This is a genomic window from Streptomyces sp. NPDC015345, from assembly GCF_043078805.1.
In the GTDB taxonomy this organism is placed as follows: domain Bacteria; phylum Actinomycetota; class Actinomycetes; order Streptomycetales; family Streptomycetaceae; genus Streptomyces.
The window spans coordinates 768,509-880,841 of record NZ_JBIBTX010000002.1; the positions used below are offsets into that span (position 1 = coordinate 768,509).

Annotated in this window: 108 protein-coding genes, 1 tRNA gene, 2 pseudogenes and 2 riboswitches (2 of these 113 cut by a window edge); of the genes and pseudogenes, 62 read left to right on the forward strand and 49 right to left on the reverse strand. The window is 71.3% G+C overall.

What is annotated here, in order from left to right; all coding sequences use genetic code 11:
* Together ACF062_RS09680 and ACF062_RS09685 are read left to right on the forward strand one after the other, a co-directional pair.
* Window positions 1-3,785 carry the 3' portion of a DUF6531 domain-containing protein gene (locus ACF062_RS09680; RefSeq protein WP_392137213.1) on the forward strand. 673 nt of this gene lie to the left of the window's left edge, so the window shows 3,785 of its 4,458 coding nt (coding positions 674-4,458); the start codon falls outside the window, past its left edge; its stop codon occupies window positions 3,783-3,785.
* Window positions 3,782-4,249, forward strand: coding sequence for a hypothetical protein (locus tag ACF062_RS09685; protein ID WP_127911943.1), 468 nt, complete (start codon window positions 3,782-3,784; stop codon window positions 4,247-4,249). The genes ACF062_RS09680 and ACF062_RS09685 overlap by 4 nt, the downstream gene beginning before the upstream one ends.
* Before the next feature lie 17 nt (window positions 4,250-4,266).
* Here ACF062_RS09685 and ACF062_RS09690 read toward each other — a convergent pair whose 3' ends face one another.
* Window positions 4,267-5,007 carry an SDR family oxidoreductase gene (locus ACF062_RS09690; protein WP_392137214.1) on the reverse strand — a complete coding sequence of 247 codons (741 nt, stop codon included), beginning with the start codon at window positions 5,005-5,007 and terminating at the stop codon, window positions 4,267-4,269.
* Window positions 5,008-5,189: 182 nt separating this feature from the next.
* Here ACF062_RS09690 and ACF062_RS09695 point away from each other — a divergent pair, with 182 nt between their 5' ends.
* From ACF062_RS09695 to ACF062_RS09705, 3 genes are all read left to right on the forward strand, one after another.
* The gene (locus tag ACF062_RS09695) at window positions 5,190-5,798 is read left to right on the forward strand and encodes a dihydrofolate reductase family protein (RefSeq protein WP_392137215.1); all 609 of its coding nucleotides are present in this window, start codon (window positions 5,190-5,192) and stop codon (window positions 5,796-5,798) included.
* Between the two features lie 117 nt (window positions 5,799-5,915).
* Complete coding sequence (locus ACF062_RS09700) at window positions 5,916-6,824, forward strand: DMT family transporter (protein ID WP_392137216.1); 909 nt, start codon at window positions 5,916-5,918, stop codon at window positions 6,822-6,824.
* A 120-nt stretch (window positions 6,825-6,944) separates the two neighbouring features.
* Entirely contained in the window at window positions 6,945-7,364 is a 420-nt protein-coding gene (locus ACF062_RS09705) for a ribonuclease domain-containing protein (RefSeq protein ID WP_223777714.1), read from the forward strand.
* A 27-nt stretch (window positions 7,365-7,391) separates the two neighbouring features.
* Here the strand turns inward: ACF062_RS09705 and ACF062_RS09710 are convergent, their stop codons facing one another.
* The gene (locus ACF062_RS09710; protein ID WP_392137217.1) at window positions 7,392-7,598 is read right to left on the reverse strand and encodes a hypothetical protein; all 207 of its coding nucleotides are present in this window, start codon (window positions 7,596-7,598) and stop codon (window positions 7,392-7,394) included.
* A 168-nt stretch (window positions 7,599-7,766) separates the two neighbouring features.
* Between ACF062_RS09710 and ACF062_RS09715 the strand changes: the two genes are divergently transcribed.
* The 3 genes from ACF062_RS09715 (at window position 7,767) to ACF062_RS09725 (ending at window position 10,177) form a co-directional block, all read left to right on the forward strand.
* Window positions 7,767-9,002, forward strand: coding sequence for a sensor histidine kinase (locus tag ACF062_RS09715; RefSeq protein WP_392137218.1), 1,236 nt, complete (start codon window positions 7,767-7,769; stop codon window positions 9,000-9,002).
* Window positions 8,999-9,670: a response regulator gene (locus ACF062_RS09720; protein WP_392137219.1), complete on the forward strand. Its 672-nt coding sequence runs from the start codon at window positions 8,999-9,001 to the stop codon at window positions 9,668-9,670. The genes ACF062_RS09715 and ACF062_RS09720 overlap by 4 nt, the downstream gene beginning before the upstream one ends.
* Before the next feature lie 69 nt (window positions 9,671-9,739).
* The gene (locus tag ACF062_RS09725; RefSeq protein ID WP_392137220.1) at window positions 9,740-10,177 is read left to right on the forward strand and encodes a PaaI family thioesterase; all 438 of its coding nucleotides are present in this window, start codon (window positions 9,740-9,742) and stop codon (window positions 10,175-10,177) included.
* Between the two features lie 15 nt (window positions 10,178-10,192).
* On the opposite strand, the gene ACF062_RS09730 is transcribed toward ACF062_RS09725, so the two are convergent.
* Window positions 10,193-11,197: a Gfo/Idh/MocA family oxidoreductase gene (locus tag ACF062_RS09730; RefSeq protein WP_392137221.1), complete on the reverse strand. Its 1,005-nt coding sequence runs from the start codon at window positions 11,195-11,197 to the stop codon at window positions 10,193-10,195.
* 172 nt (window positions 11,198-11,369) lie between these two features.
* On the opposite strand from ACF062_RS09730, the gene ACF062_RS09735 reads away from it, so the two are divergent.
* The 6 genes from ACF062_RS09735 (at window position 11,370) to ACF062_RS09760 (ending at window position 17,147) form a co-directional block, all read left to right on the forward strand.
* Window positions 11,370-12,107, forward strand: a complete 738-nt coding sequence (locus ACF062_RS09735) for a GntR family transcriptional regulator (RefSeq protein ID WP_392137695.1) — start codon at window positions 11,370-11,372, stop codon at window positions 12,105-12,107.
* A 205-nt stretch (window positions 12,108-12,312) separates the two neighbouring features.
* The gene (locus ACF062_RS09740; protein WP_392137696.1) at window positions 12,313-13,302 is read left to right on the forward strand and encodes a sugar ABC transporter substrate-binding protein; all 990 of its coding nucleotides are present in this window, start codon (window positions 12,313-12,315) and stop codon (window positions 13,300-13,302) included.
* Window positions 13,299-14,372, forward strand: coding sequence for an ABC transporter permease (locus tag ACF062_RS09745; RefSeq protein ID WP_392137222.1), 1,074 nt, complete (start codon window positions 13,299-13,301; stop codon window positions 14,370-14,372). The genes ACF062_RS09740 and ACF062_RS09745 overlap by 4 nt, the downstream gene beginning before the upstream one ends.
* 8 nt (window positions 14,373-14,380) lie before the next feature.
* Window positions 14,381-15,196, forward strand: a complete 816-nt coding sequence (locus tag ACF062_RS09750; protein ID WP_392137697.1) for an ATP-binding cassette domain-containing protein — start codon at window positions 14,381-14,383, stop codon at window positions 15,194-15,196.
* A 193-nt stretch (window positions 15,197-15,389) separates the two neighbouring features.
* Window positions 15,390-16,547, forward strand: a complete 1,158-nt coding sequence (locus ACF062_RS09755; protein WP_392137223.1) for an ROK family glucokinase — start codon at window positions 15,390-15,392, stop codon at window positions 16,545-16,547.
* A complete protein-coding gene (locus tag ACF062_RS09760; RefSeq protein ID WP_392137224.1) occupies window positions 16,548-17,147 on the forward strand; it encodes a sugar kinase in 600 nt (199 codons plus the stop codon). It begins immediately after the preceding gene.
* 22 nt (window positions 17,148-17,169) lie between these two features.
* On the opposite strand, the gene ACF062_RS09765 is transcribed toward ACF062_RS09760, so the two are convergent.
* Window positions 17,170-18,123: an ornithine cyclodeaminase family protein gene (locus ACF062_RS09765; RefSeq protein WP_392137225.1), complete on the reverse strand. Its 954-nt coding sequence runs from the start codon at window positions 18,121-18,123 to the stop codon at window positions 17,170-17,172.
* A 90-nt stretch (window positions 18,124-18,213) separates the two neighbouring features.
* Window positions 18,214-18,840, reverse strand: a complete 627-nt coding sequence (locus ACF062_RS09770; RefSeq protein ID WP_392137698.1) for a flavin reductase family protein — start codon at window positions 18,838-18,840, stop codon at window positions 18,214-18,216.
* Window positions 18,841-18,987: 147 nt separating this feature from the next.
* Between ACF062_RS09770 and ACF062_RS09775 the strand changes: the two genes are divergently transcribed.
* The 3 genes from ACF062_RS09775 (at window position 18,988) to ACF062_RS09785 (ending at window position 20,997) form a co-directional block, all read left to right on the forward strand.
* Entirely contained in the window at window positions 18,988-19,791 is an 804-nt protein-coding gene (locus ACF062_RS09775; protein ID WP_392137226.1) for an ArsR/SmtB family transcription factor, read from the forward strand.
* Entirely contained in the window at window positions 19,788-20,333 is a 546-nt protein-coding gene (locus tag ACF062_RS09780; protein WP_392137699.1) for an AAA family ATPase, read from the forward strand. The genes ACF062_RS09775 and ACF062_RS09780 overlap by 4 nt, the downstream gene beginning before the upstream one ends.
* A gap of 154 nt (window positions 20,334-20,487) precedes the next feature.
* The gene (locus tag ACF062_RS09785) at window positions 20,488-20,997 is read left to right on the forward strand and encodes a hypothetical protein (RefSeq protein WP_392137227.1); all 510 of its coding nucleotides are present in this window, start codon (window positions 20,488-20,490) and stop codon (window positions 20,995-20,997) included.
* Here ACF062_RS09785 and ACF062_RS09790 read toward each other — a convergent pair.
* The 4 genes from ACF062_RS09790 to ACF062_RS09805 form a co-directional block, all read right to left on the reverse strand.
* Window positions 20,981-21,853 (reverse strand): cytochrome c oxidase assembly protein, encoded by an 873-nt coding sequence (locus ACF062_RS09790; RefSeq protein WP_392137228.1) that lies wholly within the window; start codon window positions 21,851-21,853, stop codon window positions 20,981-20,983. The two genes, ACF062_RS09785 and ACF062_RS09790, sit on opposite strands and share 17 nt — an antisense overlap.
* Before the next feature lie 41 nt (window positions 21,854-21,894).
* Complete coding sequence (locus ACF062_RS09795; RefSeq protein WP_392137229.1) at window positions 21,895-22,389, reverse strand: DUF2243 domain-containing protein; 495 nt, start codon at window positions 22,387-22,389, stop codon at window positions 21,895-21,897.
* A gap of 700 nt (window positions 22,390-23,089) precedes the next feature.
* Entirely contained in the window at window positions 23,090-24,766 is a 1,677-nt protein-coding gene (locus ACF062_RS09800; RefSeq protein ID WP_392137230.1) for an ABC-F family ATP-binding cassette domain-containing protein, read from the reverse strand.
* A 280-nt stretch (window positions 24,767-25,046) separates the two neighbouring features.
* Window positions 25,047-25,628: a TetR/AcrR family transcriptional regulator gene (locus ACF062_RS09805; RefSeq protein WP_392137231.1), complete on the reverse strand. Its 582-nt coding sequence runs from the start codon at window positions 25,626-25,628 to the stop codon at window positions 25,047-25,049.
* Window positions 25,629-25,698: 70 nt separating this feature from the next.
* Between ACF062_RS09805 and ACF062_RS09810 the strand changes: the two genes are divergently transcribed.
* The gene (locus ACF062_RS09810; RefSeq protein WP_392137232.1) at window positions 25,699-26,592 is read left to right on the forward strand and encodes an NADP-dependent oxidoreductase; all 894 of its coding nucleotides are present in this window, start codon (window positions 25,699-25,701) and stop codon (window positions 26,590-26,592) included.
* Between the two features lie 116 nt (window positions 26,593-26,708).
* Window positions 26,709-27,257 carry a phosphatase PAP2 family protein gene (locus ACF062_RS09815; RefSeq protein WP_392137233.1) on the forward strand — a complete coding sequence of 183 codons (549 nt, stop codon included), beginning with the start codon at window positions 26,709-26,711 and terminating at the stop codon, window positions 27,255-27,257.
* A gap of 91 nt (window positions 27,258-27,348) precedes the next feature.
* Here ACF062_RS09815 and ACF062_RS09820 read toward each other — a convergent pair whose 3' ends face one another.
* Window positions 27,349-27,609: a GlsB/YeaQ/YmgE family stress response membrane protein gene (locus ACF062_RS09820; RefSeq protein ID WP_223777736.1), complete on the reverse strand. Its 261-nt coding sequence runs from the start codon at window positions 27,607-27,609 to the stop codon at window positions 27,349-27,351.
* A gap of 204 nt (window positions 27,610-27,813) precedes the next feature.
* A complete protein-coding gene (locus tag ACF062_RS09825; RefSeq protein WP_392137234.1) occupies window positions 27,814-28,536 on the reverse strand; it encodes a transglycosylase SLT domain-containing protein in 723 nt (240 codons plus the stop codon).
* Between the two features lie 3 nt (window positions 28,537-28,539).
* Window positions 28,540-28,704, reverse strand: a riboswitch (cyclic di-AMP (ydaO/yuaA leader).
* A gap of 218 nt (window positions 28,705-28,922) precedes the next feature.
* Between ACF062_RS09825 and ACF062_RS09830 the strand changes: the two genes are divergently transcribed.
* Window positions 28,923-29,195 carry a hypothetical protein gene (locus ACF062_RS09830; protein WP_392137235.1) on the forward strand — a complete coding sequence of 91 codons (273 nt, stop codon included), beginning with the start codon at window positions 28,923-28,925 and terminating at the stop codon, window positions 29,193-29,195.
* Between the two features lie 125 nt (window positions 29,196-29,320).
* Window positions 29,321-29,443 (forward strand): hypothetical protein, encoded by a 123-nt coding sequence (locus ACF062_RS09835; protein WP_392137236.1) that lies wholly within the window; start codon window positions 29,321-29,323, stop codon window positions 29,441-29,443.
* A gap of 118 nt (window positions 29,444-29,561) precedes the next feature.
* Here the strand turns inward: ACF062_RS09835 and ACF062_RS09840 are convergent, their stop codons facing one another.
* From ACF062_RS09840 to ACF062_RS09865, 6 genes are read right to left on the reverse strand one after another with little or no spacing between them, the layout of a single operon-like run.
* On the reverse strand, window positions 29,562-30,533 hold the full coding sequence (locus ACF062_RS09840; RefSeq protein WP_392137237.1) for a fumarylacetoacetate hydrolase family protein: 972 nt from the start codon (window positions 30,531-30,533) through the stop codon (window positions 29,562-29,564).
* 22 nt (window positions 30,534-30,555) lie between these two features.
* Window positions 30,556-31,488 carry a VOC family protein gene (locus ACF062_RS09845; protein WP_392137238.1) on the reverse strand — a complete coding sequence of 311 codons (933 nt, stop codon included), beginning with the start codon at window positions 31,486-31,488 and terminating at the stop codon, window positions 30,556-30,558.
* 5 nt (window positions 31,489-31,493) lie between these two features.
* Window positions 31,494-32,492, reverse strand: a complete 999-nt coding sequence (locus ACF062_RS09850; protein WP_392137239.1) for an amidohydrolase family protein — start codon at window positions 32,490-32,492, stop codon at window positions 31,494-31,496.
* Window positions 32,489-33,619 carry an FAD-dependent oxidoreductase gene (locus tag ACF062_RS09855; RefSeq protein ID WP_392137240.1) on the reverse strand — a complete coding sequence of 377 codons (1,131 nt, stop codon included), beginning with the start codon at window positions 33,617-33,619 and terminating at the stop codon, window positions 32,489-32,491. The genes ACF062_RS09850 and ACF062_RS09855 overlap by 4 nt, the downstream gene beginning before the upstream one ends.
* A 24-nt stretch (window positions 33,620-33,643) precedes the next feature.
* Window positions 33,644-34,606: a cyclase family protein gene (locus ACF062_RS09860; RefSeq protein ID WP_392137241.1), complete on the reverse strand. Its 963-nt coding sequence runs from the start codon at window positions 34,604-34,606 to the stop codon at window positions 33,644-33,646.
* Window positions 34,603-35,598: a fumarylacetoacetate hydrolase family protein gene (locus ACF062_RS09865; RefSeq protein ID WP_392137242.1), complete on the reverse strand. Its 996-nt coding sequence runs from the start codon at window positions 35,596-35,598 to the stop codon at window positions 34,603-34,605. The genes ACF062_RS09860 and ACF062_RS09865 overlap by 4 nt, the downstream gene beginning before the upstream one ends.
* Window positions 35,599-35,731: 133 nt before the next feature.
* Here ACF062_RS09865 and ACF062_RS09870 point away from each other — a divergent pair, with 133 nt between their 5' ends.
* Window positions 35,732-36,670, forward strand: a complete 939-nt coding sequence (locus tag ACF062_RS09870; RefSeq protein ID WP_392137243.1) for a LysR family transcriptional regulator — start codon at window positions 35,732-35,734, stop codon at window positions 36,668-36,670.
* Window positions 36,671-36,885: 215 nt separating this feature from the next.
* Here the strand turns inward: ACF062_RS09870 and ACF062_RS09875 are convergent, their stop codons facing one another.
* The 4 genes from ACF062_RS09875 to ACF062_RS09890 all read right to left on the reverse strand — a co-directional run bounded on the left by ACF062_RS09875 (window position 36,886) and on the right by ACF062_RS09890 (window position 40,101).
* Window positions 36,886-37,608: an SGNH/GDSL hydrolase family protein gene (locus ACF062_RS09875; protein ID WP_392137244.1), complete on the reverse strand. Its 723-nt coding sequence runs from the start codon at window positions 37,606-37,608 to the stop codon at window positions 36,886-36,888.
* A 220-nt stretch (window positions 37,609-37,828) separates the two neighbouring features.
* On the reverse strand, window positions 37,829-38,947 hold the full coding sequence (locus tag ACF062_RS09880; protein ID WP_392137245.1) for a ferritin-like domain-containing protein: 1,119 nt from the start codon (window positions 38,945-38,947) through the stop codon (window positions 37,829-37,831).
* A 37-nt stretch (window positions 38,948-38,984) separates the two neighbouring features.
* A complete protein-coding gene (locus ACF062_RS09885) occupies window positions 38,985-39,923 on the reverse strand; it encodes a diacylglycerol/lipid kinase family protein (protein WP_392137246.1) in 939 nt (312 codons plus the stop codon).
* Window positions 39,924-40,011: 88 nt separating this feature from the next.
* Window positions 40,012-40,101 (reverse strand) — tRNA-Gly (locus ACF062_RS09890).
* A 195-nt stretch (window positions 40,102-40,296) separates the two neighbouring features.
* On the opposite strand from ACF062_RS09890, the pseudogene ACF062_RS09895 reads away from it, so the two are divergent.
* A pseudogene (locus tag ACF062_RS09895) lies at window positions 40,297-40,395 on the forward strand (3-oxoadipate enol-lactone hydrolase); the annotation flags it as partial.
* Between the two features lie 506 nt (window positions 40,396-40,901).
* Window positions 40,902-41,372, forward strand: a complete 471-nt coding sequence (locus tag ACF062_RS09900) for an endonuclease domain-containing protein (RefSeq protein WP_392137247.1) — start codon at window positions 40,902-40,904, stop codon at window positions 41,370-41,372.
* Between the two features lie 810 nt (window positions 41,373-42,182).
* On the opposite strand, the gene ACF062_RS09905 is transcribed toward ACF062_RS09900, so the two are convergent.
* Window positions 42,183-43,796, reverse strand: a complete 1,614-nt coding sequence (locus ACF062_RS09905; RefSeq protein ID WP_392137248.1) for an MFS transporter — start codon at window positions 43,794-43,796, stop codon at window positions 42,183-42,185.
* Between the two features lie 134 nt (window positions 43,797-43,930).
* The gene (locus ACF062_RS09910) at window positions 43,931-44,938 is read right to left on the reverse strand and encodes an NAD(P)/FAD-dependent oxidoreductase (protein WP_392137249.1); all 1,008 of its coding nucleotides are present in this window, start codon (window positions 44,936-44,938) and stop codon (window positions 43,931-43,933) included.
* 93 nt (window positions 44,939-45,031) lie between these two features.
* Between ACF062_RS09910 and ACF062_RS09915 the strand changes: the two genes are divergently transcribed.
* The 5 genes from ACF062_RS09915 to ACF062_RS09935 all read left to right on the forward strand — a co-directional run bounded on the left by ACF062_RS09915 (window position 45,032) and on the right by ACF062_RS09935 (window position 48,629).
* Complete coding sequence (locus tag ACF062_RS09915; RefSeq protein ID WP_392137250.1) at window positions 45,032-45,646, forward strand: helix-turn-helix domain-containing protein; 615 nt, start codon at window positions 45,032-45,034, stop codon at window positions 45,644-45,646.
* Window positions 45,647-45,775: 129 nt separating this feature from the next.
* Window positions 45,776-46,645, forward strand: coding sequence for a class I SAM-dependent methyltransferase (locus ACF062_RS09920; protein ID WP_392137251.1), 870 nt, complete (start codon window positions 45,776-45,778; stop codon window positions 46,643-46,645).
* A gap of 198 nt (window positions 46,646-46,843) precedes the next feature.
* Window positions 46,844-47,236: a hypothetical protein gene (locus ACF062_RS09925; RefSeq protein WP_392137252.1), complete on the forward strand. Its 393-nt coding sequence runs from the start codon at window positions 46,844-46,846 to the stop codon at window positions 47,234-47,236.
* Window positions 47,227-47,757, forward strand: coding sequence for a DUF6584 family protein (locus ACF062_RS09930; RefSeq protein ID WP_392137253.1), 531 nt, complete (start codon window positions 47,227-47,229; stop codon window positions 47,755-47,757). The genes ACF062_RS09925 and ACF062_RS09930 overlap by 10 nt, the downstream gene beginning before the upstream one ends.
* Before the next feature lie 101 nt (window positions 47,758-47,858).
* Window positions 47,859-48,629, forward strand: a complete 771-nt coding sequence (locus ACF062_RS09935; protein WP_392137254.1) for a transposase — start codon at window positions 47,859-47,861, stop codon at window positions 48,627-48,629.
* Window positions 48,630-48,809: 180 nt separating this feature from the next.
* Here ACF062_RS09935 and ACF062_RS09940 read toward each other — a convergent pair whose 3' ends face one another.
* Complete coding sequence (locus ACF062_RS09940) at window positions 48,810-49,088, reverse strand: hypothetical protein (RefSeq protein WP_392137255.1); 279 nt, start codon at window positions 49,086-49,088, stop codon at window positions 48,810-48,812.
* Between the two features lie 304 nt (window positions 49,089-49,392).
* Entirely contained in the window at window positions 49,393-50,634 is a 1,242-nt protein-coding gene (locus ACF062_RS09945; RefSeq protein ID WP_392137256.1) for an MFS transporter, read from the reverse strand.
* A 126-nt stretch (window positions 50,635-50,760) separates the two neighbouring features.
* Between ACF062_RS09945 and ACF062_RS09950 the strand changes: the two genes are divergently transcribed.
* Entirely contained in the window at window positions 50,761-51,585 is an 825-nt protein-coding gene (locus ACF062_RS09950; RefSeq protein ID WP_392137257.1) for a LysR family transcriptional regulator, read from the forward strand.
* A gap of 16 nt (window positions 51,586-51,601) precedes the next feature.
* On the opposite strand, the pseudogene ACF062_RS09955 reads toward ACF062_RS09950, so the two are convergent.
* The 3 genes and pseudogenes from ACF062_RS09955 to ACF062_RS09965 form a co-directional block, all read right to left on the reverse strand.
* Window positions 51,602-51,764 (reverse strand): annotated as a pseudogene (locus ACF062_RS09955) (IS5/IS1182 family transposase); the annotation flags it as partial.
* Window positions 51,765-52,076: 312 nt separating this feature from the next.
* Window positions 52,077-54,998, reverse strand: coding sequence for a hypothetical protein (locus ACF062_RS09960; protein WP_392137258.1), 2,922 nt, complete (start codon window positions 54,996-54,998; stop codon window positions 52,077-52,079).
* Window positions 54,999-55,190: 192 nt separating this feature from the next.
* Complete coding sequence (locus ACF062_RS09965) at window positions 55,191-55,538, reverse strand: hypothetical protein (RefSeq protein WP_392137259.1); 348 nt, start codon at window positions 55,536-55,538, stop codon at window positions 55,191-55,193.
* A gap of 700 nt (window positions 55,539-56,238) precedes the next feature.
* Between ACF062_RS09965 and pcaC the strand changes: the two genes are divergently transcribed.
* The 3 genes from pcaC (at window position 56,239) to ACF062_RS09980 (ending at window position 59,046) form a co-directional block, all read left to right on the forward strand.
* Window positions 56,239-57,540 carry a 4-carboxymuconolactone decarboxylase gene (pcaC, locus tag ACF062_RS09970; RefSeq protein WP_392137700.1) on the forward strand — a complete coding sequence of 434 codons (1,302 nt, stop codon included), beginning with the start codon at window positions 56,239-56,241 and terminating at the stop codon, window positions 57,538-57,540.
* A 63-nt stretch (window positions 57,541-57,603) separates the two neighbouring features.
* Window positions 57,604-58,236 carry an MBL fold metallo-hydrolase gene (locus ACF062_RS09975; protein ID WP_392137701.1) on the forward strand — a complete coding sequence of 211 codons (633 nt, stop codon included), beginning with the start codon at window positions 57,604-57,606 and terminating at the stop codon, window positions 58,234-58,236.
* Window positions 58,237-58,266: 30 nt separating this feature from the next.
* Complete coding sequence (locus ACF062_RS09980) at window positions 58,267-59,046, forward strand: exodeoxyribonuclease III (protein ID WP_356571467.1); 780 nt, start codon at window positions 58,267-58,269, stop codon at window positions 59,044-59,046.
* A 15-nt stretch (window positions 59,047-59,061) separates the two neighbouring features.
* Here the strand turns inward: ACF062_RS09980 and ACF062_RS09985 are convergent, their stop codons facing one another.
* Window positions 59,062-60,834 carry an SGNH/GDSL hydrolase family protein gene (locus ACF062_RS09985; protein WP_392137260.1) on the reverse strand — a complete coding sequence of 591 codons (1,773 nt, stop codon included), beginning with the start codon at window positions 60,832-60,834 and terminating at the stop codon, window positions 59,062-59,064.
* 263 nt (window positions 60,835-61,097) lie between these two features.
* On the opposite strand from ACF062_RS09985, the gene ACF062_RS09990 reads away from it, so the two are divergent.
* The 5 genes from ACF062_RS09990 to ACF062_RS10010 all read left to right on the forward strand — a co-directional run bounded on the left by ACF062_RS09990 (window position 61,098) and on the right by ACF062_RS10010 (window position 64,879).
* Complete coding sequence (locus ACF062_RS09990; RefSeq protein ID WP_392137261.1) at window positions 61,098-61,544, forward strand: DUF6278 family protein; 447 nt, start codon at window positions 61,098-61,100, stop codon at window positions 61,542-61,544.
* Window positions 61,545-61,681: 137 nt separating this feature from the next.
* On the forward strand, window positions 61,682-62,425 hold the full coding sequence (locus tag ACF062_RS09995) for an amino acid ABC transporter ATP-binding protein (RefSeq protein ID WP_223777765.1): 744 nt from the start codon (window positions 61,682-61,684) through the stop codon (window positions 62,423-62,425).
* 31 nt (window positions 62,426-62,456) lie between these two features.
* Window positions 62,457-63,362: a glutamate ABC transporter substrate-binding protein gene (locus ACF062_RS10000; protein ID WP_392137262.1), complete on the forward strand. Its 906-nt coding sequence runs from the start codon at window positions 62,457-62,459 to the stop codon at window positions 63,360-63,362.
* 9 nt (window positions 63,363-63,371) lie between these two features.
* Window positions 63,372-64,016, forward strand: a complete 645-nt coding sequence (locus tag ACF062_RS10005) for an amino acid ABC transporter permease (protein WP_223777767.1) — start codon at window positions 63,372-63,374, stop codon at window positions 64,014-64,016.
* Entirely contained in the window at window positions 64,013-64,879 is an 867-nt protein-coding gene (locus tag ACF062_RS10010) for an amino acid ABC transporter permease (RefSeq protein WP_392137263.1), read from the forward strand. Before ACF062_RS10005 ends, ACF062_RS10010 begins: the two co-directional genes overlap by 4 nt.
* A gap of 35 nt (window positions 64,880-64,914) precedes the next feature.
* Here ACF062_RS10010 and ACF062_RS10015 read toward each other — a convergent pair whose 3' ends face one another.
* From ACF062_RS10015 to ACF062_RS10025, 3 genes are all read right to left on the reverse strand, one after another.
* The gene (locus ACF062_RS10015; RefSeq protein WP_392137264.1) at window positions 64,915-66,519 is read right to left on the reverse strand and encodes a CocE/NonD family hydrolase; all 1,605 of its coding nucleotides are present in this window, start codon (window positions 66,517-66,519) and stop codon (window positions 64,915-64,917) included.
* Window positions 66,520-66,632: 113 nt separating this feature from the next.
* Window positions 66,633-67,826, reverse strand: coding sequence for an Ig-like domain-containing protein (locus ACF062_RS10020; protein ID WP_392137265.1), 1,194 nt, complete (start codon window positions 67,824-67,826; stop codon window positions 66,633-66,635).
* A gap of 134 nt (window positions 67,827-67,960) precedes the next feature.
* Window positions 67,961-68,716 (reverse strand): hypothetical protein, encoded by a 756-nt coding sequence (locus ACF062_RS10025; RefSeq protein ID WP_392137266.1) that lies wholly within the window; start codon window positions 68,714-68,716, stop codon window positions 67,961-67,963.
* A 104-nt stretch (window positions 68,717-68,820) separates the two neighbouring features.
* Here ACF062_RS10025 and ggt point away from each other — a divergent pair, with 104 nt between their 5' ends.
* Complete coding sequence (gene ggt, locus ACF062_RS10030) at window positions 68,821-70,635, forward strand: gamma-glutamyltransferase (RefSeq protein ID WP_392137267.1); 1,815 nt, start codon at window positions 68,821-68,823, stop codon at window positions 70,633-70,635.
* A 49-nt stretch (window positions 70,636-70,684) separates the two neighbouring features.
* On the opposite strand, the gene ACF062_RS10035 is transcribed toward ggt, so the two are convergent.
* Both ACF062_RS10035 and map read right to left on the reverse strand, forming a co-directional pair.
* Entirely contained in the window at window positions 70,685-72,559 is a 1,875-nt protein-coding gene (locus tag ACF062_RS10035; protein ID WP_392137268.1) for a WD40 repeat domain-containing protein, read from the reverse strand.
* A 46-nt stretch (window positions 72,560-72,605) separates the two neighbouring features.
* Window positions 72,606-73,373 carry a type I methionyl aminopeptidase gene (map, locus tag ACF062_RS10040; protein ID WP_392137269.1) on the reverse strand — a complete coding sequence of 256 codons (768 nt, stop codon included), beginning with the start codon at window positions 73,371-73,373 and terminating at the stop codon, window positions 72,606-72,608.
* Between the two features lie 46 nt (window positions 73,374-73,419).
* Here map and ACF062_RS10045 point away from each other — a divergent pair, with 46 nt between their 5' ends.
* The 12 genes from ACF062_RS10045 to ACF062_RS10100 all read left to right on the forward strand — a co-directional run bounded on the left by ACF062_RS10045 (window position 73,420) and on the right by ACF062_RS10100 (window position 86,740).
* A complete protein-coding gene (locus ACF062_RS10045) occupies window positions 73,420-73,671 on the forward strand; it encodes a helix-turn-helix transcriptional regulator (protein WP_356571444.1) in 252 nt (83 codons plus the stop codon).
* Window positions 73,672-74,037: 366 nt separating this feature from the next.
* Window positions 74,038-75,330 (forward strand): hypothetical protein, encoded by a 1,293-nt coding sequence (locus ACF062_RS10050; RefSeq protein ID WP_392137270.1) that lies wholly within the window; start codon window positions 74,038-74,040, stop codon window positions 75,328-75,330.
* Window positions 75,331-75,537: 207 nt separating this feature from the next.
* Entirely contained in the window at window positions 75,538-76,380 is an 843-nt protein-coding gene (locus ACF062_RS10055; RefSeq protein WP_392137271.1) for a nitrilase-related carbon-nitrogen hydrolase, read from the forward strand.
* Window positions 76,377-77,660 (forward strand): aspartate aminotransferase family protein, encoded by a 1,284-nt coding sequence (locus ACF062_RS10060; protein WP_223777779.1) that lies wholly within the window; start codon window positions 76,377-76,379, stop codon window positions 77,658-77,660. Before ACF062_RS10055 ends, ACF062_RS10060 begins: the two co-directional genes overlap by 4 nt.
* 40 nt (window positions 77,661-77,700) lie before the next feature.
* Entirely contained in the window at window positions 77,701-79,104 is a 1,404-nt protein-coding gene (gene hydA, locus ACF062_RS10065) for a dihydropyrimidinase (protein WP_392137272.1), read from the forward strand.
* A 212-nt stretch (window positions 79,105-79,316) separates the two neighbouring features.
* Window positions 79,317-79,509, forward strand: a riboswitch (cobalamin riboswitch).
* A 367-nt stretch (window positions 79,510-79,876) separates the two neighbouring features.
* A complete protein-coding gene (locus ACF062_RS10070) occupies window positions 79,877-80,017 on the forward strand; it encodes a hypothetical protein (RefSeq protein ID WP_392137273.1) in 141 nt (46 codons plus the stop codon).
* 99 nt (window positions 80,018-80,116) lie between these two features.
* A complete protein-coding gene (locus tag ACF062_RS10075; RefSeq protein WP_392137274.1) occupies window positions 80,117-81,595 on the forward strand; it encodes an MBL fold metallo-hydrolase in 1,479 nt (492 codons plus the stop codon).
* Window positions 81,596-81,597: 2 nt separating this feature from the next.
* A complete protein-coding gene (locus ACF062_RS10080) occupies window positions 81,598-83,010 on the forward strand; it encodes an MBL fold metallo-hydrolase (RefSeq protein ID WP_392137275.1) in 1,413 nt (470 codons plus the stop codon).
* 3 nt (window positions 83,011-83,013) lie between these two features.
* The gene (locus ACF062_RS10085; protein ID WP_392137276.1) at window positions 83,014-83,631 is read left to right on the forward strand and encodes a zeta toxin family protein; all 618 of its coding nucleotides are present in this window, start codon (window positions 83,014-83,016) and stop codon (window positions 83,629-83,631) included.
* Window positions 83,631-84,461, forward strand: a complete 831-nt coding sequence (locus ACF062_RS10090) for a Stf0 family sulfotransferase (RefSeq protein ID WP_392137277.1) — start codon at window positions 83,631-83,633, stop codon at window positions 84,459-84,461. The genes ACF062_RS10085 and ACF062_RS10090 overlap by 1 nt, the downstream gene beginning before the upstream one ends.
* Window positions 84,458-85,405, forward strand: coding sequence for an aldo/keto reductase (locus ACF062_RS10095; RefSeq protein WP_392137278.1), 948 nt, complete (start codon window positions 84,458-84,460; stop codon window positions 85,403-85,405). The genes ACF062_RS10090 and ACF062_RS10095 overlap by 4 nt, the downstream gene beginning before the upstream one ends.
* Before the next feature lie 87 nt (window positions 85,406-85,492).
* Window positions 85,493-86,740 carry an MFS transporter gene (locus ACF062_RS10100; protein WP_392137279.1) on the forward strand — a complete coding sequence of 416 codons (1,248 nt, stop codon included), beginning with the start codon at window positions 85,493-85,495 and terminating at the stop codon, window positions 86,738-86,740.
* 123 nt (window positions 86,741-86,863) lie between these two features.
* On the opposite strand, the gene ACF062_RS10105 is transcribed toward ACF062_RS10100, so the two are convergent.
* The 3 genes from ACF062_RS10105 to ACF062_RS10115 form a co-directional block, all read right to left on the reverse strand.
* Entirely contained in the window at window positions 86,864-87,739 is an 876-nt protein-coding gene (locus ACF062_RS10105; protein WP_392137280.1) for a DUF2637 domain-containing protein, read from the reverse strand.
* A 461-nt stretch (window positions 87,740-88,200) separates the two neighbouring features.
* A complete protein-coding gene (locus ACF062_RS10110) occupies window positions 88,201-89,499 on the reverse strand; it encodes a YhgE/Pip domain-containing protein (RefSeq protein ID WP_392137281.1) in 1,299 nt (432 codons plus the stop codon).
* Between the two features lie 192 nt (window positions 89,500-89,691).
* Window positions 89,692-90,240: a GNAT family N-acetyltransferase gene (locus ACF062_RS10115; protein WP_392137282.1), complete on the reverse strand. Its 549-nt coding sequence runs from the start codon at window positions 90,238-90,240 to the stop codon at window positions 89,692-89,694.
* A gap of 49 nt (window positions 90,241-90,289) precedes the next feature.
* On the opposite strand from ACF062_RS10115, the gene ACF062_RS10120 reads away from it, so the two are divergent.
* Together ACF062_RS10120 and ACF062_RS10125 are read left to right on the forward strand one after the other, a co-directional pair.
* Window positions 90,290-90,898, forward strand: a complete 609-nt coding sequence (locus ACF062_RS10120) for a TetR/AcrR family transcriptional regulator (RefSeq protein WP_392137283.1) — start codon at window positions 90,290-90,292, stop codon at window positions 90,896-90,898.
* A 106-nt stretch (window positions 90,899-91,004) separates the two neighbouring features.
* Window positions 91,005-92,003, forward strand: a complete 999-nt coding sequence (locus tag ACF062_RS10125) for a TIGR03842 family LLM class F420-dependent oxidoreductase (RefSeq protein ID WP_392137284.1) — start codon at window positions 91,005-91,007, stop codon at window positions 92,001-92,003.
* Between the two features lie 77 nt (window positions 92,004-92,080).
* Here ACF062_RS10125 and ACF062_RS10130 read toward each other — a convergent pair whose 3' ends face one another.
* Together ACF062_RS10130 and ACF062_RS10135 are read right to left on the reverse strand one after the other, a co-directional pair.
* The gene (locus ACF062_RS10130; RefSeq protein ID WP_392137285.1) at window positions 92,081-92,662 is read right to left on the reverse strand and encodes a DUF2867 domain-containing protein; all 582 of its coding nucleotides are present in this window, start codon (window positions 92,660-92,662) and stop codon (window positions 92,081-92,083) included.
* The gene (locus ACF062_RS10135; RefSeq protein WP_392137286.1) at window positions 92,659-93,303 is read right to left on the reverse strand and encodes a TetR/AcrR family transcriptional regulator; all 645 of its coding nucleotides are present in this window, start codon (window positions 93,301-93,303) and stop codon (window positions 92,659-92,661) included. The genes ACF062_RS10130 and ACF062_RS10135 overlap by 4 nt, the downstream gene beginning before the upstream one ends.
* Before the next feature lie 93 nt (window positions 93,304-93,396).
* Between ACF062_RS10135 and ACF062_RS10140 the strand changes: the two genes are divergently transcribed.
* The gene (locus ACF062_RS10140; protein WP_392137287.1) at window positions 93,397-94,065 is read left to right on the forward strand and encodes a DUF4232 domain-containing protein; all 669 of its coding nucleotides are present in this window, start codon (window positions 93,397-93,399) and stop codon (window positions 94,063-94,065) included.
* 13 nt (window positions 94,066-94,078) lie between these two features.
* Here the strand turns inward: ACF062_RS10140 and ACF062_RS10145 are convergent, their stop codons facing one another.
* On the reverse strand, window positions 94,079-95,143 hold the full coding sequence (locus ACF062_RS10145; protein ID WP_392137288.1) for a biotin/lipoate A/B protein ligase family protein: 1,065 nt from the start codon (window positions 95,141-95,143) through the stop codon (window positions 94,079-94,081).
* Window positions 95,144-95,280: 137 nt separating this feature from the next.
* Here ACF062_RS10145 and ACF062_RS10150 point away from each other — a divergent pair, with 137 nt between their 5' ends.
* Window positions 95,281-96,882, forward strand: coding sequence for an SDR family oxidoreductase (locus tag ACF062_RS10150; protein ID WP_392137289.1), 1,602 nt, complete (start codon window positions 95,281-95,283; stop codon window positions 96,880-96,882).
* Window positions 96,883-96,890: 8 nt separating this feature from the next.
* Window positions 96,891-98,264, forward strand: coding sequence for a cryptochrome/photolyase family protein (locus ACF062_RS10155; protein ID WP_392137702.1), 1,374 nt, complete (start codon window positions 96,891-96,893; stop codon window positions 98,262-98,264).
* Between the two features lie 24 nt (window positions 98,265-98,288).
* Here the strand turns inward: ACF062_RS10155 and ACF062_RS10160 are convergent, their stop codons facing one another.
* The 3 genes from ACF062_RS10160 to ACF062_RS10170 form a co-directional block, all read right to left on the reverse strand.
* The gene (locus ACF062_RS10160; RefSeq protein WP_392137290.1) at window positions 98,289-99,185 is read right to left on the reverse strand and encodes a glycosyltransferase family 2 protein; all 897 of its coding nucleotides are present in this window, start codon (window positions 99,183-99,185) and stop codon (window positions 98,289-98,291) included.
* Window positions 99,182-100,051, reverse strand: coding sequence for a glycosyltransferase family 2 protein (locus ACF062_RS10165; RefSeq protein WP_392137291.1), 870 nt, complete (start codon window positions 100,049-100,051; stop codon window positions 99,182-99,184). Before ACF062_RS10165 ends, ACF062_RS10160 begins: the two co-directional genes overlap by 4 nt.
* 123 nt (window positions 100,052-100,174) lie before the next feature.
* A complete protein-coding gene (locus tag ACF062_RS10170) occupies window positions 100,175-101,269 on the reverse strand; it encodes a glutamate--cysteine ligase (protein WP_392137292.1) in 1,095 nt (364 codons plus the stop codon).
* A 265-nt stretch (window positions 101,270-101,534) separates the two neighbouring features.
* Here ACF062_RS10170 and ACF062_RS10175 point away from each other — a divergent pair, with 265 nt between their 5' ends.
* Entirely contained in the window at window positions 101,535-101,729 is a 195-nt protein-coding gene (locus tag ACF062_RS10175; protein WP_392137293.1) for a DUF2795 domain-containing protein, read from the forward strand.
* Window positions 101,730-101,804: 75 nt separating this feature from the next.
* Here the strand turns inward: ACF062_RS10175 and ACF062_RS10180 are convergent, their stop codons facing one another.
* The 6 genes from ACF062_RS10180 to ACF062_RS10205 form a co-directional block, all read right to left on the reverse strand.
* Window positions 101,805-102,644, reverse strand: coding sequence for an ABC transporter permease (locus ACF062_RS10180; protein ID WP_392137294.1), 840 nt, complete (start codon window positions 102,642-102,644; stop codon window positions 101,805-101,807).
* Window positions 102,641-103,654 (reverse strand): ABC transporter ATP-binding protein, encoded by a 1,014-nt coding sequence (locus tag ACF062_RS10185; protein WP_392137295.1) that lies wholly within the window; start codon window positions 103,652-103,654, stop codon window positions 102,641-102,643. Before ACF062_RS10185 ends, ACF062_RS10180 begins: the two co-directional genes overlap by 4 nt.
* On the reverse strand, window positions 103,651-104,091 hold the full coding sequence (locus ACF062_RS10190; RefSeq protein ID WP_392137296.1) for a lasso peptide biosynthesis B2 protein: 441 nt from the start codon (window positions 104,089-104,091) through the stop codon (window positions 103,651-103,653). The genes ACF062_RS10185 and ACF062_RS10190 overlap by 4 nt, the downstream gene beginning before the upstream one ends.
* A gap of 151 nt (window positions 104,092-104,242) precedes the next feature.
* On the reverse strand, window positions 104,243-104,503 hold the full coding sequence (locus ACF062_RS10195; RefSeq protein ID WP_392137297.1) for a lasso peptide biosynthesis PqqD family chaperone: 261 nt from the start codon (window positions 104,501-104,503) through the stop codon (window positions 104,243-104,245).
* 16 nt (window positions 104,504-104,519) lie between these two features.
* Complete coding sequence (locus ACF062_RS10200) at window positions 104,520-106,373, reverse strand: asparagine synthase-related protein (protein WP_392137298.1); 1,854 nt, start codon at window positions 106,371-106,373, stop codon at window positions 104,520-104,522.
* Window positions 106,374-106,464: 91 nt separating this feature from the next.
* Entirely contained in the window at window positions 106,465-106,605 is a 141-nt protein-coding gene (locus tag ACF062_RS10205; RefSeq protein WP_392137299.1) for a lasso RiPP family leader peptide-containing protein, read from the reverse strand.
* A gap of 250 nt (window positions 106,606-106,855) precedes the next feature.
* Here ACF062_RS10205 and ACF062_RS10210 point away from each other — a divergent pair, with 250 nt between their 5' ends.
* The 5 genes from ACF062_RS10210 to ACF062_RS10230 form a co-directional block, all read left to right on the forward strand.
* Complete coding sequence (locus tag ACF062_RS10210; RefSeq protein ID WP_392137300.1) at window positions 106,856-108,706, forward strand: gamma-glutamyltransferase family protein; 1,851 nt, start codon at window positions 106,856-106,858, stop codon at window positions 108,704-108,706.
* Window positions 108,707-108,817: 111 nt separating this feature from the next.
* On the forward strand, window positions 108,818-109,645 hold the full coding sequence (locus ACF062_RS10215; RefSeq protein ID WP_392137301.1) for an inositol monophosphatase family protein: 828 nt from the start codon (window positions 108,818-108,820) through the stop codon (window positions 109,643-109,645).
* 106 nt (window positions 109,646-109,751) lie between these two features.
* On the forward strand, window positions 109,752-111,164 hold the full coding sequence (locus tag ACF062_RS10220) for a phytoene desaturase family protein (RefSeq protein WP_392137703.1): 1,413 nt from the start codon (window positions 109,752-109,754) through the stop codon (window positions 111,162-111,164).
* Window positions 111,165-111,190: 26 nt separating this feature from the next.
* Window positions 111,191-111,721 carry an O-acetyl-ADP-ribose deacetylase gene (locus ACF062_RS10225; RefSeq protein ID WP_392137302.1) on the forward strand — a complete coding sequence of 177 codons (531 nt, stop codon included), beginning with the start codon at window positions 111,191-111,193 and terminating at the stop codon, window positions 111,719-111,721.
* A 252-nt stretch (window positions 111,722-111,973) separates the two neighbouring features.
* Window positions 111,974-112,333, forward strand: the 5' portion of a protein-coding gene (locus ACF062_RS10230) for an AlkA N-terminal domain-containing protein (protein WP_392137303.1). It continues 1,119 nt past the right edge of the window; the window shows 360 of its 1,479 coding nt (coding positions 1-360); its start codon is at window positions 111,974-111,976; its stop codon lies beyond the right edge, outside the window.

Below are 112,333 nucleotides of genomic sequence, written 5' to 3' on the forward strand. Positions count from 1 at the left end.
CGAACCGCAAGTGGTGGGAGGAGGTCGGCGACTGGGTCTCCGACAACTGGGACACCATCGTCGAGGTCTGCAAGGTCGTCGTCGCCGTCGTCGGCATCATCGCGATGATCGTCGGCGGCCCGATCCTGGCCGCCATCGTCATCGTCGCCGGAGCCATCGTCCTGGCCGACACCCTCAACAAATACCGAAAAGGCCAAGCAGGCCTGATGGACGTGGCGTTCGCCGCCCTCGACTGCGTTCCCGGCGCCAAGGGGCTGACCACCGCCGCCAAACTGGCCAAGGGGATGAAGGGCCTCAAGGGCATGAGCAAGGGCCTGAAGAACGGCCTGCGGCGCGGCGGGGACGACCTGGCCACCAGCAAGCCCGCCAAGGGCCGCTGCAAGAACGGCGACCCCGTCGACATGGTCTCCGGCGAAATGATCATGGAGAAGACGGACGTGGAACTGCCGGGCCTGCTGCCGCTGGTCCTGCGCCGCACCCATCTCTCGACCTACGAGTACGGCCGCTGCTTCGGCCCGTCCTGGGCCTCCACGCTCGACGAACGCCTCGAACTCGACCACGAGGGCGCCCTGTTCGCCACCGAGGACGGCATGATCCTCATCTACCCGGTGCCCGCACCCGGTGCCTCCGTCCTGCCGGTGGCGGGCCCGCGCCGGCCCCTGGACTGGGACGGTGCGCCCGGGGCGCCCATCCGCATCACCGACCCCGACACCGGCCACACCCGCCACTTCGCGCCGACCGGTCGCGCCGCGGCCGCCGACGAGGCGTTCACCCTCCCGCTCGCGGCGGTCACCGACCGCAACGGCCACCGCATCGACATCGACCGCGCCGCCGACGGCACCCCGGTCGCCGTACGCCACTCGGGCGGCTACCACATCGACATCGACACCGAGGGCGGCCGGGTGACCGGGCTGAGGCTGCGCGACCCCGAGGCCGGCCCCGCCGGCACGAGCCTGCTGACCTACCGCTACGACGCCGACGGCAACCTGAGCGAGGTCCGCGACTCCTCCGGACTGCCGTACCGGCTCACCTACGACGAGCGCGGCCGCGTCACCTCCTGGACCGACCGCAACGACCACTGGTACCGCTTCACCTACGACGAGGAGGACCGCTGCGTCCGCGGCGAGGGCGCCGAAGGCTTCCTCGACTGCACCATCGGCTACGACCCCGACCTCCGTACCACCCGCTACACCGACTCGCTCGGCCACACCACCCGCTACGAGTACAACGAGCGGCTGCAGCTCGTCTCGGTGACCGACCCGTTGGGAAACACCACGCGCACCACGTGGAACAGCCGGGACCAACTCCTGTCGCGGACCGACCCGCTCGGCCACACCACCCGGTACAGCTACGACGACGCGGGCAACATGGTCAGGGTCGAGCAGCCCGACGGCAACGTCACCACGGCCGCCTTCAACGAACTGAACCAGCCGGTGGTCATCACCGACCAGGACGGCCTGGTCTGGTCCCACGCCTACGACGACCGCGGCAACCGGCTGAAGACGGTCGACCCGGCGGGCGCCGAGACCCACTTCGGCTACGACGGAGCGGGACGCCCCGTCTCCGTGACCGACCCGCTCGGCAGGGTCCAGCACGCCGTGTGCGACGCGGCCGGACTGACACTGGAGATCATCGACCCGCTCGGAAAGCGGACCCGGGTCAGCCGGGACGCCTTCGGACGCATCGTCGCCGTCACCGATCCGTCGGGCGCGGTCACCCGCCTCACCTGGACGGTCGAGGGCCTGCTCGCGCGGCGCGAATCGGCGAACGGCGCGGTCGAGAGCTGGGAGTACGACGGCGAGGGCAACGTCCTGCGGCACGTCGACCCCGCCGGGCACACCACGTGTCACACGTACACGCACTTCGCCCTGCCGACGAGCCGACGGGACCCGGACGGCACGGTCCACACCTTCACGTACGACACCGAGCTCCAGCTGACCGCCGTGGTCAACCCGCAGCAGCTGCACTGGAGTCACACGTTCGACGCCGCGGGACGGCTGGTCGCCGAGACCGATTTCAACGGGCGGGAACTCACCTACACCCACGATGCCGCGGGTCGGCTCACCTCCCGTACCAACGGGGCGGGCGAGACCGTCCGCTACGAGCGGGATGTCTTCGGCCAGGTCTCGCTGGCGCGCTCCGCCGACGACACCACCTCGTACACCTACGACGCCTACGGCCGTCTCGTCCGCGCCGCCAACAGGGACGCGGAGGTCGAACTCGCCTATGACGCGCAGGGCCAGGTCGTGCGGGAGAGCATCAACGGACGGGTGACCTCGTTCGTCTACGACGCCGCAGGCCGCCGGACGACCCGCAGTACCCCGTCCGGAACGGTGTCCAGTTGGCAGTACGACGCGGCCGACCGGCCGCTGTCACTGGTGATGGCCGGTACGCGCATGGAGTTCCGGCACGATGCCGCCGGTCACGAGATACGCAGGAGCTTCGGTGACGGCGTCGCCCTCGCTCAGGGCTGGGACGCCGTCGGCCGGCTGGCCGACCAGACGATCAGCGCACGTACCGATGCCGGCGGCCGTGTCCTGTGCCACCGCTCGTACGCCTACCGGCCCGACGGGCACCTCACGGAGATCCGCGGGCCGGCCGCGCACAGCCGGCGCTTCAGCCTCGACGCCGCCGGGCGGGTCACAGGTGCCGACGGTGCCGGCCGGACCGAGCGCTACGCCTATGACAGCGCGGGCAACCTCAGCCAGGCCCACGTGACCGGCTCGTCCGGCCATCCCGACGGGTGGACGGCGACCGGCACCCTCGTGCACCGGACGGGGAACGGCCACCACGAGTACGACGCCCAGGGGCGTCTCGTCCGTCGCAGCCGCCGCCTGCTGAACGGGCAGCGGCGGGTGTGGACGTACTCCTGGGACGCCGAGGACCGGCTCACCCGGGTGACCACACCGGACGGCGAGACCTGGCACTACCGGTACGACCCCCTGGGCCGCCGTATCGCCAAGCAGCTGCAGGCCGCCGACGGCACGCTCGCGCGGCAGACCACCTTCACCTGGGACGGCAGTCTGCTCGTGGAACAGGTCACGGACGGCGTGGTGACGACGTGGGACTACGAGCCGGAGTCCCACCGCCCCCTGGCCCAGACCGAGCGCGCTCAGGCCGACTACGACGTGCGTTTCCACGCCATCGTCACCGACCTGGTGGGAACTCCCACCGAACTCGTCTCCACCGGCGGTGACATCGCGTGGCAGACGCACACCACCGTATGGGGCGTGGCCGTTCCGCACCCGGAAGCCGACGCGTACGCCGCCACTGCCGACTGCCCCCTGCGCTTTCCCGGCCAGTATCACGACCCGGAATCCGGACTGCACTACAACTACGCACGCCACTACGACCCCGAGACGGCCCGGTACGCCTCCGCCGACCCCCTCGGCCTGGAGCCGGCACCCAACCACCACGCCTATGTGCCGAACCCGCTGACCTGGCAGGACCCTCTCGGCCTCGCCCGCCGGGGCCCCAAGGACCCGATCAATCTCAGCGAGGGCTACCGGGGCCGGATGGACACCTTCGACATCGGGCATGCCACAGACTTCGAAATGCATGTCTACGACAAGAACGGCCGGGAGGTCGGCCTCTACGGAAGCAACGGCTGGTTCGACAAACACCGCCTCGATTCCGATGTACAGGTCCCGCGCAGCGTGGAAAACCGCCTCAAGGGCGAGGCAGTAAAGTTCATGCGCAGAACCGGTCGCATCGGCCCTCGCGGAACCGAGGACATCTCCGGCGACAAATGGAAGCGGCCCCGCCTGAAAGGATCGTGCGGATGAAGTACGTGAAGGTCGACTGGGACCCGGAGCTCCACGGGTTCCGGACCGACGCGCGTGCCTATGTGGCCGCCCTTCCCGAATTCCGGGACGCGCTTCCCGAGGGGGCCCGCGCCTTCGCGTCCGAGGCCGGGCACTACGACTACACGAGCGAGCGGTGCGTCAAGGACCTGGAGCTCGCCGACATCGCCCTGCCCACGACGACCATGGGCAGGGCAGGCACCGCGTCGGTCACCTATCGCCCCAACCGGTGGAAGCACTCCGCCGGACTGCGGATCGAGTACACCGGCGTCACGCACTTCTCCGTCGACTACGAAGCGTCCATCGACTGGATGGAGGCCATCACGGTGCTGCTCGACGAGACCCTCCCGCACGAGGACGGCGTCGTGCACCGTACCGAACTGACGGACGCCATGATCACGGTCCGCTGCGCCGACCTGACGGCGACGTGGGTGGCGGTCCCGTGAGTGCGTGACCCCGGGGGTCAGGCGGCGTGACCGCCGTCCACCGACAGCTCGGTGCCCGTGATGTACGCGGCGTCGTCCCCGGCCAGGTAGGCCACGAGGGACGCCACCTCGTCGGGCGAACCGAACCGGCCGACCGCGGTCATGGCGCTCTGCCCCTCCGCGTAGGGGCCGTCCGCCGGGTTCATGTCGGTGTCGATCGGGCCCGGCTGGACCAGGTTCGCCGTGATCCGGCGCCCGCCCAACTCCCGCGCCAGAGCCTTGTTGAGGCCGATGAGCGCGGCCTTGCTCGTCGCGTAGAGGGTGCCGCCGGGGCCCGGGACCCGCTGGGCCATGCAGCTGCCGATGGTGATGATCCGGCCGCCGTCGCGGAGCCGTCCGGCAGCGGCCTGGGAGGCCAGGAGGACGCCGCGTACGTTGACCGCCAGGACCCGGTCGACATCGGCGAGCGACAGGTCGGCGAGGGGGCCGAGGACTCCGATGCCCGCGTTGTTGACGAGGATGTCCAGGTGGCCGAGGTCGTCGGCGGCGCGTTCCACGGCGCCCGCGGCGGCCCCGGCGTCCGCCGCGTCCGCCCGCACGGCGAAACCACGCCGCCCCGTGGCCTCGATCTTCGCGACGACCTCCTGGGCCGCCGCCTCACTGTGGACGTAGGTGATCGCCACGTCCGCGCCCTCCTGCGCCAGGCGCAGCGCGATCGCCGCGCCCATGCCGCGGCTGCCGCCGGTGACCAGGGCCGTCCTGCCGGTGAGAGAAGACATGTCTGTACCTCGTTCGTATGCCGGATAACTGCTTGCGGGTTCAATGAAAGGCGTCGACGCGGGCGAGGGCTGGCGGGAATCGGACGCGCAGTCGGCGGTGTCCCGAGCGGCGATGACTTCCGGTCGGTGGCACGGTCTGAGTAGGTGACAGGACCGCGTTACCCCGAGAAGAGGCGTTCGCCATGAAGATCACATTCACCCAGTTCCTCACCCTGGACGGGGTCTTCCAGGCCCCGGGCGGCCCGGACGAGGACCGCGGCGGCGGCTTCGAACACGGCGGCTGGTCCGTGCCCTACGGCGACGAGGACTTCGGCGCCTTCATCGACCAGGTCTTCGAACAGGCCGACGCGTTCCTGCTCGGGCGCGGGACGTACGAGATCTTCGCCGGGTACTGGCCCGCGGTGCACGACCCCGACAACCTCGTGGCCACCAAACTCAACGACCTGCCGAAGTACGTCGCGAGCACCACCCTGACCGACGCCGACTGGCAGGGCGCCCGGATCATCGGCCGCGACGACCTGGTCAAGGACGTCACCGCGCTCAAGGAGCAGCCGGGGCGCGAGCTCCAGATGCACGGCAGCGGTCGGCTCGCGCAGTCCCTGATGGGGCACGACCTGATCGACACCCTGCACCTGCTGACGTTCCCCGTCGTCCTCGGCACCGGCAAGCGGCTCTTCGCGGAGGGCGTCCTGCCCACCGCCTTCCGGCTCGCCCAGTCGCGTACGACCTCCACGGGCGTCGTCATCAGCACGTACGAGCGCGCCGGACGACCGGAGTACGGCAGCTACTGAGAGCTGCTCCGGCCGGCCGCACGTCTTCACCTCGCGATCTTCGCCCGATACGGTGTGGGCTCCGCGTGAGAGCCGCCGAAGTCTCCACATCGCCGCACCCATTGGAGACCGCGCCCCGTGTCGACGCTCGCCGCCCCCGTCACGCTCACCCCGCGCAGCGCCTGGCGCACCGATCTGCCCGTACTGCTCGTCGCCGTGGTGTGGGGCGCCAGCTACCTCACCGCCAAGGGCATCACGACGACGCACACCGTCGTCGCCGTCCTCGTCCTGCGGTTCGCCGTGGTGCTGCCCCCGCTCGTGGTGACGGGGTGGCGGTCGCTGCGCGCGCTGACCGGCGCCCAGTGGCGCGGGGGCGGGATCCTCGGGCTGATCCTCGGTGGCATCTTCCTCTTGGAGACGTACGGGGTCGTCCACACCTCGGCGACCAACGCGGGCCTCATCATCAGCCTCACCATGATCTTCACGCCGCTCGCGGAGGCCGCCGTGCGGCGTACCCGGCCGCCGCGCGCGTTCCTCGCGGCGGCCGGGCTCTCCGTGCTCGGCGTGGTCCTGCTGACCCAGGGCGGCGGCTTCACCCGGCCCTCGGCCGGTGACCTGCTGATCCTCCTCGCGGCCCTCGCCCGTACGGTCCACGTCCTGGCCATGTCCCGCGTCAAGGCCGTGCGCGACGCCGACTCGCTCTCGCTCACCACGGTCCAACTCGGCTCCGCCGTCGCGGTGTTCGCCGTGCTCGCCGCCATGGGTACGGGGCGGTCGCCGTGGTCCGTCGCCGTGGGCTTCGGCGCGCGGGAGTGGGCGGGGCTGCTCTTCCTCTCCGTCTTCTGCACGCTCTTCGCCTTCTACGTGCAGATGTGGGCGGTACGCAGGACTTCGCCCTCCCGGGTCAGCCTGCTGCTCGGCACGGAACCGCTGTGGGCCGCGGCGGCCGGCATCGCGCTCGGCGGTGAACGGCTCGGTGCGGTGGGGGTGTTGGGCGGGGCGCTGGTTCTCGTCGGGACGAGCTGGGGGCGTACGGCCCTGCGATGAAGGACCGTCCCCGGCGAACGAGCGGTCCGCGTGAACGGCCGGGCCGGAAAAGTTAACTCGCGGAGAATTTCGTGCACTTGACGTTGACACGCCAACCTCTACGCGCGTCACACTGGTCCCATGCGAATCCCCCCACGAATGCTCGGTGTCACCGCACTCGCCGCCGCCCTGCTCTTCGGCGGCCCCGTCGCCGCGTCCGCGAGCGCGGCCCCCGCCACCCCCGTCGCCTCCGCGTCGTCGTACTCCGTCACCGCGGTCGGCGACATCTGCTACTCCGCGCTGCCCTCCCAGGCGCACGACACCCTCGACCTGATCGAGGCGGGCGGCCCCTACCCGTACCCGCAGGACGGCACCGTCTTCCAGAACCGCGAGGGTGAGCTGCCGCGGCAGAGCTCCGGCTACTACCACGAGTACACGGTCGTCACGCCGGGCTCCGACGACCGCGGCGCCCGCCGCATCGTCACCGGCGAGAAGAGCCAGGAGGACTACTACACCGCCGACCACTACGCCTCGTTCGACCTGGTGGACTACGGCTGCTGAGGCCCGGCCGGGCCACACGGCGCACGGTCAGCCCGCCTTCCCGCTCTCCGCGGCGGCGAACAGCGCGACCGCCAGCACGATCATGGTGATGCTCGCGAACAGCTCGTAACTCTCCAGAAAGCCGAAGCGCCTCAGCAGGCCCCAGCCGTACCGCTCGTCGGTGAGGTCGTGGACCACGCCGCCGGCGCCTTGGACCAGCAGGAGAAAACCGAGAAATTCCAGAAGCCGCTTCATGGACGAGATCCTCGCCCCGCGTCTCGCCCCCGCACATCGGCCGCGGGGCGAGGATCCGCCCGGTGGCCGGGTCCGAAAGTCGGGGACCGCCGCGCCTTTGGTCGACGATCACGCGCCGGGGCCGTGCACGGCCGTCCCGGCCGCCGCCGGTGCGTAGATTTGTCGGTCATGAGCGGTACTGAGCCCACGCGGCACCCCGGGAGGCCCTGGGCGCTGCCCTCCACCATCGCCCGCGAGTTCGACCCCGGCGGCGCGGGGCGCCGGGGGCGGCGGACCGTACGCGACTGGTTCGCCGACTTCTCCTGCTTCGCCGCGGCCGTCCTCCTCGGGATGGCCGGCGCCGACGCCATCAGCGCCAACCCGCACGTCTCCGAGGACCTCGCCGACCTCGACCAGGTCGTCGGGGCGCTGGCCTGCGCCGCGGTCTGGCTGCGCAGACGTTGGCCGCTCGGTCTCGCCGTCGCCATGGTGCCGGTCGCCCTGGTCTCCGACACGGGAGGCGGCGCGGCGGCCGTCGCCCTGTTCACCCTCGCCGTGCACCGGCCCTTCCGCTACGTCGCCTGGGTCGGCGCCGCCTCGATCGCGATGATCCCCTTCGCGTACTGGATGCGCCCGGACGCCGAGATGCCGTACGGGGTGTCGCTCGCCTTCGGGGTGCTGATGTCCCTGACGGTCATCGGCTGGGGCATGTTCGTACGCTCCCGCCGCGAGCTCCTGCTCAGCCTGCACGACCGGGCTCTGCGCGCCGAGAACGAGGCCTCCCTCCGCGCCGAACAGGCCCAGCGGCTCGCGCGCGAGGCCATCGCCCGCGAGATGCACGACGTCCTCGCGCACCGCCTCACCCTGCTCAGCGTCCACGCGGGCGCCCTGGAGTTCCGCCCCGACGCGCCCCGCCCGGAGGTCGTCCGCGCGGCGGGCGTCATCCGGGAGAGCGCCCACGAGGCCCTCCAGGACCTGCGCCAGGTGATCGGCGTCCTGCGCGGCGGCGACACCGACGCCCCGGGCCGCCCGCAGCCCACGCTCGCCGCCCTCGACGCGCTGGTCGCCGAGTGCCGCGAGGCGGGCATGAAGGTCGTCCTCGACAGCCGCGTCACGGACCCCGACGCCGTGCCCGCCGCCCCCGGCCGCACCGCGTACCGCATCGCGCAGGAAGCCCTGACCAACGCCCGCAAGCACGCCCCCGGCGCCGAGGTCACCGTCACCGTCACGGGCGCGCCCGGCGAAGGCCTGACGATGACCGTGCGCAATCCCGCGCCGCCCGGTGACGTACCGAAGGTCCCCGGCTCCGGGCAGGGCCTCATCGGCCTCGCCGAACGCGCCTCGCTCGCGGGCGGCAGGCTCGGTCACCGCGCCTTGCCCGGCGGCGGATTCCACCTGGAGGCATGGCTACCGTGGGCGTCATGAAACCGATCAGGCTGCTCCTCGTCGACGACGACCCGCTGGTGCGCGCCGGGCTCTCCTTCATGCTCGGCGGCGCGGACGACATCGAGATCGTCGGCGAGGCGGGCGACGGCACCGAGGTCGCCCCGCTGGTCGGTGAAGTCCGGCCCGATGTCGTCCTGATGGACATCCGCATGCCGACGATGGACGGCCTCGCCGCCACGGAGGCGCTGCGCAAGCGCCCCGGCGCCCCCGAGGTCATCGTCCTGACCACCTTCCACGCCGACGAACAGGTGCTGCGGGCCCTGCGGGCGGGCGCGGCCGGTTTCGTCCTGAAGGACACGGCGCCCGCGCAGATCGTCGCGGCGGTCCGCGCGGTCGCCGCGGGCGAGCCGGTCCTCTCCCCGACGGTCACCCGGCAGCTGATCTCGCAGGTGAGGAGCGACGATCCCCAACTGGACCGCAAGCGGCGGGCGTTGGCGCGGCTGGAGCTGCTCGGCGAGCGCGAGCGCGAGGTCGCCGTGGCGGTGGGCCGGGGCGGCTCGAACGCGGACATCGCGGCCCAGCTGTTCCTGAGCGTCGCGACGGTCAAGGCCCATGTCTCCCGCATCCTCACGAAGCTGGACCTCAACAACCGGGTGCAGATCGCCCTGTTGGCGCACGATGCGGGGCTGCTGGACGGGGAGGGCTGAGGGCGGGGGGCGGCTGGGGGCTGAGGGGCTCCCTCGCCGGGCGGCCGGTGACGGTGGTAATAGTCCTGCATGACTGAGACACCGCCCGAGCCCATCGACCTCGCCATGGCCCGGAAAGTCCTGGACGCCCAGCCGTTCAGCCGGCTCGTGCGGGCGCGCATCACGCGGTTCGGCGAGGGCGCGGCCACCCTGGAGATCGGCGCCCGCGAGGAGTTGCGGCAGCAGAACGGCTTCCTGCACGGCGGCGTCCTCGCCTACGCCGCCGACAACAGCATCACGTTCGCCGCGGGCACCACCCTCGGCCCGGCCGTGCTGACCTCCGGGTTCTCCATCCAGTACGTCCGCCCGGCGACCGGGGCCAAGCTCGTCGCCCACGCCGTCGTCGTACACACGGGCCGACGTCAGGCGGTGGTCCGGTGCGAGCTGTTCAGCGAGAGCGAAGAGGGCGGCGAGGACGCGCGGACCCTGTGCGCCATCGCCCAGGGGACCGTGCTCTCCACGGCCTGACGGCAAGGCGGTGCCTCACCCCGTGGCGATCTCCGTCATCGCCACCGGCCGCCGCTCCCGCCGCGACCGTTCGCACGCCTCCGCGATCCGCAGCGCGTGCAGCGCCTCGCGGCCGTCGCAGGGGTTCGCCCGCTCCCCTCGTACGACCTCGACGAAGGCGGCGAGCTCCGCCTCGTACGCGAGGGCGAAGCGCTCCAGGAAGCCGGGCCACGGCTTGTCCGGCGCGGGCGGGCCCGCCGGTTCGGCGGAGGTCAGGGGCGTGCGGTCGTCCAGGCCGACCGCCAACTGGTCGAGCTCACCGGCGAGTTCCATGCGTACGTCGTAGCCCGCGCCGTTGAGCCGGGTCGCCGTCGCCGTGGCGAGCGTGCCGTCGTCGAGGGTGAGGACCGCCGCCGCGGTGTCCACGTCGCCCGCCTCGCGGAACATCGCGGGGCCCGCGTCGGAGCCGGTCGCGTACACCTGCGTCACCTCGCGCCCCGTCACCCAGCGCAGCACGTCGAAGTCATGGACCAGGCAGTCGCGGTAGAGGCCGCCGGACAGCGGGAGGTACGCGGCCGGGGGCGGCGCCGGGTCCGAGGTGATCGCGCGCACGGTGTGCAGCCGCCCGAGCCGGCCCGCCCGCACCGCCTCGCGCGCCTTCGCGTACCCCGCGTCGAAGCGCCGCTGGAAGCCGAGCTGGAGCACCGTGCCCGCGGCCTCGACCTCGGCGAGCGCGGCCAGCGTGCCCGGCAGGTCGAGCGCGATGGGCTTCTCGCAGAACACCGGGAGTCCGGCCCGCGCCGCCCGGCCGATCAGCTCGGCGTGGGCCGCGGTCGCCGCCGTGATCACCACGGCGTCCACCCCGATGGTGAAGACGTCGTCCACCGAGGGCGCGGGCACTGCCCCGGTCCGCGCGGCGAGTCCGGCCGCCCGCACCGGGTCCGCGTCGGCGACGACGAGCGATGTGACGTCGGGGTGACGGCTCAGGGCCGCCGAGTGAAATGTGCCGATACGGCCCGTTCCGATCAGTCCGATGCGCATGGGACCACCCTCCTCACAGCCGCCCCGCCCTGTCAATCCTTTGTCAGGACAATCGAACTGTCCGGACAACAGAACTTCAGAACTTCCCGTCATCATCTCCCGGGACTACGCTCGGCCTGTGTCCAAACCAGTCGCCAGATCAGCTCAGGGCGGTCGGGCCGACGACCCCACCGTGGCCCTCCGGCTCGGCGTCGACCGCAGCAGCCCGGTCCCGCTCTACTTCCAGCTCGCCCAGCAACTGGAAGCGGCGATCGAGCGCGGCGCCCTGACCCCGGGCAGCCTCCTCGGCAACGAGATCGACCTGGCGGGACGGCTCGGCCTCTCCCGGCCCACCGTCCGTCAGGCCATCCAGTCCCTCGTCGACAAAGGGCTGCTCGTGCGGCGCCGGGGCGTCGGCACGCAGGTCGTGCACAGCCAGGTCAAGCGTCCCCTGGAGCTCAGCAGCCTCTACGACGACCTGGAGGCGGCGGGGCAGCGCCCCGAGACCCGCGTCCTGCGCAACACCGTGGAGCCCGCGTCCGCCGAGGTGGCCGCGGCCCTCGCGGTGGCCGAGGGCGACGAGGTGCACCGCGTCGAGCGGCTGCGCCTGGCCCACGGCGAGCCCATGGCGTACCTCGTCAACCACCTGCCGACCGGCCTCCTCGACCTCGACACCGAGCGCCTTGAGGCCACCGGGCTCTACCGCCTGATGCGCGCCACCGGCCTGACCCTGCACAGCGCGCGGCAGTCCGTCGGCGCCCGCGCCGCCACCGAGGAGGAGGCCGGGCGCCTCGCCGAACCGCCGGGCGCCCCGCTGCTCACCATGCGCCGCACGACGTTCGACGACACGGGACGCGCGGTGGAGTTCGGCGCGCACGTCTACCGGGCGTCGCGCTACTCCTTCGAGTTCCAGCTCCTCGTACGGCCGTAGGCATGCCCCGTGCGGTCGTCAGAATGTTCTGACAAAGCCATTGACGCTGCCACACGCCCGCCGCTAGAACTCCCCCAACCGCGCTCGGGCGATCCGCGTGGTCGATACTTGGGCGGCTGGGGCCGGGGATCCGGACCGGCCGCACGGAGCAGTAGAGCTAGAAGGGCACGGCGTCGTGACTAGGGTGAAGACAGGGGTACGAGCGGTGGGCGCCGTGTTGGTGGCGGTGCTCGGTGTGACCGCGGGGCTGACCGGATGCAGCAGCACCGGCGGCAAGCGCGCGGAGGACGCCCGCAAGGCGGCAGCGGCGGGCGGCAGGGCCGCGGTGGACACGCCGCGCTGGACCTTCGGCATGGTCACGCACTCCGGTGACGGCGACACCTTCTGGGACATCGTGCGCAGCGGCGCCAAGCAGGCCGCGGTCAAGGACAACATCAAGTTCCTGTACGCCCACGACGACGAGGCCCAGCAGCAGGCCCAGCTCGTCGACTCGTACATCGACAAGAAGGTCGACGGGATCATCGTCACGCTGGCCAAGCCCGACGCGATGAAGGGCGCCATGGCCCGCGCGGAGAAGGCCGGCATCCCGGTGATCACGGTGAACTCCGGATCGGCGGAGTCCAAGAAGTTCGGCGCGCTCACCCACATCGGCCAGGACGAGACGATCGCGGGCGAGGCCGTCGGCGAGGAGCTCAACAAGCGCGGCAAGAAGAAGGCGCTGTGCATCCTGCACGAGCAGGGCAACGTCGGCCATGAGCAGCGCTGCGAGGGCGCCAAGAAGACCTTCGACGGCACGATGCAGAACCTGTACGTGACCGGCACCAACATGCCGGACGTCCAGTCCTCCATCGAGGCCCGCCTCCAGACCGACAAGTCGATCGACGCCGTGGTCACCCTCGGCGCCCCCTTCGCGGACACCGCCGTGAAGGCCGCGGACAGCGCGGGCAGCAAGGCCGAGGTCGACACCTTCGACCTCAACGAGAAGGTCGCCGCCGGTCTGAAGTCCGGCGACCTCGGCTTCGCCGTCGACCAGCAGCCCTACCTCCAGGGCTACCAGGCCGTCGACCTGCTCTGGCTGTACAAGTACAACGCCGATGTGCTCGGCGGCGGCCGGCCCGTCCTGACCGGGCCCCAGATCATCACCAAGGACCAGGCCGCCGAGCTCGAGGAATACGCGAAGCGAGGGACCCGATGACCGCCCCGGCCCCGGCCCCGGCTCCGGCCCCGTCCCCGGCTCCGGACACCAAGAGCGACGAGCGCCTCCTGAAGACCTCGCCGCTGAAGAGGCTGCTCGGCCGCCCCGAGCTCGGCTCCGTCGTCGGCGCCGTCGCCGTCTTCGTCTTCTTCTCGATCGTCGCGGACAGCTTCCTCCAGGCCACCAGCCTCGCCACGGTGCTGTACGCCGCCTCGACCCTCGGCATCATGGCGGTGCCGGTGGCGCTGCTGATGATCGGCGGCGAGTTCGACCTCTCGGCGGGCGTCCTCGTGACGACGTCCGCGCTGATCTCCTCGATGTTCAGCTACCAGATGACGGCGAATGTCTGGGTCGGCGTGCTCGTCTCGCTCGTCGTCACCCTCGCGGTCGGCGTCTTCAACGGCGTCATGCTGACCCGCACCGACCCGCCGAGCTTCATCATCACGCTCGGTACGTTCCTGATGCTGACCGGCATGAACCTCGGCTTCACCAAGCTGATCAGCGGCACGGTCTCCACGAAGTCGATCGCCGACATGGAGGGCTTCACCTCCGCCAAGGACGTCTTCGCCTCCACGATCACCATCGGCGGCGTCGACTTCAAGATCACCATCGTCTGGTGGCTCGCCCTGATCGTGGTCGCCACCTGGATCCTGCTGCGCACCCGCGTCGGCAACTGGATCTTCGCGGTCGGCGGCGGCGAGGACGCGGCCCGCGCGGTCGGCGTCCCGGTCGCCGCCACCAAGATCGGCCTCTACATGGGCGTCGCCTTCGGCGCCTGGATCTCCGGCCAGCACCTGCTGTTCAGTTACGACACCGTGCAGTCCGGCGAGGGCGTCGGCAACGAACTGATCTACATCGTCGCGGCCGTCATCGGCGGCTGCCTCATCACCGGTGGCTACGGCTCCGCGGTCGGCGCGGCCGTCGGCGCGCTGATCTTCGGCATGGTCAGCAAGGGCATCGTGTTCGCCGAGTGGGACTCCGACTGGTTCAAGTTCTTCCTCGGCGTGATGCTGCTCCTGGCCACCCTGCTCAACCACTGGGTCCGCAAGCGGGCGGAGGCGACGAAGTGACCACGGACATCACGAAGACGGACGCGGCCCCCGAGGACGGGCGCACGCCGCTCGTGGAGCTCGCCGACGTCAGTAAGTACTACGGCAACATCCGCGCCCTCGAGGGTGTCTCCCTGGAAGTGCACGCGGGGGAAATCTCCTGCGTGCTCGGTGACAACGGCGCCGGCAAGTCCACCCTCATCAAGATCATCGCGGGTCTGCACCGGCATGACTCCGGCAGCTTCACGGTCGAGGGCGAGGAGACCCGGCTCGCCAACCCGCGCGAGGCCCTGAACCGTGGCATCGCCACCGTCTACCAGGACCTCGCCGTGGTCCCGCTGATGCCGGTCTGGCGGAACTTCTTCCTCGGCTCCGAGCCGACGAAGGGCGTCGGCCCCTTCAAGCGCCTGGACGTCGACTTCATGCGGGAGACGACCCGCGCGGAGCTGCTGCGCATGGGCATCGACCTGCGCGACGTGGACCAGCCCATCGGCACCCTCTCGGGCGGCGAGCGCCAGTGCGTGGCGATCGCGCGGGCCGTCTACTTCGGCGCGAAGGTGCTCGTCCTCGACGAGCCGACCGCCGCGCTCGGCGTCAAGCAGTCCGGCGTCGTCCTGAAGTACGTGGCCGCGGCGCGGGACCAGGGCCTCGGAGTGGTCCTGATCACGCACAACCCCCACCACGCCTATCTGGTCGGCAACCGCTTCGTGCTCCTGAAGCGGGGTGTGATGTCGGGCTCGTACGCCCGCGAAGAGATCAGCCTCGATGATCTGACCCGCGAGATGGCGGGCGGCAGCGAACTGGATGACCTCCGTCACGAGCTGGAGGGCCGCGAGGCCCCGTAAGGGGCGCGGGGAACTGCGCGCTCAGCCCGAGAGAAGCCGCAGTCGCGTCTGCCGAGGTCCGCGCAGACGCGACTGCGGCCTTTCCGTGGCCGGCCGCGCAGTTCCCCGCGCCCCTCCGGGCGCGCCCCTTACGGGGCGCACACCCCGTAGCCCGTTGTGCGCGCCCCCACGAGCGTGAGGCAGAATCGCCGCAATGAGCACCTACCGCGACCTCGCGCACCGCGGCTCCGCACGAGCCACCGTCCTGCGGACCGTGGGCACGCGCGAACGCCGATCCCTCCTGACGGCCCCCCGCGTCAACACCGTCGGCATCGACATCGGCGGCACCAAGGTGATGGCGGGCGTCGTCGACCCCGACGGCAACATCCTGGAGACGCTCCGCACGGAGACCCCGGACAAGTCCAAGAGCCCCCGCGTCGTCGAGGACACCATCGTCGAGCTGGTCCTGGACCTCTCCGACCGGCACGATGTGCACGCGGTCGGCATCGGCGCGGCCGGCTGGGTCGACGCGGACCGCAACCGCGTCCTGTTCGCCCCGCACCTGTCCTGGCGCAACGAACCGCTCCGTGACCGCATCTCCGGCCGCCTCGCGGTCCCCGTCATGGTGGACAACGACGCCAACACCGCCGCCTGGGCGGAGTGGCGCTTCGGCGCGGGCCGCGGCGAGGACCACCTCGTCATGATCACGCTCGGCACCGGCATCGGCGGCGCCATCCTGGAGGACGGCCAGGTCAAGCGCGGCAAGTTCGGCGTCGCCGGTGAGTTCGGGCACATGCAGGTCGTCCCCGGCGGCCACCGCTGCCCCTGCGGCAACCGCGGCTGCTGGGAGCAGTACAGCTCCGGCAACGCGCTGGTCCGCGAGGCCCGCGAGCTCGCCGCCGCCGACTCCCCGGTGGCGTACGGCATCATCGACCGCGTCAAGGGCAATGTCCCCGACATCACGGGCCCCCTCATCACCGAGCTGGCCCGCGAGGGCGACGCGATGTGCGTCGAGCTGCTCCAGGACATCGGCCAGTGGCTGGGCGTCGGCATCGCGAACCTCGCGGCGGCCCTCGACCCGTCCTGCTTCGTCATCGGTGGCGGCGTCAGCGCGGCCGACGACCTCCTGATCGGCCCGGCCCGCGACGCCTTCCGCCGCCACCTCACCGGCCGCGGCTACCGCCCCGAGGCCCGCATCGCCCGCGCCCAGCTGGGGCCCGAGGCGGGCATGGTGGGCGCCGCCGACCTGGCCCGCCTGGTGGCCCGCCGCTTCCGCCGCGCCAACCGCCGCCGCGTCGAGCGCCACGAGCGCTACGAGCGCTACGCCGAGGCCCGCCGCACCGACGACCGCACTTCCCAGGGAACCCCGTAGATGACCGTCCCCCGCCAGCCCACGCCCCCGGACCTCCCCGGCGCGCCCGAGCCGGGCCGCGGCGGCGGCAGGACCGAGGACCGCCGCCACATGATCCGCCGCCGCTGGCTGACGGCGACGATCATCGTGCTCCTCATCGGCATCCCCGCCGGATACCTGGTGATCTCCGCGAACCAGAGCCGCAACAGCGGCCGCGACAAGGAGGACAAGTACTCCGCGACCGGCCTCACCGAAGGCTGGCCCTCCAGGGTGCAGCGCCGCCTGTACGACGTGCCGATCCCGCCGTACTCGGCGGAAGTCGCCTACTACGAGACGAACAACTGGCGCACCAGCCGCCTCTACGTCCAGTTCCTGACGAGCAACAAGGGCCTGGACAAGTTCCTCAAGCAGATCGGCACGAGCAGCGACAAGCTGGAGCCGAAGAACATCACCATCAGCAAGCGCGACCAGAAGGTGGTCGGCTGGGAGTTCACGGGCCCCGGCCCCTGGTCGGGACTGACCCACGAACAGAAGGACCCGGTACCGACGCTGGACGTGGTGGTGGACCGCGCGAACGCCCAGCACCCGATGGTGTACGTGGTGTCGACGACGACGCCCTGACGACCGCGCGGCACGGCCTTCCTCACCCGGCGGCCGCCCACCCCTCATACACGGCCGCCGCCACCCCCAGGTCCTCCCACGCCATCCCCGCCGACTTGAACAACCGCGGACGGTCCTCCGCGGGCTTCGTCTCGCCTCGGACGAGGGCGGTCAGGGTGTGGAGGCGGGGCATGGTGAAGGTGCCCTCGGCGGCTGCGAGCAGGAGGTCGCCGCATTCGCGTGCCGCCACCTCGCGGGACTCCGCCACCACCGTGGCGCGGCCCACGAGCGCGGCGTCGACCTCGCGGGCGTCCGGTTCGTGCGAGCCGACCGCGGCGACCGTCGCGTGGTCGGGGAGCAGGGTGCCGTCGAAGAGCGGGGTGCGTGCCGTGGTGCAGCAGCAGACCACGTCCGCTCGGGCCACGTCGTCGGGGGCCGCCGCGGCCGCCGAGAGGCCCTCGGCGCGGCAGCGGTCGACGAAGGCGGCCACCCGCCGGGCGTTGCGGGCGACCACGTCGACGTGGCGCAGTCCGGGCCGCACCGCGCGCACCGCCTCCACATGTCCCCACGCCTGCGGCCCCGTTCCGAAGACCAGCAGGCGCCGTGCCTCCGGGACCGCCAGGTGCCGGATCGCCACGCCGGACACCGCGGGGGTGCGCAGCGAGGTCAGCGCGATGCCGTCGAGGAGCGCCAGGGGAGTGTGCGTCGTGCCGTCCAGCAGGACGTACAGCCCCTGGATGCGGGGGAGGCCGCGCTCCGCGTTGCCCGGCGTCACGGTGGCGATCTTCACGCCCGTGTACGACGCCGTCGCCGACGGCATCAGGAGCAGCTGGCCCCCGGGTACGTCCACGACACCGCGCGCCGGTTCCGCCTCGGGGTCGAGGCCCGACAGGAGGACCGCCTCCAACGCGTCGATCGCGGCGGACATCGGGACGAGCCGGGAGATGGCCGCGGCATCGAGGTGGGGCGGGGCGGGGGTCGGCGTCCGGTCAGTCATGCGGTTCCTCACGTGCGGGCGGTGTGCGGGATGCGTCCCGCTCGGCCAGCCTGCCCGGACGAGAGCGCCGCGGCACGTGCGGCCCCGCGTTCAGGACCCCGTACCCGCGGTCTGTGAGCGGAAGCCGTGGCCGAGTTCCGGGCGTGCGAGGCCGAAGTAGTGCCGGAAGCTGTAGATCAGCGGGCTCCAGGCGGCCGGGTCGACGTGCTGGGTGCCGGGGACCACCACCGAGGCGACGGCGTGGACCCGTACGACGTCGCACTCGACGATCCGGAAGCCGCCGTCGGGCCCGGCCGGCGTGATGGTCCGCACGGTGGCCTCCAACTGGAGCGGGCACTCGGCGACACGGGGCGGTCCGACGGCCTCCGAACCCTGCGGGCTGAGCCCGGCGGCGGCGAACTTGTCCGCCTCGTGACGGTAGAACTCCCGCTTGGCGGGCGGCACGGGGTCCGCGCCCGTGAGCGGGGCGAGGCGTTCCACCGCCGCCCACAGGTCGGACGGGGGCAGATTGACGACCACCTCCCGGCGCTCGGCGAGATTGGCGGCGGTACGGCTCTCGGCCCCCAGGCCGAGGACGACCGTGTGGCCGAGCGCCCAGGCCGAGGAGATCGGGGCGAGGTTCGCCGTGCCGTCCGGGTTCAGGGTGGTCAGCAGGGCGACGGGCGTGCCGAAGTACAAGATGCTGGGGGTGATGGTCACGTGGTCGGTGCCGGCCATTCCCGCGGTGGGTGCGGAGCCCGCGGTGGGCCCGGCGTCCTTCGCGGCCGTGATCGTGGTTGCGGTCGTGGTTGCGGTCATGGGCCAGACGCTAGGGCGCCCGGACTTCGGTCGGCGCCGAAGCATCGACCGGTCAGACTGGTTCCCATGAGCCAGTTCCCGTCCTCCGGTCCGGCAGCGGACAGCGTCATCGGCCCCGATCTCGCTTCCCTGGCCGGTCTGCTCGCCGACCGCACCCGGGCCGCGATGTGCCTGGCCATGCTCGACGGACGCGCCTGGACCGCCACCGAACTGGCCCGGCTCGCCGGGGTCGCCCCCTCCACGGCCACCGGCCACCTCCACCAACTGGTCGCGGGAGGACTGCTGACGCAGGAGCGGCGGGGACGGCACCGGTATCTGCGCCTCGCCGGGCCCGACACCGCTGAGATGATCGAGAGCCTGGCCTCCCACGCCCCGCTGCGCGCCACCCCCGTCCGCTCACTGGCCGACGCCCACCGGCGCCGCGCCCTGGCGCACGCGCGGACCTGCTACGACCACCTCGCGGGCACGGTCGCCGTCGCCATCACCGAGGCCATGACCCGACGCGCCCTGCTTGACTGGGACTTCGGGCCCTCGCTCACGGAGGCCGGCCGGGCCTGGCTGCGCGAGCTCGGCGTCGACGACCACCCCGCGCACGGCTCCCGCCGCGCCCACGTCCGCACCTGCCTCGACTGGACGGAACGCCGCCCGCACCTCGCGGGAGCGGTGGGTGCCGCCCTCTTCCGGCACGCCCTCGACCACGGCTGGCTCACCCGCAAGGGCACGACCCGCGTCATCACGCTCACCGACACCGGGCGCTCCGCACTGCGCGAGCGGCTCGGTCTCACCCTGCAACCGCCGGGCGCGCGGCCCGCGTCCGTATCGCCCGAGGAGTCGGCACCATGCCGCGGCACAGGGGGAGCAGCGCGTTGATCGTCTGGGTGAACGGTGCGTTCGGCAGCGGAAAGAGCACGCTGGTCGAGGAGTTGAGGCCGCGCTGGCCTCAAGCACTGGTCTACGACCCGGAGATGACCGGCTTCGTGCTGCGGAAGATCGTGGAGGTGCCGACCGGTGACTTCCAGGATCTGCGGTTGTGGCGGCGGCAGGTCGCCGAGCTGGCGGTGGGGCTGGTCGAGGAGTACCGCCGTCCGGTCCTCGTCCCCATGACCCTGGTCGACCCCGGCTACGTCGGTGAGATCTTCGGCGCACTGGAGGACGCGGGCATCGACGTCCGCCACTTCTTCCTCCAGGTCCCCCGTGAGGTCCTGGAGAAGCGGATCGACGGACGGGTCTTCTTCCCCGACGACCCCGAGCGCGAGGCGGCCGTCCGGCGCTGGGCCAAGGGCAGGATCGAACCGTGCCTGGCGGGGGCCGCCACCCTGCCCGGCGGCACGGTGTTCCTGGACGGCGAACTGACCCCGCGGGAGCTGGCCGACCGGGTGCTGGCCCGGGTCGGAGTCGGCGAAGGGCGCTGAGCGCGCCGGGAACGCCGGCCGAACCCGGTCACGCCTGCCGACGGGTGACACCGCGCGACCAGGCGGGTGATCCTTGCGGCCATGTCACTACCCGCGGCGCCCCGCCGGAGTTGAGGTGGGCTCGTTCCACTCCCCCCACTCCTGGAGGTTCCCCTTGCCGCGCACCCGTTCCCGTACCCGGCTGTTCCGTGCCGGTGTGCTCACCGCCGCTTCCGCGATGCTGGCGGGCACCGCCCTGGCCGGCACCGCCGGGGCGGCCCCCAAGCCCGAGGCCAAGGACGACGTGAAGGTGCTCGACTGGCTGGCGGTCAAGCAGTCGGACAGCAGGCCGGAGCACGCGCGTGTCGGCGCCGACTGGACCATCCACTCGCACCTGTACACCAACCGCAAGGGCCACCCCGGCAAGAAGATCGGCGACGCCTCGGCGCACTGCAGCGTGGTCGACGTGACGCGCAAGGGCTACGTGTCCCTGTGCCACCGGGTGCTGCGGACCGACAAGGGCGGCATCAGCCTGAGCGACACCATCGACCACTTCGGCCCGCTGCCGCACGGCGGCTACTCGAAGGTCACCGGCGGCACGGGCAAGTACCGCGAGGCCGAGGGCCAGGCCGAGATCACCATGCGGCACGACATCGCGCGGTACCGCATCATGCTCGACGACTGACCGCAGGCCCGCCACGGGCGTGAGCCAGTCTCCGGTTCGTCTGCCGGGGCCCCGCCGGGGTCCCGGCAGCGTGCTGTCCGGCGGCCTCCGGTACCCGCGGCCCGCGGCGGCGCAGCGCGCGGCCGGTGGCGGCGTACCACTGGGCGGCGAGCACGGTGGCGAGGGCGGTCTCGACGAGGTCGCCGCCGTAGTACATCAGCCGGGCGGCGGTGTGGACGTCGTCGGCGGTGAAGCCGGTGCCCGGCGGGGGAGCGGCGTAGAGGGTCTTGGCGAGGACGGCGTGGGCCCAGCCGGCCGCGAGCAGGGTGGTGCCGCGCCAGGCGAGGCCCCACCGGTGGCGGACCGGATCGAGCCGGCAGACGGCGAAGGCGAACAGCAGCCCGGCCGCCAGGACATGGACGTGCACGGCGGCGCCGAGCAGCGGCCGGTGGTGGGCGGCGGCCAGCAGCGGTGTGCGGTGGAGCAGCCACAGCCCGCCGATGTCCAGGAGGGCGGCCAGGGGCGGGAACAGCAGCCAGGTGGCGGGCCGGGAATGCGCGACGGTCAGCAGGGCGCGGCGGGCCCGGCCGGGCGGCAGGGCGCGCAGGACGAGCGTGAGGGGGCGGGCCAGGACCATCAGCAGCGGGGCGGCCATGGCGACGACGAGATGCTGCACCATGTGGGCGGTGAACGGCCCGCCGGGCAGCGTGCCGACGAAGGCGTGGGCGAGGGCGGCGCCGCCCGCGGCGAAGGAGGCGTCCCGGTGCCGGGGCCAGGCGTCGCCGCGTCGGCGCAGCCGGGCGGCGGCCGCCAGATAGGCGAGTACGAGCGTCAGCGCGGCCACGGCGACGACGGCCCCGAAGGCTCCGGCTCCCAAGAGCCCGGCACCGCCGTGACCGGGGTGGGCGTGGGCCGGGATCACGCCGCCGACCGGTCCCGGTCGCGGCGGCGGGCGCGCACGGTCAGGGCGGCGCCGACGAGGAGCAGGACGAGGCCGGTGACGTTCCACGCCCAGTCGTAGGGGGTGACGTCGACGCCGTAGCGGACCTGGTGCAGGCGCAGCAGCTTGTGGTCGACGATCCCGTCGAACAGCTGGAAGACGCCCAGGCCGAGGAAGAACCCGGCCCAGGCGTGCGCGACGGACAGGGCGCGGCGCCTGCGGAGATCGGCGAAGAGGAAGAACCCGGCGACCAGGGCGAGCAGCTCGCCGGTGTGCAGCAGTCCGTCGGACAGCAGGCCGATGCCCGGGGTGGAGCGGTCGTAGAAGTGGTGCCAGTGGAGGATCTGGTGGAAGACGATCTCGTCCAGGGCGGCCATCACCGCCACCCCGATCAGCGCGGACACCGCCAGCGACCGCTCCGGTCGTGGGCGGACACCGCTGGGGCCGGGCGGGACCGGTCGGCTGCTGGTCATCGCGGCTGGATCTCCTGACGGGCTGAGAACACGTGCGGTTCGGGTGCGCTACGTGTACCCGCGTGGGTCCTCACGAGCCCGTCCGGTGCCGCATCCGGGTGAGGCGCCACGGCCATGATTGTTGGCGTGCGGGCAGACGGGCGGACGTGGGCGCAATAGCCTGGAGTGGGGCCGCCGTGACGGCCCGTCGGGGCGGCCGCCGCCTCTTCGGGGTGACGACGGCCGCCGGGCGCGTAAGGAGTGAGGCTCCCCCTCGTCAGCTCCTCACGCGGTGCCCTCCAAGGGGAGGAGGCGGGAGGTCTTCCTCCACCGGAGGGCGGGCTGGAGCCGTGTCGTCGGCGGTACGGCTCCAGCTGGCCGCTGGACATCCGGACGGCGCCGGGCCGGGGGAACGGCAGGCGGGAAGGGATGCCGGTGCGGTCACGGAGCTTCATCCCAACTCCGGGACGAGGATAACGCGTTGGCCCCTGGAGCGGAACACGCCGTGACCTGCGCTTCCCATGAGAGCGGAGGGACGAGACCGGGTGGTTCCGCCGGGGGATGGCCGGTGAGACGGGGAGCGAACCGCCGTTCCCTCGACGTGCGTTGGGCAGTCGACCACGCCGGAGCCACCGGCGGGATCGGAGGGCGGGGGTTCACAGCGGCCCGTTCCGCGGGCCCCGCGGCCCGCTGTCCGGGAACCTCCACCCTCCTCTCCCCCTCAGACCGGGTGCAACCCCGCCCCGCCCGCCTCCAGGCGCAGCCGCGGCCAGTCGGCGAGGTCCCGCAGCAGTTGCCGGTCGTGCGTCGCGACGACGACGGCGGCGCTCGTGGCGCGGATCGCCTCCGTCAACTCGTCGACCAGCGTGGACGACAGATGGTTGGTCGGCTCGTCGAGCAGGATCAGGCCGGGCCGCCCGGCCAGTGCCAGCGCCAGGTCCAGACGCCGCCGCTGCCCCTGCGACATCCGTCCGACCGGGGTGCGCATCGCGTCGGAGTCCAGCAGCCCGAGCGATCCGAGCGGCACGGCGTCGGCGTCGCGGAGCACCCCGCGGGCCACCAGGCGCCCCACGTGACGGGCGTGTGCCTCGCGGGCGGTGAGTCCCGGTTCCTGCTCGGCGGTCTCCTGGGAGATCCGGACGATCCGTGCCCCCTGCGCCGGCCGGACGTATCCGTCCGTCGGTTCGAGGGCGCCCGCGAGAACCGCGAGCAGCGTGGACTTCCCGGCCCCGTTCGGTCCCGTGACGAGCAGCCGGTCGCCGCCGTCGATGGTGAGGTCGACGGGACCGGCGAGCCGCCCTTCGACCGCTACGCCGTGCGCCCGCAACTGCGGTGCGCCCGGCCGGATTTCGAGGTCCGGCCACCGCAGGGCCGGCGGCGGCGTGGGCACGTCGACGCGGTGGGCGTCCAGCGCGTGCTGCTGCCGGTGCAGGGCCTGCACGACACCCGGCGCACGGGACTGGCGCTGGTGCTTGCCGGTGCCCTTGTCGGGCCGCCAGCCGGTGGAGAGCCGGTCGCGGGCCTTCGACACCGCGTCCTGTAGACGCCGGTGCTCGGCCTGCTGCTCCTCGTGGTCCTGCTCCCAGCGCTCGCGCTCCCGCCGCCGGGCGTCCTGCCAGGCGTCGTACCCGCCGGCGTACAGTCGTGCTCTCCCGTCGCGGGTCGGGTCGAGGTCGAGGAAGCGGTCCGCGACGTCGCGCAGCAGCGCCCGGTCGTGGCTGACGACGGCGAGGCCCCCGTCGTGCTCGCGCAGCCTGCGGGTCAGGAAGGCGAGCCCGCCGGCGTCGAGGTGGTTGGTCGGCTCGTCCAGCAGAAGGACGTCGTGCCGCGCGCCGAGCAGGCACGCGAGGCGGACCCGGTAGCGCTGCCCGACCGACAGCGTCGTCAGGGGGCGGTCGCGATCGGCGCAGGCGCCGAGGGCTTCGAGGGCGACGTCGACGCGGCGTTCGGCGTCCCACGCGTCGAGCCGGGTGGCGGCGTCGAGCGCGGCGGCGTAGCGGTCGTCGGCGGCGGGGGCGCCATCGGCCAGGGCGCGGGTCGCCTCGTCCAGCGCGCCGAGCGCCGCGAGCGACGCGGCCAGCGCCTCGGACGTCAGGGTGCCGACGGTCTCGCCGTCCCGCGCGGAGAGCTCCTGCCGGGCCAGGCCGATCGTGCCGGTGCGGTGCACGGTGCCCTCGTCGGGCGTGAGCAGGCCGGCGAGGACGTGCAGCAGCGTCGTCTTGCCGCGGCCGTTCTCGCCGACGACGGCGATCCGGGACCGGGCGGAGACGGTGACGGATACGTCGTTCAGGACGCGCCTGGATCCGCGGGTGACGGTGACGCCGTCGGTACGGAGATGCGCGCCGCTGCCCGCTTCGACGGGCAGGGACATGGCCTCGGGGGCCGAGGTGGGGTTCAAGGGATGCTCCGCAGCTCGCAGTGGAGCCGGGCAACGCAAAAAGGCCGCCCGGCGGGAACCGGGACGGCGAGCGCGGATTCAGCAGAGTGAAGGCGCCGCCGTCAGCGGGCGGAGCGGACCTTCTGCGACCAGATACCTCGTGCCATAACTGTCAGGGTAACAGCGGCGGGTCAGGACGGCAGGTCTGGTCGGGCGTCCAGGCGGCAGGTCTGGCCGGGCGCCCGGTCGGCAGGCTGGTCGGAGGTCCGGTCGGCGGCTTCGGCCGGCACCGCGTCGCCGCTCATGCAGCGAGGCCCGCGGCCTCCCAGGCCGCCTCGATCATCCGGAAGACCTCGTCCACCGCGGCCTGCGGATCGGCCGCCTCACGGGCCAGCGAATGGGCGTCGATCACGAACCTCGCGATCGTCCGGCACGCCGTGGTGTCCGGCGGCAGGCCGAGGTCGGCGGCGATGGCCGCCGCCAGCGACTCCGCGTGGCGCAGCCGCATCGACTCCTCGTACTGCCGCAGGGCGGGCGAGGTGTCGATCATGCGCCAGATCGGCGCGACGCTGTCCGCCGTGCAATGCCGCACCATGTCCCGCATCTCGTGGCGCAGCACGGGGATGAGCGGCTCCCGCGGCGCCCGGCCGGTGACCGCCCGCGCCAGACGGTGCTCGAAGTCCTCGTCCTGCTCGAACACCAGGGCCTCTTTCGAGGCGAAGTGGGAGAAGACCGTGGTGACGGCCACGTCGGCCTCGGCGGCGACATCGCGGATGCCCACCGCCTCGTATCCGCGCTCCAGGAAGAGCCGCAGGGCGGTCTCAGCGATCTTCTGACGGGTCGCGGCCTTCTTGCGCTCACGACGTCCGGGCGGCACGGTCATCCGCTGATGCTAACAAATGCGAAGACATAACCGTTCCAAAACACTAACCGTTAGTGTTACGTTCCTTCGTATGAAGAGAATCAGCTTCGCCGAGTTCGGCGGTCCGGACGTCCTGCGGCTCGTGGACGCCGAGGAGCCCCATGCGGGCCCCGGTCAGATACGCATCGCCGTGCGGGCGGCGGGCGTGAACCCCGTCGACTGGAGGATCCGTGAAGGCCAGATCCTGGGGGCCCACCCGACCGAGTTGCCCGCGGGAGTCGGCCTGGACGCCGCCGGGGTGGTGGACGAGGTCGGCGAGGGCGTCGAAGGAGTCGAGGCCGGCGACCACGTCTTCGGGGAAGGCTCGGACACCTATGCCGAGTTCGCCGTGCTGTCGGCCTGGGCCCGTATGCCCGAGGGGCTGACATTCGAGGAGGCGGCCGGTTACCCCTCCGTGGTGGAGACCGCGCTGCGCGTCATCCGCGAGGTCGGTGTGCGGTCCGGGCAGACGCTGCTGGTCAGCGGCGCGTCCGGGGGAGTCGGGTCGGCGGTCCTCCAGATCGCCCGCGACCGGGGCATCGCCGTGATCGGCACGGCGGGGGCCGCGAACCAGGACTATCTGCGCGGCCTGGGTGCCCGCGCCACGACGTACGGCGAGGGCTGGGTGGAGCGGGTGCGGCGGCTCGGCCCTGTCGACGCGGCTCTGGACCTGGCCGGATCGGGCGTCATCCGCGAACTCGTCGAGCTGACCGGGGACCCGCGGAAGGTGCTCTCGATCGCCGATCTCGGCGCGCCGGAGTTCGGTGTCCGGTTCTCCGGCGTGGCCGGGAGCGTGCCGGAAGCGCTCGTCGAGGCCGCCGGCCTCATCTCGCGGGGCAAGCTCCACATCCCGGTCGAGAAGTCGTACCCGCTCGCCGATGCCGCGGCGGCACACGTCGACAGCCAGGCCGGTCACACCCGTGGGCGCCGGGTCCTGATCGTCTGAGTCCTGATCGCCGCGGGCCCGACCGGCTCGGCCAGTCGGCCTCACGTGACCGGACCGGTCGGCCTCAAGTGATCAAGAGCTGCGTATCTTCCGGCGTTACGGGATACCTGGTGCGCATGAAGTTGCTGACGGTTGTGAGTGAGGTCGATCGAGTGGTGACGCAGCAGGTGGCCCGGCGCGTCGCGCCAGGTGTGGGCAAGGTGCTCTCCGGGGTGGAGGAGGCGGCGGAGAGCACGAAGCTGTGGTGCGGGGCCGCCGTCGCGATGGCGTGCCTGGGCGGGTGGCGCGGCCGTACCGCGGCCGTGGCCGGTCTCGCCGCCATGACGGTGGCGCAGCTGGCGTCGAACGGCGTGTGCAAGCAGCTGGCCGACCGGCCCCGGCCGCCCAAGGAGTGGTTCCCGCACGACGAGGCCGACGACCGGCCCGACTCCTCCTCCTTCCCCTCCGGGCACACCGCGGCGGCGGTGGGATTCACCGCCGCCGTCCTTCCCGCCTGGCCGGCCGCCGGCCTCGTCTGCGCGGTACCGGCGGCGATGGTGTCGGTCGAGCGCGTGCAGAGCGGCGCCCACTACCCCAGCGACGTCGTCGCCGGCGCCGCCATCGGCCTGGCCGGCGCCTGGCTGGTCCGGCAGACTCCCCGCCTTGCCCTGCGCCACTGGACGTAGGAGACACGGGACGTCGGCACGAGCCGAGACGAAGGCCCCCGGCGCGGTGCGCCGGGGGCCTTCGCGGAAGGGGACGGGATGCAGGACGGGATCAAGCGTGTCGTCGGGCCCACAGAGGGGTGACGAAGGAGATGAGGACGGCTGCGACGCCGATCTGGAAGACGTGCCGGATCCAGTCGATGCCGCCGGTGTCGCGAACGCCGAAGGCGCTGGCGAGAGCGTTGCCGACCACGGCGCCCACGATGCCGAGGAGAACCGTCAGCCACAGGGGAATGGGCTGACGCCCCGGCAGAACGAGCTTGGCCAGCAGGCCGATGATGAGTCCCGCGATGATGGCCCAGAGGAACGACACGACAACTCCTTCGTTTACTTCTGTCTACGGTTCCGACTGTCTACGGTTCCGATCTTCGGTTCCGATCTTTCGGCTACCAACGTCCGCGTGCCCGGCAATCCGCGGCCCATTCCTCTCCCGTCCGCCCCGCCGCGCGGAACGGGCATGCCGTGAGCCCCGGCACACCACGTGTCCGGGGCTCACGGCATGTCAGAGAGGCGCGGTCTAGTACGGGCCGTTCACGTTGTCGATCGAGCCGTACCGGTCGGCCGCGTAGTTGCAGGCGGCGGTGATGTTGGCGACCGGGTCGTAGCTGTCCGTCGAGGTGCCGGGCACGTGGTACGCCTCGAAGGTGGGGGCGATCACCTGGAGGAGGCCCTTCGACGGGGTTCCGGCGACGGCGTTGGAGTCCCAGTTGTTGATGGCCCACGGGTTGCCGGAGGACTCGCGCATGACGTTGCGGTGGATTCCCTCGTACGTGCCGGGAATGCCGTGCTGCGCCATGATGTCGAGCGACTCCCGGATCCAGCCGTCGAGGTTGTCGCTGTAGGACTTCTTCGCCGGGGCGGCGGCGGTCTTGACGGAAGCCGGGGAAGCGGTCGCCTTCTTCGCGGGCTCGGCGGCGTTCTTCTTGCCGAGGGTGAGCTTGAGACCGGGGTGGATCAGCTTCGGGTCGTCACCGAGGACGTTGCGATTGTCCTCGTAGAGCTTTTTCCAGCCGCCGCTCAAGGAATGCTCCCGGGCGATCTTGGAAAGGGAGTCACCCGCGACGACTACGTGGGTGTTCGGGGCGGCGGCGGGCTTGACGGCCGCAGGGGCCTGAGCCGCGTGGGCGGCGGTCGCGCCGAGCACCGGCAGGACGAGCACGGCTCCGCCCGTTCCCGCGGCGGCGATGCCCCGGGTGAGCGAGCGGGACTTGGGACGGCGGTGCTTTCCCTTTGCAGGCATGACGAATTTCCTCTCCGTCGCCTACGAGGTGAGCTGTCGGGTTCGGACGGGAGATGTCCGGTCGCACTGGGCATGCGACTTCACCCCGAGCCGTTCCGGAAACCGGATCGGCGGCTTACCTGGTTCCCCCGCTCCTGCCGTGCGTGAGTGAGTAAGTGGGTGGGTGTAACGGCTTCCGGACAGCGGCAGGATTCGGCGTTCCATCCGGTTCGACGGTGACATTAAGCGAGAAAGGCCGGAGGTAACAAGGCGCGAATTCGCGGCGGCAATGCGAGAGGTCGGTTCGTGGAGATCAAATTCCCTTGGCCCTCTTTGATCCAAAACTCAACTCTCTGTCCGCAGAACGGGAATGCGCTCCGAGATCTTCGGCGCGTGCGGGAGTCGGCGTGACCCATTTCACGGAGAGGTGTGGATTAAATGCCGCTCGCCGCGTCAAATCGGGCATATTGCAACGCTCGATGATGCCGGTAGGCGGAGGTCGTGTGGAGGTGGATGTGGACGCGGATATGGAAAGAGCGGCCATTGCCGGAAAAGGGGTGGGCGGCTCGGCGGATCTGGGAGTTGACGATTCATCGGCCGCGTTTTCAGGCGGCCCGTTCGGCGGCCCGTTCCTTGATTCCGGCGAGCGCGGTGTCGAGCATCCGGTCGAACTCCGTTAGTGGCGGTACGCGTCGCGTCATCGTCCGGGGGCGACCGCCACCTCGGCGAGCACCGCCTCGGGCAGTCCCAACTCCGCGCCGTAGGTGGCGTGTTGGTGGTCCACGCGATCGAACAAGGAGGGCGTATGGGCGAGGTCACCGCACCGGAGCGGCCGCCGGGGCCGAACCGGCACGCCTCCCCGGGCACCGGCGTTCGCGTACTCCCGCCGCTCTACCGCATCAACTGCCGTACGGCGCAGGAAAAGTGACCGTCCACGCGGCGACGTCACGGCCCTTCGGTCTGGTGCGTGGTCCGCTCGCGCGGGCCGTCGTCAGGGGGCACAGGGCGACGACACGGAACTGTCGGTGGTCTGCCCCGCAGGCCGCTCACGGCCGCTCACGGCCACGCCGTCGGCCGGTCGGCAGGGGCACGGGCTCCGCCCCGGGGACGACGGTGTTCGTGAGCGTGCCGATGCCCTCCGCCGTGAGGGTGACGGTGTCGCCGGGCTTCAGTGGCGCAGGGGTCTGCTCGCCGCGCCGGCCCCACAGCTCGGCGAGACAGCCTCCGTTGCCGCAGGTGCCCGAGCCGAGGACGTCACCCGGGACGACGCGGGTGCCGCGCGAGGCGTAGGCGGCCATCTCCTCGAAGGTCCAGCTCATGTTGGACAGCAGGTCCTCGCCGGCCTTCTCGCCGTTGACCTCGGCGGTCAGGGCAAGGCGTAGGAACCCCTCGGCGTCCCGGTACGGCTCCAGCTCGTCGGCGGTGACCAGGTACGGGCCGAGGGTGGTGGCGGTGTCCTTGCCCTTGCAGGGGCCGAGGCCGACCTTCATCTCCGCGCCCTGAAGGTCCCGCGCCGACCAGTCGTTGAAGACCGTGTAGCCGACGATGTGGTCGCGGGCCTGCTCGGGCGTGAGGTCCCGGCCCTCTCGCCCGATCACCGCGCCCACCTCCAGCTCGAAGTCCAGCACGGCCGACCCCGGCGGCACGGGCACGTCCTCGCGGTGGCCGTAGATCGCGTGCGGGTTGGTGAAGTAGAAGGTCGGGGCCGCGTACCACTGCTCGGGGACACCGCCGGTGCCCTCCACGGCGCGGCGCACCCCTTCGACGTGCTCCTCGAAGGTCACGAAGTCCCGTACCGAGGCGGGCTGGAGCGGGGCCAGCAGCCGTACCCGGGAGACGTGCGGGCCGGGGGTCACGTCGAGGGCCGCCGCGCCCGCGGCGAGCAGCCCGGGGAGCCCGCCGGTCTCCTGGACCAGCGCGGTGAGCGAGGTGACGCCGGGCAACGGGAAGAGGGTGCCGTCCTCCTCCACGACTGCCACCCGGCGGCGGTGGTGTTCTTCGTAAGCGGCGAAACGCATGGTGCGGCTCCGGGGACGCGGATCAGACCGGCGGGGCGACGAAGACGCCGCGGTCGGGGTCGTTGAAGGACTCCTTGGCGACGAGTTCGTTCATGGGGTTGGCGGTGCCCCACTGGTCGGTGACTTCGGGCCGGGAGAAGTCGTAGACGTGGGGGTGCCAGGTGTCCTCGTCCAGGTTCTCCAGCTCGGTGGTGTACTCGACGGTGTTGCCGTGCGGGTCGAGGAAGTACGTGAAGGTGTTGTCGCCCGCCATGTGCCGGCCGGGGCCCCAGATCTTCTTGAAGCCCGCACGGGTCACCCGGCCCGAGCCGCGCATGTACTCGTCGATGCCGCGCATCTCGAACGAGACGTGGTGCAGCGCGGTGTGCGGGCCCTGGGCGATGGCCATCGAGTGGTGCTGGCTGCTGATCCGCATGAAGTGCATGACCTCGCCCATGTGCGGCGAGCTGAGCGTGTCGGACAGGGCGAAGCCGAGGTGGCGCTCGTACCACTCGCGGGTGCGGTTCAGGTCGGGGCTGTTGAGGACGACGTGGGAGAGCTTGACCGGGATGGACTCCTTCTCCTCGATCTTGCGATGGCGGCGGACCTCGACGTCGGCGGAGACCTCGATGGTGCGGCCGTCGACGTCGAAGAAGCGGAAGCCGTAGCCGCCGCCCGGGGTGTCGACCTTGCCGGGCCGGGAGATCAACTGCACGCCGCCGGCGAGGAGTCGCTCGGCGAGGGTGTCGACGTCCGCGGCGGACGCGGCGCCGTAGGAGACGAGGTCGAGGCGCTTCTCCTCGGCCTTGCGCAGCCGCACGACGTACTGCTCCGGGGAGCCCTCGGCGGCCAGGAAGGAGATGCCGGAGTCCTCGGCGACCTCGGTCAGGCCCCAGACGCCGGCGTAGAAGTCGAGCTGCTTGTCGTAGTCGGGCACGGCGAGGTCGACGTGCCGCAGGTGGGTGAGCAGGCGCATGGTGATCAGTCCTTCCGGAGGAGGGCGGCGGCGTTGCCGCCCCGGACGGCGTGGAAGTCGGCGTCGGACAGGCGCGCGGCGCGCAGGGCGCCGACCGGGTCCTCGGTGCCCATGTCGAACGGGAAGTCGGAGCCGAGCAGCACCCGGTCCGCGCCGGCCACCCGGATCAGCTCCCGCAGTACGTGCGGGTCGTGCACCAGGGAGTCGAAGTACAGCCGCTTGAGGTAGCTGCTGGGCGGGTGCGCGCACCCGGCTCCCGCGTCGGGGCGCGCCGACCAGGCGTGGTCGGCGCGGCCGATGTGGGTGGGCAGGTAGCCGCCGCCGTGCGCGGCGATCACCCGCAGGCCCGGGTGCCGGTCCAGGACACCGGAGAAGATCAGGTGGGAGAGGGCGACGGCGTTCTCGGTGGGCTGGCCGACGGTGTTGGAGAGGTACCACTGGTCGAGCCGCTCGTCGAGCGTGCAGCCGAAGGGGTGCAGGAAGAGGATCGCGCCGGTCTCCGCGGCCCGGGACCAGAAGGGCTCGTAGGCCGGGTCGGACAGCTCCCGGCCGGGGGCATGGCTGGAGAGCTCCACTCCGGCCAGGCCCCGCTCCAAGGCGTGGTCCAGGGCGCGGACCGTCTGCTCGGGGTGCTGGAGCGGGACCAGGCCGAGCCCGCGCAGCCGGTCGGGGGCGGCCGAACAGTGCGCCACCGTCGCTTCGTCGGCCAGCCGGTACAGCTTCTCGGCCGTCTCCTCGTCCGCCCAGTAGTGGTAGTGCGAGGGCGACGGGCTGACCAGTTGCACGTCCACGCCCTGCGCGTCCATCGCGGCCAGCCGCACACCGGCCTCCGTCAGCCCGGGCAGACGCTCGCGGACCATGGGGCCGCTGACGGCGAGGGCGGCGGGGCCGTTGCGCCGGGCGTCCAGCTCCCGGGCCTTGGCGTGACCGGGCAGACCGGCCACCAGGGCGTCGACCTCGGGCAGCAGGACGTGGGCGTGCACGTCCACGGTGGGCGGGGTCACGGCAGCTCCCTGAGCATCGTCATCGTGCGGGTCATCAGGCGGGGCACGTCGGCGTCCCTGACCCCGTCGAGCTGCCACTGCCCGATCTGTACGGAAGCCTCCACGACCGGACGGACCCGGGCGATCCGCCGCTCGTAGTACGCCTGGAACAGGGCGTCGTCCCATGCGCCGGACCCGGTCAGCAGCTGCGCGAGGACCCAGGCGTCTTCGAGGGACAGCGCGGCGCCCTGCGCGAGGGTGGGCGGGCAGCAGTGGGCGGCGTCGCCGACGAGGACGACCCGGCCGCGGTGCCAGGAGCCCTCCACCAGCATCCGGTCGAACCAGGTGTAGTTGACCTTCGCCGGGTCGGTGATGTGCTCGGTGATCTCGGGCCAGCGGCCGCCGTAGGCCGAGGCCAGTCGGCGCATCTCGTCCGCGTACGACTCGCGGGGTATGGAGGCGCGGTCGCGGTTGGCCTCGACGACGAAGGCGTACAGGGTGGTGGCGCTGGTGGGGCAGTAGCCGGCGATGTAGGCCGGGCCGCCATAGGCGACTTCGGCGCGGGTGACACCGGCCGGGCGGGGGGCCGCGACGCGCCAGATGGCCATGCCGGTGGGCTCCGGCTTGGCGGTGATGCCGATGGCGGCGCGGGTCGCCGAACCGAGGCCGTCGGCGCCGATCACCAGGTCGTAGCGGCCCTCGGAGCCGTCGGAGAGCCGGACGCAGACGCCGTCGGCGTCCTGGCCCAGGATCTCCGCGGTGGTGCCGAGCCGGACCGACGCGCCGCTCGCGCGCACCGCCTCGCTGAGGATGCGCTGGAGCCGGGGCCGCTGCATGCCGACGGTGGCGGGCAGGTCGTCGCCGCCGGTGCGCAGGTCGTCCTGTGCGTGCAGGACCGTGCCGTCGGGAGCGACGATGCCGACCGAGCCGAAGCCGGAACCGGACGCCTCCACCTGCTCCAGGACACCGAGTTCGCGCAGCACGCGCAGGGCGTTGCCCTGGAGGGTGATGCCGGATCCGGCGGTGGCGTTCCAGTCGTCCTTGGCCTCGATCAGGTCCACCGCGTGCCCGGCGCGGCGCAGCAGGATCGTCACGGCGTTGCCGGCCGCGCCGCCGCCGACGACGAGGACCGTACGGGATGGGGTCATGGGGGAACTCCTTTGTTCCGCTGTCTACTTGACGGCGATCGGGTTGACGGGGGAGCCGACCGCCCCGGTGATGGGCAGCGGCGCCGCGGTGAGCCAGAAGTCGTACCGGCCGTCGGCCGCGCAGTCCTCGGCGAGGGCTTCGAGGTCCCACATCTCACCGATCAGGAGGCCGAGGTGAGGGATGGCGACTTGGTGCAACGGCTGGAAGGCGTGCTCGAACTCGTTGGGCCGCACCTCGAAGCCCCAGGTGTCGGTGGCGATCGCGGCGATCTCACTGCCGTGCAGCCAGCCCGCCGTGGTGAACGACAGGCCGGGGGCGGGCCCGCCGGCGTAGTCGCCCCAGCCGTCGCGGCGCACCCGGGCGAGCTGGCCCGTACGCACCAGCACGAGGTCACCGCGGCCGACCGTCACGCCCTGGGCCTCGGCGGTCGCGGTCAGATGCTCCTCGGTGATCGCGAAGCCGTCCGGCAGCTCACCGCCCTCGCCGGCGCACCGGCCGACGTCCAGGAGCACGCCGCGTCCGGCGACGTGCGAGGCCATGTGCTCGATGCCGGTGACCTGGTCGCCGTCGGAGGTGACGACCTTCTCGGCGGCACGGCCGTTCCACGCCTTGCCGTGGTCGAAGATGTGGCCGAGCCCGTCCCACTGGGTGGAGCACTGCAACGGCATGGCGATGACGTCGTCGGCGCCGCCGATGCCGTGCGGCAGACCCTGGTTGCCGAGCGCGGCGTCGGTGCCGGTGTCCAGCATGGTGTGCACCGGATTGGTGCGCTTGCGCCAGCCCTTCTGCGGGCCGTCGATGTCGAAGCGCTGGGAGAGGGAGAAGCTGACACCCCGTCGTATCAGGGCGGCGCCCGCACGGCGCTTGGCCTCGTCGAGGAAGTTGAGCGTGCCGAGCACGTCGTCCTCTCCCCAGCGGCCCCAGTTGGAGTACGACTTCGCGGCCCGTGCGACCGAGCCCGCGGGGTCCGTGCGGTCCGGCGTCACCGGGCGGCCTTGGCCACACACCGGGTGCGCTGGGCGCCGAGCCCGGTGATGGAGGCGTCCATGACGTCGCCGTCGCGCAGCAGCCGGCCCCAGTGCATGCCGTTGCCGGCGGGGGAGCCGGTGAGCACCAGGTCGCCGGGGAGCAGCCGGGCGGTCCGAGAGGCGTAGGACACCATCCGCGCCACGTCGAAGACCATGTCCTTGGTCGACTCGTCCTGCATGGTCTCGCCGTTGAGCTTCAGCGTGAGGCGCAGGTCGCCCGGGTCCGCGATCGACGTGGCGGGCACGATCCAGGGGCCGAGCGGGGTGAAGCCGGGCGCGTTCTTGCTGCGCAGCCAGTCGGTGCCGATCTGCGGCATGTCCCGGCGGAAGACGGTGGCGCGGTCGGTCAGGTCGTTGGCGATCGTGTAGCCGGCGACGTGGTCCAGGGCCTCTTCGACGGACACCCGGTGGGCCGGGCGGCCGATCACCGCGGCCAGTTCCAGCTCCCAGTCGGGCTTCTCCGCCCAGGCCGGCAGCACCACGTCGTCGTACGGGCCGGTGATCGCGCTCGGCAGGCCGATGAACACGTACGGCAGGTCCTCGGCCGCCCGCCGGTCCATGATCTCCGCGGCCTCCGCACGCCGCTCCGCCTCCGGCCGGTCATCGCCCGGGGCCCGGTGCGCGACGTGCAGATCGATGACGTGCTGCCGGTAGTTGGCCCCCGACTGGAACACCTGGCGCGGCTCCACCGGAGCGTGCACCCGGAACTCCGCCAGCGCCCCGCGTACGGGGCCGGCGGCGCCGTCCAGCGCGGTCAGCCGCGGCAGCACCGCGTCCCAGTCGTCCAGGACCCCACGTACCGTCAGGTCGGGGTCGCCCAAGGCGGACCGCAGGTCGATCACCTGAGCGTCGGGAGTGACGAGAGCGGGGAAGGCGGGGCCCTCGGGAGCGGAGAGGGTGGCCAGGGCGAAGGGTCCGGCGAAGAGGGCGGACGCGGCTTCGGGTTTCACGGAAGTGTCCTCCTGGTTGCGAGGCCACTAATCTGGACCCGCCACCAGTGATCAGGGAAATAGATTCTGTGGATGGCAGCCATCCACACAGCGAATTTCAGCAGGTCACCGCCGGACAGCCAGGGAAGCCGCAGTGAATCTCAGTCGCCTGGACCTCAACCTCGTCGTCGCCCTGCGCGCCCTGCTGGAAGAGCGCAACGTCACGCGCGCCGGGCAGCGCGTCGGCCTCAGCCAGCCGGCGATGAGCGCGGCACTCTCCCGCCTGCGCAGGCACTTCGACGACGACCTGCTGGCCCGGGTCGGCGGCCACTACGAACTGACCGCCCTCGGACAGGTCCTCCTCGACCGCGCGTCCACCGCCTACGACGTGCTTGAACGCCTGTTCGCCAGTCAGGCGGACTTCGACCCGGCCAAGGAGAGCCGTGAGTTCAAGCTCGTGGCGTCCGACTACGCGGTCGCCGTCTTCGGCGCCGAATTCGCCCGGGTCGTGCACCAGGAGGCCCCCGGCATCCGACTGCGTTTCGCCCAGACACCGACCACCGTGGTGGACGCCACGGACACGCTGCTGAGCACCACCGACGGCCTGCTCATGCCGCACGGAGTCATCAGCGACTTCCCCGCCACCGACCTCTACCAGGACCGGTGGGTCTTCCTCGTCGCCGACGACCACCCGAGCGTCGAGGACCGGCTGACCCGGGAGGACCTGGCCCGGCTGCCCTGGGTCACCTACCAGCGCACCTACGACGCCCCGGCCGTCCGCCAGCTCGGCATGCTGGGCATCGAGCCCCGCGTCGAGGTCTCCGTCGACAGCTTCCAGATCATGCCGCTGCTGGTCGGCGGAACCCGGCGCATCGCCCTGATCCAGGCCCGCCTCGCCCGGCTCCTCGCCCCGCTCGCCGCCGTACGCGTGGTGGAGCCGCCCTACGAGGCGGTACCTCTGAGGGAGGCGTTGTGGTGGCACCCGGTGCACACCCACGACGCGGCCCACATCTGGCTGCGGGAGACCGCCGCCCGGGTCGGCAGGCGGATGGCCGACGCGGCCGGGCAGAAGAGCGAGCCCCGCCGCGCCTGAACGGCGGACGTCACCCACGGGGCGGATGCCATCCATCGGCAACGTGAATGACGGCAGGGGTGGGCAGGGCGACCGGCAGGACGCATGCTCGGACGGGGCCAGGCGCAGACATGACGACCTGCCTGGCCCCCGGCCAGGAACGGCAGCTCGTCAAGCCGCCGCCCGCACCCGAGCCTCGTCGCGGATCGACACAGGCGGGTGGGTGAGGCGTGCGCTCAGGTGTTGCCCAGCCGGACCGCCAGGGCCCGGATGATCTCGGTGCCGAGGACGGCCTGTCCCCGGGCGTTGAGGTGGATGCCGTCGGTGCTCCACACCGACTCCTCACGGCCCGTCGGGTGGGTCTGCATGTCGACGTAGACCCCGTCCAACCGCTCCGAGACCGCCCGCATGCGCTGGGACAACACGGCGAGGCGCTCACGGGCCACCCCGCGGTAGCGCGGGTCGAAGTGCGGGTTGCCGATGACGTCGAAGAAGCCGGAGGTGACCAGCGTGCCCGCCGCCTCGCGCAGCGGTGTGAAGAGCGCTTCCAGCTCGCGTTCGGCGTCGTCCGGGTCAAAGACCTTGCGCAGGCCGTCGTTGCCCCCGCACAACGCGATCACGAGGTCGGGCTTGAAGTCCAGCGCGGCCTTCAGCTGGCTCTCGCGCACTTGCGCGGTCACCAGGTCCCGCTGCCCCAGGTTGAGGTGCACCAGATCCGGCCGGACCTCCCGGAGGGCGTCGATCACCAGCGTCGACCAGGGCTCGGAGCGATATCCCGGGCGCGGCTCGCTGATGCCCTGGGCGACGCTGTCCCCGACGATCACCAGCCGGGACCAGGGAGCCCCACGCAACAGCTCCGCGCCCTGTGCCGGAGACACCACATGAGGGTCGTTGCTCTCCGTCAGGTCGGCCGTTTCCATGTTCATGTCCTCCCGTACGTCAGTGTCCAGTCGATCCACGGTGGCACCACGCCACCGCGCGTCGCTGGCGGGAATGCGACATCACCGTGCAGGTGCCCCGGCCAGGACCGTGCTGCCCCGAGGCCCCGCGCTCCCGACCGGTCTCAGCCCTTCCGGGCACGGAAGCGGATGTTGTGGCCGCGGCGATCGCGGTCCACGACCGCTCCCTCGAAGCCGGCGGCGGTCAGCCGCTCCCGCAGCGACCGCGGGCCGACGACATTCATGGTGTCGCCGAGGTGCAGGAGCCGGAACGGCAGCGACGACTGGCTGTCACTGCCGGCGAACACACCTCCCGGTCGCAGCGCTCGGCGTCCAGCGCCTCGGCCTGTGCCTCGTCGGCCTCCATCAGCTTCAGAAGGTCGCGGTCCGCCATCTCGAGGACGCCCATGTCGGCATAGGCCTGCTGCACCTTGGGACCCCACAGCCCGATGTCCTTGACGCAGGGCACGATCCGGGTGAAGAGCCGAGACCGGAAGGCCCGCATGCGCGGGCCCCGGTTCATGTACTCCATGCATTCCTTCATGTCGAAGCCGAGCGTCTCCCACACCTCCTGCATGCGCAGCCGGTCGCGCATCAGGTAGCAGCCCTCGACGATGAAGTCCTCGCGGTCCGCCAGCTCCTTGCTGGTCAGCTCCTTGTAGTAGTCCCGCAGCGCGAGCCGCCCGAAAGCCACGTGCCGGGCCTCGTCCTGCATGATGTACGACAGGATCTGCTTGGGCAGCGGCTTGTCCGTCTTGTCGCGCAGGATGCCGAAGGCGGCGAGTGCCAGACCCTCGATGAGGACCTGCATCCCGAGGTACGGCATGTCCCAGCGCGAGTCGTTGAGGGCCTCGCCCAGCAGCGACTTGAGATGCGGGCTGATCGGGTAGCTCATGCCGATCTTGTCGTGCACGAAACGCGTGAACAGCTCCGCGTGCCGAGCCTCGTCCATGACCTGGGTCGCCGCGTAGAACTTGGCGTCGATGTCCGGCACCGATTCCACGATCCGGGCGGAGCAGATCATCGCGCCCTGCTCGCCGTGCAGGAACTGGCTGAACTCCCAGGCGGCCATGTGCCGGCGCAGTTCCTGCTTCGCTCGCTTGTCCAGGCGGGAGTACTGCCGGGAGCCGTAGAGCGCGAGCGTGTTCTCCGGGGTCCCGAGGACGTCAAAGGGGTCCACCTCCAGGGACCAGTCGATCCGCTTGGTGCTGTCCCACTGCTTGTCCTTGCCCTTCTGATAAAGACTCAGCAGGCGTTCTCGGTCCGTGTCGTAGGTCCAGGTGAACGTGTTGCGCCCCCGCATGGGAAAGGACCAGGCGGTGCTGGTGTCGGTGTTCGGGGCGTCGGAGGGTGCGCTCATGAGCAGTCCCCTTAGATGGTGGAGGGTGGCCTCTCGGTCAGGAAGGCTGGGGCGGGGACAGGACCGGCAGCACGGCCGGAAGGACATCCAGCACGTAGCGCGTGCGCCCCCGCCGGACCTCACCGTCGCTCTCGAAGGCGAGCTGAGCGCCGTCGGTGCGCTCGATCTCGACACGCCTGCCGCGCCGGTAGAGAACCTCGTCCCGTTCGAGGTGGCGTCCGTCCCGGGTCAGCCCGTGTAGGTCCCGCGGATCGAGGGCCCCGGTGACCACGCAGACGTCCAGCAGCCCGTCATCCAGCACGGAGCGGGGCAGCAGCAGGAACCCGCCGCCCCGGTAGCGGCCTCCGCCGACGTTGGCCAGGACCACGTCCCCGTCGTGGATCACCTCGCCGTCCACGACGATCCGGGCCGGGTGGGGAGCGAAGGTGCGCAGCGTCGCCGCCACCGCCTCCCGGTAGCGAGCGCGGCCGGTGAGCCGGGTGAGTCCTGCGGCGGTCTCGAGCGCTTCGGCGACCAGGCCCGAGCAGGCACCCAGCAGCACGGTCTCCCACGTCTCCTCGATGCGGGCCAGGTCCAGCCGGCGAACCGGCGGCCGCTCGGGACCGAGGGCGAGGACGAGTGACTCCTGCCAGGGGCGGTCCTGCCAGATCTCCTTGTAGAAGGAGTTGCCCGTGCCGGCCGGAACGCAGTGCAGAGCCGGGCCGACGTGCCATGGCTCGGCCTCCCAGACCGTCATCAAGCCCTGGGCGACCTCGCCGGCGGTGCCGTCGCCGCCGACCGCGAGCACGGCGTCCGCCCCGTCCTGCGCGGCCTTCGCGGCGAGCACGCGGGCGTGCCCCGGGTACGCGGTGCGTACCACACTCACGTCGGCGACCAGCCGACGACACGCGTTCGCGACCTCGTCGACCGGGAGCGCGGCGGACGTGCCGGCCTGGTCGTTCGCGACGATGACCGCGGTGGCTGCCCAGTGGCTCATGCTTCAGGTCCTTGTCCGAGTCAGGGCCCTGCGGGCACTCCGTACGCGGGGAGCCGACCCGGCGTACGGCGGGCGTCGGGCTGTTGGGCGGAGAGAGCGGGATTCGAACCTGCGCGGGGCGTGAACCCCTGACCGGAGCGGGCTCCGATCCCCATTGGGCCGCTATGGGTACCTCTCCTCGCCGACTGCGGTGGCCGACGTGAAGACGATGACACCCGCGGCTTGCAGCCACCTGAAACGGACATCTCAGCCGGGCCCCGAGCCTCTGACACGTCACACCGCCGCCGCCCCGCTCCGGCCTCCCGCCTGGCGCGTGACCGGGAGGTTCACCCCGGCGATGTGACATCTCCTGACGGATGAGAGGGCCTGGCGGGTGAGTGAGACGCCGAAGAACACCCTGCAATACCGCTTTGACGGGCCAGAAGAGGCCCCGGTCCTGGGTGCCTCCCTCGGTACCACCTGGCACAGGTGGGCGGAGCCGTCTTTTGGCGTCCACGTGGTCCGAAACGATGCCGTTTGTGTAGGCGGGTTCCCCGTGGTCCGGGAGTCGGCTACGGGGTTGGTGACACGCCGGTGACAGCTGAGGTGCTTCTGGTGGCTTAGGCGGGCCGGGTTTCGGCGTAGTCGGGCACCTGATACGACGGTCCTCGTCGGCCTGCTCCGACGAAGTCGTCCTGCCCGGGCCGACCCTCGCTGCGGCAGGCCCAGGGGAAGCAGCGGCTGATCACGCCGTTCTCCGGCTCGTACGCAGCAGTTCGGGCGCCCCAGTTGCTGTCGGCGGGCGGCTGATGCGGCGATTTGATCGACCAGGTCCTGGGCAGGCGGTTCCCGGGCGCGATGCGGATTCCGGCAGCCGACCCGCCGCGCGGCACGCCCCGGTGAGCCTTCCCAGTCGAAGGTGGGTGGGTTGTCGACGATGCCGTCGTGCCCTCAGAGAGGGACGACTGATGCTTTCGGCTTGGAGAGACACGCGACACCTTGCGCGACTGCGAGGGATGCGGCGTCACCTTCACATACTGGAGAGAAGGCCGACGCGCGGGGCACTGCCAGAGCTGTAGTCGGCTAGCCCGGCAAGGCCGCCGATACAATCTGACGGCAGGCGATCTGAGGTCCATCCTGGACCTTCAGGGCGGAGTATGCGCGTTGTGTGGGCAAGGGCCCGACCGCGATGGAGGCTCTCCGCATTGGAACATCGACCACGATCACGCATGCTGTAAGCCATCGCACGCCGCCTGGCCGATATGCGGAGCGTGCGTCCGCGGTCTGCTGTGTCGCGAGTGCAATGCCCGAGGTCTTGCCTGGTACGAATCGCTCCCCGGAGACCGTAGGGACTGGGGGCGCGCGAACGACTACCTGGCCAACCCGCCGGCGCGTCGTCTTCGCCTTGCTGGAACGTTGAAGTTCTGCTTCAGGTTCCTCGCGGATGCCGGTGCGGCTCGATACTGGTAAGCCTTCCAGCTCTAGACGGATCCTGCCAACTCGTGCGGTGTCCGTGTTGTTGGCTACTATGCACGTGGTTGACGAGACCCTTGAAAGGCAAGGTGCATCGGTGCAGATGGCCGATCGTTACGGCGTGGCGGCAGAGTCCCTATAGGAGCGCCTGGCCGGCGCTCTCCTATGGCGACGCCCGTTGGGCGGCGACGTCGTGACTCAGAGTCGGCGACGGGTTGACTCCTGTCCTGGTTCCGTGGCGGCGCTCTGACGATGCCTGGGAGGGCCTTCCTTGTCCGCAACCACTTCTACCTGTGACCACCGCGTGTACCACGTGGTCGTTGTCGCCTTGATCTCCATGATTGTTGGGCTTACCACCGGGGTCGGCTTTGCCGCTCTCGGACAGCCCCCGCTCACCGCTGTTGCTTCCGGCGGGGCTGTAATGCCGTTCGTCTTCTCTGCTGGCATGAGCGCAGTCGCGTACGTGAAGCGGCAGGCACAGTAGGCGACTTCGTGGGGTGGCTCCTTCAGGCCGCCCCACGCCTGTTATTCGGCGAGCCCCAAGTCCTTCTTGTAGTCAGCGATGGCGAGGGCGGTCGCGGACTGCACCATCACGCACACCGTATGGTCCCCAACTGGTCCCCACGACAGTGGGGACGACGAACGACGTTGTCTGCTTAAGGGGTGTCCCGTATTTGGTCTTCGGGCTGGTGAGGGTGCGGCCGGCCGGGGTGCGGCAGTCGGGTACACCCCGTGATCGAGGTGTACCCGACTGCGGGCTGCCGTGCGGGCGGCGTCGTGCTCCGCCCGCACGGGGTTTGTGCGAGGTCAGCGAGCGGCGGCGTTGTCCGTGACCCCGGCCTCGGGGGCTGCCTCGGCGTCGGGTTGGCGAGGGGCGGTGTTCTTCGGGCCGCGCAGGGCGACGTAGACGAGCAGGACGGCCATGACGGCGGCGCCGACCCACATGGACTGCTGCCAGCCATCGACGAAGGATTGCCGCGCGGCGTGGATCAGATCCTGGGCGTGGCGTCCTGTGGTGGGCGCGACCTCGATGGCGTTGGCGATGCCCTCGCGTGCGGTGTCCGCGGCCCCGTCGGGGATGCCGTCGAGCTTGCCGTCGATGGCGCTGCGGTAGCCGCTGGCCAGGAGCGCGCCGAGCGTCGCGATGCCGAGGGCGGTGCCGAACTCGCGGGTGACGTCATTGAGCGCGGAGGCGACGCCCTGCTTGGTTCGGGGCAGGGAGCCGGTGATGGCCTCGGTGGAGGGCGTCATCGACAGCCCCATGCCGATGCCCATGACGATCATGCCGGTCAGGATGGACAGGTAGCCGCCGTCCACGGACACGAACATCGCCATCAGCGCCAGGCCGAGCGCGGACAGGGCGACGCCCACCGTCATGGTGGGGCGGGCGCCGATCCTGGCGGCCACCTTCGGGGCCAGGCCCGAGCCCATCATCATCATGACGGCCATCGGCATCAGCGCCACGGTCGACAGCAGCCCCGACATGCCGAGCACAGCCTGGAAGAACGGGAAGAGGACCACGGCGATACCGGCCTGGACACCGAAGACGACCAGCAGGGTGATCGAGCCGCTGGCCAGTCCGCGTTCACGGAACAGCCGTACGTCCAACAGCGAGGCATCGCGGCGGCGCAGCTCCCAGGCCACGAAGGCAACGGCGGCGGCGACGCCGACGGCCAGGCTGACCAACGTGATGGGGGCGGCCCAGCCGCGCTCGGGGCCTTCCTGCAGGACGAAGATGAGACCAGTCACGGCGATGATGGAGAGGAGCGCGCCGATGGTGTCGAAGGAATGGGCGGAGCGTTCGCGGGAGTTGGGCACCGACTTCAGTGTCATCGCCAGCGCCACGGCCCCCAGGACTACGGGCAGGACGAACAGCCAGCGCCAGTCGGCGACGTCGACCAGCAAGGCGGACAAGAACATACCGACGATGCCGCCGCCTCCGGCGACACCGGTCCACACACCGATCGCCTTGCCGCGTTCCTCCTCGGGGAAGGTGGAGGTGATCACGGCCAGGGTGATCGGCATGATCATCGCGGCGCTGACGCCGGCGGCCACCCGGGCCGCGATCATTACCTCGGCCGTCGGGGCGAGTCCCGCGAGGACGCTGGCGGCGCCGAAGAGGACCAACCCCGCGATCAGCATGGGCTTGCGGCCCAGGCGATCACCGATGGCGCCGAGCGGCAGCAGCAGCGCGGCCAGGGCGAGGGTGTAGCTGTTGATCATCCACAGGACGGCGGTCTGCGAGGCGCCGAACTCGACGGCCAGGTGGGTCTGGGCCACGCTCAGCCCCGACACCGAGGCGATCACGGCCATCAGCGCAATCGAGACGGTGATCAGGATCGCGCGCAGCTGACGCGCATCCGGCACACCCCCTGCGTCGGCCGCCATATCCGGCGAGTGGGGAGGCTGATGGGTACTCATGGTTTCCTTCCAAGAAGGCATGCTCAATCAGCGCCGGGGCAGGGCCGGGCGCCACATCGATCAGATGGGGGACTTGCTCACCGCGCGGACCGCCGCATGGCGGTCGCGCGGTTGTTCGGCAGCGGACGTACGGGTCAGCCGGTGGCCCTCTGCGCGGCGGCGAGGGCGGCGTCGGTGTCCGCCGTGGCCAGCATCGCGTTGATGTGGGAGCCGGCCAGGGCTCCGGCCGCCGCGGAGGCGCCGACCTGGGCGGCGAGGTCGGTGGCGTTGCCCGCCACCCACACACCCGGGATCTCGGTGGTGCCGGCCATGGCGGAGGCGAAGCGGCGGCCCATGTTGTCAGGCAGGTCCTCCATGGGCAGCTTCAGGCCCTCCAGGCCTTCGGTACGGGCCTGCATCTGCGTGGCCACGGCCAGAATCCGCCGCTCCACGAAGGTGTCGTCGGTCAGGCGGACGCCTGCGAGCGCACCGTCGTCGTCGTTGACGACTTCCTTGACGTCGGTCTCGATGATGCGGATGTTGCGTGCGGCGAAGCGGGCGCGGATGTCCGCGTCCAGTTCGGTGCCGCGGGTGAAGTAGATGAGGTCGTCCGTCAGCTGGCGGAACAGCCAGGCGTGGTGAACGGACAGAGGGCCGGTGGCGACGATGCCGATGGGCTCGTCGCGCACCTCCCAGCCGTGGCAGTAGGGGCAGTGCGCCACGCTCTGGCCCCAGTGCTCGCGCAGGCCGGGTACCTCGGGCAGCACGTCGCGCAGGCCGGTGGCCACCAGCACCCGGCGCGCCGTCAGCGTGCGGCCGTCGGCCAGAGTGAGGGTGAACCGCAGATCACCGTCCCCCGAGGGGGCGGAAGGTTCGGCCGTGGCCACTTCCCCGAAGACGATCCGGCCGCCGTACTGGCGTACCTGGTCACGACCGCGCCTGAGGATCTCGGGCGGCGGGGTACCGTCGAGGACGATGAAGCCGTGCATGGCTGCCGCGGGGGCGTTGCGCGGGGTACCGCTGTCGATCACGACGACCGAACGGCGCGAGCGGGCCAGCATCAGCGCGCCGTTCAGGCCCGCGGCACCGCCGCCGATCACCACCACATCCACGGTTTCGGTGGGCAGTGCGTCGCTCTCGTATCGGGAAGTCTGCGCAGACATGTCGCGCCCTTTCGTCGTACCTGGCCCCTCGGTGCCGGACCAGCTGTGTTCGACGTTAAGCCCACATTGCATGAAGGGCATACCATGTTGCCTATGACGCAAGAAGATGGGCAGCTCGACAGCCTCGTACGCAAACGGATCCGCGCACTGCGCGTCGCACAGGGATGGTCTCTGGAGGAACTGGCCACCCGGGCCAACCTCAGCCAGTCCTCACTGAGCCGCATCGAGAACGGTCAGCGCCGCCTCGCCCTGGATCAGCTCGTCACCCTCGCCCGCGCCCTGGACACCACCTTGGACCAGCTCGTGGAGAACGCCGCCGACGACGTCGTCATCAGTCCGATGATCGACGGCGCCCACGGGCTGATGCGCTGGCCCATCAAGGGCGACCCGGGTATGAGCGTGATGCGTCAGCGGATGACCGACCCACCGCCCGACAACCCGGCCCGCATGCGCGCCCACCCCGGCCGTGAATGGCTCGTCGTGCTGTCCGGCACAGCGATCCTCATGCTCGGCCACCGGCGCTTTCGCATCGAGACCAACCAGGCCGCCGAGTTCCCCACCATGATGCCGCACGCCATCGGCGCCGAGGGCGGCCCCTGCGAGATCCTGGGCATCTTCGACCGCGACGCCCGCCGCGGCCACCAGAAAGACGCCGGCACCGACGACTCCGAAGCCGACAGCACGGGCGCCCAGGGCCCCTGCGCATAGCGGGTCGTGGCCGGGCGGGAGGCCCCGCAGAGCGCGCGATCTTGCGTGCCGGGCAATGCACGAAACCATCTCTTTGCGTTATACGCAACGAGGCATGCGGCAGGCGCATGATCGGCTTACGGTGGAACCATGACCCACACTCATCAGCACACTTCCCACCACGGCAACGGCGGCCACCACCCTGGCCACGGCGATGGCGGTCAGGCGGAGATCCTCGACCTGGATGCCGAGGTGCTCGCCGAACACATCGCGTCAATCACCGCCTGGCTGCCGGTGAAGGACGAGCCCCGCCACATCGTGGACCTGGGCTGCGGCACCGGCGCGGGCACCTTCGCCCTCCTCGAACGCTTCCCCGATGCGCACATCACCGCCGTCGACACCTCCGCCGAGCACCTGAAGCTCCTGCGCGAGAAGGCATGCGCCCGCGGCATCCAGGAGCGCGTACGGACCGTGCAGGCCGACCTCGACCACGACGACTGGCCCGACCTCGGCCAGCCGGACCTGGTGTGGGCCTCGGCCTCGATGCACCACATGGCCAACCCCGACAGCGCACTGCGCAACGTCCGCGAACTTCTCGCCCCTGGCGGCCTGTTCGCCGTCGTCGAGCTCGCGGGCGTCCCTCGCTTCCTGCCCGCCCACGCCCCGGAGAACCGGCCTGGCCTCGAAGAGCGCGCCCATGCTGCGACCAACAGCTTCCACGCCGAGCGCGTTCCGCACCGCGGCGCCGACTGGGGCCCGATGCTGACCACTGCCGGTTTCACCGTCGAGGACGATCGCACCCTCACCGTCAGCGTCACAGGGGCACGCAGCGAAGCGGTCGGCCGCTACGCCTACGGCATCTTGCGGCGCATCCGCAGCGTCGCCGCCCCCGCTCTCAGCCCCGAGGACCTCGCCGCACTCGACGAGCTCCTGGACACCAGCAGCCCGAACAGCCTGCTGCTCCGCGAGGACCTCACCGTACGCACCGAGCGCACGGTGTGGGCCGCCCGCCGCGCCTGACTTCCGGACAGCTGCGACGGGTCGCCTGTCAGGCAGGGATCACGTCAGTCCTTGCCCCTGACAGGCGCGGTCATCAAGGCGGTTGGGCCTCGCGCCACCACAGCAGGAACGTACAGCGCGTCGAGTACCGGTTTCCGCCCGACGAGGCTCGCGGAATCCAAGGGTCGACTGTCAGTGCCTTGCGCGACCATGACGGCCATGACGATGGATCCCGCCCCAAACAGCGAACGGCAGATTCCCGCCTGGGCCTCCACCGTTGGACCCGGCTGGGCCGACCTGCTCAACCACCTCCACGACGAGCTGTCCACCCTCGACCCTGCCTACCGGATCGAGGACTTCAGCCCGAGGTTCGGCAGCCTGCGCATCACCGTCGCCGATCGCTTCGACGGCGGCGAATTCAACGGGGAGTTTGCCGACCGAGCCGCAGCCCTCACCGACGCAGCCGAGTTCGCCGCCGTACAGACCTGCGAGCGTGCGGCCAGCCCGGACGACCGCGCTTCCATGGGGACCAGCACCACACCTGGCTCATCACCCTGTGCGAAATCTGCCGCTCCCGGCCACGGATACCCGATCATGCGTTCATGCCTCTGAGAGAGACCCTTGCCCGAGTCGATGCAGACCTGGCCGCAGGCCGGGTTCCCGTCGCGCGCCAGCGTTTGCGCGGTCTCGTCTCGTCCTTCCCGTGCGACCTGACGCTCCGTCGGCGTCTGGCCGAGGTGTACCGGCTGTACGGCGATGCTGCCGAGGCCGGGCGCTGGATGTACCTCGAAGAGGACCGCGACGCCGACGAGACCGCCGCCTTCGAGGTGCGGTACGGGTGTTCCGCCTGGCGGATGAAGGCTCTCGCCTGGCGCGGCCCTGAGGCGATGGCTGCCACCCCCTTCGCGGAGAAGCAGCTGGTCGCGGTGCGGACGGCCTGCGCCGGACAGGTGGGACACCCCGTCGACTGGGACGATCCCGACTCCTACCGGGACGGCCTGGAGGACAAGGACGAGGAGGTACCGCCCGCTCCGTGGACGGTCCGCGACGTGCTGGCGGGCATCGGCTGCCTGGTGGGGGCCCTCGCGGTCCTCGCGATCTGGGTGAATGGCGTCGTTGTTCTCTTCGACTGACCCAGGTCACCCAGAGGCCAGGGGGAGCGCCGCGCAAGGAATCGCTGGGACGTCGAGAACTGCCGTGGCGGGACACCTGGGAGCCAAACAATGATCCCGCGATGTCTGCTGTGATTACGGCGTCGCAGCCGTCCTGGGTAGCTCCGTTCACCGGGTTGAGCCCTCGTTGTTTCCGCACGCTGATAGCGCAACTGCGGCACGAGGGAGCTGACGCGGTTCGCAGAGGTCGGCCGTGGAGCCTGCCACTGGAGGACCGGGTGCTGCTGGTCACGGCGTACTGGCGCACCAACTTGACGCTACGGCAGCTCGCCCCGCTGTTCGGTGTCTCGAAGTCTGCGGCTGACCGCATCGTCAGCCACCTTGGTCCCCTGCTCGCGCTCAAGCCCCGCAGGCGGTTCCAGAAGAACACTGTGCTCATCGTGGACGGAACCATGGTTCCCACTCGCGACCACGCGGTGGCCGAGCGGTCGAGGAACTACCGTTACTCCACCAACCACCAGGTCGTCATCGACGCCGTCGCCCGGCGCGTCGTCGTGGTCGGCCGGCCGCTGCCCGGCAACCGCAACGACCGTAGGGCCTGGGCACTGTCCGGGGCCAAGGACGCCGTCGGCCGCACCACCGTGATCGCCGACGGGGGCTACCGGGGCACTGGCCTGGTCATCCCCCACCGCCGCGAGCTCGGGCAGAGCGAACTGCCCGGTTGGAAGGAAGAGCACAACGCCTCCCACCGTCAGGTCCGGGCCCGCGTTGAGCATGCATTTGCCCGCATGAAGACCTGGAAAATCCTCCGCGACTGCCGCTTGAAGGGCGACGGTGTGCGCCAGGCGATGTGCGGCATCGCCCGCCTCCACAACCTCACCCTCGCCGGATAGCCAAGCGGACCAAACATCCACTGCCTACGCCCGCACCCGCCCGTAGACCCTTTACGGGACAGCCCTTAGCGAATGCGGCCGCCGGATTGCCCTCCCTGCGGGTGACTTTGGTGCGGAACTCGACCGGGGAGAAGGCCGACTCGGTTCGGTAATGACCCTTCGGATCACGAGGAGGCCAGTTCAGGGGCATGTGAGGTCGACCCAAACCCACGGCTCGTAGTGCCATGAACGCAATGCACCGATGGCCAGATCGATGGTGGTTCCCACCGGCGGGAGGTTCATTGCCAGTGCCTTCACGCCTGGCTCGCTGCCTCGACGGATGACGTCAAGCGATGCGCCGACTGACTCATATGCGATGAGGTTGGCTGTGATGCCCCAGGGCTCATGGCTGGTGATGGCTGCCTGAACTATTTGGTTCGGTTGGAGCTCACTGAGGGGGAGTTTCGACTCATCTGACATGACTGCATCATCTCCCCGTTTCGCCATCGTTTCGCTCGCAGTGCCCCAGCGAAACGCCGAGTAACTGGTCCATGGTGTTGCTGAGTTACCCACCACGACAGTTGGTGCCGCCCATTAGTGAGAAGGCCAACAGGCGTGGATGGCATGCGTAGCCGTGCCCCGCACCTGTGATTCCCTGACCGGAGTTCCGGCGGACGCGCGGCAGTGGCGCGCAAGGGTGACCGCCGGGCACGAGTCCGATTCCGTGGTGGCTAACGCACTCGCATGCTGATATCGGCATACGCCACACCGGGATGAACCACCGTTACGGATCGCGCAGCCCACCGCGGTGAGCTGCCCCTCTCGGTGCTCGGCACCGGCCGTGTCGCCTGACTGAGGTGCCCCGGGCCACCGCTTCGATATGTGGTCGCCCGCTATGTCCGCCCCTCAAAGACCGTCGTGTCAGCAGCCAACCGGTCAGCGCGGCAGCGCAGCCCGCCAGCCCGGCCACCGCGAAGCCACCCGCCGGCGAAAAGGCGTCCAGGGCTCCCCCGATGATCGGTGACCCGAGGGCGAATCCCGCGCTCTGCGCCGATGACTGCAGTCCTGTCGCCTCACCCCGCACTGCGACCGGAGCCAGTCGGCTCACTGCTTCGGTCACCGCGGAAAGGGTCGGCGCGGCGAGAAAGCCGGTGCCGACCACGGCCACGCACAGCCACAGCCAGTCACGGGCAAGCCCGACAGGGATAGTCGTGAGCCCGAGCAGGCCGAGCAGCAGCCATACGGGCGGTGCCATGGACAATCTGCCGTAGACCAGCCCGCCAAGAACCGAGGTCATGCCAAGCACCGCCACGACCACCGCCGCGCGGGAGACTTGACCGGCTTCTTCGAGCGTGGCGATGACGGCAAGATCAACGCCGCTGAGCAGCGCCGTGGTACCGAATGCCATGAGCAGCACGGCCATCATGCGCACACCGAGCCACTCCCGACGCGGACGCCGCCCGCTTGAGGCGCTGTCCACATCGCCGACGGCACGCAGTGGTGGGTCGAGGAGAGCCATTACGGCCCCGCCGGTCACGATCGCGCCGCCGACCACGCCGATCATCACTCCGGGAGACATCAACGCGACGCCCAGGATCACGACTGCTGGGCCCACCATGTAGGACAGTTCGCCCTGCACCGACTCCAGCGCGAACGCGGACCGACGCTGTTGCACCGTCGTCATCGCGGCGATCGCCTGCCTGGTAACCGGCTGGGCCGGCACCATGAGCAGGCCTGCCGCGAATGCGGCACCCAGAAGGGCCTCATACGTCAGGACTGTCACGCTGAGCCAGAACACGGCCTGTACCGCGACAGTGACCAGCAGCACTGCACGCAGACCCCGTCGATCAAGCATGCGTCCCAACAGTGGCCCGCCCAGTGCCAGTCCGATGGTCAGAGCCGCCGCAGCGCCACCGGCTGCCGCGTAGCTCAGCTCCAAGCCCACCACGACGTACATCGTCAACGCCGTCACGACGGACGTGATCGCGGTGCGAGCGAGGAAGGTAACGACCAGGAGCGCTGCCATCCCTGGCACAGCGAGTACTTCTCGGTATCCGGTCACCCGCGTGACGCTAGTTCGCCTCAACCGCCATAGGTAGCCGTTCATTTGCTAGAGCCGACATAATGAATCGTTATGCCCAAGGATCTCGACATGACACTCCTGCGGTCCTTCGTCACTGTGGTGCGGGCAGGCAGCATCAGCCGCGCCGCGACCGCGCTGGGACAGACACAGCCCGCCCTCAGCCAACAGGTCCGCAAACTCGAACGGGCCGTGGGTCGCCCACTTCTGTACCGGTCACCGACCGGCGTCTCGCTGACCCGGGCAGGCGAGGAATTCCTGCCCTACGCCGATCGCATCCTCGCGCTCTGCGCGCAGGCGATGAGCGAGGCAGGACGCGTACTCACTGGCCGCTGCGGCGTCGGCCTGCTCGAAGACCTCACCGCGTCCCAGCTTCCGCAGGCCCTCGCCGATCTCGCCCAACTGCACCCGAGCGCCACCCTCGAGGTACTCAGCATGCCCGACACGGCAATGAGGGAGGCCTACGACGCGGGCCGCGTCCAACTCGTACTCAACGAAGTACCAGCCCTTCCCGGACCGCCCCGTTGGACGGTACGCCGCCCACTGGTCTGGGCCGTCGGCCAGGGCGTGGACGTGGCCGCCGACCCACTGCCGGTGGTGTTGTTCTCGAACGCGTGCTCCTGGCGTACGTCGGTACTCACCGCACTGGAACGTGCCGAACGTCCCTGGCGGGTGACGTTCGAGAGCAACAGCCTGGCCGGTGTGCTCGCCGCGCTGCGGGCCGGGCTCGGCGTCGCGGCCGTCCTGCCCACGAACCTGGAACCGGCCATGGCCTGCCACAACAAGGTTGTCCTGCCCGCCCTTCCGGACGTCGAGCTCGGCCTTGCACGGCACCCCCGGTGCGAGGGCGACCCGCTCATCGATGCGGTGGAGACCGCGCTACGACGCACCATCTGAGCCCGCGCCGGACAATGTTCTTCGATTGCTCAGCCGCTGTGTGATCACGCGGTGGGTACCGAGGTGCCGTCCCAGACAAGCACGGTGTCCTTAGGGAACCGTCGGCGCGACCCCACCGCGAGCAGCGGACCGAGACGGTTGATGATGCGGTCGGCTGAGGACTTCAAGATGCCCAATAGCAGCCGGTCGCCCTGATGATGGGGCTCGACGAGGCCCTGGCCGACACACCGGCCCCGACCGGGCAGGGCCCCTTGGATGGCCGGATCGCGGCGGCCCGAGAGTGGTACGACAAGGGCGCGCACTCCCGTCTCCTTGCTGTGCTGCCCGGCCTCATCGCTGACGGACATGCTGAGCAGCACATCAGCGCGCCTGACACCCCATCAGAACGAGCGTCAAATGAGCGTCACGAGCGTCATTTCAGCGTCAAGATATCGCCCGTAACGCCCACACCGCACATAATGCGCACGCACAAAACCGCAGGTCATGCACCCTTAGCCACCGGTTCTAGGATCGCCACGCACTCCACATGGTGCGTCATAGGGAACAGCTTCAGGCCCGACACGGCTAAAGCCTTCCGCCAGCACGAGGTCCGCCAGGAGGGGCAGGTGTTCCGGCACCACATCGGCGATCTCCTCATGCATCTGCTCCCACGGGCCCCAGCTCAGCGCCTCGACCAGTACGAGGCGCCCCTGCGGGCAGCGGCCGAGTGCCTGGGCGATCGCTGCGATCGCCTTGCCGCGGTGCTCGGGCGCGGTGAGGGCCTCGGCCAAGGCGCGGGCCGCCTCCCAAGCGCCCCTCCGGCAGAGCGCCTTGACGACGGCCGGTGTGGCCGCCTCACGCCGGACAGGGTGGCTGATCTCCTCCAGCAGCGCGAAGGCATGGGCGACATCCCCCGTGGCGGCGGCCCCCGATGCGAGGTGGCCGATGGCGTGCTCGTCTCCTTGCCAGTCGGTGATTCCCTCTGCTGTGGCCAGATCACCGGCGGCCACGAGTCTCTTCACAACACTGGCGAGCATCTCGTCAACCGCGTCCGGCGGCAGGTCAGCCTCTAGAGCGAGCACCGCGTCGACATCACCCGCCGCGAGGAGCGCACCTGCGGCGGCGTACGTGTCCCAGCGCCGTTGGTAGGGGCTGTCGGCGGTGCCCGCCAAGCCCAGGATCTCCTGAGCCACCTCTGCCGCTTTGTCCGGTTTCCCGATACGGCCGAACACCTCGGCTGCTCGTCGCAGGCCCTCGGCATGATCTGTCGAGGTCCGGCTCTCGCGGAGTACACGGCGTAGGAGCTCGTCCGCCTCCGCTGGGCGACCTGTGTGGTGCAAGCCTTCGGCTACCTCCGCGAGGTCGATGATGCGTGCGTAACCGTCGGACGTGTCGGCAGTCTGCTCGGCACGGTGGATGAGGCGAGCTGCATCCCCTCGGTGTCCGGACCGGTCAGCTGCGACGGCCAGGCTGACGAGGGCACCCACCCCGGGCCCCCGGCCTCTTCGCACCATGTTCGTCGCCCGCTTGACCACGGCGTGGGCGTGTTCTTCCTGGCCTGCCCGCAGCAGGAAGTCGGCGGTGTCAGTGGACAGCGCCACCCGCCAATGGAGGTAGGGCACCTCGTCGGTGGCTTCACGGGCTCGCTGGGCCAGGTACAGCGTCCGCGCCGGGTCATAAGAGTTTGCCGTCATCTTGCCGGCAGCGTTAAGGACGCGCGCCCGGTAGATGGGTTCCGTGATCCGCTCAGCCAACTCCAGGGCTCGGTCGAGGTCACCGGTTTCCGCGGCCGCGATGCCGATCTCGACCAGCCCGTCCTCCGGATCGTCCAGGAAGCGGCTGACCAAGTCGATCGCCTGCTGGTGGTGTCCGGTCGCCTCCAGGCCGGCAGCGACGTGAGGGTAGACCCAGTCCGCACCGTAGGGGTCGTCGATGTCCGCTGCCAGCCGGGCCGACGTCACGGCGAACTCGCCGGCCTGCGCGGCGAGACCGGGCGCCGTGGACATCCCCCGGGCGAACAGGGCGAGGTACTGCACGCGCCGGACCGGGTCATCGGAGTCGGCTGAACGCGATACGGCACGCTCCGCCAGCGCCAGGGCCCGGGGATGCTCGCCGAGCCGGGAGAGCGCGGCGGCCAGCGAGGCGCCCAGAGTGCTCTGGGAGACGGTGTTGGGCACCGCCATGACCGCGTCGATGGCTTCCAATGCCCAGGAAACCGCATCGGCGCCCTGTGCCCCTGCCTCCTCCTGAGCCGTCGCCGCGTTCCCCGTCACTCCGGCCAGGGCCCCGACGGCGGCGACGAAAGCTTGCGCCCTACGCTCCGGGGCGCTGATGTGGCGGGCCAGCGGCAGGGCCTCGGCGGGCCGGCCGGAGTCCGCCTGGCCCTTGGCGATCGCCGCCAGGAAGTGGTCCCGTTCTTCAGTGCTGTCCGCTCTGCCGAGCAGAGCAGCCGCCTGATCCGGGCGCGCGGCGGCCAAGGCGCCGGCGATGGCGCTCAAGGCGGCCACCCGCTCCCAAGCGCCGCGCTGCGACTCGGCCAGGTGAACGGCGCGTGCCGGGTACCCGCACCGAGCCCACAGGGCGATAAGGCCAGAGGAAAGAGGGGCTGTGCGCTCGTGCAGCCCGCTCCGCGCGGCGGCGAGCCGCAGGGCCACAGACACGTCCTGATCGGCGCGTCGCTCACCGTCCGCGAGCAGAAGGTCGAACGCGGCCGACACCGCGCTGAGCGCCTCCAGGTCCGCTCCGGACGCCCGCCACAGCCGCTCTTGGCGCCGGATATCGCAGGCGAGCGCCACCAGCCTGGGGATGTCCCTCCGTTCGCGCAGCAATTGGGTGTAGCCGCGCAGCAGGTACTCAGGTGTCTTCTCCGGCCACCCGACGTGCTGGTAGGAGTCTGCCCACCGGTGCAGACGACTGCGGTGGGCCGCCAGCTCCTGGTCCGTGACCAATTCGGCTGCGGCACGCTGGATCTCCTCGTGCGCAAAGAGAAAGACGGACGGACCGGCAGACGTCCAGTGCCCGGAGCGCCGGTGGAAGCTACGGCCGTTCACCGCAGACAGCTCGCGTTCAACCAGCCTCGCCGGGCTCCCGGTCAGCTCCGCGAAGTCGGACGCACTCAGCCCGCCTCCGGCCACGACGGTGAGGGCGGCCAGGTCCCAGCCCAGCCCGCCGCCGTCTCGCAGTCTCAGCAGATCCCGCTCCGCCTCCTCGCGCGCCGCGCGGGCGTGCGGGGATGGCTCCAACCGGTGGTCGATCCGTGCGCTCCGAAGGGGATGGTCCGCGTGCACGTCTCCCGGTACTGGCGGATGGGGACGGCCTGCGACGACGATCCGCATGCCGTGCGGGGGAACGCGGGGCAATAGCGCCGCGATGCTGTGGCCGTCGGGACCGGCGGTCACGCCGCGGTCCTCGTCCAGCCCGTCCACCACGAGCACGAGCCGTCGGCTTGGCAGCGGTGGGGGCCTGTTGCACCTGTAGGAGATAGCCGGAGACAGCGGCGCGCCCTGCGACCACCTGCACAGAGCTGTCAATCATTACGCCGCTGTTGGCGAAGGCTCCAGCTCCCTCAGCGGAGGAACCACCCGACTTGCGTACCGCGGCGCGTCTGCGGAAGAACACGGATGCGCCTAGTCCCGCCGCTGATAACCGGTGTTCGCACTGCCGCCGTCCGCCCGCGCGTCACCAGTCTCCTCAACAGCGATCACACCGGCGGACGAAGAGGCGACGGCACCCGTATTGGCGTCCCCGCCGCCGGCGGCCGTAGCACGTCCGGTCCTGGAAACCTGTACGGACGCGCTCCCGGACGGGCCTAGCAGCGCGCAGACGCCGACCCCGAGGGCGGCCACTCCGACCACCGCCGAGACCACCCCAGCCACCTGGTTCGCCCCGTCCCAGCTCAGCAGCGATAGCGCACCAGCGAAGACCGCCAGGACCAGCACGGTCACGACCAGGACCACGCGCCGATGACCTCGCACAGGCACCCCCACCTCCCCGCACGCCCCACCGCATGTGACCCCACCATACGGCCAGACCCACGTCGCCATGCGGGAAAGCCTAGGGACAGCGATACGGCGGGCGTTCCGGAGCTGCCCACCGCCCGCTGAACCTCATCGGCCAAGTCCAGGTCTCGTCCAGGAACCGGGCAGCCAATCCTCGCCAGCCACTACTGGCACCTACTCAGCCACATCCGACCCACCCGAGCCACCTAATGACTTACGGAGCCCTACTACAAGGAGCAGATCGTCCGGGCCTCCGGGCTGCTGGACCGCAAAGTCAACCAGGACAGTCGCCGGGAGATCGTGCTGAGCCTGACCCCGGAGGGCCAGCGCGTCGTCCGGGACGTCACCGAGCACCGCCGTCACGAGATCGCGGCCATCGTCCAGCGCGTTCCGGCACACCAGCGCGCGGCCGTGGTCAAGACGCTGAACGCCTTCAACGAGGCGGGAGGAGAACCCCAGGCAAGCGAAACGTACGGCGACACCTCATCACCCGACTGCGGGTCGACCCACGTACCAAGGACTACTACGAGCGCCGGATCAAGGAGGGGAAGACCCGGCGCGGAATCATCCGTTGCCTCAAACGCTACGCGGCCCGAGAGGTCTTCCACCTGGTCAAACAGCTACAGCCAGTACCCCGCTCATAGGGGCTGTCGTGACTGATGAGAGGGTCTGGCGGGTGAGTGAGACGCCGAAGAACACCCTGCAATACCGCTTTGACGGGCCAGAAGAGGCCCCGGTCCTGATCCTGGGTGCCTCCCTCGGTACCACCTGGCACATGTGGGACCGGCAGATACCCGACCTGACCCGCCACTGGCGGGTGTTCCGCTTCGACATGCCGGGGCACGGCGGGGCCCCCGCCCACCCGTGCGGCTCCGTCGGAGAGCTCGCCGAGCGGCTGCTGGCCACGCTGGACGAGCTGGGCGTGCAGCGCTTCGGGTACGCGGGATGCGCCTTCGGCGGTGCCATCGGCGCCGAGCTGGCGCTGCGGCACCCGGAGCGGGTCGCCTCGCTCGCCCTGATCGCCGCGTCGCCGCGATTCGGCACCGCCGACGAGTTCCGCCAGCGCGGCGTGATCGTCCGCAGCAACGGCCTCGACCCCATCGCCCGCTCCGCCCCCGAGCGCTGGTTCACGCCCGGCTTCGCCGCCGCGCAGCCCGCGATCACCGACTGGGCCGTGCAGATGGTGCGCACCACCGACCCCGGGTGCTACATCGCGGCCTGCGAGGCCCTCGCCGCCTTCGACGTCCGCGCCGAACTGGGCCGGATCGGCGTCCCCACGCTGGTCCTCGTCGGCTCCGAGGACCAGGTCACCGGGCAGGGCGAGGCCCGCACCCTCGTCGCGGGCATACCCGACTCCCGGCTCGCCGTCGTGCCGGGCGCCTCGCACCTCGCGCCCGTCGAGCAGCCCGCCGCCGTCACCGACCTGCTCGTACGCCACTTCTCCACGGCCTGGCAGGAGGCCCACCAGGCGGCGATCACACCGCCGCCCGTCAAGCCCGCCCTGTCCCCGAAGTCCATGACTCCGACGGCCCCGGTGGCCGCCGTGGCCGAGATCGCCGCCGCCGTACAGCCCGAGGCGGTCGTCGGGACGGTCCGGAACGATCCCTACGAGGCGGGCATGAAGGTCCGCCGCGAGGTCCTCGGCGACGCTCACGTGGACCGTGCGCTGGCCGCGGCCGACGACTTCTCCGGCGACTTCCAGGAGCTCATCACCCGCTACGCCTGGGGCGAGGTCTGGAACCGGCCCGGCCTGGACCGCCGCTCCCGCAGCTGCGTCACCCTCACGGCCCTCGTCGCGGGCGGCCACCTGGACGAGCTGGCGTTCCACACCCGCGCCGCGCTGCGCAACGGCCTCACCCCGGCCGAGATCAAGGAGGTGCTGCTCCAGGCCGCCGTCTACTGCGGCGTCCCCGCGGCGAACTCCGCGTTCAAGGTCGCGCAGGCCGTGATCCGTGAGGAAACCACACCGCCGGAGTAGCAGGATGGGGGGATGACTGGCATGACGACCCCCGCGGACAACGCTCCCACGCGCGCGAAGCGCATGACGTTCACGAAGAAGTCCCACGCGTGCGTGCGTCTCGAAAAGGACGGACGCACGCTCGTCGTCGACCCGGGCGGCTTCAGCGAGGACGACGCCGCCGCCGGCGCCGACGCCATCCTCGTCACCCACGAGCACCCCGACCACTTCGACGAGGGACACCTGCGCGCGGCCATGGAGGCCCGCCCCGGCACCGAGATCTGGACCCTGAAGGCGGTCGCGGACCAGCTCTCGGCCGCCTTCCCGGGCCGCGTGCACACCGTCGGGCACGGCGACACGTTCACCGCCGCCGGGTTCGACGTCCAGGTGCACGGCGAGCTGCACGCCGTGATCCACCCGGACATCCCGCGCATCACCAACGTGGGGTACCTCGTCGACGGCTCCGTCTTCCACCCCGGTGACGCGCTGACCGTTCCCGACCAGCCCGTGGAGACGCTGATGCTCCCGGTCATGGCGCCCTGGAACAAGATCTCCGAGGTCATCGAGTACGTACGAGAGGTCAGGCCGCGGCGCGCCTACGACATCCACGACGCCCTGCTGACCGACCTCGCCCGGCCGATCTACGACCGTCAGATCGGGGCCCTCGGCGGCGCCGAACACCTACGGCTGACCCCTGGGGAGACGGCCGAACTCTGACTGTCGGTGGCGGCCGGTAGGTTGTGGGGCATGCGCATTGCGACCTGGAACGTGAACTCGATCACCGCTCGGCTCCCGAGGCTCTTGGCCTGGCTGGAGAGCACCGGCACGGACGTGCTGTGCGTCCAGGAGACCAAGACGACGGCCGAGGGCTTCCCGGCCGCCGAGCTCCGCGAGCTGGGCTACGAGTCGGCGGTCCACGCGACCGGCAGGTGGAACGGCGTCGCGTTGATCTCCAGGGTCGGCCTCGAAGACGTCGTCAGGGGCCTGCCGGGCGATCCCGGCTACGACGGCGTGGAGGAGCCCCGCGCGATCTCCGCGACCTGCGGCCCGGTCCGCCTCTGGTCGGTGTACGTGCCGAACGGCCGCGAGGTCGACCACGCCCACTACGCCTACAAGCTCCAGTGGTTCGAGGCGCTGAAGGCCGCCGTCGCCGGGGACGCGAAGGGCTCGCGCCCCTTCGCCGTCCTCGGCGACTACAACGTCGCGCCGACCGACGACGACGTCTGGGACCCCTCCCTCTTCGTCGGCGCGACGCACGTCACCCCCGCCGAGCGCGCCGCCCTCGCCGACCTGCGTGGCACCGGCCTGTCGGACATCGTGCCGCGCCCCCTGAAGTACGACCACCCGTACACCTACTGGGACTACCGCCAGCTCTGCTTCCCCAAGAACAAGGGCATGCGCATCGACCTGGTGTACGGCAACGAACCCTTCGCGAAGGCCGTCACCGATTCCTACGTGGACCGCGAGGAGCGCAAGGGCAAGGGCGCATCCGATCACGCCCCGGTCGTGGTGGACCTGGAGCTCTGAGGCCCCCGGCCCGGTTCAGGGCACCAGCTTCCGCAGGTCCACGGAGTCCGCGAGCGCCGCGAGGCCCGCGTCGCCCGGATGCAGATGGTCCCCGCTGTCGTAGGCGGGCAGCATCCGCGCCGGGCGCGCGGGATCGCGCAGGACCGCGTCGAAGTCGAGCACGGCGTCGAAGTCGCCGCCCTCCCGGAGGTAGGCGTTGACGGTCTCCCGGCGGGCGTTCGCCGCCGCCGTGCAGAGCGACTCGCCCTCGCAGGGCGCGATGGTCGCCGCCACCACGCGCAGGCCACGGGCCCGCGCCCGCTCCGAGATCTCCCGCAGGCCCGCGATCACCTGGTCCGCGGAGGTTTCCCAGCGCACGTCGTTGATCCCCTCGAAGACCACCACCGTGCGGGCCGAAGTCTGGGCGAGGACGTCGCGGTCCAGGCGGTGCAGGGCGCTCACGCCGCCGGTGTCGGTGGAGACACCGTCGCCGGGATAGCGGTCGGTGACCACGCGGTTGGCCGAGATGCCGTGGTTGAGGACGCCGTAGCGCGGCACGTCGGACTGGTTCAGCAGGCGCCTGGCCAGGACGTTGGGCCAGCGGCGGTCGGTGTCCGGCGTCGACTTCACCCCGTCGGTGATCGAGTCGCCGAGCAGCACCACGGACCCGGGCCCGCCGCCCACGTCGACCCCGGTGAGCAGCGGCCACGTCGTGATCGTCGAGGTGTACGCCGCCGGGGAGGCGTCCGCCGCGTGGTCGCCGGGGCCGCTGACGTACGACCGCTGGATGGCCTGGCTGTGCACGGGCACCGCCGCCACGGGCCCCGGCAGGTGGAAGCTCACCAGCAGATTGGCGTCGGCGGGCACGTCGAAGTCGAGGGGGTCGCTGAAGGCCTGGGCCCCGGCAGGGATCTCGGTGCCGGCCTCGCCCCGGAAGGAGAGCCGCCGCGGTTCGCCCGCTGCCTTTGCCCCGGCCGCCTGCACCGCCACGGTGGCGCCGCCGATCCGCACCGGAGCCGCCGCGAAGGTGTTGTCGAGCCGGATGCGCACCCGGGGTCCACCCGTGCTGGTGTGCACGACGAGGCGCAGGGTGCGGTCGCTCCAGGGCCCGACCGCCGTGTACCCGGCGGTCGACGCCGCCCAGCTGCCGGTCCAGCCCTTGGTCTGCGCCCGCACCGACAGGGCGAAGACGTGCAGGTCCGGGGCGCCGGGGTCGCGCGGCAGCTCCACCGACGCCACCTCGCGCCCCCGGACCAGCGGCACGGTCACCACGTACAGGCGTGCCTTCTCCGCGCGCTGCCCGCCGGGGGTGTTGATGTGCGGCAGGGCGACCGCCTTCGTGGCGAGCGGACCCGAACGCCAGTCCGGTGCGGTGAGCCGGTAGCCGCCGCGTGAGCCGTCCCGGTAGCGCACCGTCCCCGTGCCGCTCGCCTCGCCGCCCGTGCCCGCCACCAGGAACGCGAGGGCGTCCCCGCGGCCGCGCACCCGCACTGACTGGCCGTTCACCCGCACGTTGTCCCGCTCGCCGGGCTCCGTGCGCGGCCAGGTCAGCCACGCCCCGTCAACCCCGAGGGAGCGTCCGGGAGTCCAGCCCGCGGCCCGCAGGTCCCGCGCCGAGAGGGAGCCGCCCGCACCGTCGAAGTCCGCGGCGCCGGGCCGGGCGTCGTCGCTGACCGCCCGGTTGTCGAAGAGCCGCTCCAGGGGGAGCGGCGGCCGGGGCCCGGGCGTGGCCGCCTCGGCGGAGACCGCGGGGGCGAGGCCCGCGCAGAGGCAGAGCGCCACGGCCGCCCCCCGGATACGTCGGCGCACGACAGTCCCCTCCCGCGTGATGACAGATGCGCCATGAAGCTAAGGAGGCGTCAGAGGCGCGTCAATGAGTCGCGCGTGAACACGGCGCGAACTCACCTGGTCGGTCAGGGGCTCCGGACGGAGTCACCTGGCCCCGGTCCAGGGGTCGTCCTGATGGCCGCAGCGACCGGTCCCGTCCCGTGGATGCAAGGTACATTCGGGGCATACGGACATGCGCGTTCCGGCGCGCTCTCCGGCGGGTGCCATCGATGGAGAGGCCGACCATGAACATTCCGTTCCTCGACAAGTGGCGCAGACGGCACTCCGCGGCGGACGCGGCCGGCGAGGGGCTGGCGGCGGCCTTCCGGGAGGACCCGCGGGGCGTGGCCGAGCTGCTGTCCGAGTGCGAGCTGCTGCGGTCCCAGGCGGCCGCGGCGGGACTCGAACTGGACGACTCCCCGGCGTCGTTGACCGCCCTCGACCAGCTCCTGCCGCGCTGGCGCGACGACCCCGAGCTGCTGCCGTGGCTCGGCAACGACGCGGGGCTGTACCTGGGCACGATCGTGGTGCGGACCGTGCCGGGCGCGACCTGGCACGTGTGGCCCGGCGGCAGCCCCGTCGTGCGGCTCCGCTCCGGCCGTGACATCCCGGTCGTCCAGGCGGGGCTCGACTGGGCGGTGCACGGCGCCCCCGAGCTGTCGCAGATCTACGCCGAGGCCGCCGAAACGTAACCGGCGGGACCGTCGAAACGTATCTGGAATTGCCTCAAATACGGTTAATGCCCCCGCGAGCGTGTCGTCCGGTAAGTCCCGTTTTCACGTGGATAGTTTGCGCGGACGTACACAGCTGAGAGTGGGCAGGTCTTGCCATGGCCGTCGATCCTTTGATCGAACTGCGCGATGTGAACAAGTACTACGGGGAGCTGCATGTCCTCCAGGACATCAACCTCACCGTCGGCAAGGGGGAGGTGGTCGTGGTCATCGGCCCCTCGGGGTCGGGGAAGTCAACACTGTGCCGGACGATCAACAGGCTGGAGACCATCCAGTCCGGCGAGATCAGACTCGACGGGCAGCCGCTGCCGGACGAAGGGAAGGCGCTCGCGAGGCTCCGCGCCGAAGTGGGCATGGTCTTCCAGTCCTTCAACCTCTTCGCGCACAAGACCGTTCTCCAGAACGTCTCGCTGGCGCAGGTGAAGGTACGCGGCCGCAAGAAGGACGAGGCCGACCACCGCTCCCGTGAACTCCTGGAGCGCGTGGGACTGGCCACGCAGGCCGAGAAGTACCCCGCGCAGCTCTCCGGCGGCCAGCAGCAGCGCGTGGCCATCGCCCGCGCCCTGGCCATGGACCCCAAGGCGCTGCTCTTCGACGAGCCGACCTCGGCCCTCGACCCCGAGATGATCAACGAGGTCCTGGAGGTCATGCAGCAGCTCGCCCGGGACGGCATGACGATGGTCGTCGTCACCCACGAGATGGGCTTCGCCCGCTCCGCCGCCAACCGCGTCGTCTTCATGTCCGACGGCCGCGTCGTCGAGGACCGGTCCCCCGAGGACTTCTTCACCCACCCGGAGAGCGAGCGCGCCCGGGACTTCCTCTCCAAGATCCTCAAGCACTGACGGGGGCGACGTGCTCGTGAAGAAACCCACCATGCCCACCGCCCGGCTCCTCGCCGCCCTCGTCCTGTCCGCGCTCGTCGCCACCGCCTGCGGCAAGGACGGCAGCCCGCCGACCAAGGGCCCCGCGGCCGAGAAACTCCCCAAGTACCGGGTGGCGACCGGCTTCCAGCTGCCGGAGTCGGGGACCTGGCGCAAGGCCAAGGGCCGCGGCCGCTTCATCGTGGGGGCCAAGGAGGACCAGCCCTACCTCGGCGAGAAGGACCCGGCGACCGGCACCTACTCGGGCTTCGACATCGAGATCGCCAAGATGGTCTCGGCATCGCTCGGCCTCGACCCGAAGAAGATCGAGTTCAAGACCATCGCGTCGGCCAACCGCGAGACCGCCCTCCAGAACGGGCAGATCGACTACTACGTCGGCACCTACACCATCAACGACAACCGCAAGAAGCTCGTCGGCTTCGGCGGCCCGTACTACATGGCGGGCCAGGGCCTGCTCGTGCGGCACGACGAGGAGGACATCAAGGGCCCGGGGGACCTGGACGGCAAACGCGTCTGCTCGGCCGCCGGGTCCACCCCCTTCCAGCGCATCCAGCAGGACTACCCGAAGGCCACCCTCGTCGCGTACGACACGTACTCCGTGTGCGTCGACAACCTGCTGACCTATCAGGTCGACGCCGTCACCACCGACGACGCGATCCTGATCGGCTACGCGGCCAAGGTGCCCGACGAACTCAAGGTCGTCGGCAAGCCGTTCTCCGAGGAGCCGTACGGGATCGGGGTGCCGAGGCGGGACAACGCGCTGCGGTTCGCCGTCGACGACGCCCTCGCCGCCCGCCAGCAGAACGGCGACTGGAAGAAGGCCTACGACGCCACCCTCGGGCTCTCCGGGGTCCCGGCGCCGGAGCCACCCGCCATCGACCGCTACCCGGCGAACTGAGGAGGCGTCGTGGACGTACTGACAGACAACTTCTCCACGTTCGGCGACGGCTTCCTCGGCACCGTCGAACTCACCGTCTACGCCTCGCTCCTGGCGCTCGTGCTCGGCTTCCTCATGGCCTCGTTCCGGGTCGCGCCCGTCGGCTCCTTCCGGGCCTTCGGCACGGTGTGGGTGACGGTCCTGCGCAACACCCCGCTCACCCTGCTCTTCTTCGCCGTGCTGCTGGGCCTGCCGCGCTTCGGGCTCGTGCTGCCCTTCAAGGTGTTCGCGGTCCTCGCGCTCGGCTGCTACACCTCCGCCTTCATCTGCGAGGCGCTCAGATCCGGCATCAACACCGTGCCCAAGGGACAGGGCGAGGCGGCGCGCAGCCTCGGCATGTCCTTCGGGCAGACCCTGTCGAAGGTGGTCCTGCCGCAGGCCTTCCGCTCCGTCATCGCGCCGGTCGGCTCCAACCTCATCGCGCTCGCCAAGAACTCCGCGATCGCCGGCGCGTTCAGCGTCACCGAGCTGCTCGGCACGTACAAGACCCTCAACGAGCTGGGCTACAGCATCATCTGGACCTTCGTCTGGATCGCCATCGGCTACCTGATCATCACCCTCGCCATCAGCGCGATCTTCAACATCCTCGAAAAGCGCTGGGGAGTCGCCCGATGAAAGCCCTCGCCCACGACTCCACCGCGCTGTACGACATCCCGGGGCCGAACACCGTGCGACGGCACAGGATCTACGGAGTGTTCTCCACCCTGGCCGTGCTCGCGCTCGTCGCCTGGATCCTGTACCTGCTCTTCGACACCGACCAGTTCACCTCCACCAAGTGGACGCCCTTCGAGTACAAGGGCATCCAGGAACTGCTCCTGCGGGGCCTCGGCAACACGCTCAAGGCCTTCGCGATCTCCGCGGTGCTCGCGCTCGCGCTCGGCGGACTGCTGGCCATGGGGCGGCTCTCGGACCATCGGCCGGTGCGCTGGGTGGCCACGCTCCTCGTGGAGTTCTTCCGCGCGATGCCCGTCCTGGTGATGATCTTCTTCGTCTTCGTGGCGCTGAAGGTGCAGCCGCTGCCCGCGCTCGTCACCGGGCTCACGCTCTACAACGGCTCGGTGCTCGCCGAGGTCTTCCGCTCCGGCGTCAACTCCATGGAACGCGGTCAGAAGGAGGCCGCCTACGCGCTCGGCATGCGCAAGACCCAGGTCATGAGCCACGTCCTCGTGCCCCAGGCCCTGCGCGCCATGCTGCCCGCCATCATCAGCCAGCTGGTGGTGGCCCTGAAGGACACTTCGCTGGGTTTTCTGATCACCTACGAGGAGTTCCTCCATGCCGGGAAACTGATCGCGTCGAACCTCGACTACGATTTGCCCTTCATCCCCGTGGTCATGGTGATCTCACCGATCTACATCGGGATGTGCATGCTGCTGTCGTGGTTCGCCCAGTGGGTGTCCAAGCGTCAGCGGCGCAATCCCAAGACGGAGGCCGCGGAAGTCGCGCCGGCCGAACCAGGGACGCTGCTGCCGGGCCGGTAGCGGCGGAAGCAGGCCCACCCGGCAGCAGCCGGAGATCACTGCTCGCGCAGGGGGACGGACACGTAACTCGGGTCCGCCGCCGGTGAGGAGAAGGTCAGCTGCGCGCCGGACGGGTTGTGCTCGATGTACAGCGGGTCGACCGTGTCGACGACCAGGGCGAGTCGGTGGCCTGCCGGTACGTCGTAGGCCGTGGAGAACAGCTCCAGGTCCACGCCGAACGGCTTGCCGGGCGTCTTGCCGTGGAAGGTGTACGGCGCATTGCTGACCAGCTTGCCGAGGCCGAGCGGGCCCACGTCGTAGAGGTACGCGACGAGGGTGCCGCTCTCCTTGGTGCTGGTGAGCGTGGTGTGCAGCTTCGCCGTCCCGCGCACCCGCTGGTCCGACGCGTACCGCTCCGACTGCCAGACGCCCGTGTAGCGGCGCGGCAGCAGCGGCACGGAGGCCGTCGGCGGGATCTTCAGGAACTGGTCCAGGGCGTTGGAGAGGATCGCGATGCCGCCGTTGGCGCCCGAGTCGACGTTCGTGCGGATCGTGGTGGTCCCCGCCATGGCGATCTTCTTGCGGGTGGGGCCGACCGACTTCCAGTCCGGGTAGCCCTCGTAGCCGCCCGTCGACCGGGACTTGAGCTGGACGGGCTGCTCCTTGTCGATGCCGTTGGCCTCGCCCTTGAGGTGGTGGTCGAACCAGCGCCGGGTGGAGGTCCAGGTGTCGTTGGGCAGACCGAGCAGGCCCGTCGCCTCCGCCGTCGCGTGGTCGCCCGGGCGGAACTCCAGGCGCTTGGGGCCGGTCAGCCGCTCGTAGAACTCGGCGTACTGGTTGGGCGGGAAGAGCGTGTCGCCCCAGGCGTTGCCGAGCATGATGGCCGCGCCGTTCTCGTTGATCCGGTCGAGATGGGTCACGGGGGACCGCTTGGCGCCCCAGGCGATCATCTCGTCCTCCTTGTCCAGATTGGAGGCGAGGAAGTCCTTGAGCGTCTGCTGCAGTTCGGCGCTCGGGCGACCGGTGAGCACCCCCGCGCCGCCGAGCAGGGCGGCGGCCTGGACGTGCTGGGTGCGCCCGCTGTAGATGGAGTCGATCAGGTCGGCCCAGCCGCTCAGCGCGGCCACGGCCTTGATCCGCTTGTCGTGCCCGGCGGCGAGCAGACTGATGCCCGCGCCGTACGAGACGCCCGCCATGCCGACCTTCGTCGGGTCGGCCGGGGTGTTCGCCAGCGTCCAGTCGATGACCTTGGAGGCGTCGGCGATGTCCTTGGGGCCCGCGGTCTCGATCTCGCCGCCGGACTGCCAGAAGCCGCGGGAGTTGTAACTCACCACGACATAGCCGTCGTTCGCGAGCTTCTGCGCCTGTGCCACGTACTCGATCTGGGGCATGGCCCAGCTGGTGGGCAGCACGATCGAGGGGTATCTCGCGCCGGGCTCCGCGTCCTTCGGTGCGAAGACGTTGGCCTTGAGGACCGTGCCGCCCTCGCCGGGGATGTCGACGAAGCGTACGCCGGTGGCGCTCGCGCCGGACGGCTTGGCGGCGGGCGCCGCCTGTGCCGCCGGGGCGAGACCGAAGGCGGCGCCGGCGACGAGGGCCGCCGAGACACCCCCCACGGTGGTCGTACGCCAGGCATGGTGAGCACGGTGCGGCAGTCCCACGGGTCACTCCTCACTCGGACGGTGCAAAGTGACCCGACGGTAACCGCAGGGCTTTACCGGGGGTAACCCATCGGTAAGTTACGCCCCGGTAACGATTGTTGACGGACGTACCGTCAGCTCAGCGCGCTCTTGGCCTGCCAGTCCGACCAGGAGAGGTTCCACTCGCCGTAGCCGTTGCCCGGGTCCGGCGTGCCCTTCGAGCCGCTGCCGGTGACCTCGAAGGGGTCGCCTATCTGCGCCTCGCGGTAGAGCCAGCCCGCGTCGCCGGTGCTCATGCCGACGCAGCCGGAGCTGTGGTTGGTGTTGCCGAAGTACGAGGCGTTCCACGGCGCCGCGTGCGCGTACATGCCCGACCAGGTCAGCCGCATCGAGTAGTCGACCATCTTGTCGTAGCTGTTGCTGCCGGTGAGGCCGACCGTCTCGGAGCGCATGTTGATCGTGCCCTCCTTCGACATCAGGACGGACGTACCGCCCCAGGAGGCCTTCTCGCCGCCGGGCGTGCCCGCGGACATCGGGAGCGACTTGACCGTCTTGCCGTCCCGCACCAGCGTCGTCGTCTTGCTGTCCAGGTTCACCTTCACGACCTGGCTCTTGCCGACCGTGAAGCCGGTGGCGTAGTCGCGGACGAACCAGTCGCCGCCACCGGAGTCGATGCCGTTGAGCCGCGCGTCCAGCTTCACCTTCGTGCCGGACTTCCAGTACTCCTTGGGGCGCCAGTCGACGCGGTCCTTGCCGTCGTAGTTCTTGATCCAGCCCCAGGAACCGGTGGTGCCGTCGGAGGTCGTCACCTTCAGCTGCTTCTCGACCTTGGCCTTGTTCCGCACCGGGTGGTCGAAGGTGATCGACAAGGGCTGGGCGATGCCGACGGTGGTGCCCTTGCCCGGGGCGAGCGTCACCTTGTTGACCTGCTTGGGCGCGGCCGTCTTGAAGGACGCCTTCGCGCTGCCGCCCTGATCGCTGACCGCCTCGACCTGGTACGCGGTACCGGGCGCCGCCACGCGCTGCGACTTCCAGGTGGTGCCGTTCGCCGAGACCTTGCCGGGCAGCTTCGCGCCCTTGGCGTCGGCGACCGTCACCTGCTTCAGCTTGCCGTCGGCCAGCTTCACGGTGACCGGCCCGCCCGCCTTGGCCTGCTGCCCCGTGAGGTTCACCGAGATCTTCGGCTTCTCGGCGGCGGCCTTGCCGTCGGACGAGTCACCGCCGCCCGAGCAGGCGCTCAGGGCGGCGGCAAGGACCGCGACTCCCGCGGTCGCCGCGTGGCGGGTGCGAAGGGGGCGTCGGCGGCTCGAAGAGCTCTGCGGGGACAAGGAAACGTACCTCCGTGCGAATGTGGGCTGCCCGGAGAGAGGGGACACGAGGCCGACAGGTTGCCTGATGTCCGGAAAATGACCGCTAGGTCACAGAAGGCCCCCGGCGAGGTGGGCCCACGGTGAGGGCGCGGTCACTTCGCGCGATGAGAGGTGCGGGCCGACGGCGTGGGGATGGGGGTCTGGGCCGCGCGCGTCACGTCCGCGACGAGTTCGACGACGTCCGGCCCGTACGCCTGCGAATTGACGACCTTCAGCAGCAGTACGAAGGAGTTGTTGCCGTACTTGCGCGCGAGCTTCTCGTGGTGGCGCGCGAGGTAGCGGCCGGCCGCCTGGCTGGTGACCGCGCGCTGCCCGCAGAGGAGGAAGACGGGTCTCGCCTCCTGGCCCTGGTCGGCGGTGAGCCGCGCGAGGAGCACGTACTCCGTGAGGCCCGCCTCCAGGCGGTAGCGCTCGGCGCCGATCTGGAACGCGCCGCGGTCGGGTGTCGGCTCCGGCTCGGCGTTCACCCGTACGCCCGGGAGCAGCGAGTGCAGGTGCGCCGCCATGCGGCGGTTCGCCACCGGACTTCCCACGCAGAACTCCGTGCGCTCGCCGAAGCTCTGCCGGGCCGCGTCGTGCGCGACGATCTGCGCGTGCGCCCCGCACTCCTTGATCACCGCGGCGAGCTCCAGGAGCGCGAACACGTCGTGGCGCACCACCATCAGCTCGCCGCCGCCCGCGTCGCGGTTGACCACGAGCAGCGACTCGGAGTTGGCGGGCAGCCCGAAGAACGCCTGCTTGCGACGGAGCCTGCGCTTCCACAACTGGCTGCGGACGAGCCAGCCAAGGAGGGCGCCGAGGCCGACCGCGATCAGGCCGAGGACGAGGTTGCGCACGTCTTCAGTCATGGGGGCGCATGCTAGCGCCACCTCGGAGACACGTTCGAGGGGGTCCTGACGCGGCGGGGGCCGCGAAGTTACGCTGCGCGGACGGCTGTTGACTGGAGGTACGAATGCGTCGCGCTGTCGCACGTAATCTGACGCTATTGGCGGTCGGAGGGGTATTGGTGTCGGTCGGTGCCGCCGCACCCCCTTCGCCTACGCGCTCAGCGGAACACACCCCGCCGGGCCCGGCGAAGGTGCCGGTCGCCGTCGGGTACGGCGGCGCGGTCGCCAGTGTCGACCCGGACGCCTCGGCCGCGGGCATCGAGGTGCTGCGCAAGGGCGGCAACGCCGTGGACGCGGCCGTCGCCACCGCGGCCGCGCTCGGCGTCACCGAGCCCTACTCGGCCGGTGTCGGCGGCGGCGGATACTTCGTCCACTACGACGCCAAGACCCGCAAGGTGAGCACCATCGACGGCCGCGAGACGGCCCCGCGCACCGCGGACGCCGGGCTCTTCCTGGAGAACGGCAAGCCGATCCCCTTCGCGGACGCGGTCACAAGCGGCCTCGGCGTCGGCACCCCCGGGACGCCCGCGACCTGGCAGTCGGCGCTCGACGCCTGGGGCAGCAAGAAGCTCGGCACCCTCCTGAAGCCCGCCGAACGCCTCGCCCGCGACGGCTTCACGGTCGATGAGACCTTCCGCTCCCAGACCGAGGCGAACGAGAAGCGGTTCAGGGACTTCCCCGCCTCGGCGAAGCTGTTCCTGCCCGGCGGGAAGCTCCCCGTGGTCGGCTCCACGTTCAAGAACCCCGACCTGGCCCGCACGTACGACGAGCTGGGCCGCAAGGGCGTAGGGGCGCTGTACCACGGGAAGCTCGCCAAGGATTTCGTGCGCACCGTCAACAAGCCGCCCGTCGACCCGGCGTCCGGCCGCGTGGCCCGCCCCGGCGACCTCTCCCTCAAGGACCTCGCGTCCTACGACGTCAAGCGCCAGAAGCCCACGAAGACGACCTACCGCGGCCTCGACGTCTACTCCATGGCCCCCTCGTCCTCCGGCGGCACCACGGTCGGTGAGGCGCTGAACATCCTGGAGCGCACCGACCTCTCCAAGGCGTCGAAGAAGAAGTACCTGCACCGGTACATCGAGGCCAGCCGCATCGCGTTCGCCGACCGGGGCCGCTGGGTCGGCGACCCCGCCTTCGAGGACGTACCGGCGAAGGAACTCCTCAAGCAGCGGTTCGCGGACACGCGGGAGTGCCTGATCAAGGACGACGCGGTCCTCAAGAGCCCGCTCGCGCCCGGCGACCCCCGCCATCCCAAGCCGTGCGCCTCGGGGGACAAGGCGGCCCCCACGACGTACGAGGGAGAGAACACCACGCACCTCACGGCCGCCGACAAGTGGGGCAACGTCGTCGCCTACACCCTGACCATCGAGTCCACGGGCGGCAGCGGCATCACGGTCCCCGGCCGGGGCTTCCTCCTCAACAACGAACTGACGGACTTCTCCTTCGCGCCCGCCGACCCGGCGGTGCACGACCCGAACCTGCCGGGGCCGGGCAAGCGCCCGCGCTCCTCGATCGCGCCGACCATCGTGCTGAAGCACGGCAAGCCGGTGGTGGCGCTCGGTTCGCCGGGCGGCGCGACCATCATCACGACCGTCCTCCAGACCCTCACCGGCTTCGTCGACCGGGGCCTGCCACTGGTGGACGCGATCGCCGCGCCGCGCGCGAGCCAGCGCAACGCCGCGCAGACCGAGCTGGAACCGGGCCTCTGGGACAGCCGGCTGCGCGCCTCCCTGGAGTCGATCGGGCACTCCTTCAAACGGAACCCCGAGATCGGCGCGGCGACGGGCGTCCAGCGGCTGCCGGGCGGCAAGTGGCTCGCGGCGGCGGAGAAGGAGCGCAGGGGCGGCGGCTCGGCGATGGTGGTACGTCCCGCCGAGTGAGCCGCCGCGTCCGGGGGGTCTCGCGTACGTCTCGTATACGTGAGACCCCTCAGGCGGGCGAGGCCGCGCAGTTCTGCTCCAGTTCGTTGGCGGCCCAGCGGATGGAGGACTCCGGGTCGTCGTGCAGATACCGCAGGGCGGGCAGCGCCTCGCGGACCGCGGCGAGCTGCGCGTCACCGCGGCCGCCGCGGGCCTGGCGGACGTCGGCGAGGTCCGCGATGAGCAGCAGCAGGGTGCTCCGCGAGAGATTGTCCGGGTCCTGCATCAGCTCGACCAGGAACGGGATCGCAGGGACCGCCGCCGTCGAGGAGGCCTCCTTGGAGACCAGCAGCCGGTACAGGTCGTGCACCGCGTCCATGGCGGTCTTCTTGTCGTCCGAGGCGACCTTGCCGATCAGGTCCGGGATCATGCGGCCCGGGCCGCGGGAGGTCCACAGCGAGCCCCAGTCGACACCGTCGAGGCGCAGCTGGAGATCGCGGTGGGGCCACAGCTTCGCCAGGCCCAGCCGGAGCACGGAGGTGCCGTCGGCGTCGGTGACGCGCAGGGTGCCGTCCGCGTCGAGGCCGAGGAAGGTGATGCCGGTGCCAAGACGCAGCGCGGCCACCGCGTCGGACGTGAGGTCCCAGACCCTGACCAGGCCGTCGGCCCACGCGGCGGCGAGCGCGGGCCCGGTCTCCAGCTGGGCGGTGGCCAGGGCTCGTACGGGCGTGCGACGGCGGGCGAAGGGGGCGCGCAGGGGCTTGCGGCGGGTGCTCCAGTAGCGGATCACGCCGTGCTCGTCGCCGCTCAGTACGAGGCGCCTGCCGCTGTCCAGCTTCAGGCAGGTGAGGGCGGTCACCGGGGCGCGATGCAGCGACAGGCTGATGGTCTCGGGGTGCTCGTCGTCGGTCTCCAGCACGTGCACCTGGCCGTCCGCGTCACCGGCCGCGAGGGTCGTCGCGTCCTGGTCGGCGGCCACCGCCCGGACGGCTGCGGACCCGGGGACGAGCGCGGCGGCTGCGCCGGGCAGGGAGGGTGGTGAGGCGGGGCCGCGCGAGACGACCGTCCAGCGCCCTCGCGGGTCGGCGGCGCCCTCCTCCAACGAGACAGGCCCGAGGTCCTCCAGGGGCGGGGGCACCTCGCTCGGCGGACGGATCGCCTTGTCCCCGGACCAGTCGACGCCCAGGGTCTCGGCGACCGCGATGAGCGCGTCGCGCGTACGGGCGTTGATGACGATCCCGAAGTCGGCGCCGGGCCCGCGCCCGTGCCGTATGACCGCGTCCGGGGCGCCGTACGAGAGAGCGTCGGTGCCCATCTCCTGCCACGGCAGGAGCCCCAGTTCACGGTAGGAGGACCGGAGCCGGTCGACGATCCGCGGGTCGGCGTCGACGACCGCCCGGCGGACCCGCAGCGTCCAGCCGTAGTGCGCGGGCATCCGCTCGAAGGCCAACTGCATCAGGAACTCGGACAACGAGCGGCTCTGCTCGACCCACGCGCCGCCGACGCTGACGACGACGCGCGGGTCGGGCTGTTCGGCCTCGGCCGCGAGATAGCCCCACTCATGGCTGTAGTGATACTCGGACATGAAGACACATACGCGATGATCGGTGCTCCCGCCCGCCAACAGCCCGCTGTCGGGGGAGACTTCGAGCTCGGAGATCTTGGGCGGCCACTGGGTGTGCACCCAGTACAGCCGGGGCTTGAAGGCGAAGGAGTTGAGCGGCGAGTCCCACCACTCGTTCAGGGCCTCGGGGACCGGCAGCTCCCAGTCGATGCCGTGCTTCTGGTTCTCGCCGCCCCACCGTGAGTGCCCGGGCTCGCCACCGGGGTCCTCATACCCCCACTCGCGCTGGACGGCATCCAGCAACTCCCAGCGCGCCCGCCCCTGCTGATGCACCCGCAGCCGCTCCGCGAACTGTCCGTAATCGATGATCTCTCGTCTCACCGACGCATCGTACGAATGATCTACGTAAGTGAGTGTCCCCGAGGTGTCACAGTGCCGTGAGGATCCTGGGACCGTCCTGCGTGATCGCCACGGTGTGCTCGGCGTGGGCCGCGCGACTCCCGTCGTTCGTCCGCAGCGTCCAGCCGTCGGGCGCGGGGTGGTAGTGGTCGTCGCCACCCGCGATCACCATCGGCTCGATGGCCAGGACCATGCCGGGCCGCAGAGGCATGCCCCGGCCGGGCCGGCCCTCGTTCGGCACGCCGGGGTCCTCGTGCATGCGGCGCCCGATGCCGTGCCCGCCGAACCCCTCGGGGATGCCGTAGCCCGCCTTGCGGCAGACGGTGCCGATGGCATGGGCGATGTCGCCGATGCGGTTGCCGACGACCGCCGCCTCGATGCCCGCCGCCAGGGCGTGCTCGGCCGTCTCGATGAGGCGCAGGTCCTCGGGGCGCGGGGTGCCGACGATGAAGCTGACCGCCGAGTCCCCGGCCCAGCCGCCGAGCTGGGCGCCGAAGTCGATGGAGACCAGGTCGCCGTCGCGCAGGCGGTAGGCGGTCGGGACGCCGTGCACGATCGCGTCGTTCACCGAGGTGCACAGGACCGCGGGGAAGGGCACCGGGGCGAAGTGCGGCCGGTAGCCGAGGAAGGGCGAGGAGGCGCCGGCCTCGCGGAGCACATCGTGCGCGATCGCGTCCAGATCGAGCAGCGATACGCCGACGGCCGCGGCCTCGCGCGCAGCCGTGAGCGCCTGCGCCACGACGCGACCCGCCTCACGCATCGCGTCGATCGATTCATCAGTCTTGAGTTCCACCATGCCCATTACTATACCGGTATTTAAATGGGCGTCGTACGATGGCCGCATGGTTCGTACCCCCTTGACCCCCGAAGAGCGTGAGCGCGGCGAGCGGCTGGGGCAGCTGCTGCGCGAAGCGCGAGGGGCGCGGAGCATGGTGTCGGTGGCCGCGGAGGCGGGGCTCTCCGCGGAGACCCTCCGGAAGATCGAGACGGGACGGGCGCCGACGCCGGCGCTCTTCACGGTGGCGGCGCTGGCCTCCGTCCTGAACCTCTCCCTGGACGAAATCGTCCTCCGCTGCGAGCTCGCCCCGGCGTGACGGCTGCGGCGTTGCCCGGCGATGTCCCCTTGCCCGCCGCTCCGCGGCGGAAGTCTCCCACCCACTCACCCGATATCCGGCATCAAGGAGTCGAGGTAGGAGGGCAGACCCGCAGCCGCGAGCGCGCCCGAGGGGACGTGGGGGTATGTGCGCGCGGAGCACAGTGGCGGTCACGCCCAGCCGATGAGCAACCGCAGGCCCGCGCCAAGATGGCGAGCACGGACATACCCCCGCGGCCCCGCACCCCAAAACGCACCCCAGGCAACCGGACAACCACCGGAAAACTCCGTGTAGTCGTCCAGTAACACGTCTGGTGTTATCTTCCGGACCGGAAGACTCCAGTCTCCACGGGGCGGTGCTGGTCAGATGACAGTGGGACAACTCCCGGACCAAGTAGGGGAGTTCGCGCGGTATTTGAGGGACCTGCTGGGACGCCTGGACCAGGCGACCGGCTGGTGCGGCGTGTTCTGGCAACGCGACCCGGACGGCATGCGCGCCTGCCTGAACGGCGTAGAGGTCCCGCCCTGGGACGTGGTGCAGGCCCTGCTCCACGACCTCGCGGCCGACCGAGGCATCCCCGAGGCCGAACGCGAGACCCACAGGGCCCGCACCCTGCACCGCGCGTCACTCACCGCGTACGACTCCCGCCCCGGCGCCCGCGAGCTGCTCGGCGACCGCCTCGACATGATGCTCACGGAGCAGCGGCTCGCCCTGGAGAGGGAGGCGGACCTGAGCCGCCTGCTGTCCGAGGCGACCGCCCCCGACGACGTCGACCGCATCAGCCTCGACCTCGCGTGGGTGCGCGACGACCACGAGCGGGCGACCGCCCGGTGCGCGGAACTCCAGGAGCGACTGGCCCGCCTGGAGTCGGCGGACCGCCCCACCTGGGCGAACCCCGGCGCGACTCCGACAGACCCCCGCCCCGACGCCGACCCCGATCCCGAACAGCCCCGCCGCCCCCGGGGAGCCCGCTACGCAGGCCTACAGAACACGGACACGCACACGGAGCCCACCGCACCCCCCACCCCCACGCCCGCAACGCCCCCCACCCCTCGCGGCGCACGCTACGAACCGCCGACCCCCGAGGCACCCACCCCCGAAGCACCCACCCCCCACGCCACGCCCGACCACGCCACGCCCGACCACACCACACAGACCGTCCAGACCCTGCTCCACCTCCGCCGCGAGGGCCGCACCGGCGAGGCCCACGCCGTACTGGTGGAGGCGGCGGCCCGGCCGCCCCACGACCTGCCGCCGCTCGCCGCGGAACTGCACCGCGCGGGCCTGGCCGCGGACTGGGCCACCCTCCTCTGGGAGGCCGCCTCGTTGCCCCCCGACCGCCTCGTGGCCCTCGCGGACGCACTCGCGGGCGCGGGTCGCGCGGACGACTGCCGGAAGCTGCTGCGGCAGGGCGTCACGCGCCCGGCACCGGAGATCGCCGAGGCGATCCTCGCGCTGATCGACGCGGGCCGGGAGCGGGAGGCCCGCGCGCTCCTCGACTCGTATCTCCGCGTCCGCACCCCGGAGGACGCGGCACGCTGCGCGCACACCGACCCTCGCCGCCTCATCCCACTGCTCCTGGAGACGGCCCGAGGGGTCTCGGAGGAACACCGCTGGGACCTGGTGCACGCCCTGCGCGTGGCGGGCTTCAACGCGTGAATCACACCCGCCCCTCGCCCGCTCGGGTGCGAAACATGATCGACTCCGCCGGCTGACGACGATGGTCTTGCTCAGCCCGTCGGCGCAGGCTTACGTTTGCCTGTCCACGCACCAAATCTACGTGCGTAGAGACTCTCTCTACGTGCGTACAGGCTCTCTGACGCCCTCTCGAGGGCAGTCCTCCCCAGGGCACCGAAGGAGCAGCTCATGGTCAACGTCGTACGCGCCGCACTAGTCCAGGCGACCTGGACGGGCGACACCGAATCCATGATCGCCAAGCACGAGGAGCACGCCCGCGAGGCGGCCCGGCAGGGCGCGAGGATCATCGGATTCCAAGAGGTCTTCAACGCTCCCTACTTCTGCCAGGTCCAGGAGCCCGAGCACTACCGCTGGGCCGAGCCCGTGCCGGACGGACCCACCGTCACGCGCATGCGGGCGCTCGCCCGCGAGACCGGCATGGTGATCGTCGTCCCGGTCTTCGAAACCGAGCAGTCCGGTTTCTACTACAACACCGCGGCCGTGATCGACGCCGACGGAAGCTACCTCGGCAAGTACCGCAAGCACCACATCCCCCAGGTCAAGGGCTTCTGGGAGAAGTACTACTTCAAGCCGGGAAACCTGGGCTGGCCGGTCTTCGACACCGCCGTCGGCAAGGTCGGCGCATACATCTGCTACGACCGCCACTTCCCCGAGGGATGGCGTCAACTCGGCCTGAACGGCGCCCAGATCGTCTACAACCCCTCCGCCACCCACCGCGGCCTCTCCTCCCACCTCTGGCAGCTGGAACAACCCGCGGCGGCCGTCGCCAACGAGTACTTCATCGCCGCGATCAACCGCGTGGGCCAGGAGGAGTACGGCGACAACGACTTCTACGGAACGTCGTACTTCGTCGACCCGCGAGGCCAGTTCGTCGGCGAGCCCGCGAGCGACAAGACAGAGGAACTCCTCATCCGCGACCTCGACTTCGGGCTCATCGAGGAAGTACGACAACAGTGGGCGTTCTACCGCGACCGACGCCCCGACGCCTACGAAGGGCTGGTGCAGCCGTGACCGACCTGTACGACCGCCACAGGGCGGTCATGCCCGAGTGGCTCGCGCTCTACTACCAGCGGCCCATCGAGCTGACGCACGGCGAGGGCCGGTATGTCTGGGGCGCCGACGGCAGGAAGTACCTCGACTTCTTCGGCGGCATCCTCACCACCATGACGGCGCACGCCCTGCCCGAGGTCACCAAGGCGGTGAGCGAGCAGGCGGGCCGGATCATCCACTCCTCGACGCTCTATCTCGACCGCCCGATGGTCGAACTCGCCGAGCGCGTCGCGGCCTTGTCCGGCATCCCCGACGCCCGTGTCTTCTTCACGACCTCCGGCACGGAGGCCAACGACGCGGCGCTGCTGCTCGCCACCGCGCACCGCCGCTCCAACCAGATCCTGGCGATGCGCAACAGCTACCACGGCCGCTCCTTCTCGGCCGTCGGCATCACCGGCAACCAGTCGTGGTCGCCGACGAGCCTCTCCCCGCTCCAGACGCTGTACGTGCACGGCGGCGTCCGCAGCCGCGGCCCGTACGCCGAGTTGAGCGACGCCGAGTTCACGGCGGCCTGCGTGGCCGACCTGCGGGACATGCTGGGGCAGGCCCGTGGGGGAGTGGCGGCGCTGATCGCCGAGCCGATCCAGGGGGTCGGCGGCTTCACGTCGCCGCCCGACGGGCTGTACGCCGCCTTCCGCGAGGTCCTCGCCGAGCACGGCATCCTGTGGATCTCCGACGAGGTGCAGACCGGCTGGGGCCGCACCGGCGAGCACTTCTGGGGCTGGCAGGCCCACGCCCGCAGCGGCCCGCCGGACATGCTGACCTTCGCCAAGGGCATCGGCAACGGCATGTCGATCGGCGGTGTCGTCGCCCGTGCCGAGGTCATGAACTGCCTTGACGCCAACTCCATCTCGACGTTCGGCGGCTCACCGGTCACCATGGCGGCCGGCCTCGCCAACCTCACGTACCTCTTGGAGCACGACCTCCAGGGCAACGCCCGGCGCGTCGGGGGCCTGCTCATCGAGCGGCTGCGGGCGATCTGCGCCCAGCTGCCCGTCGTACGCGAGGTGCGCGGGCGCGGCCTGATGATCGGCATCGAGCTGGTCGAGCCCGGCACCGACGAGCCGAACCAGCGTGCGGCCGCCGCGGTGCTCGAAGCAGCCCGTGAGGGCGGACTGCTCATCGGCAAGGGAGGCGGCCACAGCACCAGCGTCCTGCGCGTCGCCCCGCCCCTCTCGCTGACCGTCGCGGAGGCGGAGGAGGGCGCGGCCATCCTCGAACAGGCCCTGCGAAGCGCCTAGGGCCTGCCACACCCCCTGTGCAGAAGAGGGAGCGCACCACATGAGTATCCGCACCCTGATCCGCGGCGGCCTCGTCGTCACCGCCGCCGAGGAGATCCACGCCGACGTGCTGATCGAGGACGGCAGGATCGCCGCGCTCGCCGCGAGCGGCACCGCCGCGGCGGGCGCGTGGACCGCCGAGCACGTCATCGACGCCACCGGAAAGTACGTGATCCCGGGCGGGGTCGACGCCCATACGCACATGGAGTTCCCGTTCGGCGGCACCTTCTCGGCCGACTCCTTCGAGACCGGGACCCGGGCCGCCGCCTGGGGCGGCACCACCACCATCGTCGACTTCGCGGTGCAGACCGTGGGGCACCCCTTGCGCGAGGGGCTCGACGCGTACTACGCGAAGGCGGACGGGAAGTGCGCGATCGACTACGCCTTCCACATGATCGTCTCCGATGTGAACGAGCGGACGCTCAAGGAGCTGGATCTGCTGGTGGAGGAGGGCGTGACCTCCTTCAAGCTCTTCATGGCCTACCCCGGCGTCTTCTACAGCGACGACGGGCAGATCCTGCGTGCCATGCAGCGAGCGTCGGCCAACGGCGGGCTGATCATGATGCACGCCGAGAACGGCATCGCCATCGACGTACTCGTCGAGCAGGCCCTGGCCCGCGGCGAGACCGATCCGCGCTACCACGGCGAGGTGCGCAGGGCGTTGCTGGAGGCGGAGGCCACGCACCGCGCGATCCAGCTCGCCCGGGTCGCCGACGCCCCGCTGTATGTCGTGCACGTGTCGGCCGAGGAGGCCGTCGCCGAGCTTGCCGCCGCCCGCGACAAGGGCCTGAACGTCTTCGGCGAGACCTGCCCGCAGTACCTCTTCCTCTCCACCGACAACCTCGCCGAGCCGGACTTCGAGGGCGCCAAATACGTGTGCAGTACGCCGCTGAGGCCGCGTGAACACCAGGCGGCGCTCTGGCGCGGGCTGCGCACCAACGACCTCCAGGTCGTCTCCACCGACCACTGCCCGTTCTGCTTCACGGGCCAGAAGGAGCTCGGCCGCGGCGACTTCTCGAAGATCCCCAACGGCCTGCCGGGCGTGGAGAACCGGATGGACCTCCTGCACCAGGCGGTCGTCGACGGGCACATCAGCCGCCGGCGCTGGATCGAGATCGCCTGCGCCGCCCCGGCCCGGATGTTCGGCCTCTATCCGAAGAAGGGCACCATCGCCCCCGGCGCGGACGCCGACATCGTGATCTACGACCCGCACGCCGAGCAGGTCATGTCCGCCGAGACCCACCACATGAACGTCGACTACTCGGCGTACGAGGGAAAGAGGGTCACGGGCCAGGTGGAGACGGTCCTCTCACGCGGGCAGGTCGTCATCGACGCCCGCACCTACACCGGCCGGGCAGGACACGGCCTGTACACGCCGCGCTCCACCTGCCAGTACCTGAACTGAAAGAGAGCTTTCTTGACCGCATGGCCGATCGCCCGGCTCGCCGAGCACCGCCTGCGTCCTCGGACCGCCACGCGCCCGCTGTCCTGGGCGGCCGGGCGCCACCGCCGTAGCCGGAGATCGGCCCGCGCTGCCCAAATAGCCCTGGGCAGCACTACTTTGACGGCCACGCACATGACGCGGTCTGCGGGATCGGCGCGCCTCCAGCCCTGGCGCGATCATGGCCTGGTCTGTGATACTCGAACTTGCTTGTCGACGGTGGAACGAGGAAGCCGGTGTGATTCCGGCACGGTACCGCCACTGTGAAGGGGGAGCGACTCCGCACTGCCACGACTCCGTAAGGGGTGGGAAGGCGCGGAGGAGCCTGGATCCCGAGTCAGGAGACTCACGCCGTCGAACCTCACCTACCGGGGCGGATTTCCCCGAGAGAGGCCGGTGGCACCCATGTGTCAGCTCCGTACGGCGATTGTTCGCTGCGCAGCGGCAGCGGATCCAGCACGTTCCGCCCCGCACGGTCGAGACGATGCGGCGACCACGCGCCGAACCTGAACGTCTCCTCGTAATCATTTCTTCCTGACACTCACCCCGATGCGTGCACGCCCGCACCCCGGGTTTCTTGAGCATGCCCTGAAGCGGAATTGAAGAAGTGCTGCGTGTTTGCCAATGTTTCTTGAGGCTCTTGACTTCTGCTTCGTGGATCTCAAATGATCGTCGGGCAATACCAACTGTTCGCCCAATTTCCGCGTCGGTGACGTGGACTGGATGAGGGAGAGAGATGGCAAGCACCGAAGGAAAGACGCTCCAGAAGACCGACATCGACACGCTGAAGGCGCTGATCGGCAACCTGGAGAACGCGTCAGGCAAGAAGTCGAAGGCAGCCAAGGGCGCGAAGGTGTTCCACCACTACACCCGCTGATCCTGGTGATCGGGTGATTTCTCCGGCCGGAAGCCGCCAGGCTTCCGGCCGGATCCTCGGCGAAACCAACAGGTGCGGGCAGCGTGCAGGAGGACGGCAATGCAGCTTGGTTTTCTTGGGCACAACGGATTCGCGGTGGGTGACCAGGGCGCCCCCGTACTGATTGATGCCATTTTGCTTCCGAGATATGGTGAAGAATATACGTCCAGTCCGGTGGAGATTTACCCGCCCCGGGAGATCGCGCACGATTTGATGCCCACGCCGTCGGCGGTCGTCATCAGTCATGAGCACTCCGATCACTACCATCTGCCGTCCCTCAACAAGCTGGAACGGTCCGTCCCGATCGTCGTGGGGCCCCTGATGATCGACCGGGCGGTCGAAGCCATCGAGGATCTGGGCTTCACCGTCCACCGGTTGGCGTTCGGCGAGACCCATCAGTACGGATCAGCCCTGATCACCCTCTTCCCGCCGGGGGCGGACACCGTCCTTTGGGAGAGCAGGGTCAGCCAGGTGTATGTCAGGGACGCCGAGGACCCGGAGATCGGTGGAATCTACCTCGGGATCGACGCACTGATTTCCGACGAGTTCGTGGCGCAGGTCGAGGACGGCTTGCTGCCCAGACCGGCGGCCGTGGCAGTGAGCAACAACGCGCAGATCACGCCCCCCGGGGTGTTCGGCTCACTGGACAACCTCAGCTCGACGGAGATAGCCGAACACCGGGGCAGGCGAGGCGCGTTCGCCGGGCTTGAAATCCTGCAAGGCATCATCGCCGAAACCATCCGTCAGACAACCGTCTTCCAGGGCAGTCATTTTCTCGTCTGCGGAGGGGGGTTTCTGAAGGACTATGAACAGATGGGTCCTTTTCCTTTCTCTGAACAGAAGACATTGGCGGAACTTGCCTCCCGGCTCATGCGCTGGGTGGATGTATCGGGACCCGAACCAGGAGATGTCCTCTCGGTCGGCCCCGAGGGAATCCGCCGCACCGGGGAGCTGCCCTGGCTGAAGACCGACCGCCGGCGCTTCACGGAACTGCAGAACCGGCGGGCGGCATTTCTCCGGTCCGGTGACGCCATCCCGCTGCGCCAGATCATTCCGTCGGGCAGCGCGGAGCAGGAACAGGCGGCCCTCCGTGACATCGAGAAGGAGCTGACCTATCTCGCTCGGGTCATTCTGCTGTCTTCGCTCGGCCAGGATCTGATTCAGTCCGCCCGCTCGGGAACCCACGGCGTCCGGCCTCTGGTCCTCAAGCTTCTCCGGCCCCATTCCCAGGACACGTCACTGGCATTCGACCTCGCTCACGGCGCCTTCGTTCCCGTCGAGGACATCCCGCTGGCCGACGCCCTTCGCACGTATCCCTACGGCATGGTCGTGCACGCCTCCGACCTGGCCGGCGTACTGCGTGGCAGCTTGCAGATCTGGGACATCGTCGGAATCGCCATGCATTCCTGGTACGCCAACGACGCTTTCGGCTCGCCGGTCGCCCTGCTGTTCGACGCCCTCGGCGAACAGGCACGTCCCGACATCAGCTGCCAGGTGTACGACCTGCAACTGGAAACAGTCAAGAAGGGGATCGAATAGAGATGCCGGACGTCATCACGTTTCTCGGGCAGCAGTCATGGCTCGTGGAGGTGGGAGCCACACGGATCCTGGTCGACCCGGTGGTCGAGACATCCTTCGGGCACTCGTCCCAGCTGCGCTTCGAGATCCACCCCGCCCGCCGGATCGACTTGGACCTGATGCCCCGGGTGGACGCCGTGGTCGTCACCAACGAACATCTCGACCATTTCCATCTGCCCTCGCTGCGGCGCCTTCCCGCCGACATACCCGTCGTCACGCACCGGTTGATGCCCAAGGTCTGCACCGATGAACTCGAGGCACTGGGACGGGAGGTGCACCTTCTCGACCATGCCGAACCCCTGAAGATCGGCGGCGCCGAACTGTCGCTGCTGCAGGGCGACCCGGATGTGCCTGTCTGGGAGAGCCGGGTCACCAGCCTCTACGTAAAGCCCGTCGGCGCCGCGGGCGGAGGCGTCTTCATCCAGTCCGACACCGCCGTGAGCCAGGACGTGCCGGCCGACTGCACCCCCGAGGTGTTCATCGCCACGCACAACGCGCAGGTGCCGCCCGCCGGTGAACTGGGTGCCTTCGACAACCTGCTGCCCGTACCCGAGGCGCAGGCGCCGGAGGTCGCCGGACTCGAGCTGCTGTCCTCCCTCCTGAACGACACCGCGGCGCGATTCCCGTCGGTACGCCTGATCGCTCTGAGCGGCGGCGGTTATGTGCAAGCACCGCGCAAGCACGGGGAGTTCCTGTGGAACGACTTCGGAGAGCTGGAGGAGATCGCCAACGCTCTCTCCATCGACACGAAGCTGATCGGGCTGGCCCCCGGTGAATCGGCCGTGTACGACAAGGACCGGACCGGCAAGACAGGCGTGCCGTGGATCACCAGGACCGAACCGACCACCCCCGTCGAGCCGTCGGACAGGCAGGCGCGCGGTGACTTCGACCCGGCCACCCCGATGCCCCCGATCTTCGAGCGCACCGCCGACGAGGCGGATATGCGGCTCATCCATGAGGAACTCGCCGGGCTGGCTCCGTTGATCATGCTCTCCCCGCTGGGCCGGGAGCTGGTCAACACCAACGTCTACCTCGGCCGACAGGCCGGTCCCCTGAGGTTCGCGGTCCATCTGCGCGGAACACCCCAGGGAGACGTCGTCCACGCCCTCAACCTGAACAGCGCTCGGTTCGAGCCCTGGCCCGGGGGGATGCGGGACGCCCTCTTCACGATCCCCAGCGGCATCGACGTCAACAGCGTCGACCTCGTCTCCGTCCTGCGAGGCGAGATCCACATCTGGGAACTCGCCGTGAGCCGGCTGCGCCAGTGGTACGTGGGAGACAGGATGGACAGCCCGGTCGCCTTCCTCTACGGAGCACTGAGCGAACAGGTGCGCCCGGACCTCGCCGCCCGCCTGTACCAGTCCCTGCGGACCTGAACCGTGGCCGTCGTCCTTGCCGGTCCGCCCGGTGCGGGGAAGACCACCGCGGCCACGTCCATCGCCCGCGCCCTGGGCCGGGACGTGGTGCACTTCGACACCGTCCGCGCCCAGACGTACCGGCCGTACGGATACACCACGGCGCGAGCGGACCGGCTCTTCCAGGAAGGCGGCGCGGGCGGGCTGCACCGCTACGAAGCGAGGTTCGAGGCCCGGGCCCTCGCCCAGGGCACCGTGTGCCACGCCGGATCAGTGCTCGACACCGGTGGCGGCGTACTCCAGCAGTACACCGACGCCGACACCCGGCGCGTCCACCAAGCGCTCGCCGCCGCGGAGTTCACCGTGCTCGTCCTGCCCTTCGCCGACGACCCGCAACGGTCCACAGACTGCCTGATCGACCGGGTCAGGGCCCGCGGCGAGGACGACTCCTTCACGGACGAGTGGCTGGACAACGGCGGCAGGCAACTGCTCCACACCCTGGTCCGCGCCGCCCACGCCCACCTGCCGCTGGCCGATCTCATCCTGGACACAGCCCGCCCGGCGCCGACCGTGACCGGCACCGGCAGCAGGCCGGGTTCACCCCTGGCCGACCGGATCACCAACGCGCTGGGAGCTCACTGATGCACTCTTCACCCCGATCCTCCAGCCGCGACTACGTCGTCCTCGCGACGCCGAGATCAGGAAGTACGTACCTGTGCGACGCGCTCGCCGGTGCGGGGGCCGGCGATCCGCAGGAATGGTTCTCCAGGGCGCTGATCCATCACCACGCGGGCGAGTGGGGCATGCGCGGCGCCTGCTCCACGGTGCAGGCCCCCGACCTGCACAGCCCCGCCGAGTATCTCGATGCCGTGGGCGTCGGTGCCCGCGTCGACGGAATCCTCTCGGTCAAGGTGCACTGGCACCAGTACCAATGGGTCCAACAGCGCTTCGGCGCCGACCCGTTGCAGATCTTCGGGGACACCACGCGACCCGCGGCGGTGCGGATCTACCGGAAGGACCTGGTGGGCCAAGCCGTGTCGAGCCTCATCGCCGACACCACCCACGTCTTCTTCCAGCGCAAGGGCGAGGAACCTTCGGTCTCCTTCGAGTACGAGGGGACGGACCGGTCCGAGACGGTGGTGTACGACTTCTACGAGATCCTGCGCCGCGTGATCCGCTTCGCGGAGGACGAGGAACACTGGTCCCGGTTCGTCGCGGACCGCGGTCTGCGGTCGGTGAGTGTCGCCTACGAGTCCCTCGTCGAGGACTTGACGGGCACGGTCAGGGGAGTTCTCGACCACCTCGGCATCGCAGCCCGGAGCGAACCGGCGTCGAGCCTCGCCAAGCAGGCCACCGAGCGCAACCAGGAGTTCTCCGAGCGCTTCCGAGCCGAGCTGCGCGCGTACCGCGTGCCCGACTCGCTGTCCGAGGGCATGGTGCACCGACTGGGGCTGGAAGGAGCGGCGGCGTGATCACGCGTTCCCTTGGTACCTCGGGACCGCTGCTGCCGGAGATCGGGCTCGGCACATGGAACTGGGGCAGGGAGGTGTCCCTGGAAGAGGCCAAGGCCTGCCTGCACACCTACCTGGACGCGGGCGGCTCCCTCCTGGACACCGCCGCCTCCTACAACGCCGGTGCCTCCGAGGAGTTCGTCGGCTCCCTCGTGCGGAAGGGATTGCGGGACCGGCTGGTCATCGCCACGAAAGCCGGCGTCGACCCGCGGACCAAGGAGCTGGACGTGTCCCGGCGCGCGATGCTGCACGCACTGGACGGGTCACTGCGTCGCCTCGGCACCGACCATGTGGATTTGTGGCAGGTCCACGCCTGGTCGGACGCCGTCGACCTCGCCGAGACCCTGTCCGCGTTGGACACCGCGGTCGCGACCGGCCGCGCACGCCACGTCGGCCTGTGCAACTACCCCGGCGAGCAGGTCACGCGCGCGTGGACATGGCAGCGTGAGCACGCCGGTAGCCCCCTGGCCTCCGTCCAGGCCGAGTACTCGCTGCTGCGGCGCGGCGTCGAGCAGGACACGCTCCCCGCCGCCGTCGCCGCCGGAATGGGGTTGTTGGCCTGGTCACCGCTGGCCGGGGGCGCCCTGACGGGCAAGTACGGCGAGGGTGGCACCGTCGGCTCGCGCGCGGACATCCCGTACTACGAGGGGTTCTCCGAACGCTACCTGGAACCACCGGACGACCAGCGCGTGGTGGAAGCCGTCCGGCTCGTCGCCCGGGCCATGGACGTACCGGCCGGTGCGGTCGCCCTGGCCTGGCTGCGTGACCGCCCGGGGGTCGTCTCCGCCCTCGTAGGCGCCCGGAACGCCACCCAGTTGCGCGCCTCGCTCACCGCCTGCTCGGTACACCTGCCCGACGAGCTGGCCCAGGCCCTTGACATGGTCTCTGCGGCCGCGCAGGAGTAGGCGGCCGGCCATGAGGACGGACCGCGCACCCCCAACCTGTACGGCGCATCCCGTACAGCTCACGAAGAGGCTCAGTAAGAGGTGACAGTGTTCTCTGTTCTGCGGACCCCGAAGCTCGGGCGCGTGTGGGCGGGTCAGTTCGTCAGCATGGTCGGTGACGGGGTCTACGCCATCACCGTCTCGCTGTACCTGTTGCCCCGAGCAGACGCCGCGCAGGCGCTGGGCACCCTGCTGGCGGCGACCGCCTTGGGCAGCATCATCACCCTGGTCTTCGGCGGAGCCGTCGCCGACCGGGTCCGCAGATCCCTGGTGATCTGCGCTGCCGACCTCCTGCGGATCTTCGGGGTCGCCGTCCTGCTGCTCGCGGGCCCGGACGCCCCGATCGAGATCCTGGCGGTCCTGGGAGCCGTCTTCGGTTGCGGGGCCGGCATCCACCGCCCCGCGTACACGGCGCTCATCGCCCAACTCGCCGGACGCGACAAGCGCCGTGAGGCATCGGCACTGCGCTCGGCCACCAGCCGCTTCACCGGGATCGTCGGCCCGGTCATCGGGGGGTCCGTCACCGCTGCCTCCTCCCCGCGCTGGGGCCTGCTGATCAACATCCTCACCTTCGTGTTCAGCCTCGCGACCCTTGTGAGACTGGATGAACCGAAGGTGAGCTCCGGCAAGGACGCCGCGGACAGGGCCGGGTTGGTGCGCGAGGCGTTGGACGGCATCAGCTATGTCCGCGGCCAGAAGTGGATGCTCGGCGTCATGGTCCAGGGCACGGCCCAGGCAGCCCTGGTCATCGCCCCGATGGCAGTGGTCGTACCGCTCGTGATGGGTGGCCGCGGGCCGGCCGCGCTCAGCCTCGTCACGAGCGCCACCGCGTGCGGCGCGCTCGCGGCGACCCTCACCGCCTCCCGCATACGCTCCCGGCGGCCCGGCACCGTCGCCATGCTCGCGCTGCTGTGTGAGCTGCCACAGATCGTCGCCGTGGCGGTGGACGCGCCGACCGCGTGGGTGGTCGCCTTCAGCGCGCTGGCCGGTGCGGGAGCGTCGGTCTTCGCGGTCCTTTGGGGCGCGGCGCTGCAGGAACGGACCCCGGACCACATGCTCGGCCGGGTCTACGCCCTGGACGCGCTGCTCACCCAGGCCCTCATGCCGCTCTGCGTGGCGGCGGCGGGCTTCCTGCTGGGTGTGCTCTCCGCGGCGGTGATGGCCGCCTTCGCCGCCTGCGCCCTGCTCCTGACCGTTGTCGCCGTCCTGCCCGTGCCAGGAGTCGCGATGCTCGGCACCACCACCCCGGACGAGGAGCCGGACAGGACGCCGCACGACCAGAGGTCGGCGCGTTGATGATCCTCGGCGGCGAACAGGCGGTTACCGCCACGTGCGTCCTCGGCAACCAGGTCTACGGGCGGTGGGGGGGGGGGGGGGGGGGCGGCCCCCCCCCCCCCCCCCCCCCCCCACCGCTCCCGTTCACTGCTCCCCGCGTCCCGCGGGGCGCGGCCGGGGGACTCCTGCCTTCTGGGAGGCGCCGGCCGTCGTCTTGGCGGCTGCTTCATCGGCGGGGAGCGGCACGCGGGTCTGGGGGAGGCGATGGCGGGGGGCGACGCGCTTGGGGGGCCGGGTGAGGGTGACCTGCCGGACCAGTTGCTGGAAACAGGCCAGGGAGGCGAGGCTGGGCAGGACGGCGACGGTGATGTCGATGACGTCTCTGGGGGCCTGGGCGATGCACAGGAGCATCGTGATCAGGGAGAAGAGGACGGCTACGCACCAGGAGTGGACGGCGCGGCGTTGATGCAGAGCGGCTCGTAGGACGGACAGGGACGCCACCAGCCAGGGTCCGAAGACGAGGGCGGGCCACCAGGTGACCGAGCTGTTCTCCGTGTGGCCGATCGCGATGATCCTCAGCGGGTCATAGGCGACCGCCGTGCTGAAGAGACTCACCGCCGACGCCGTGAGAGCCACGAGTGCGGTGATGGCGTAGCTCGCGGTCCGGACCAGGTGCAGGCGCTGCTGTTCACGGGTCTTGCGGTGGCTCTGCGGGCTCTTCCTCAGCGGCGGCAACTCGGTCGTGATGTCGTGAAGGGCTCGGAGCGGGGAGCCGGCGGGGGCGTCGGCAGCCGCGACCTCTTCGCCTGCGGGAAAGGCAGGGACGGTCTGGTCCGTGATCGCGTCCTGGAGCAGGTACGCCAGTTCCTCGGCCGGGTCCCAGCTCGGATCAGGCGGTTCCGTCAGGGGCGAGTAAGGGCCCTCGGGGAGGCCGTACTGCCCTTGGTGTTCATGGAGGTACCCGGGCGGCGCATGGCCGCCTGAGTATTCCGGATGGTAGTAGAGAGGATCATTCTGCATGTTTAATCAGATCATTCCGACATTGCCACATCGGGCCTGGTGACGGAATCGCGCCATCGTTGGGCAAGGCCTGACTCCAGCGCATTCATATGGTCCAAGAAGTCCATCAGGAGAGATTCTGTCGAAGGTGGGACAGGGACCGCGCTTCGGTTTAGTGTGTCGCCGACGACCGGCGCCGCCGAGGTGACGCCGGCCGGGTGGGGGCCGACCTTGACCTTCCTGCGCACGGCCAGAGGGGGCTGGTAGTGGGGCGCGCGGGAGCTGTGATCGGGAAGTTCCTTCGTCATATTCGAGATAACGCGCGCCCATTCGTTGCGGATACGTGGCATTCGGGTGACGGAATTCCCCAAGTGGGGGACTTCTGAACTGTATAAGTGTTTGTGCGAAGAATCAGGCGAACGGCGGGCCGGAAATCGATGATCATTCCGGGCCGTCGAGGCGGCCGCACCGCGGCCGCGCCCTCAGCTCGGCTGGGGCACCATGCGGTGCAGGCCCTTGCGGTCGTAGTACCGGGTCATGAGAAAGCCGAAGGCGAGCGCCGCCGCCGCGCCGACCGCGATCATGATCCAGCCGCGGGTGAGCCCGGCGTCCGCCCGGGCGTCGAAGTACAGGATCGCCCTGACCCCCGAGACGAGTTGACGCATCGGCTCGAAGACGCCCAGGAAGCGGTAGAACCCCGGCACGGCCTCCAGCGGGATGGTGGCGCCGGAGGACGGCAGGGCCAGCGCGATGAAGACGAACATCGACACGATCTGGCCGATGCTCCCGAACGCCGCGTTGATCGCCTGTACGCCGAGTCCCACGCTCAGGCAGGAGCAGTACGAGAACAGCGCCAGCGTGGGCAGGTGGGACGCGTCCATGCCCAGAATGGTGATGCAGGCGAGCATCGTCAGCGCGGTGACCGGCACCGCCAGCACCGCGGTCATGGCCATTTTGAGCAGCAAGGTCTGTGTACGGCTGATCGGGACGGTGGGCCGGCGCGAATGCCAGGGGCCGATCTCCGCGTCGGCGTAACCGAGGGCGGTGTCGACGGCGTTGTGGATGATGTTGCCGCCCAGGAAGCCCGCCAGTACGAGCAGCAGCGTGTAGTAGAAGGCGCTGAGCCCCATTCCGCTGTGCCGCCCGATGGGGTGGCCGGGCTCCGTGCGCACGGCGACGGGGTCGGCGGCCAGCAGACGGGTGGCGGAGTCCGCGTCGGCGATCTCCGGCGAGGCCATGAGCTGCTTGCCGATGCCCGTCGACGCCTTCTGGGCCGCCTGCTGGCTGATCCGGGTGGCCATCGACGAGCCGAGGCTGCCCAACCCCGGGTTGCTGAGCACGGTCAGGGTCGGCCGAGTGGCGCGGGGGCCGGTCAGCGACCCCACCGTGGCGGTGAAGTCGGCGGGGATCACCAGGGCGCCGTAGATCTTGCCGGAGGCGAGTTGGTCCTTGGCGGCCTCGATGCCGAGGCGGCGCCACCGTACGTCTTCGGCCGGAGTGGATGAGATGACCTGGGCGCTGACCTGCGCGCCCAGGTTCTGCCGCGCTCCGGGCAGAGGCTTGCCGGCGTCCTGGTCCACGAGCGCGATCGGCAGCCGGTGGAGACTGCTCTCCGGGGTGAGGACGCCGCCCATGTACAGCAGGGAGAGGATCAGGGCGACGAGTCCGCTGAGCACACCCGGTGCGACCCACAGCTTTCCGTGCCGCAGCAGGGACCCGGCGCTCACCGCGGACCGGGCGCTCACCGCGGCCCCGGAGGGCCGCGCGCGATCGGAAGCCATGGCGCTCCATGAGGTGATGAGTGCGGGTCTGCCCCGAGTACCGGCGAACGAACGCTGGCGAGCGTAGGCGCCGCCCCGGCCCGGGACCGCCCGCGACACCGGCCTGCTGCTCGTGCCTGCCCGAATGGACCACGCGCGTCCTTCGGTACCGGGGTTCGCCGGACGGCGAGAGGGCGGCAAGTCCCGCACCCTTCACGCCCCGGCGCGCCACTCCCCGGCGAGGACCGCCCAGTTCTGCTTGTCGTAGCGGGTGCCGCCGTAGGGCCAGGCCTCGCGCTGTACTCCTTCGAGGGTCATGCCGAGCCGCTCGGCGACCGCGGAGCTGCGGGCGTTGTCGGCCCGGCAGCGCCACTCGGCGCGGTGCACGCCCCGGGTGGTGAACGCCCAGTCCAGCAGGGTGCGGCACGCCGTGGTGATCAGACCGCGGCCCTCGGCGGCCGGTTCCAGCCAGCAGCCGACCTCGCACGTGCCCGCCGCGGCGTCGAAGGCCACGAACATGACGCCGCCGACCAGCGTGCCGTCGAGCCAGATGCCGTAGAGGCGCGCGCCGTCCGCGGCCTGCCGCTCCGCGTACCGGCGCAGGGTGGCCCGGGCGCCGTCGACGTCGTCGGTGACGAACCCGGAACCCACCCATGGCCGGATGTGCTCCCGCGCCCGGTCGAGATGGGCGGCGAACTCCTCGGCGTGCCACGTCTCCAGGGGGCGCAGGTCGGCGCCGTCCCGCAGCGGGAGGGAGAACATGAGGACTCCATTCACACAACAAGCGTTACGGGTTATGTACCGTGGCAGCATGCCACGTACCAAGGGAGATCACGAAGCGCGCCGCCGGGACGTCTCCGAGGCCGTCTGGCGGGTGCTGGCCGCGCACGGCTTCGGCGGGCTGACCATGCGCGCCGTCGCCGCCGAACTCGGGGCGAGCACCGGCCTCCTGACGCACTACTTCCGCACCAAACGCGACCTGGTCGCGCACGCCCTCGACCTCCTGGAGCAGCGCACCGACGCCCGCCCAAGGCGCGCCGCCGGGCAGGGCCTGGCCGCCGTACGGGCCGCGCTCCTGGACATCCTGCCGCTCACCGACGAGGCCACCGACAGCAACCGCATCTGGGTCTCCTCCTGGGACACCGCGCTCGCCGACCCCGAACTCCGCGCCGACCACGCCCGCAGGTACGCGCGCGGCCGTGACAGGCTGCGCGACCTGATCGCGCGGGCCCAGCGGCTCGGCGAAGTCGCCCCCGGCGACCCGGAACGCCTCGCCGCCGGTGCCCAGGCCTTCGTGCTCGGTCTGGTGGTCCAGGCGCTGCTCGACGCCCCGGCGTTCCCCGTGTCCCGCCAGGTCCGGCTCGTCGACGACCACCTCGCCGCGCTGGCCGCGGGAGGCGGCGTCGCCTGCGGCGGCTGACGCGGCGAGGTGCTCTTGCCAAGGGCCGGTGGCAAGTCCAGGATTGTCCCTTCTCGGATCACCTCCGAGGCCTCATCCGGCACGTGGTGGACCAGGAGGTCCCGCTGTGGATTTCGGACTTGTGCTCCAGACCGATCCGCCCGCCTCGGCGGTCGTCGGACTCATGCGGCGGGCGGAGCGGAGCGGCTTCCGCTATGGCTGGACCTTCGACTCCGCCGTCCTGTGGCAGGAGCCGTTCGTCGTCTACAGCCGCATCCTCGAACACACCACGCGGCTGACGGTGGGCCCCATGGTCACCAACCCGGGCACCAGGACCTGGGAGGTCACCGCCTCCACCTTCGCCACGCTCAACGACATGTACGGCAACCGCACGGTCTGCGGCATCGGCCGCGGCGACTCGGCGATGCGCGTCGCGGGCCGCAAGCCGAACACCCTGGCCCGGCTCGGCGAGGCCATCGACGTCATCCGGGACCTCGCCGAGGGGCGCGAGGCCGACGTCGACGGGCAGCGGCTGCGGCTGCCGTGGGTGCGGGACGGGAAGCTGCCGGTGTGGATGGCGGCGTACGGCCCGAAGGCGCTCGCGCTCGCCGGGCGGAAGGCGGACGGGTTCATCCTGCAACTCGCCGACCCCTACCTGACCGAGTACATGGTGAAGGCCGTGCGGGACGCGGCGACCGCCGCGGGGCGCAGGGCGTCCGACGTGAAGATCTGCGTCGCCGCGCCCGCGTACGTCGGCGACGACCTCGCGCACGCCCGCGAGCAGTGCCGCTGGTTCGGCGGCATGGTCGGCAACCACGTCGCCGATCTCGTCGCACGGTACGGCGAGGACTCGTCGGCGGTGCCGCGGGCCCTCACCTCGTACATCAAGGCCCGGCAGGGCTACGACTACAGCCACCACGGGCGGTCCGGGAACCCTGACGCGGCGTTCGTGCCGGACGAGATCGTCGACCGCTTCTGCCTCCTCGGCCCCGTCGAGGCCCACCTCCAACGACTGCGGGAGCTACGGGAGTTGGGCGTCGACCAGTTCGCCGTGTACGCGATGCACGACGCCCGGGAGGACGTCATCGACGCGTACGGCGCGTCGGTCATCCCGGAGTTCTCCTGACACCGGACCCGAGGGAGCTCAGGCCGTGGAAGGCCGCCGCCTCCGTGTCGGCGGACAGGACCCCGTGGACGGGCGGGCTACCGGCCGTGCGCCCGCCACGTCTCGCCGATCTCCCGCATCAGCGCCGGGTACACGAACAGGTGCCGGAACGGGGCGATGGCTGCCATATAGGCCTTCCCGAAGAGCCCGTTCGGCCTCACCAGGACGGCCATCTGGCCCCGGTAACCGCCGGCGCCGTCCGCGACCCAGCTCAGGTGCATGACCCCGTGCACGGTGCGGTTGCCCATTTCCGACGCCCATTCGTCGTCCGTCAGGAAGACCGACCTGAACGGCAGCTTCGTGAACTCCGGCCCGGCCGGGCCCTCGCGCAGGTCCGCCGGGAGCCGGTCGCGCAGCGTCGGCACGCGCGAGCCGACACCGGCGGCCGGGTCGTCCCAGCCGAGCAGCTTCCCGAGCTTCCAGCGGATCGCGAAGAGGGCGCGGGACACCCGGGAGGGGCTGTCCGATGTGTCACCCCCGACGGTGTCCCGCACCAGCAGCGGGAAGTCGTCGGGCCCGCCGGGCGTCGGCAGCGCCCACACGTCGTAGAGGCGGAAGTCGGAGGTGATCTCGTGAACGCGCCAGGGTCGTGACGTGTGGGCGGCGTTGGGGAGCTTCATGCGTCTTCCTCCGTCTGGTCGGTCAAGGGGTACGAACGGGGGTCGATTCCGAGGACGCCCGCGACGGCGCGGACGGCGAGCGGCGCGTCGTGGGGTTCCTGGCCGGCCAGAGCGATCACCGTGCCGTCGAGCGCGCCGACGAAGGCAAGGGCGAGGGTGCGCGTCGGCGGTCCCTGCGGGATCGCGCCCGCCTCCCGCGCGACGCCGATGAGGTTCTCGCAGCGCGTGACGAGGAGTTCGTAGGACCGTTCGATCTCGTGCCCCACGGGATGGTCCTGACCGCTGAACTCCAGCCGGAGCGCGGTCGCCACCCGCGCGCCGTTGCGCCGGCAGTACACGGCGTGGCCGCGCGCCAGGGCGAGCAGGGCCGCGACGGGCTGCCGTTCCCGCTCGATGAGCGGCTCGATCTCCCGCGTCCAGGTCTCGCCGATCCACTGGATCACGGCGAGGGTCAGATCCTGCTTGTCCTTGAACTGGTGGTAGAGCGCGCCGCGCGTGTATCCCGCCTCGCGCGCCACCTGTTCGAGTACGAGGTTTCCGTAGCCGTAGCGGGACAGGCCCCGCGCGGCCGATTCCAGGAGCGCACCGCGGGTGCGGGCGCGCCGCTCCGCCTGGCTGACTCGCTCGATACCTACATGCATGTATGTATGTTACTGCGGGAGGCCGCCGCCCCGCTCGCGGTCTGAAGTGAGCGTCCAGGAAGGGACGTTGTGAGGCCGTGGCATGATCCCTGCGTGACCGCCATACCGAGACAGCCCCTCAGGTACGCCGTCGCCCTCTCGGCGATCGCCCTCCTCGTGTCCGGATGCGGGCTCGGCGCGGAGATCGACCGTGAGGTGAACCCCGAGCGCGAACCGACGCCCGGGGCGACGCGGCCCGCGCCGAGCGGTACGGCCACGCCCTCCGACCTCTCGCTCGGCCCCGAGCCGACCGTCGGCCCCTCGACCCCGACCGCACCGCCCTGCCCGAAGTCGGGCGTGACCATGTCCCCGGGCATGGTGACCGCCGCGATGGGGCTGCGCGCGATGTCGGTCAGGGCGATCAACTGCGGCAAGGGCGTCCGCGAGCTCAACGGCTACCCCGACATCCGCGTCCGCGGCCTGGACCGGCAGCTCTTCGACGTGACGGTGCTCAAGGGCACGGAACCGATCACCAGCATGGAGAACCCGGAGCCGAGCCGCATCAGGCTGAAGCCGGGGCAGTCCGCCTACACCTCACTGGTCTGGCGGTACTCGGCCGTGGACGCCTCCACCAAGCGGGGCAGCGGCGTGTACGTCGAGATCGGCACCGCCAAGGGGGCGCCGCGCGAGACCATCGAGCCGGACGGCGGCCTCGACATCGGCGAGACCGGCATGCTCGGCACGACCGCCTGGCAGCGGAGCCCCGAGGACGACGGGCGCTGAGGCTCCGTACGGCTCAGGGCACGCGGGCCGTCCACTCGGCGGTGCCGAACTTGGTGCGTACGAGCTCCTGGGCGCGGGCCAGTTCCTCGTCGGTGACCTTGCCCCGGGCGAGGCCGTAGCGGGCGCGGAAGGAGTCGATCATGCGGTCGATGACGGTCTCGCGCGGCAGGCCGGTCTGGCGGCGCAGCGGATCCACCCGCTTCTTGGCGCTCTTGGTGCCCTTGTCGGAGAGCTTCTCCTTGCCGATGCGGAGCACTTCGAGCATCTTGTCGGCGTCGATGTCGTAGGACATCGTCACGTGGTGCAGCACCGCGCCCGCGCCGCCGCCGGGCCCCACCAGGCGCTTCTGCGCGGCGCCCGCGATCTTCCCCGCCTCCGTCGCGATGTCGTTGAGCGGCTGGTACCACGCCTTGATGCCCATGTCGGCGAGCGCGCCGAGGACCCAGTCGTCGAGGTAGGCGTAGCTGTCCTGGAAGGAGAGCCCCTGCACGAGCGCGTCGGGCACCGAGAGGGAGTACGTGATGGTGTTGCCCGGCTCCACGAACATCGCGCCGCCACCGGAGACGCGGCGCACGACATCGATCCCGTGCCGGGCCGCGCCCTCCTGGTCCACCTCGTTGGCCAGGGACTGGAAGCTGCCGATGATCACTGAAGGGGCGCCCCACTCCCAAACCCGCAGCGTGGGCGGCCGGCGGCCCGCCGCGACCTCCTGCGTCAGCACCTCGTCCAAGGCCATGTGCAGCGCGGGCGGCTGCGGCCCCTCGTGGACGAGCTGCCAGTCGTAGTCGGTCCAGTCCGTGGCGTGCGCGAGGGCGCGGCGTACGGCGATCCCCACGCCCTCCGCCGTCAGGCCGTACATGACCGTGCCCTCGGGCAGCGCCGCCTCGATACGGGCCGCTAGGCCCGCGGCGTCGGTATCGGCGGGGGCGCCGTCCAGGGCGCCGTTGATCGCGTCGAGGGCCTCGTCCGGTTCGAGGAAGAAGTCGCCGGCCACGCGGGTGTGCCGCAGCTCGCCGTCCTCGACGTCCAGATCCACCACGACGAGCTTGCCGCCGGGGACCTTGTACTCACCGTGCACCGTGCTGCCTCCAGCCCGAGGGACGCGTCGCCCCCCGGCTCGTTGTTCCGAATCGTCCCCAACGCTAGCCGAGTGCCGGAATGTCCGGTCGGGCGGAAGATGGGGGAAGACGTGAGGGCGAGCGCATGGAGGAAGCGATGAGCGGGCACGCGGCACCGGGCGGCGGCGAGCGGGGGCCGCGCGTCCTGGTGACGGGAGCGACGGGCTACATCGGCGGCCGGCTCGTCCCCGAACTCCTCGCCGCCGGATACCGCGTACGCTGCCTGGCCCGCACCCCGCAAAAGCTCCGCGACCACCCCTGGGCGCCCCGCACCGAGGTGGTACGAGGTGACGTCACCGACGCCGCCTCGATGGCCGGAGCGCTGCGCGGCGTCGACGTCGCCTACTACCTGGTGCACGCACTCGGCACCGGCAACGGCTTCGAGGACACCGACAGGAAGGCGGCCGAGACCTTCGCGGAACAGGCCCGCGCCGCCGGGGTACGACGCGTCGTGTACCTCGGCGGCCTCACTCCGTCGGGCGTGCCGCCCCGCGAACTCTCACCGCACCTGCGCTCCAGGGCGGAGGTCGGGGAGATCTTCCTGCGCGCGGCGGTACCCGCCACCGTGCTGCGCGCGGCCGTCGTCATCGGCTCCGGTTCCGCCTCCTTCGAGATGCTCCGCCACCTCACCGAACGGCTGCCGGTCATGGTCACGCCGAGCTGGGTCGGCACCCGCATCCAGCCCATCGCCGTACGCGACGTGCTGCGCTACCTCGTCGGCAGCGCGGGCATGCCGCCCGACGTCAACCGCGCCTTCGACATCGGCGGCCCCGACGTCGTCACGTACGAGCAGATGATGCGGCGGTACGCGGTGGTCGCCGCCCTGCCGCGCCGCCTCATCGTGCGCGTGCCCATGCTGAGTCCCGGCCTCTCCAGCCTCTGGATCGGCCTCGTCACCCCGGTGCCCCGCGGCCTCGCCCGGCCCCTCGCGGAGTCCCTGCGGCACGAAGTGGTCTGCGACGAGCACGACATCGCGCGGTACGTGCCCGATCCGCCCGGCACCCCGATCCCCTTCGACGAGGCGCTCGCGCTCGCCCTCCAGCGGGTCAAGGAGGCGCAGGTCGCCACCCGCTGGTCGTCGGCGGCGCTGCCCGGCGCGCCGAGCGACCCCCTGCCGACCGACCCCGACTGGGCGGGCGGCAGCCTCTACACCGACCACCGCCAGATCGTCGTCGACGCCTCGCCCGAGGCCCTGTGGCGGATCATCGAGGGCGTCGGCGGGGAGAACGGCTGGTACTCCTTCCCGCTGGCCTGGGCCGTGCGGGGCTGGCTCGACCGGGCGCTCGGCGGCGTGGGGCTGCGCCGGGGCCGCCGGGACGCGGCACGGCTGCGGGTCGGGGACTCACTCGACTTCTGGCGGGTCGAGGAGATCGAACCGGGGCGGTTGCTGCGGCTGCGGGCGGAGATGCGGCTGCCCGGCCTCGCCTGGCTGGAGATGCGGGCCGAGCGTGACCCCGAGGGCCGCACCCGCTACCGCCAGCGCGCGCTCTTCCACCCGCACGGGCTGCTCGGCCACGCGTACTGGTGGAGCGTCTCGCCGTTCCACGCCGTCGTCTTCGGCGGCATGGCCCGCAACATCGCCCGGGCCGCGTCCAGAGAGGCGGCCGGGGAGGAGCCGTCCGTGCCCCGACACAGCCCCGGCCCCGGCACCGGCTTCACGCCGGGACCGGGCCCGGGAACCACAGGAGCGGCGCGGTGACCGCCCCGATGAACAGCTCGGTCGTCCTGTTCACCTCCGACCTGCGGGTGCACGACCATCCGCCGCTGCGCGCCGCACTCGCCGGGGCGGAAACCGTGGTGCCGCTCTTCGTCCTCGACCGGGCCATCGAGGACATCGGTTTCGCCGGGCCCAACCGCAGAGCGTTCCTCGCCGACTGCCTGACCGGCCTCGACCGACGGCTGCGCGACCGCGGCGGGCGCCTGGTGGTGCGCGGCGGCGACCTCGTCGAACAGGTGCGCGCCGTCATGGCGGAGACGGGCGCAGTCGACCTCCACATGGCGGCCGGCGTCAGCCGGTACGCGCACGACCGCGAGCGGCGGCTGCGCGAGGCACTGGCGGCGGACGGCCGCCGCCTGCACGTCCACGACGCCGTGATCACCGTGCTCCCGCCCGGCGCGGTGACCCCCGCGGGCTCCGACCACTTCGCCGTCTTCACCCCGTACTTCCGCCGCTGGTCCGGGCAGGGCCCGCGGGCCGTCCTCGGCGCCCCGCGCACCGTGCGCGCCCCCGACCACGTCACCTCGCACCCCCTCCCCGCGCGCGAGGACCTCACCGGCCTCTCGCCGGGGCTCCCGCGCGGCGGTGAGAGCGAGGGCCGGGCGCGGTGGAACGCGTGGCTGCGTGACGGCATCGACCGGTACGGAGAACGCCACGACGCCCTCGCGGACGACGCCACCTCGAAGCTCTCGCCCCATCTGCACTTCGGCACCCTGTCCCCGGTGGAACTCGTCCACCGCGCCCGCGCCCGGTCGACCCCCGGCGCCGAGGACTTCGTACGGCAGCTGTGCTGGCGCGACTTCCACCACCAGGTGCTCGCGGCCAGACCACGGGCGGCGACGGCCGACTACCGCACGCGCGGCGACCACTGGCGCTCGGCGAGATCGGCGGCGCGGGACATCCGGGCATGGCAGGAAGGGCGTACGGGCTATCCGATCGTCGACGCGGCCATGCGCCAACTCCTGCACGAGGGCTGGATGCACAACCGCGGAAGGCTGCTGACCGCGAGCTTCCTGACGAAGACGCTGTACGTCGACTGGCGGGTCGGCGCCCGCCACTTCCAGCGACTGCTGGTCGACGGGGACCTCGCCAACAACCAGCTCAACTGGCAGTGGATGGCCGGGACCGGTACGGACAGCCGCCCCAACCGCGTGCTCAACCCGGTGCTCCAGGGCAAGCGCTACGACCCCGACGGCGCCTATGTACGCCGCTGGTTGCCGGAGCTGCGCGAGGTGCGCGGCGCCGCGGTCCACGAGCCGTGGAAGCTGCCGGCCGAGGAGAGGGCCCGCCACGACTATCCCGGCCCGCTGCTCGAACTGGCCGAAGGGCTCGGTCGGTTCAGGCGGGCTCGGGGGCTGGACTGACCCTCGGCGGCTGCCGGGAACGCCTCAGCCCACGTAACGGCGGGCGGACGAATGCCGCTGCGCCTCCTCCAGGGCCCGCAGCCGCGCCTCCGCCGCCCGGGGCAGTACACGGCGCTCGCGTACCACCCACGGCAGGGCGGTCGCGGCCTCGGCGAAGGCGCGCACGGACACGAGGTCACGCGGGACCGTGCGGACCAGGTGCACGGTCCGGCGCAGGGCGGGCCGTACCGGGCGCCGCAGCCAGGTGAACCACAGGGTGTTGCGTATGCCGTGGCCCCGGCGGAGCGCCGAGTCCCGTACGCGGGAGGGGTGGTGATGGATCGTCAGATGATCGGCGTACACCAGCCACCAGCCGGCCGCCGCCAGGTCCGCGGCGAGCAACTCCTCCTCGCCGCCGAGCCACAGCCGGGGGTTGAAGCCGCCCGCGGCCCGGAAGGCGTCGGCGCGCAGCACGGTCGCCGCGGCCAGGAAGGAGCCGAGGGCGGGGCCGGGCAGCCAGTCGGGGCCCGGCACGGGGGAGTCGCGCAGCTCTTCGGTGATCGGGTCCTCGGTGCCTCCCGGCTCGACCAGGATGCGGGCCGTGACGGTGGCGAGCGCGGGGTGGCGGTCGAGGAGGTCGGCGGCGCCGGCCAGTGAGCCGGGCGCCCACCAGGAGTCGTCGTCGCAGAAGGCCACGTAGGGCGTACGTACTTCGCGGACCGCGAGGTTGCGGCCGACGGCGCCGAGATTGCGGCCGGGGCGCAGCAGCCGCACCGAGGGGTGGTGGCGGTCGACGGCGTCCGCCGTGCCGTCGGTGGAGGCGTTGTCGACGACGATCACCTCGGGCTCTTCGGGCAGCTCGGCCAGCCGGTCGAGGGTGCGCAGCAGCTCGGGGCGGCGGTTGTGGGTGATGACGACGACGGTGGTGCGGGGGTCGGTCACGGCTGTGCTCCGTCCAGCGTGCGGGCGGCTCGTTCGAGGTGCGGGGGGAGGGGGCGGCGGGCGCGCAGGGCGGCCGGCAGCCGCGCGAGGGTCTGGCGCAGGGCCTGGCGGGCGGCCGGGTCGCGGCGGGCGTCCGCGGCCAGCCGGCGGGTGTGGGCCAGGGCGTGGGGCAGGGGGCGGCGCAGCCAGAGGGTGAGGAGTTCGTTGCGGAGCATCCTGGCCGGGCGGCCGTCGCGCGGGGCCGGGTCCGGGTGGTGGTGGGCGACGACGTCCGGGCAGTGGGTGACGCCCCAGCCGTGTGCGGCGAGGTCGTAGGCGAGGAGGGTCTCCTCGCCGCCGAAGAAGAGCAGGGGGTGGAAGCCGCCCGCCTCCAGGTAGGCGCTGCGGCGGACGACGGAGGCGCAGGCGAGGAAGCCGAGGATCTGGGTGCCCGGCAGGTCGTTCGCCGGACCGAGCGGGGAGGTGGCGAGGACGTCGTTGAGCGGGTCGGGGTTCTCGGCGGGGCCGACCAGGGTGCGGGCGGAGATCAGGCCGAGGCGGGGGTGGGCGTCCATCAGCTTGGCCGCGTGTTCCAGTGCGCCGGGCGCCCACCAGGAGTCGTCATCGCTGAAGGCCACGTACGGGGTGCGCAGGGCACGCGCGCCGTCGGTGCGGGCAAGGGCGCCTCGGTTGTGCGGCAGGGCCACCACTCTGACCTGGGGGAAGTCGCGGGCGAGCCGGGCGCGTGTGTCGTCGGTCGAGGCGTTGTCGACGACCAGGACCTCCGGGCGTTCGGGCAGGTCGAGCAGGTGCCGCAGGGTGCGGACGAGGCTCTCCGCGCGGTTGCGGGTGGCGATCACGACGCCGGTGTCGGGTGTCTGGTTCATGAGGTGTGGGGCCGGGTTCTGGGGATGTGCATGGCGATCGCTGCTCCAGCTCGGACGACGTACGAGATCACTCCGGTCCCGCTGGTCCCGCGCGACGCGCTGCCTCAAACCCCTGGGACGGCATCAGGGCGCGACCGTCTCACCGGTGATCAGGTCCACGAGTGCGGGCAGGCCGCCTTCGGTCAGTGCGCGGCGCTGACGGTCCGCCGAGGTTCCCTCCTGGAGCAGCCGGTGCATCAGCGACGTCACCTCGCGGGTGTCCCCCGCCTCGTCCAGGGCCGGCGTGAGGTGGTCGAGCAGCATGCACAGCACGTCACCGGCCCGTCGCGGCTGCCCGGCCGGATCGATGAGGGTGCCGCTCAGGCCGTGCCGGGCGGCGTGCCAGTTCGCCGCCTGCAGCAGCTCCGGCGTGCACTCCGGGAGCGGCGCGCCCGCCTTCTCGTCGCGTATGGCGGTGGCGACCAGCGCCCGGACGATCCCGGCGAACATGACCGCCGAGTCGGCGCGCAGCTGCACGTCCGCGCAGCGCACCTCGACCGTGGAGTACCGGTCGGAGAGACGGGCCTGCCAGTACAGCTGGCCGGTGTCCCTGATGATGCCGCTGCCCAGCAGGGAGCGGATCCGGCTCTCGTGGTCGGCGAGCGAGGCGAAGCGGGGCGGCGGGCCGCTGACCGGCCAGCGGCCGAAGATCACGGTGCGCCAGCTCGCGAAGCCGGTGTCGTGGCCGTCCCACAGGGGGGAGTTCGCGGACATGGCCACCAGCGCCGGCAGCCAGATGCGGATGCGGTTCAGGATGGCGACGCCGGTCTCCTGGTCCGGTACGGCCGCGTGCACGTGCATGCCGTTGACGAGCTGCTCGGCGACGAGCTGCGGGGCCTGGGAGCGCATCGCCAGATAGCGCGCCTTGCGGGTCACGGGCACGGGAGCCGCCGTCCGGTAGGGCGCCGTCGCGCAGGCGGCGATCCGGCAGCCGTTGCGCTCCGCCGCCGCGCCGAGCGCGTGCCGCAGCCGCAGCAGATGGCCGCCGACCTCATCCAGGTCGGTGCAGATCGGCGTGGCGACCTCCACCTGCGCCTGCAACAGCTCCGACTGGACCTCGCCGTCCTCGGTGATGGGCCCCAGTCCGGCCGCCGCCCGCACCTGGTCCCCGAGCGGTACCGGCAGGCAGGTGTCCGGATCGAGCAGCAAGTACTCTTCCTCGACCCCAATAGTGATCATGTCGTATCGGATACCCCCGGAAGTAAGGGGTAAATCGGGCATCGTGGTGAACGGTTCTGAACGGTCAGGTCTCTCCTCGCCGTTCGGGTGACGGCCGGTCGTCCGTGCCGGCCCGGAGGCCTCGGCTCCGGAGGGCTCCGGAGGTGCGCCGCCGCGTCGCCGACATGCGGGCCCTCGCGCGTTGTGCGCACGATGCGTCTGTCGGCGGGCCGGGCACCACGGGCCCGCGGGCGAAGCACACGCTCACGACGGCAAGGAGACCGCCATGGCTGACATCAGCCCGATCGACCTGCAGAAGGCACTCAAAGGCGCCCAGTACCCCGCGAGCCGCGACGATCTCGTCGAGCTGGCCAGGGGCAACAGCGCGGACGGCTCTCTCGTCGACAAGCTGTCGGGTGCCCCGACGGACCGCTTCGACGGCCCCGACGACGTCCAGAAGGCGGTCTTCGGCAACCAGTAGGGCGATGTCCGGCCGGTGCGCTTCTCCGGCCGCCCCTGACGCGGCACCGCTCGCGCCTCTGGGATCACCGCCCTGTCACACGCCGGCCCGCGCGCGGCCGAACCGGTGGGCGGCCCAGAGCAGGGCGGTGACCGCGGTCAGCAGGAGGAGGGCCGCCTCCAGGGTCGGCGGCGGCTGCCAGCCGCCCCAGCGGATGCCGCCTGCGGCGGTCGGATCCGCGGTGCGGCGCAGGATGTCGGTGGCGTACGCGAGCGGGTTGAAGGCGGCCGTGACGGTCACCCAGGACGGGAGCGCGGACAGCGGGACGAGCGCGCCCGATCCGAAGAGGAGAGGGGCACTGGTCAGCCCCAGGAACGTACTGAAGGTCTCGGGCCGCCGGGTGTGCACCGCCTGGAGGAGGGCGAGCGCGGTGAGGGCGAAGGCGGCCAGGGCCAGGCCCGCGAGGAGCCCGGCGAGCATCAGCGGCCGGTAGGGGAGCCCGCCGAACGGCGCCAGGGCGAGCAGGACGGCGCCCTGTGCCGTGGCGGTGGCGCAGCCGCCGAGGCAGACCCCGCACAGCAGAGTGGACCGCCGGGCAGGGGTGACGAGTACGTCGCGGAGGGTGCCGCTGTGCCGGTCGGTGATCTGGCGGATGCCCACGCTGACGGCCGGCGCCTGGATGGCCATCAGCAGGATGCCGGGATAGAGGAAGGCGCGGTACTGGCCGCCGACGGCCGTGCCGGGAACGAGCGCGGACAGGCCACCGCCGAAGGCGAGGAGGAACAGCAGAGGCTGCAGGAGGAGCAGCACGGTGTTGGTGGGGTTGGCGACCAGGCGTAGCCAGTCACGCAGGACGAGTCCACGCACGGCACGCAACTCCCGCCGCAGGCCCCTTTCCCCGGCCTCCTGCGCCGGGCTGGTCGGCGTCGTCGTCATGGTGTGCCGCTCCGCCGGGTGTAGGGGCGGCCGGTGTGGTGGAAGAAGACGTCGTCCAGGCTCGGCACGGTGGCGGTGGCCGTGTGGGCGGGGACGCCGTGCGCCGCGAGCGCGGCGCACAGCCGGGGCAGCCACCGCGCGCTGTCGGCCACCGGCACGGTGATCTCGTCACCGCCGTCGAGGACGGTGCAGCCGTGGCCGGTCCGCAGGAGGGCGGCGGCCCGCCGGTTGTCGCCGGTACGCAGCCGTACCGTTTCCTGTCCGAGGGCCGACCTGAGGTCGGCGGGAGCGCCCTGGGCGACGATGCGGCCGCGGTCGATGATGGCGAGCCGGTCGCAGTATTCGGCCTCCTCCAAGTAGTGCGTGGTGACGAAGACGGTGATGTGTCCGTCCTCGCGCAGACCGTGCAGCTGCTGCCACAGGCGTGCGCGGGCCGGCGGGTCGAGCCCGGCGGTCGGTTCGTCCAGGAAGAGCACGCGAGGCTCGTGCAGCAGGGCGCGCGCGATGTCCAGGCGGCGGCGCGTGCCGCCGGAGAGCGTGCGTACCCGCTCGTGACGGTGCTCGGCGAGTCCGGCGGCGCCGAGGACGCGGTCGATGCGGGCCCGGGCACGGGAGCGCGACAGTCCGTGCAGGCACGCGTGCAGCTTCAGGCTCTGTACGCAGGTCAGGTCCGGCTCCAGGGCACTGTGCTGGAAGAGGACGCCGACGCGGCGGCGTACCAGTCGCGGCTGGGTGCGTACGTTCGCCCCGGCGACCCACGCCTCGCCCGCGCTCGGCGGGTTCAGCGTGCACAGCATGGACACGGTGGTGGACTTGCCCGCGCCGTTGGGGCCGAGGAAGGCGAACATCTCACCGCTCCGGACGCTCAGGTCCACCCCGCGTACGGCGTCCTGACCGCCGGGGTATGCCTTGGCGAGCCCTCGGGCGTACACCGCGTACGTGTGCGTCGGGGGTGCCTGGCGCTGTCCGGCGGGGGCGGTGTGCGCGGCGGTGCTCGCGGGCCCGTTCATGAGCGGTTCCCGCTGGGTGGCAGGGGCGGGACGGTCATGACGGGCGTGTAGCCGCGTTCGTGCGCCGGTTCGCCCACGGGCTCGGATCCGACGGCGACCCAGGCGTGGGCGCGGAAGGGGTCGTCGCGCACGCCGGTGCACCAGGTGGGCCAGACCCCCCACGCCCGGCACAACAGGGTGGTCGCCAGGGAGCGCCGCAGGCAGCCGCGGCCGGCGGCGCAGCGCGGACTGACGGCGACCACCGCCTGCCGGGCCGCGGCGACCTGCTGCCGGGTGGCGGGGGCGGCCCCCCGGCGCAGGAGGTGCAGGACCGCCCGGACGCGGCGCGGCCGGGCTCGGGCGAGCGGGCCCGCGAGGGCCGCGGCCGGCAGGGCGAGGAGGCGGTGGGGGAGGGGGATGGTGGCCGGGTGCGGTCCGGTGGGGTGGGTGGAGGTCATGAGGGTGGCTCCGTGCGGGTGTGTGGCGGGTGGGCAGCCGTGCCGGGGGTGGGCAAGGTGGTGGCCGGTCGGTCAGCTGTGCCGGAGGTGGGCAAGGTGGTGGGCCGGGTGGTCAGCCGTGCCGGGGGTGGGCAAGGTGGTGGCCGGTCGGTCAGCCGCGCAGGAGTCCTGCTCGGCGTAGGGCCTCGACGAGACGTGCGACGTCCTCGCCGACTCTGCCGCCGGCCTGCGGATGGCGTTCCGCCAGGGCCGCCGCGGCGTCCTCGGGGGTGCCGCCCCGCAACAGCAGGCGCAGGACCAACGCGCCCGTGGGGTTCAGCTGCCGGTACTTCCCGGTGCGCTCGTCCAGCAGCACCATCGCGCCGCCGTCGGTGTCGACCGCGGTCACGTGGGCGTGCAGCGATACGGACATCGGCGTACTCCTTCCCTCACGGTGCCGGCAGGACCGGCGGGTACGGCGCCGAGGCCGGGCGGTCGCCCTCCAGGGAACGCAGCCACACCTCGCAGCCCATCGTGTACGGCAGCGGGTCCAGCGCGTCCGCGTCGGCGTGGAAGCGCACGGCGCCACGCAGGCGCTCGGCGTCGATCAGCCCGGCGCGGGCCAGCAGGGAGTCCTCGGCCAGGCCGAGCAACTGCCCGCGGTGGCGGCGCAACGCCTGGTAGAAGTCGGCGTCGTACATCCCCTTGGACGGGCGCCGCAGGATGTGCGCGGGCACGATGCCGGTCAGGGCGGCGCCCAGCAGGGGTTTGAACGCGCCGGGCCGTACGGCCTCCAGCGGCCGGACCGACAGGGCGGCGGTGACGACCGCGTCGTCGGTGTACGGCAGCGCGACGCGGGGACCGGCCAGCGTCTGGTTCATCACGCGGACCGTGTTGCCGCCCTCACGGACCTGCTGCAGCGTGCAGTGCACGGACCGCTGCGATGCGAGCGGTTCGGGATCGTCGGCCGCCGCGCTCCGCAACGCCTCTCTCATCAGGGCCACCGCCTCGGCGGTGGCCCAGCACGGCGCACGCGGCTCGGGCTGCCACCCGAGCATGCCGTCGAACCCGGACGGCGGTGCGAGATCCACGTGTTCCGCGGCGTCCAGCAGCCACCGTCGGTAGGAGGTGCGCCGCAGGACGCCCCGCGCCACCGAGAGGCGGCCGGCGCGCCACTGATGGCGTTGGTGGCGCAACCGGCCCCACACCCGCCACGGCTGGGTGCCGGCCAGGTCCTGGAGGCAGGAGGGAAACGGGGTGAACAGCTCGTCACCGCCCCCGCCGCCCAGATGCAGCCGGGAACCGTGCGCGGCGACCCGCCGCAGCAGGTCCGCCTGCTTGGCGAAGTCCCGCACCCAGGCGCAGGGTTCCTCACTGGCGAGCCGCAGCCCGCCCACGCCGGTGAACCACTCGGGCGATTCCTCCCCGGTCAGGTGCAGATGGGTGGCCGAGGGCAGCGCCTCGCGGCCCCGCTCGGCCCACAGAGCGTCGTCGTTGCGCGGGTCACGCCCCTCCCAGTGCACGGTGACCAGGTGCTCGGCCTCCCGCGCGGCCAGGAAACACAGACTCGTCGAATCCAGCCCCCCGGAGAGGTCCGCGCTGACCGTGCCGCCGCCGGCCGTACAGGTGCCGACGGCCTCCACCAACGCCTGCCGGACCGCGGCGGCGGCCTCCCTCAGTGACAGGTGCGGTTCGGGCGGACGCCACCAGCGGGCCGTGGCCCCCCGGCGCCCGTCGCGCTCCCACACCAGCGCCTCCTGCGCGGGCACCGCGCGCACGTCCCGCCAGACGGTCCGGTCGGCCAGGACCGTGGACGTCACCGGCGGTGACATCAGCCGCAGGGCCAGCGTCTCCAGGTCGGGCCCCGCCCCCGAGAGGCCGGCCAGCACATCGGCGCGGCCGGCCGCCACCGGTACGCCGTCGACGCGGGTGGTGAAGAGGCGGCAGGCGGTCGAAGCCGTGCCGCGCGCCCACACCCGTCCGCCCACCGACGCCAGCACGTGAAAGCTGCCGGCCAGGCCCGCCACCGCCCCTTCCGCATCCAAGGGCCCGCGCACCCGCTCGGTCCGCCGCCGCAGCTCCGGCGCCCGCGCGGAACTGCGGCCCAGCACGACGACCCGCGCCTCGCCCGCCCGCGCCGACACCTCCTGGCGGGCATCCCAGCGGCCCACCAGCCAGGGCCGTCCCGAGGCGTGCGGCACGCGGCGCAGCCCCTGCCGGTACAACCGCCCGGCCACCGCGGCCGCGGCCTCCGTGTCCGGGAGCATCACCCACCAGTCCTCCACCGCGCTTCTTCTCCTCACGGGAATCCCTCCGGGAATCGGGCGGGGCCGCCGGCACCCGGCGGGCGTGCGTGGACGCGGGCACACGCTCACCGGGCTCACGGCGCCGGGCTCAGCCGCCGTGGGGGTAGCGCCAGTACGGCGGCAGACCACCGTCATGGGCCTGGCCGAACGGCCATCCGAGGGTGACCTCGTCGAAGTCACCGGCCTCGGTCAGCATCGGCGCCTCGTAGAGCTCCTCATGGTTCTCCATGGCTTTCACCTCCTCCTGTCCCTGTCATCTGCGTCGAAAGGGGTGATGACCGGACGGAGATGGGATAACCGGCCGAACCGTCTAAACACACCGCATGAATGAACGCGCAGCACAACATCGGCGAACGCACATCGCTCACCACCCACCACCGCACGTGCCCGTCCCCGCGCCCCTCGTGTGCCCGCGCACACCACCGGTCGCCGGTACCCCGATAACCTGCCCGGAGCCCGACGACGAGGTGAGAGGCCGTATGTTCACGACGCGTCCCACGCTGCAAGGCACCTTCGGCATGGTGTCGTCCACCCACTGGCTCGCCTCGCAGTCCGCGATGGCGGTACTGGAGGACGGCGGCAACGCCTTCGACGCGGCGGTCGCCGCCGGGTTCGTCCTGCACGTGGTCGAGCCCCACCTCAACGGGCCCGCCGGCGAGGTCCCGATCATCCTCGCGCCCGCCGGCGGCGACGTGCGCGTGCTCTGCGGCCAGGGACCCGCGCCCGCGGGCGCCACCGTGGCCCATTACCGTTCCCTGGGGCTGGACCTGGTGCCCGGCACGGGGCCGCTCGCCGCCGCCGTGCCCGGTGCCTTCGACGCGTGGATGCTGCTGCTGCGGGACCACGGCACGAAGTCCCTCGCGGACGTCCTCACGTACGCCATCGGGTACGCGGAGGACGGGCACGCCCCCGTCGAGCGCGTCGGCGAGACCGTGGAGACGGTGCGACGGCTCTTCGAGGAGGAGTGGCCGTCCTCCGCCGAGATCTATCTCCGCGGCGGGCCCACGGGGGGCGAACCACCGCGTACCGGCGAGCTGTTGCGCAACCCGGCGCTCGCGGCGACGTGGCGGCGGCTGCTGGCCGAGGCGGAAGCCGGGGCGGCGACGGAAGCCGGGACGGGGGAGCGGCTGCGCGTGGCGCAGATCGAGGCCGCGCGTGAGGTGTGGCGTACCGGCTTCATCGCCGAGGCGCTCGTGCGGCAGGCCGGGCGGCCCACCATGGACACGAGCGGCGAGCGGCACGCGGGGACGCTCTCGGCGGCGGACCTGCGGGGCTGGTCCGCGTTCTACGAGGACCCGGTCACGTACGACTGGAACGGCTGGACCCTGTGCAAGGCCGGGGGCTGGAGCCAGGGCCCCGCCTTCCTCCAGCAGCTCGCGCTGCTGCCCCAGGATGTCGCGGAGCTGCCGGAGTACGGGTCCGCCGAGTACGTCCATCTCCTGGTGGAGGGCTGCAAGTTGGCCATGGCGGACCGGGAGGCCTGGTACGGGGACGCCGGGGCCGCCGGGAGCGTGCCGATACGTGAGCTGCTCTCGGAGGAGTACAACGCGGCGCGGCGCAAGCTGATCGGGGACGAGGCCTCGTACGAACTGCGGCCCGGCTCCCCCGGTGGGCGCGAGCCGCGGCTCTCCGCGCACGCGCTCGCGGTGGCTTCGGGGGGCGCGGCGGCCGCGGGTGTGGTGGCGGCCGGGGGCGGGGAGCCGACCGTGGCAGGGGACGGGGGGACGCATGGCGACACCTGCCACCTGGACGTCGTCGACCGCTGGGGGAACATGCTCTCCGCGACGCCCAGCGGGGGGTGGCTCCAGTCCAACCCCGTCGTGCCGGAACTCGGCTTTCCGCTGGGTACGAGGCTGCAGATGGCGTGGCTTGAGGAGGGGCTGCCGAACTCGCTCACGCCGGGGCGGCGGCCGCGGACCACGCTGACGCCGTCGATGGCGCTGAAGGACGGGGTTCCCGTCATGGCCTTCGGCACGCCGGGCGGTGACCAGCAGGATCAGTGGCAGGTGCACTTCTTCCTGGGGGTGGCCCTGCGGGCCGCCGTCCGGGGCGGCCTCGACCTCCAGGGCGCGATCGACGCGCCCAACTGGCACACGGACGGTTTCCCGGGGTCCTTCCATCCACGGGGGATGCGGGCCGGGAGCGTGACCGTGGAGTCGCGGATGGACCCCGAGGTGGTGGCCGAGCTGCGGCGGCGGGGGCATGACGTGCTGGTGGGGGGCGCGTGGTCGGAGGGGCGGCTGTGCGCGGTGGCACGGGACCCGGCCAGCGGGGTGGTGTCGGGGGCGGCCAATCCGCGGGGGATGCAGGGGTACGCGGTGGGGCGGTGAGTCCCGCGGGTCCCGGTGGTGCCCCCCTGCCACCGCCGTGGGCCGCCCCCGTTCACCGGGAGGCCATTTCGGCGCGCACGGGATGTCCGTGGGGCGTGCTCTCATGGGGGGATGATCGAGAATTTTCTGACGCACGGCGCAGGTGACGTGGAGGAAGCCCTCCGGAAGGCCGCGGCCGCCGAGGTGATCCCCCGCTTCCGGCAGCTCACCGAGGGCGACGTGGTGGAGAAGAGCGGCCCGCACGACGTGGTGACCGTCGCCGACCGCCGCGCCGAGGAGCGGCTGACCGTCGACCTGCCCGCCCTCCTGCCGGGCTCCGTCGTCGTGGGCGAGGAAGCGGTGCACGCCGACCCCACGACGTACGAGGCGATACGCGGGGACGCGCCCGTGTGGATCGTCGACCCCGTCGACGGGACGCGGCAGTTCGTGCACGGCGACCCCGGGTTCTGCATGCTCGTCGCCCTCGCGGTCGGTGGCGAGGTGCAGGCCTCCTGGACGTACGCACCCGCGCTCGACCAGTTCGCCGTGGCCGTGCGGGGCAAGGGCGCCTGGCTGGACGGCCGACGGCTGGCCGCCGGTTCGCCCGAGCCGGGGCGGGACCTCGAAGTGGCCACCTCCCACCCGGACTTCACCACCGAGGAGCAGAAGCGGGCGCTGCTCGGCCTGCGCGTGGACGGCGTACGGCCGAGGCCGTGCGGATCGGCGGGCCTGGAGTATCTCGCCGTCGCCAGGGGCGAGTTGGACGCGGTCGCGTTCTCGTGGGAGCTGGCCTGGGACCACGCGGCGGGCCTGCTGCTCGTCGCGGAGGCGGGCGGCGCCGCCCTGACGCTCACGGGCGAGCGGTTCCGTACCGCCGGGGGGAACGCCCTGCCGTTCACCGCGGCGCGCGACGCGGCCACGGCCCGGCGTGTGGTGGACCTCCTCACGAGCGAGGTCTGAGCCGACGGCCCGCGAAGGGCCCCCGTGGCGACGGCGGTGTCAGTGCCGCGGCCTATCCTGTGCGGCAGTGGCCATCGGCTGACGAAGGAGTCCGAAGGTGCCGTCGATGCTTGATGCCGTCGTCGTGGGAGCGGGGCCGAACGGCCTGACCGCCGCCGTCGAGCTGGCCCGCCGCGGCTTCTCCGTGGCCGTCTTCGAGGCCAGGAGCACCGTGGGGGGCGGCGCGCGCACCGAGGAGCTGACGCTCCCCGGCTTCCGCCACGACCCCTGCTCGGCCGCCCATCCGCTGGGTGTCAACTCCCCGGCGTTCCGCGCCATGCCCCTGGAGCGGTACGGCCTGGAGTGGCTGCACGCCCGGCTGCCCATGGCGCACCCCTTCCCGGACGGCAGCGCCGCCGTGCTGGCCCGCTCGGTCGCCGAGACCGCCGCCTCCTTCGGACCGCGCGACGCGGGGACGTACCGACGCCTGGTGGAGCCCTTCCTCCCGAAGTGGGACGTCCTGCTGCGGGACTTCATGTCCCTGCCGATGAGTGCGCTGCCGCGCGACCCCGTCACCCTCGCCCGCTTCGGCCTCGCGGGCCTGCCCCCGTCGACGTGGCTGATGCGGCGCTTCCACGACGACCGGGCCCGCACCCTGTTCGCGGGGCTCGTCGCCCATGTCATCGCGCCGCTCGACGGCATCGTCACCAGCGGCGTCGGCATGGTCTTCGCGCTGGCCGCGCACGCCCGCGGCTGGCCGGTCGCGCGGGGCGGCTCCCAGTCCATCTCCGACGCCCTCACCGCGTACCTGCGGGACCTCGGCGGCGCCGTCCACACGGACTACGAGGTGAAGCGGCTCGACGACCTGCCGCCCGCCCGCGCCTACGTCTTCGACACCTCCCCGACCGCGCTCGCCCGGATCGCCGGACTCGGCAGCGCCTATACGGGGTATCGGTACGGCGCCGGTGTCTTCAAGGTCGACTACGCCCTCGACGGCCCCGTCCCCTGGACCGCCGAGGAGGCGCGGTCCGCCGGGACGGTGCAGGTCGCCGCGGACCGAGCCGAGATCGGCGCCGCGCTGCACGCCGCCTCGCGCGAGGGGCGGGCCCCGGATCCGCCGTTCCTGATCACCGTGCAGCCCAGCGTCGCCGACCCCACCCGGGCCCCGGCGGGCAAACACGTCTTCTGGGCGTACGGCCACGTGCCGAACGGCTGGGAGGGCGACCTGACCGACGCGATCGAGCGGCAGCTGGAGCGGTTCGCCCCCGGCTTCCGCGACCGCGTCCTCGCCCGCGCCACCTCCGGCCCGCCCGAACTCGCCGAGCGCAACGCCAACTACGTGGGCGGCGACATCGCCTGCGGCGCCGCCAGCGGTATCCAGCTGCTGCTGCGGCCGAAGCTCTCCCTGTTCCCGTACGCGACGAAGCACCCGGCGGTCTTCATCTGCTCGTCCGCGACGCCCCCGGGGCCCGGCGTCCACGGCATGTCCGGGCACAACGCGGCCAAGGCCGTGTGGAAGCGGCTGCGGGCCGCCGCATGAGGAGCAGCAGTATGAGGAGCGAGCGCGTGACCGTACCCATCACCCTGGTCCTGGGCGACATCACGGCGCAGCATGCCGACGCCGTCGTCAATGCCGCCAATTCCTCCCTGCTGGGCGGCGGCGGGGTCGACGGCGCGATCCACCGGCGCGGCGGGCCCGAGATCCTCGCCGACTGCCGGCGCCTGCGCGCCTCTCACTGGGGCAAGGGCCTGCCCACGGGCCAGGCCGTCGCCACCACCGCCGGCCGGCTCCACGCCACGCACGTGATCCACACCGTGGGACCCGTGTGGTCCGCCACCGAGGACCGCTCCGCGCTGCTCGTCTCCTGCCACCGCGAGGCGCTGCGGGTCGCGGCCGAGGTCGGCGCGCGCACCGTCGCCTTCCCCGCGATCTCCACCGGGGTCTACCGCTGGCCCCTCGACGACGCGGCCCGCATCGCCGTGGGCGCGGTCCGGGAGGCCGCTGACCCGGCGCTCTTCGACGAGGTGCGGTTCGTGCTCTTCGACCAGGCCGCGTACGACGCGTTCGCCGAGGCACTGGCCGCCCATGACGGCTAGGGCCTGTCTGACAATTCCCGTCGTCGCCCGGAGGGCGGCCTCGCGGCGTCAGGTGCGTGCTCTCGGCGTGCCGGGCGTAGGGCCTCGTACTGGATGTACTTGGCTCTGCGCCCGGTGCGGCGAGAGTGCGTGCATGGCGTCGCGAGGCAGGCGGGAATTGTCAGACAGGCCTAGCGGGGCGACCCTGGCAGTGCGAGGTTGATGTCGGATTCTCGCCAGTCATGCCCCGAGGGATCCGCGATGCTTGAGCGCATGCACACCGACACCGAGCGCTGTGTACGCGCCGTTCAGTCGAAGGACGCCCGCTTCGACGGCTGGTTCTTCACGGCCGTTGTCACCACCCGCATCTACTGCCGCCCCAGCTGCCCGGTCGTGCCGCCCAAGGCGGAGAACATGACCTTCTACCCGAGCGCCGCCGCCTGCCAGCAGGCCGGCTTCCGGGCCTGCAAGCGGTGCCGCCCGGACAGCACGCCCGGCTCGCCCGAGTGGAACCAGCGGGCCGATCTCGTCGCCCGCGCCATGCGCCTCATCGGTGACGGCATCGTCGACCGCGAAGGCGTCCCGGGCCTCGCGGGCCGCCTCGGCTACAGCGCCCGCCAGGTGGAGCGGCAG

Bases quoted from the DNA above. Each gene is read 5' to 3' on its own strand.
- ACF062_RS09685 (WP_127911943.1), top strand. From the start codon at position 3,782: ATGAAGTACGTGAAGGTCGACTGGGACCCGGAGCTCCACGGGTTCCGG.
- ACF062_RS09690 (WP_392137214.1), bottom strand. From the start codon at position 5,007: ATGTCTTCTCTCACCGGCAGGACGGCCCTGGTCACCGGCGGCAGCCGC.
- ACF062_RS09695 (WP_392137215.1), top strand. From the start codon at position 5,190: ATGAAGATCACATTCACCCAGTTCCTCACCCTGGACGGGGTCTTCCAG.
- ACF062_RS09705 (WP_223777714.1), top strand. From the start codon at position 6,945: ATGCGAATCCCCCCACGAATGCTCGGTGTCACCGCACTCGCCGCCGCC.
- ACF062_RS09710 (WP_392137217.1), bottom strand. From the start codon at position 7,598: ATGAAGCGGCTTCTGGAATTTCTCGGTTTTCTCCTGCTGGTCCAAGGC.
- ACF062_RS09715 (WP_392137218.1), top strand. From the start codon at position 7,767: ATGAGCGGTACTGAGCCCACGCGGCACCCCGGGAGGCCCTGGGCGCTG.
- ACF062_RS09720 (WP_392137219.1), top strand. From the start codon at position 8,999: ATGAAACCGATCAGGCTGCTCCTCGTCGACGACGACCCGCTGGTGCGC.
- ACF062_RS09725 (WP_392137220.1), top strand. From the start codon at position 9,740: ATGACTGAGACACCGCCCGAGCCCATCGACCTCGCCATGGCCCGGAAA.
- ACF062_RS09730 (WP_392137221.1), bottom strand. From the start codon at position 11,197: ATGCGCATCGGACTGATCGGAACGGGCCGTATCGGCACATTTCACTCG.
- ACF062_RS09745 (WP_392137222.1), top strand. From the start codon at position 13,299: ATGACCGCCCCGGCCCCGGCCCCGGCTCCGGCCCCGTCCCCGGCTCCG.
- ACF062_RS09755 (WP_392137223.1), top strand. From the start codon at position 15,390: ATGAGCACCTACCGCGACCTCGCGCACCGCGGCTCCGCACGAGCCACC.
- ACF062_RS09760 (WP_392137224.1), top strand. From the start codon at position 16,548: ATGACCGTCCCCCGCCAGCCCACGCCCCCGGACCTCCCCGGCGCGCCC.
- ACF062_RS09765 (WP_392137225.1), bottom strand. From the start codon at position 18,123: ATGACTGACCGGACGCCGACCCCCGCCCCGCCCCACCTCGATGCCGCG.
- ACF062_RS09770 (WP_392137698.1), bottom strand. From the start codon at position 18,840: ATGGCCGGCACCGACCACGTGACCATCACCCCCAGCATCTTGTACTTC.
- ACF062_RS09775 (WP_392137226.1), top strand. From the start codon at position 18,988: ATGAGCCAGTTCCCGTCCTCCGGTCCGGCAGCGGACAGCGTCATCGGC.
- ACF062_RS09795 (WP_392137229.1), bottom strand. From the start codon at position 22,389: ATGACCAGCAGCCGACCGGTCCCGCCCGGCCCCAGCGGTGTCCGCCCA.
- ACF062_RS09805 (WP_392137231.1), bottom strand. From the start codon at position 25,628: ATGACCGTGCCGCCCGGACGTCGTGAGCGCAAGAAGGCCGCGACCCGT.
- ACF062_RS09810 (WP_392137232.1), top strand. From the start codon at position 25,699: ATGAAGAGAATCAGCTTCGCCGAGTTCGGCGGTCCGGACGTCCTGCGG.
- ACF062_RS09815 (WP_392137233.1), top strand. From the start codon at position 26,709: ATGAAGTTGCTGACGGTTGTGAGTGAGGTCGATCGAGTGGTGACGCAG.
- ACF062_RS09825 (WP_392137234.1), bottom strand. From the start codon at position 28,536: ATGCCTGCAAAGGGAAAGCACCGCCGTCCCAAGTCCCGCTCGCTCACC.
- ACF062_RS09835 (WP_392137236.1), top strand. From the start codon at position 29,321: ATGGGCGAGGTCACCGCACCGGAGCGGCCGCCGGGGCCGAACCGGCAC.
- ACF062_RS09840 (WP_392137237.1), bottom strand. From the start codon at position 30,533: ATGCGTTTCGCCGCTTACGAAGAACACCACCGCCGCCGGGTGGCAGTC.
- ACF062_RS09845 (WP_392137238.1), bottom strand. From the start codon at position 31,488: ATGCGCCTGCTCACCCACCTGCGGCACGTCGACCTCGCCGTGCCCGAC.
- ACF062_RS09855 (WP_392137240.1), bottom strand. From the start codon at position 33,619: ATGACCCCATCCCGTACGGTCCTCGTCGTCGGCGGCGGCGCGGCCGGC.
- ACF062_RS09880 (WP_392137245.1), bottom strand. From the start codon at position 38,947: ATGAGCGCACCCTCCGACGCCCCGAACACCGACACCAGCACCGCCTGG.
- ACF062_RS09885 (WP_392137246.1), bottom strand. From the start codon at position 39,923: ATGAGCCACTGGGCAGCCACCGCGGTCATCGTCGCGAACGACCAGGCC.
- ACF062_RS09905 (WP_392137248.1), bottom strand. From the start codon at position 43,796: ATGAGTACCCATCAGCCTCCCCACTCGCCGGATATGGCGGCCGACGCA.
- ACF062_RS09910 (WP_392137249.1), bottom strand. From the start codon at position 44,938: ATGTCTGCGCAGACTTCCCGATACGAGAGCGACGCACTGCCCACCGAA.
- ACF062_RS09915 (WP_392137250.1), top strand. From the start codon at position 45,032: ATGACGCAAGAAGATGGGCAGCTCGACAGCCTCGTACGCAAACGGATC.
- ACF062_RS09920 (WP_392137251.1), top strand. From the start codon at position 45,776: ATGACCCACACTCATCAGCACACTTCCCACCACGGCAACGGCGGCCAC.
- ACF062_RS09925 (WP_392137252.1), top strand. From the start codon at position 46,844: ATGACGATGGATCCCGCCCCAAACAGCGAACGGCAGATTCCCGCCTGG.
- ACF062_RS09930 (WP_392137253.1), top strand. From the start codon at position 47,227: ATGCCTCTGAGAGAGACCCTTGCCCGAGTCGATGCAGACCTGGCCGCA.
- ACF062_RS09935 (WP_392137254.1), top strand. From the start codon at position 47,859: ATGTCTGCTGTGATTACGGCGTCGCAGCCGTCCTGGGTAGCTCCGTTC.
- ACF062_RS09940 (WP_392137255.1), bottom strand. From the start codon at position 49,088: ATGTCAGATGAGTCGAAACTCCCCCTCAGTGAGCTCCAACCGAACCAA.
- ACF062_RS09945 (WP_392137256.1), bottom strand. From the start codon at position 50,634: ATGGCAGCGCTCCTGGTCGTTACCTTCCTCGCTCGCACCGCGATCACG.
- ACF062_RS09950 (WP_392137257.1), top strand. From the start codon at position 50,761: ATGACACTCCTGCGGTCCTTCGTCACTGTGGTGCGGGCAGGCAGCATC.
- ACF062_RS09975 (WP_392137701.1), top strand. From the start codon at position 57,604: ATGACGTTCACGAAGAAGTCCCACGCGTGCGTGCGTCTCGAAAAGGAC.
- ACF062_RS09980 (WP_356571467.1), top strand. From the start codon at position 58,267: ATGCGCATTGCGACCTGGAACGTGAACTCGATCACCGCTCGGCTCCCG.
- ACF062_RS09990 (WP_392137261.1), top strand. From the start codon at position 61,098: ATGAACATTCCGTTCCTCGACAAGTGGCGCAGACGGCACTCCGCGGCG.
- ACF062_RS09995 (WP_223777765.1), top strand. From the start codon at position 61,682: ATGGCCGTCGATCCTTTGATCGAACTGCGCGATGTGAACAAGTACTAC.
- ACF062_RS10000 (WP_392137262.1), top strand. From the start codon at position 62,457: ATGCCCACCGCCCGGCTCCTCGCCGCCCTCGTCCTGTCCGCGCTCGTC.
- ACF062_RS10010 (WP_392137263.1), top strand. From the start codon at position 64,013: ATGAAAGCCCTCGCCCACGACTCCACCGCGCTGTACGACATCCCGGGG.
- ACF062_RS10025 (WP_392137266.1), bottom strand. From the start codon at position 68,716: ATGACTGAAGACGTGCGCAACCTCGTCCTCGGCCTGATCGCGGTCGGC.
- ggt (WP_392137267.1), top strand. From the start codon at position 68,821: ATGCGTCGCGCTGTCGCACGTAATCTGACGCTATTGGCGGTCGGAGGG.
- map (WP_392137269.1), bottom strand. From the start codon at position 73,373: ATGGTGGAACTCAAGACTGATGAATCGATCGACGCGATGCGTGAGGCG.
- ACF062_RS10045 (WP_356571444.1), top strand. From the start codon at position 73,420: ATGGTTCGTACCCCCTTGACCCCCGAAGAGCGTGAGCGCGGCGAGCGG.
- ACF062_RS10050 (WP_392137270.1), top strand. From the start codon at position 74,038: ATGACAGTGGGACAACTCCCGGACCAAGTAGGGGAGTTCGCGCGGTAT.
- ACF062_RS10055 (WP_392137271.1), top strand. From the start codon at position 75,538: ATGGTCAACGTCGTACGCGCCGCACTAGTCCAGGCGACCTGGACGGGC.
- hydA (WP_392137272.1), top strand. From the start codon at position 77,701: ATGAGTATCCGCACCCTGATCCGCGGCGGCCTCGTCGTCACCGCCGCC.
- ACF062_RS10070 (WP_392137273.1), top strand. From the start codon at position 79,877: ATGGCAAGCACCGAAGGAAAGACGCTCCAGAAGACCGACATCGACACG.
- ACF062_RS10075 (WP_392137274.1), top strand. From the start codon at position 80,117: ATGCAGCTTGGTTTTCTTGGGCACAACGGATTCGCGGTGGGTGACCAG.
- ACF062_RS10080 (WP_392137275.1), top strand. From the start codon at position 81,598: ATGCCGGACGTCATCACGTTTCTCGGGCAGCAGTCATGGCTCGTGGAG.
- ACF062_RS10090 (WP_392137277.1), top strand. From the start codon at position 83,631: ATGCACTCTTCACCCCGATCCTCCAGCCGCGACTACGTCGTCCTCGCG.
- ACF062_RS10105 (WP_392137280.1), bottom strand. From the start codon at position 87,739: ATGCAGAATGATCCTCTCTACTACCATCCGGAATACTCAGGCGGCCAT.
- ACF062_RS10110 (WP_392137281.1), bottom strand. From the start codon at position 89,499: ATGGCTTCCGATCGCGCGCGGCCCTCCGGGGCCGCGGTGAGCGCCCGG.
- ACF062_RS10115 (WP_392137282.1), bottom strand. From the start codon at position 90,240: ATGTTCTCCCTCCCGCTGCGGGACGGCGCCGACCTGCGCCCCCTGGAG.
- ACF062_RS10120 (WP_392137283.1), top strand. From the start codon at position 90,290: ATGCCACGTACCAAGGGAGATCACGAAGCGCGCCGCCGGGACGTCTCC.
- ACF062_RS10130 (WP_392137285.1), bottom strand. From the start codon at position 92,662: ATGAAGCTCCCCAACGCCGCCCACACGTCACGACCCTGGCGCGTTCAC.
- ACF062_RS10135 (WP_392137286.1), bottom strand. From the start codon at position 93,303: ATGCATGTAGGTATCGAGCGAGTCAGCCAGGCGGAGCGGCGCGCCCGC.
- ACF062_RS10150 (WP_392137289.1), top strand. From the start codon at position 95,281: ATGAGCGGGCACGCGGCACCGGGCGGCGGCGAGCGGGGGCCGCGCGTC.
- ACF062_RS10155 (WP_392137702.1), top strand. From the start codon at position 96,891: ATGAACAGCTCGGTCGTCCTGTTCACCTCCGACCTGCGGGTGCACGAC.
- ACF062_RS10165 (WP_392137291.1), bottom strand. From the start codon at position 100,051: ATGAACCAGACACCCGACACCGGCGTCGTGATCGCCACCCGCAACCGC.
- ACF062_RS10170 (WP_392137292.1), bottom strand. From the start codon at position 101,269: ATGATCACTATTGGGGTCGAGGAAGAGTACTTGCTGCTCGATCCGGAC.
- ACF062_RS10175 (WP_392137293.1), top strand. From the start codon at position 101,535: ATGGCTGACATCAGCCCGATCGACCTGCAGAAGGCACTCAAAGGCGCC.
- ACF062_RS10180 (WP_392137294.1), bottom strand. From the start codon at position 102,644: ATGACGACGACGCCGACCAGCCCGGCGCAGGAGGCCGGGGAAAGGGGC.
- ACF062_RS10185 (WP_392137295.1), bottom strand. From the start codon at position 103,654: ATGAACGGGCCCGCGAGCACCGCCGCGCACACCGCCCCCGCCGGACAG.
- ACF062_RS10190 (WP_392137296.1), bottom strand. From the start codon at position 104,091: ATGACCTCCACCCACCCCACCGGACCGCACCCGGCCACCATCCCCCTC.
- ACF062_RS10195 (WP_392137297.1), bottom strand. From the start codon at position 104,503: ATGTCCGTATCGCTGCACGCCCACGTGACCGCGGTCGACACCGACGGC.
- ACF062_RS10205 (WP_392137299.1), bottom strand. From the start codon at position 106,605: ATGGAGAACCATGAGGAGCTCTACGAGGCGCCGATGCTGACCGAGGCC.
- ACF062_RS10210 (WP_392137300.1), top strand. From the start codon at position 106,856: ATGTTCACGACGCGTCCCACGCTGCAAGGCACCTTCGGCATGGTGTCG.
- ACF062_RS10215 (WP_392137301.1), top strand. From the start codon at position 108,818: ATGATCGAGAATTTTCTGACGCACGGCGCAGGTGACGTGGAGGAAGCC.
- ACF062_RS10220 (WP_392137703.1), top strand. From the start codon at position 109,752: ATGCTTGATGCCGTCGTCGTGGGAGCGGGGCCGAACGGCCTGACCGCC.